General features: G+C 72.7%; 105 protein-coding genes and 2 pseudogenes (2 of these 107 running past the window's edge). 67 read left to right on the top strand and 40 right to left on the bottom strand.

Annotated elements, in window-relative coordinates:
• The 4 genes from JQN84_RS16100 to JQN84_RS16085 form a co-directional block, all read left to right on the top strand.
• On the top strand, positions 1-557 hold the 3' portion of the coding sequence (locus JQN84_RS16100; RefSeq protein WP_204959188.1) for an amino acid ABC transporter permease. It extends 433 nt beyond the left edge of the window; the window shows 557 of its 990 coding nt (coding positions 434-990); the start codon falls outside the window, past its left edge; the stop codon is at positions 555-557.
• The gene (locus JQN84_RS16095) at positions 554-1,390 is read left to right on the top strand and encodes an amino acid ABC transporter ATP-binding protein (RefSeq protein ID WP_281895719.1); all 837 of its coding nucleotides are present in this window, start codon (positions 554-556) and stop codon (positions 1,388-1,390) included. Before JQN84_RS16100 ends, JQN84_RS16095 begins: the two co-directional genes overlap by 4 nt.
• 72 nt (positions 1,391-1,462) lie before the next feature.
• A complete protein-coding gene (gene polA / locus JQN84_RS16090) occupies positions 1,463-4,171 on the top strand; it encodes a DNA polymerase I (RefSeq protein WP_204959187.1) in 2,709 nt (902 codons plus the stop codon).
• 38 nt (positions 4,172-4,209) lie between these two features.
• Positions 4,210-4,770: a cysteine hydrolase family protein gene (locus JQN84_RS16085; RefSeq protein ID WP_204959186.1), complete on the top strand. Its 561-nt coding sequence runs from the start codon at positions 4,210-4,212 to the stop codon at positions 4,768-4,770.
• Positions 4,771-4,843: 73 nt separating this feature from the next.
• On the opposite strand, the gene JQN84_RS16080 is transcribed toward JQN84_RS16085, so the two are convergent.
• The 3 genes from JQN84_RS16080 to JQN84_RS16070 form a co-directional block, all read right to left on the bottom strand.
• Positions 4,844-5,191, bottom strand: coding sequence for a DUF3140 domain-containing protein (locus JQN84_RS16080; protein ID WP_204926051.1), 348 nt, complete (start codon positions 5,189-5,191; stop codon positions 4,844-4,846).
• 90 nt (positions 5,192-5,281) lie between these two features.
• Entirely contained in the window at positions 5,282-5,833 is a 552-nt protein-coding gene (locus JQN84_RS16075) for a Uma2 family endonuclease (RefSeq protein ID WP_204959624.1), read from the bottom strand.
• A 151-nt stretch (positions 5,834-5,984) separates the two neighbouring features.
• Positions 5,985-6,794: a class I SAM-dependent methyltransferase gene (locus tag JQN84_RS16070; protein ID WP_204959185.1), complete on the bottom strand. Its 810-nt coding sequence runs from the start codon at positions 6,792-6,794 to the stop codon at positions 5,985-5,987.
• Between the two features lie 386 nt (positions 6,795-7,180).
• Between JQN84_RS16070 and rpsA the strand changes: the two genes are divergently transcribed.
• Entirely contained in the window at positions 7,181-8,680 is a 1,500-nt protein-coding gene (gene rpsA, locus JQN84_RS16065; protein ID WP_204959184.1) for a 30S ribosomal protein S1, read from the top strand.
• Positions 8,681-8,889: 209 nt separating this feature from the next.
• Complete coding sequence (gene coaE / locus JQN84_RS16060; protein ID WP_204959183.1) at positions 8,890-10,098, top strand: dephospho-CoA kinase; 1,209 nt, start codon at positions 8,890-8,892, stop codon at positions 10,096-10,098.
• A 45-nt stretch (positions 10,099-10,143) separates the two neighbouring features.
• On the opposite strand, the gene JQN84_RS16055 is transcribed toward coaE, so the two are convergent.
• Positions 10,144-11,565 (bottom strand): amino acid adenylation domain-containing protein, encoded by a 1,422-nt coding sequence (locus JQN84_RS16055; protein WP_204959182.1) that lies wholly within the window; start codon positions 11,563-11,565, stop codon positions 10,144-10,146.
• 548 nt (positions 11,566-12,113) lie between these two features.
• Between JQN84_RS16055 and uvrB the strand changes: the two genes are divergently transcribed.
• From uvrB to JQN84_RS16035, 4 genes and pseudogenes are all read left to right on the top strand, one after another.
• Positions 12,114-14,222 (top strand): excinuclease ABC subunit UvrB, encoded by a 2,109-nt coding sequence (gene uvrB / locus JQN84_RS16050; RefSeq protein ID WP_204959181.1) that lies wholly within the window; start codon positions 12,114-12,116, stop codon positions 14,220-14,222.
• Positions 14,219-15,136: an AraC family transcriptional regulator gene (locus tag JQN84_RS16045; RefSeq protein ID WP_281895734.1), complete on the top strand. Its 918-nt coding sequence runs from the start codon at positions 14,219-14,221 to the stop codon at positions 15,134-15,136. Before uvrB ends, JQN84_RS16045 begins: the two co-directional genes overlap by 4 nt.
• A gap of 23 nt (positions 15,137-15,159) precedes the next feature.
• The gene (locus JQN84_RS16040) at positions 15,160-15,528 is read left to right on the top strand and encodes a VOC family protein (RefSeq protein ID WP_204959180.1); all 369 of its coding nucleotides are present in this window, start codon (positions 15,160-15,162) and stop codon (positions 15,526-15,528) included.
• 161 nt (positions 15,529-15,689) lie between these two features.
• A pseudogene (locus tag JQN84_RS16035) lies at positions 15,690-16,547 on the top strand (helix-turn-helix domain-containing protein); the annotation flags it as partial.
• Positions 16,548-16,655: 108 nt separating this feature from the next.
• On the opposite strand, the gene JQN84_RS16030 reads toward JQN84_RS16035, so the two are convergent.
• Positions 16,656-17,417: an SDR family oxidoreductase gene (locus JQN84_RS16030; RefSeq protein WP_204959178.1), complete on the bottom strand. Its 762-nt coding sequence runs from the start codon at positions 17,415-17,417 to the stop codon at positions 16,656-16,658.
• A gap of 478 nt (positions 17,418-17,895) precedes the next feature.
• Positions 17,896-18,189, bottom strand: a complete 294-nt coding sequence (locus JQN84_RS16025) for an antibiotic biosynthesis monooxygenase family protein (RefSeq protein WP_204959177.1) — start codon at positions 18,187-18,189, stop codon at positions 17,896-17,898.
• 467 nt (positions 18,190-18,656) lie between these two features.
• Here JQN84_RS16025 and JQN84_RS16020 point away from each other — a divergent pair, with 467 nt between their 5' ends.
• Positions 18,657-19,655 (top strand): TerC family protein, encoded by a 999-nt coding sequence (locus tag JQN84_RS16020; RefSeq protein WP_204959176.1) that lies wholly within the window; start codon positions 18,657-18,659, stop codon positions 19,653-19,655.
• 52 nt (positions 19,656-19,707) lie between these two features.
• Here JQN84_RS16020 and JQN84_RS16015 read toward each other — a convergent pair whose 3' ends face one another.
• Positions 19,708-20,616: a C40 family peptidase gene (locus JQN84_RS16015; RefSeq protein ID WP_204959175.1), complete on the bottom strand. Its 909-nt coding sequence runs from the start codon at positions 20,614-20,616 to the stop codon at positions 19,708-19,710.
• Between the two features lie 61 nt (positions 20,617-20,677).
• On the bottom strand, positions 20,678-21,790 hold the full coding sequence (locus tag JQN84_RS16010) for a mandelate racemase/muconate lactonizing enzyme family protein (RefSeq protein ID WP_204959174.1): 1,113 nt from the start codon (positions 21,788-21,790) through the stop codon (positions 20,678-20,680).
• 44 nt (positions 21,791-21,834) lie between these two features.
• On the opposite strand from JQN84_RS16010, the gene JQN84_RS16005 reads away from it, so the two are divergent.
• A complete protein-coding gene (locus JQN84_RS16005; RefSeq protein ID WP_204959173.1) occupies positions 21,835-22,632 on the top strand; it encodes a tyrosine-protein phosphatase in 798 nt (265 codons plus the stop codon).
• Positions 22,633-22,639: 7 nt separating this feature from the next.
• On the opposite strand, the gene JQN84_RS16000 is transcribed toward JQN84_RS16005, so the two are convergent.
• The 3 genes from JQN84_RS16000 to JQN84_RS15990 all read right to left on the bottom strand — a co-directional run bounded on the left by JQN84_RS16000 (position 22,640) and on the right by JQN84_RS15990 (position 28,077).
• Complete coding sequence (locus JQN84_RS16000) at positions 22,640-23,491, bottom strand: serine hydrolase (protein ID WP_204959172.1); 852 nt, start codon at positions 23,489-23,491, stop codon at positions 22,640-22,642.
• Positions 23,492-23,685: 194 nt separating this feature from the next.
• Complete coding sequence (gene typA, locus JQN84_RS15995) at positions 23,686-25,554, bottom strand: translational GTPase TypA (RefSeq protein WP_088645075.1); 1,869 nt, start codon at positions 25,552-25,554, stop codon at positions 23,686-23,688.
• A 390-nt stretch (positions 25,555-25,944) separates the two neighbouring features.
• Positions 25,945-28,077 (bottom strand): MMPL family transporter, encoded by a 2,133-nt coding sequence (locus JQN84_RS15990; RefSeq protein ID WP_204959171.1) that lies wholly within the window; start codon positions 28,075-28,077, stop codon positions 25,945-25,947.
• Between the two features lie 148 nt (positions 28,078-28,225).
• On the opposite strand from JQN84_RS15990, the gene JQN84_RS15985 reads away from it, so the two are divergent.
• The 3 genes from JQN84_RS15985 (at position 28,226) to JQN84_RS15975 (ending at position 31,460) form a co-directional block, all read left to right on the top strand.
• A complete protein-coding gene (locus JQN84_RS15985) occupies positions 28,226-28,741 on the top strand; it encodes a MarR family winged helix-turn-helix transcriptional regulator (RefSeq protein WP_204959622.1) in 516 nt (171 codons plus the stop codon).
• A gap of 5 nt (positions 28,742-28,746) precedes the next feature.
• The gene (locus JQN84_RS15980; RefSeq protein WP_204959170.1) at positions 28,747-30,408 is read left to right on the top strand and encodes a CocE/NonD family hydrolase; all 1,662 of its coding nucleotides are present in this window, start codon (positions 28,747-28,749) and stop codon (positions 30,406-30,408) included.
• A gap of 194 nt (positions 30,409-30,602) precedes the next feature.
• A complete protein-coding gene (locus JQN84_RS15975) occupies positions 30,603-31,460 on the top strand; it encodes a hypothetical protein (RefSeq protein ID WP_204959169.1) in 858 nt (285 codons plus the stop codon).
• Positions 31,461-31,560: 100 nt separating this feature from the next.
• Here JQN84_RS15975 and JQN84_RS15970 read toward each other — a convergent pair whose 3' ends face one another.
• The gene (locus JQN84_RS15970) at positions 31,561-31,860 is read right to left on the bottom strand and encodes a flavin reductase (RefSeq protein ID WP_281895756.1); all 300 of its coding nucleotides are present in this window, start codon (positions 31,858-31,860) and stop codon (positions 31,561-31,563) included.
• Positions 31,861-31,884: 24 nt separating this feature from the next.
• Here JQN84_RS15970 and JQN84_RS15965 point away from each other — a divergent pair, with 24 nt between their 5' ends.
• Both JQN84_RS15965 and JQN84_RS15960 read left to right on the top strand, forming a co-directional pair.
• Complete coding sequence (locus JQN84_RS15965; RefSeq protein ID WP_307821247.1) at positions 31,885-32,724, top strand: helix-turn-helix domain-containing protein; 840 nt, start codon at positions 31,885-31,887, stop codon at positions 32,722-32,724.
• The gene (locus JQN84_RS15960; protein WP_204959168.1) at positions 32,715-32,903 is read left to right on the top strand and encodes a DUF397 domain-containing protein; all 189 of its coding nucleotides are present in this window, start codon (positions 32,715-32,717) and stop codon (positions 32,901-32,903) included. The genes JQN84_RS15965 and JQN84_RS15960 overlap by 10 nt, the downstream gene beginning before the upstream one ends.
• 188 nt (positions 32,904-33,091) lie before the next feature.
• On the opposite strand, the gene JQN84_RS15955 is transcribed toward JQN84_RS15960, so the two are convergent.
• Complete coding sequence (locus JQN84_RS15955) at positions 33,092-33,295, bottom strand: cold-shock protein (RefSeq protein ID WP_067314937.1); 204 nt, start codon at positions 33,293-33,295, stop codon at positions 33,092-33,094.
• Between the two features lie 180 nt (positions 33,296-33,475).
• Between JQN84_RS15955 and JQN84_RS15950 the strand changes: the two genes are divergently transcribed.
• Both JQN84_RS15950 and JQN84_RS15945 read left to right on the top strand, forming a co-directional pair.
• Positions 33,476-34,159 (top strand): class I SAM-dependent methyltransferase, encoded by a 684-nt coding sequence (locus JQN84_RS15950; protein WP_307821246.1) that lies wholly within the window; start codon positions 33,476-33,478, stop codon positions 34,157-34,159.
• Between the two features lie 128 nt (positions 34,160-34,287).
• Complete coding sequence (locus tag JQN84_RS15945; protein ID WP_204959166.1) at positions 34,288-34,905, top strand: DedA family protein; 618 nt, start codon at positions 34,288-34,290, stop codon at positions 34,903-34,905.
• Positions 34,906-34,941: 36 nt separating this feature from the next.
• On the opposite strand, the gene JQN84_RS15940 is transcribed toward JQN84_RS15945, so the two are convergent.
• The gene (locus tag JQN84_RS15940; RefSeq protein WP_204959165.1) at positions 34,942-35,595 is read right to left on the bottom strand and encodes an MBL fold metallo-hydrolase; all 654 of its coding nucleotides are present in this window, start codon (positions 35,593-35,595) and stop codon (positions 34,942-34,944) included.
• 7 nt (positions 35,596-35,602) lie between these two features.
• Entirely contained in the window at positions 35,603-36,322 is a 720-nt protein-coding gene (locus JQN84_RS15935; protein WP_204959164.1) for a maleylpyruvate isomerase family mycothiol-dependent enzyme, read from the bottom strand.
• Positions 36,323-36,499: 177 nt separating this feature from the next.
• On the opposite strand from JQN84_RS15935, the gene rsgA reads away from it, so the two are divergent.
• The 3 genes from rsgA (at position 36,500) to JQN84_RS15920 (ending at position 41,409) form a co-directional block, all read left to right on the top strand.
• Entirely contained in the window at positions 36,500-37,579 is a 1,080-nt protein-coding gene (gene rsgA / locus JQN84_RS15930; protein WP_204959163.1) for a ribosome small subunit-dependent GTPase A, read from the top strand.
• 223 nt (positions 37,580-37,802) lie between these two features.
• Entirely contained in the window at positions 37,803-40,748 is a 2,946-nt protein-coding gene (gene uvrA / locus JQN84_RS15925) for an excinuclease ABC subunit UvrA (RefSeq protein WP_204959162.1), read from the top strand.
• A gap of 199 nt (positions 40,749-40,947) precedes the next feature.
• The gene (locus JQN84_RS15920) at positions 40,948-41,409 is read left to right on the top strand and encodes a Rieske (2Fe-2S) protein (protein ID WP_204959161.1); all 462 of its coding nucleotides are present in this window, start codon (positions 40,948-40,950) and stop codon (positions 41,407-41,409) included.
• Between the two features lie 48 nt (positions 41,410-41,457).
• On the opposite strand, the gene JQN84_RS15915 is transcribed toward JQN84_RS15920, so the two are convergent.
• The gene (locus JQN84_RS15915) at positions 41,458-44,700 is read right to left on the bottom strand and encodes a penicillin acylase family protein (RefSeq protein ID WP_204959160.1); all 3,243 of its coding nucleotides are present in this window, start codon (positions 44,698-44,700) and stop codon (positions 41,458-41,460) included.
• A gap of 134 nt (positions 44,701-44,834) precedes the next feature.
• Between JQN84_RS15915 and JQN84_RS15910 the strand changes: the two genes are divergently transcribed.
• Positions 44,835-46,184, top strand: a complete 1,350-nt coding sequence (locus tag JQN84_RS15910; RefSeq protein WP_204959159.1) for a jacalin-like lectin — start codon at positions 44,835-44,837, stop codon at positions 46,182-46,184.
• A 10-nt stretch (positions 46,185-46,194) separates the two neighbouring features.
• Positions 46,195-48,144: an excinuclease ABC subunit UvrC gene (gene uvrC, locus JQN84_RS15905; protein WP_204959158.1), complete on the top strand. Its 1,950-nt coding sequence runs from the start codon at positions 46,195-46,197 to the stop codon at positions 48,142-48,144.
• A 6-nt stretch (positions 48,145-48,150) separates the two neighbouring features.
• Here uvrC and recQ read toward each other — a convergent pair whose 3' ends face one another.
• The gene (gene recQ, locus JQN84_RS15900) at positions 48,151-49,995 is read right to left on the bottom strand and encodes a DNA helicase RecQ (protein WP_204959157.1); all 1,845 of its coding nucleotides are present in this window, start codon (positions 49,993-49,995) and stop codon (positions 48,151-48,153) included.
• 140 nt (positions 49,996-50,135) lie between these two features.
• Positions 50,136-50,648 (bottom strand): hypothetical protein, encoded by a 513-nt coding sequence (locus JQN84_RS15895; RefSeq protein WP_281895778.1) that lies wholly within the window; start codon positions 50,646-50,648, stop codon positions 50,136-50,138.
• 143 nt (positions 50,649-50,791) lie between these two features.
• Between JQN84_RS15895 and JQN84_RS15890 the strand changes: the two genes are divergently transcribed.
• The 11 genes from JQN84_RS15890 to JQN84_RS15840 all read left to right on the top strand — a co-directional run bounded on the left by JQN84_RS15890 (position 50,792) and on the right by JQN84_RS15840 (position 59,746).
• The gene (locus tag JQN84_RS15890) at positions 50,792-51,646 is read left to right on the top strand and encodes a DUF5753 domain-containing protein (protein ID WP_204959618.1); all 855 of its coding nucleotides are present in this window, start codon (positions 50,792-50,794) and stop codon (positions 51,644-51,646) included.
• A 24-nt stretch (positions 51,647-51,670) separates the two neighbouring features.
• Positions 51,671-51,874: a DUF397 domain-containing protein gene (locus tag JQN84_RS15885; protein ID WP_204959156.1), complete on the top strand. Its 204-nt coding sequence runs from the start codon at positions 51,671-51,673 to the stop codon at positions 51,872-51,874.
• A gap of 59 nt (positions 51,875-51,933) precedes the next feature.
• Positions 51,934-52,419, top strand: coding sequence for a hypothetical protein (locus JQN84_RS15880; protein ID WP_204959155.1), 486 nt, complete (start codon positions 51,934-51,936; stop codon positions 52,417-52,419).
• A 267-nt stretch (positions 52,420-52,686) separates the two neighbouring features.
• Positions 52,687-53,598 carry an RNase adapter RapZ gene (rapZ, locus tag JQN84_RS15875; RefSeq protein WP_204959154.1) on the top strand — a complete coding sequence of 304 codons (912 nt, stop codon included), beginning with the start codon at positions 52,687-52,689 and terminating at the stop codon, positions 53,596-53,598.
• On the top strand, positions 53,595-54,557 hold the full coding sequence (locus tag JQN84_RS15870) for a gluconeogenesis factor YvcK family protein (RefSeq protein WP_204959153.1): 963 nt from the start codon (positions 53,595-53,597) through the stop codon (positions 54,555-54,557). The genes rapZ and JQN84_RS15870 overlap by 4 nt, the downstream gene beginning before the upstream one ends.
• Positions 54,558-54,611: 54 nt before the next feature.
• Complete coding sequence (whiA, locus tag JQN84_RS15865) at positions 54,612-55,592, top strand: DNA-binding protein WhiA (RefSeq protein ID WP_067304387.1); 981 nt, start codon at positions 54,612-54,614, stop codon at positions 55,590-55,592.
• A gap of 339 nt (positions 55,593-55,931) precedes the next feature.
• Entirely contained in the window at positions 55,932-56,936 is a 1,005-nt protein-coding gene (gene gap, locus JQN84_RS15860; RefSeq protein ID WP_204959152.1) for a type I glyceraldehyde-3-phosphate dehydrogenase, read from the top strand.
• Positions 56,933-58,132, top strand: a complete 1,200-nt coding sequence (locus JQN84_RS15855) for a phosphoglycerate kinase (protein ID WP_204959151.1) — start codon at positions 56,933-56,935, stop codon at positions 58,130-58,132. Before gap ends, JQN84_RS15855 begins: the two co-directional genes overlap by 4 nt.
• Positions 58,132-58,923, top strand: coding sequence for a triose-phosphate isomerase (gene tpiA / locus JQN84_RS15850; protein ID WP_204959150.1), 792 nt, complete (start codon positions 58,132-58,134; stop codon positions 58,921-58,923). Before JQN84_RS15855 ends, tpiA begins: the two co-directional genes overlap by 1 nt.
• Positions 58,924-59,018: 95 nt before the next feature.
• On the top strand, positions 59,019-59,279 hold the full coding sequence (gene secG / locus JQN84_RS15845; protein WP_204959149.1) for a preprotein translocase subunit SecG: 261 nt from the start codon (positions 59,019-59,021) through the stop codon (positions 59,277-59,279).
• Positions 59,280-59,401: 122 nt separating this feature from the next.
• Positions 59,402-59,746, top strand: a complete 345-nt coding sequence (locus JQN84_RS15840) for an RNA polymerase-binding protein RbpA (protein ID WP_204926087.1) — start codon at positions 59,402-59,404, stop codon at positions 59,744-59,746.
• Positions 59,747-59,835: 89 nt separating this feature from the next.
• Here JQN84_RS15840 and pgl read toward each other — a convergent pair whose 3' ends face one another.
• The 6 genes from pgl to tkt all read right to left on the bottom strand — a co-directional run bounded on the left by pgl (position 59,836) and on the right by tkt (position 67,020).
• Positions 59,836-60,606, bottom strand: a complete 771-nt coding sequence (gene pgl, locus JQN84_RS15835) for a 6-phosphogluconolactonase (protein ID WP_088645094.1) — start codon at positions 60,604-60,606, stop codon at positions 59,836-59,838.
• Between the two features lie 169 nt (positions 60,607-60,775).
• Positions 60,776-61,792, bottom strand: a complete 1,017-nt coding sequence (locus tag JQN84_RS15830; protein WP_204959148.1) for a glucose-6-phosphate dehydrogenase assembly protein OpcA — start codon at positions 61,790-61,792, stop codon at positions 60,776-60,778.
• 46 nt (positions 61,793-61,838) lie between these two features.
• The gene (gene zwf / locus JQN84_RS15825; protein ID WP_204959147.1) at positions 61,839-63,380 is read right to left on the bottom strand and encodes a glucose-6-phosphate dehydrogenase; all 1,542 of its coding nucleotides are present in this window, start codon (positions 63,378-63,380) and stop codon (positions 61,839-61,841) included.
• A gap of 11 nt (positions 63,381-63,391) precedes the next feature.
• A complete protein-coding gene (locus JQN84_RS15820) occupies positions 63,392-63,619 on the bottom strand; it encodes a hypothetical protein (RefSeq protein WP_204959146.1) in 228 nt (75 codons plus the stop codon).
• 76 nt (positions 63,620-63,695) lie between these two features.
• Complete coding sequence (tal, locus tag JQN84_RS15815; protein WP_204959145.1) at positions 63,696-64,874, bottom strand: transaldolase; 1,179 nt, start codon at positions 64,872-64,874, stop codon at positions 63,696-63,698.
• Between the two features lie 16 nt (positions 64,875-64,890).
• Positions 64,891-67,020, bottom strand: coding sequence for a transketolase (gene tkt, locus JQN84_RS15810; protein ID WP_204959144.1), 2,130 nt, complete (start codon positions 67,018-67,020; stop codon positions 64,891-64,893).
• Between the two features lie 264 nt (positions 67,021-67,284).
• Here tkt and JQN84_RS15805 point away from each other — a divergent pair, with 264 nt between their 5' ends.
• The 3 genes from JQN84_RS15805 (at position 67,285) to JQN84_RS15795 (ending at position 69,820) form a co-directional block, all read left to right on the top strand.
• The gene (locus tag JQN84_RS15805; RefSeq protein ID WP_204959143.1) at positions 67,285-68,244 is read left to right on the top strand and encodes a heme o synthase; all 960 of its coding nucleotides are present in this window, start codon (positions 67,285-67,287) and stop codon (positions 68,242-68,244) included.
• Positions 68,245-68,544: 300 nt separating this feature from the next.
• Complete coding sequence (locus tag JQN84_RS15800) at positions 68,545-68,877, top strand: hypothetical protein (protein WP_204959142.1); 333 nt, start codon at positions 68,545-68,547, stop codon at positions 68,875-68,877.
• Positions 68,878-68,905: 28 nt separating this feature from the next.
• Positions 68,906-69,820, top strand: coding sequence for an ATP-grasp domain-containing protein (locus JQN84_RS15795; protein WP_204959141.1), 915 nt, complete (start codon positions 68,906-68,908; stop codon positions 69,818-69,820).
• Between the two features lie 53 nt (positions 69,821-69,873).
• Here JQN84_RS15795 and JQN84_RS15790 read toward each other — a convergent pair whose 3' ends face one another.
• Positions 69,874-70,857: a COX15/CtaA family protein gene (locus tag JQN84_RS15790; protein WP_372445986.1), complete on the bottom strand. Its 984-nt coding sequence runs from the start codon at positions 70,855-70,857 to the stop codon at positions 69,874-69,876.
• Between the two features lie 196 nt (positions 70,858-71,053).
• On the opposite strand from JQN84_RS15790, the gene JQN84_RS15785 reads away from it, so the two are divergent.
• The 10 genes and pseudogenes from JQN84_RS15785 to JQN84_RS15740 all read left to right on the top strand — a co-directional run bounded on the left by JQN84_RS15785 (position 71,054) and on the right by JQN84_RS15740 (position 78,881).
• Positions 71,054-71,797: a helix-turn-helix transcriptional regulator gene (locus JQN84_RS15785; protein WP_204959616.1), complete on the top strand. Its 744-nt coding sequence runs from the start codon at positions 71,054-71,056 to the stop codon at positions 71,795-71,797.
• Positions 71,794-73,224: a Fe-S cluster assembly protein SufB gene (sufB, locus tag JQN84_RS15780; protein ID WP_204959140.1), complete on the top strand. Its 1,431-nt coding sequence runs from the start codon at positions 71,794-71,796 to the stop codon at positions 73,222-73,224. The genes JQN84_RS15785 and sufB overlap by 4 nt, the downstream gene beginning before the upstream one ends.
• Positions 73,225-73,277: 53 nt before the next feature.
• Positions 73,278-74,420: a Fe-S cluster assembly protein SufD gene (gene sufD / locus JQN84_RS15775; protein ID WP_204959139.1), complete on the top strand. Its 1,143-nt coding sequence runs from the start codon at positions 73,278-73,280 to the stop codon at positions 74,418-74,420.
• A 1-nt stretch (position 74,421) separates the two neighbouring features.
• Positions 74,422-74,766, top strand: coding sequence for a non-heme iron oxygenase ferredoxin subunit (locus JQN84_RS15770; RefSeq protein ID WP_204959138.1), 345 nt, complete (start codon positions 74,422-74,424; stop codon positions 74,764-74,766).
• Positions 74,766-75,539 (top strand): Fe-S cluster assembly ATPase SufC, encoded by a 774-nt coding sequence (gene sufC, locus JQN84_RS15765; RefSeq protein ID WP_088645041.1) that lies wholly within the window; start codon positions 74,766-74,768, stop codon positions 75,537-75,539. The genes JQN84_RS15770 and sufC overlap by 1 nt, the downstream gene beginning before the upstream one ends.
• 25 nt (positions 75,540-75,564) lie before the next feature.
• On the top strand, positions 75,565-76,869 hold the full coding sequence (locus tag JQN84_RS15760) for a cysteine desulfurase (RefSeq protein ID WP_204959137.1): 1,305 nt from the start codon (positions 75,565-75,567) through the stop codon (positions 76,867-76,869).
• The gene (sufU, locus tag JQN84_RS15755) at positions 76,869-77,345 is read left to right on the top strand and encodes a Fe-S cluster assembly sulfur transfer protein SufU (RefSeq protein ID WP_204959136.1); all 477 of its coding nucleotides are present in this window, start codon (positions 76,869-76,871) and stop codon (positions 77,343-77,345) included. The genes JQN84_RS15760 and sufU overlap by 1 nt, the downstream gene beginning before the upstream one ends.
• A complete protein-coding gene (locus JQN84_RS15750; RefSeq protein WP_204959135.1) occupies positions 77,342-77,830 on the top strand; it encodes a metal-sulfur cluster assembly factor in 489 nt (162 codons plus the stop codon). The genes sufU and JQN84_RS15750 overlap by 4 nt, the downstream gene beginning before the upstream one ends.
• A gap of 150 nt (positions 77,831-77,980) precedes the next feature.
• Positions 77,981-78,148, top strand: a pseudogene (locus JQN84_RS15745) (lysine transporter LysE); the annotation flags it as partial.
• Between the two features lie 67 nt (positions 78,149-78,215).
• On the top strand, positions 78,216-78,881 hold the full coding sequence (locus JQN84_RS15740; RefSeq protein ID WP_204959134.1) for an acVLRF1 family peptidyl-tRNA hydrolase: 666 nt from the start codon (positions 78,216-78,218) through the stop codon (positions 78,879-78,881).
• 164 nt (positions 78,882-79,045) lie between these two features.
• Here JQN84_RS15740 and ypfJ read toward each other — a convergent pair whose 3' ends face one another.
• A complete protein-coding gene (gene ypfJ, locus JQN84_RS15735) occupies positions 79,046-79,963 on the bottom strand; it encodes a KPN_02809 family neutral zinc metallopeptidase (protein ID WP_204959615.1) in 918 nt (305 codons plus the stop codon).
• Between the two features lie 246 nt (positions 79,964-80,209).
• On the opposite strand from ypfJ, the gene JQN84_RS15730 reads away from it, so the two are divergent.
• Positions 80,210-81,814, top strand: a complete 1,605-nt coding sequence (locus tag JQN84_RS15730; RefSeq protein WP_204959133.1) for an ABC-F family ATP-binding cassette domain-containing protein — start codon at positions 80,210-80,212, stop codon at positions 81,812-81,814.
• A gap of 53 nt (positions 81,815-81,867) precedes the next feature.
• On the opposite strand, the gene JQN84_RS15725 is transcribed toward JQN84_RS15730, so the two are convergent.
• Positions 81,868-82,470, bottom strand: coding sequence for a cadmium resistance transporter (locus JQN84_RS15725; RefSeq protein ID WP_204959132.1), 603 nt, complete (start codon positions 82,468-82,470; stop codon positions 81,868-81,870).
• A 203-nt stretch (positions 82,471-82,673) separates the two neighbouring features.
• On the opposite strand from JQN84_RS15725, the gene JQN84_RS15720 reads away from it, so the two are divergent.
• The 3 genes from JQN84_RS15720 (at position 82,674) to JQN84_RS15710 (ending at position 85,824) form a co-directional block, all read left to right on the top strand.
• Positions 82,674-82,901 carry a helix-turn-helix domain-containing protein gene (locus JQN84_RS15720; protein ID WP_007072022.1) on the top strand — a complete coding sequence of 76 codons (228 nt, stop codon included), beginning with the start codon at positions 82,674-82,676 and terminating at the stop codon, positions 82,899-82,901.
• Positions 82,902-82,944: 43 nt separating this feature from the next.
• Positions 82,945-83,712: an enoyl-CoA hydratase/isomerase family protein gene (locus JQN84_RS15715; RefSeq protein ID WP_204959131.1), complete on the top strand. Its 768-nt coding sequence runs from the start codon at positions 82,945-82,947 to the stop codon at positions 83,710-83,712.
• A 126-nt stretch (positions 83,713-83,838) separates the two neighbouring features.
• Positions 83,839-85,824, top strand: a complete 1,986-nt coding sequence (locus tag JQN84_RS15710; protein WP_204959614.1) for an ABC transporter ATP-binding protein — start codon at positions 83,839-83,841, stop codon at positions 85,822-85,824.
• Positions 85,825-86,044: 220 nt separating this feature from the next.
• Here JQN84_RS15710 and JQN84_RS15705 read toward each other — a convergent pair whose 3' ends face one another.
• From JQN84_RS15705 to JQN84_RS15675, 7 genes are all read right to left on the bottom strand, one after another.
• Positions 86,045-86,479 carry a hypothetical protein gene (locus JQN84_RS15705; RefSeq protein WP_204959130.1) on the bottom strand — a complete coding sequence of 145 codons (435 nt, stop codon included), beginning with the start codon at positions 86,477-86,479 and terminating at the stop codon, positions 86,045-86,047.
• 215 nt (positions 86,480-86,694) lie between these two features.
• The gene (gene mug, locus JQN84_RS15700; protein WP_307821309.1) at positions 86,695-87,261 is read right to left on the bottom strand and encodes a G/U mismatch-specific DNA glycosylase; all 567 of its coding nucleotides are present in this window, start codon (positions 87,259-87,261) and stop codon (positions 86,695-86,697) included.
• 98 nt (positions 87,262-87,359) lie between these two features.
• Positions 87,360-88,112 (bottom strand): SDR family oxidoreductase, encoded by a 753-nt coding sequence (locus JQN84_RS15695; RefSeq protein WP_204959128.1) that lies wholly within the window; start codon positions 88,110-88,112, stop codon positions 87,360-87,362.
• 49 nt (positions 88,113-88,161) lie between these two features.
• Positions 88,162-88,653 carry an SCO6045 C-terminal-like domain-containing protein gene (locus JQN84_RS15690; protein ID WP_204959127.1) on the bottom strand — a complete coding sequence of 164 codons (492 nt, stop codon included), beginning with the start codon at positions 88,651-88,653 and terminating at the stop codon, positions 88,162-88,164.
• Complete coding sequence (locus JQN84_RS15685) at positions 88,650-89,468, bottom strand: MbnB/TglH/ChrH family RiPP precursor modification enzyme (protein WP_204959126.1); 819 nt, start codon at positions 89,466-89,468, stop codon at positions 88,650-88,652. The genes JQN84_RS15690 and JQN84_RS15685 overlap by 4 nt, the downstream gene beginning before the upstream one ends.
• The gene (locus JQN84_RS15680) at positions 89,465-90,409 is read right to left on the bottom strand and encodes a TIGR04222 domain-containing membrane protein (RefSeq protein WP_204959125.1); all 945 of its coding nucleotides are present in this window, start codon (positions 90,407-90,409) and stop codon (positions 89,465-89,467) included. The genes JQN84_RS15685 and JQN84_RS15680 overlap by 4 nt, the downstream gene beginning before the upstream one ends.
• Before the next feature lie 117 nt (positions 90,410-90,526).
• Positions 90,527-91,099: a TetR/AcrR family transcriptional regulator gene (locus JQN84_RS15675; protein WP_204959124.1), complete on the bottom strand. Its 573-nt coding sequence runs from the start codon at positions 91,097-91,099 to the stop codon at positions 90,527-90,529.
• A gap of 231 nt (positions 91,100-91,330) precedes the next feature.
• On the opposite strand from JQN84_RS15675, the gene JQN84_RS15670 reads away from it, so the two are divergent.
• Together JQN84_RS15670 and JQN84_RS15665 are read left to right on the top strand one after the other, a co-directional pair.
• Entirely contained in the window at positions 91,331-91,978 is a 648-nt protein-coding gene (locus tag JQN84_RS15670; protein WP_204926116.1) for an HAD family hydrolase, read from the top strand.
• Positions 91,979-92,133: 155 nt separating this feature from the next.
• Positions 92,134-93,063 carry a serine protein kinase RIO gene (locus tag JQN84_RS15665; protein WP_204959123.1) on the top strand — a complete coding sequence of 310 codons (930 nt, stop codon included), beginning with the start codon at positions 92,134-92,136 and terminating at the stop codon, positions 93,061-93,063.
• 47 nt (positions 93,064-93,110) lie between these two features.
• On the opposite strand, the gene JQN84_RS15660 is transcribed toward JQN84_RS15665, so the two are convergent.
• The gene (locus tag JQN84_RS15660; protein WP_088645025.1) at positions 93,111-93,359 is read right to left on the bottom strand and encodes a DUF2630 family protein; all 249 of its coding nucleotides are present in this window, start codon (positions 93,357-93,359) and stop codon (positions 93,111-93,113) included.
• Between the two features lie 275 nt (positions 93,360-93,634).
• Here JQN84_RS15660 and JQN84_RS15655 point away from each other — a divergent pair, with 275 nt between their 5' ends.
• The 4 genes from JQN84_RS15655 (at position 93,635) to JQN84_RS15640 (ending at position 97,801) form a co-directional block, all read left to right on the top strand.
• On the top strand, positions 93,635-96,304 hold the full coding sequence (locus tag JQN84_RS15655; protein WP_204959122.1) for a sensor histidine kinase: 2,670 nt from the start codon (positions 93,635-93,637) through the stop codon (positions 96,302-96,304).
• Positions 96,305-96,397: 93 nt separating this feature from the next.
• A complete protein-coding gene (locus tag JQN84_RS15650) occupies positions 96,398-96,820 on the top strand; it encodes a roadblock/LC7 domain-containing protein (protein ID WP_204959121.1) in 423 nt (140 codons plus the stop codon).
• A 5-nt stretch (positions 96,821-96,825) separates the two neighbouring features.
• On the top strand, positions 96,826-97,212 hold the full coding sequence (locus JQN84_RS15645; RefSeq protein WP_088645633.1) for a DUF742 domain-containing protein: 387 nt from the start codon (positions 96,826-96,828) through the stop codon (positions 97,210-97,212).
• Positions 97,193-97,801, top strand: coding sequence for a GTP-binding protein (locus tag JQN84_RS15640; RefSeq protein WP_204959120.1), 609 nt, complete (start codon positions 97,193-97,195; stop codon positions 97,799-97,801). The genes JQN84_RS15645 and JQN84_RS15640 overlap by 20 nt, the downstream gene beginning before the upstream one ends.
• A 76-nt stretch (positions 97,802-97,877) precedes the next feature.
• Here JQN84_RS15640 and JQN84_RS15635 read toward each other — a convergent pair whose 3' ends face one another.
• Positions 97,878-100,730, bottom strand: coding sequence for an aconitate hydratase (locus JQN84_RS15635; RefSeq protein ID WP_204959119.1), 2,853 nt, complete (start codon positions 100,728-100,730; stop codon positions 97,878-97,880).
• Positions 100,731-100,892: 162 nt separating this feature from the next.
• Between JQN84_RS15635 and JQN84_RS15630 the strand changes: the two genes are divergently transcribed.
• From JQN84_RS15630 to JQN84_RS15615, 4 genes are all read left to right on the top strand, one after another.
• Positions 100,893-101,282: a VOC family protein gene (locus JQN84_RS15630; RefSeq protein ID WP_204959118.1), complete on the top strand. Its 390-nt coding sequence runs from the start codon at positions 100,893-100,895 to the stop codon at positions 101,280-101,282.
• Between the two features lie 37 nt (positions 101,283-101,319).
• Complete coding sequence (locus tag JQN84_RS15625) at positions 101,320-101,754, top strand: VOC family protein (RefSeq protein WP_204959117.1); 435 nt, start codon at positions 101,320-101,322, stop codon at positions 101,752-101,754.
• 35 nt (positions 101,755-101,789) lie between these two features.
• Entirely contained in the window at positions 101,790-102,275 is a 486-nt protein-coding gene (locus tag JQN84_RS15620) for a YcxB family protein (protein WP_204959116.1), read from the top strand.
• Between the two features lie 107 nt (positions 102,276-102,382).
• Positions 102,383-103,015, top strand: a complete 633-nt coding sequence (locus tag JQN84_RS15615) for a DedA family protein (RefSeq protein ID WP_281895856.1) — start codon at positions 102,383-102,385, stop codon at positions 103,013-103,015.
• Between the two features lie 64 nt (positions 103,016-103,079).
• Here JQN84_RS15615 and JQN84_RS15610 read toward each other — a convergent pair whose 3' ends face one another.
• The 3 genes from JQN84_RS15610 to JQN84_RS15600 all read right to left on the bottom strand — a co-directional run bounded on the left by JQN84_RS15610 (position 103,080) and on the right by JQN84_RS15600 (position 105,102).
• Positions 103,080-103,736, bottom strand: coding sequence for a C39 family peptidase (locus JQN84_RS15610; protein WP_204959114.1), 657 nt, complete (start codon positions 103,734-103,736; stop codon positions 103,080-103,082).
• Positions 103,737-104,096: 360 nt separating this feature from the next.
• Entirely contained in the window at positions 104,097-104,822 is a 726-nt protein-coding gene (locus tag JQN84_RS15605) for an alpha/beta hydrolase (protein ID WP_204959113.1), read from the bottom strand.
• A 97-nt stretch (positions 104,823-104,919) separates the two neighbouring features.
• A complete protein-coding gene (locus tag JQN84_RS15600; RefSeq protein WP_088645642.1) occupies positions 104,920-105,102 on the bottom strand; it encodes a hypothetical protein in 183 nt (60 codons plus the stop codon).
• 19 nt (positions 105,103-105,121) lie between these two features.
• Here JQN84_RS15600 and JQN84_RS15595 point away from each other — a divergent pair, with 19 nt between their 5' ends.
• The 5 genes from JQN84_RS15595 (at position 105,122) to pulA (ending at position 113,604) form a co-directional block, all read left to right on the top strand.
• Positions 105,122-105,802 (top strand): hypothetical protein, encoded by a 681-nt coding sequence (locus JQN84_RS15595; RefSeq protein ID WP_204959112.1) that lies wholly within the window; start codon positions 105,122-105,124, stop codon positions 105,800-105,802.
• A 37-nt stretch (positions 105,803-105,839) separates the two neighbouring features.
• Complete coding sequence (locus JQN84_RS15590; protein WP_204959111.1) at positions 105,840-106,229, top strand: DUF6841 family protein; 390 nt, start codon at positions 105,840-105,842, stop codon at positions 106,227-106,229.
• Positions 106,230-106,316: 87 nt separating this feature from the next.
• Positions 106,317-107,075, top strand: coding sequence for a hypothetical protein (locus JQN84_RS15585; protein WP_204959110.1), 759 nt, complete (start codon positions 106,317-106,319; stop codon positions 107,073-107,075).
• Between the two features lie 105 nt (positions 107,076-107,180).
• Positions 107,181-107,954: a cellulose-binding protein gene (locus JQN84_RS15580; RefSeq protein ID WP_204959109.1), complete on the top strand. Its 774-nt coding sequence runs from the start codon at positions 107,181-107,183 to the stop codon at positions 107,952-107,954.
• Positions 107,955-108,108: 154 nt separating this feature from the next.
• The gene (gene pulA / locus JQN84_RS15575) at positions 108,109-113,604 is read left to right on the top strand and encodes a pullulanase-type alpha-1,6-glucosidase (RefSeq protein ID WP_204959108.1); all 5,496 of its coding nucleotides are present in this window, start codon (positions 108,109-108,111) and stop codon (positions 113,602-113,604) included.
• A 131-nt stretch (positions 113,605-113,735) separates the two neighbouring features.
• Here pulA and JQN84_RS15570 read toward each other — a convergent pair whose 3' ends face one another.
• Positions 113,736-113,812: the 3' end of a right-handed parallel beta-helix repeat-containing protein gene (locus JQN84_RS15570; RefSeq protein ID WP_204959107.1), read on the bottom strand. 1,582 nt of this gene lie beyond the right edge of the window; 77 of the gene's 1,659 nt are visible here — the last part of the coding sequence; its start codon lies off the right edge, out of view; its stop codon occupies positions 113,736-113,738.

The following is a 113,812-nucleotide window of genomic DNA, read 5'->3' as shown; positions in this document are numbered from 1 at the left end:
GCCAGCTCTTCGGCATCGACAACCTGCAACTGCGGCTGTTCGGCTTCTCCTCCCGGGACATCCTCACCGGTTTCATGGCCGGCCTGCTGGGGTTGGCGCTGTCCGAGGCGGCCTACATGGCCGAGATCGTCCGGGCCGGCATCCAGTCGGTCGACGAGGGGCAGACCGAGGCGGCCCAGGCGCTGGGCATGAGCCGGGGGCAGCTGCTGCGTCGGGTGGTGCTGCCGCAGGCGATGCGGGTGATCATCCCGCCGACCGGCAACGAGACCATCGCGATGCTCAAGGACACCTCGCTGCTGCTCTACGTGCCGGTGAGCGTGGAGCTGTTCTTCCAGCTCGACGCGGTCGGCAAACGGACCTTCCAGATCTTCCCGATGTACGTGGCCGCCTGCCTGTGGTACCTCTTCCTGACCAGCATCCTGCTGGTCGGGCAGTACTTCCTGGAGCGGCACTTCGGCAAGGGCTACGGCCCGGCCGGCCGGGCCCGGCTGCGGTTGCGCGGGATGGCGGCGGAGACCGGTGGCGGCGGCAACGCGGGGACGGTGGGTCAGGCATGAGCGAGCTGATTCCCGGCCAGGCGGGTGCTCCCGCCGCCGAGTCGGGCCGGGCCGGTGCGTCGGCCGACGGGTCCGGGCTGATGGTGCGGGCCGAGCAGGTGCACAAGTCGTTCGGGCCGCTGGAGGTGCTCAAGGGCATCGACCTGGAGGTCCGGTCGGGCGAGGTGTGCTGCCTGCTGGGGCCGTCCGGCTCCGGCAAGTCGACCTTCCTGCGCTGCATCAACCACCTGGAGAAGATCAACGCCGGGTCGATCCGGGTGGACGGCGAGCTGATCGGCTACCGGGAGCGCGGCGGCCGGCTGCACGAGATGCGGGAGAAGGAGGTGGCCGCGCAGCGCCGTTCGATCGGGATGGTGTTCCAGCGGTTCAACCTCTTCCCGCACATGACGGTGCTGGGCAACGTGACCGAGGCGCCGGTGCTGCTGGGCCGGGAGAAGAAGGCGGCGGCCCGGGAGCGGGCCGCGCAGCTGCTGGAACGGGTGGGGCTGGGCGACAAGCTCGGCGCGTACCCCGGTCAGCTCTCCGGCGGGCAGCAGCAGCGGGTGGCGATCGCCCGCGCGTTGGCGATGCGGCCGAAGCTGATGCTCTTCGACGAGCCGACCAGCGCGCTCGACCCGGAACTGGTCGGCGAGGTCCTGGACGTGATGAAGGACCTTGCCCGGGACGGGATGACCATGATCGTGGTGACCCACGAGATCGGTTTCGCCCGGGAGGTCGGCGACACGCTGGTCTTCATGGACGGCGGCGTGGTCGTCGAGTCCGGCGACCCGCGCGAGGTGATCGCCAATCCGCAACACGAGCGGACCAGGACGTTCCTCGCCAAGGTGCTCTGAGTTCCGGTCCACCCCCGGCGGCGGCCGTGCCGCCGCCGGGGGTTGTCGGGGGTACGGGCTAGAGTCGCTGCCGTGACAGCTACGACGCCGCGCCTGCTCCTCGTCGACGGACATTCCATGGCATACCGGGCGTTCTTCGCCCTGCCGGTGGAGAACTTCTCCACCACGACGGGGCAGCCGACCAACGCGGTCTACGGCTTCACCTCGATGCTGATCAACGTGCTCCGCGACGAGCAGCCCACCCACATCGTGGTCGCCTTCGACGTCTCCCGCCGCTCCTTCCGCACCGAGAAGTACGCGGAGTACAAGGCCGGCCGCAGCGAGACCCCGGCCGACTTCAAGGGCCAGGTCAGCCTGGTCAAGGAGGTCCTCGACGCGCTGCGCATCCCGGTCGTCGAGCGGGAGGGCTACGAGGCCGACGACGTGATCGCCACCCTCGCCTGCCAGGCCCGCGACCAGGGCATGCAGGTGCTGATCAGCACCGGCGACCGGGACGCCTTCCAGCTCGTCGGCGACGACGTCACCGTGCTCTACCCGCGCAAGGGCGTCTCCGACCTGGCCCGGATGGACCCGGCGGCGATCGAGGCCAAGTACGGCGTCGGCCCGCAGCGCTACCGCGACCTGGCTGCCCTGGTCGGCGAGACCAGCGACAACCTGCCCGGCATCCCCGGCGTCGGCCCGAAGACGGCCGCCAAGTGGATCAACACCTACGGCGGGGTCGAGGGCGTGATCGCGCACGCCGACGAGATCAAGGGCAAGGCCGGCGACAGCCTGCGCGAGCGGCTCGCCGACGTGATCCGCAACTACGAGATCAACTGCCTGGTCTCCGACCTGGAGCTGCCGATCCGCCCCGAGGACGCCCGCTGGCAGGGCTGGGACCGCGAGGCCGTGCACCAGGTCTTCGACACCCTCCAGTTCCGCATCCTGCGTGACCGGCTGTATCAATACCTGGAGGCGGTGGAGCCGGAGGCCGAGGCCGGCTTCGACCTGGCCGGCGAGCGGCTCACCGCCCCCGGCGCGCTGGTCGACTGGCTGGCCGCGCACGTCCCCGCCGGCACCCAGGTCGGCGTGGCGGTGAAGACGCCGGCCAAGCCGAAGGACCCCCGCGAGCGCTACGAGCCGCAGCTCGACGCGCTGGCCCTCGCGCTGGCCAGCGGCCCGGCCGCCTGGCTCGACCCGGCGACGTTGGCCGAGGCCGACGAATGCGCCCTGGCCGACTGGTTGGCCGACCCCCGGCAGCCCAAGGTGCTGCACGACAGCAAGCATGCCCGGCTGGCGTTCGCCGCGCGGGGCTGGTCGCTGGCCGGCGTCGCCCGGGACACCGAGCTGGCCGCCTACCTGGCCCGCCCCGACCAGCGCTCCTACGACCTGACCGACCTGGCGCTGCGCTACCTGCACCGTGAGCTGCGGGTCGACGCGCCGGAGACCGGGCAGCTCACCTTCGACGGCCTCGGCGACGACGGTGAGGCCGAGCAGAACCTGATGCTCCAGGCGCGCGCCACCCTCGACCTGGCCGACGCGATCGACGCCGAGCTGTCCCGCGACGGCGAGCAGTCCGCCCGGCTGATGGCCGAGGTGGAGCTGCCGCTGTCCGAGGTGCTGGCGGGGATGCAACGCGTCGGCATCGGCGCCGACCTGGACTACCTCCAGGAACTGGAGGCGCACTTCGCGGGCGAGGTGAAGTCCGCCGCCCAGAGCGCGTACGCCGCCGTGGGGCGGGAGTTCAACCTCGGCTCGCCCAAGCAGCTCCAGGAGCTGCTCTTCGGGGAGCTGGGGCTGCCCAAGACCAAGAAGATCAAGACCGGTTACACCACCGACGCCGACGCGCTCCAGTGGCTCTACGCCCAGAACCCGCACCCCGTGCTGGAGCACCTGCTGCGCCACCGGGACGTGGCGAAGCTCAAGACCACCGTCGACGGCCTGCTCAAGTCGGTCGCCGACGACGGGCGCATCCACACCACGTTCAAGCAGACGGTGGCGGCCACCGGCCGGCTCTCCTCCACCGACCCCAACCTCCAGAACATCCCGATCCGCACCGAGGAGGGCCGGCGCATCCGTCGGGCCTTCGTGGTGGGCGACGGCTACCAGACGCTGCTCACCGCCGACTACAGCCAGATCGAGATGCGGATCATGGCGCACCTGTCGTTGGACGAGGCGCTGATCGAGGCGTTCAACTCCGGCCACGACTTCCACGCCGCCACCGCGTCGTCGGTCTTCACCGTCCCGGTCGGCGAGGTCACCGCCGACCAACGCCGCAAGATCAAAGCGATGAACTACGGCCTGGCGTACGGCCTGAGCGCCTTCGGCCTGTCGCAGCAGCTCGGCATCACCGCCGAGGAGGCCCGGGGGCTGATGGAGAACTACTTCGCCGGGTTCGGCGGCGTCCGCGACTACCTCCAGGAGGTGGTGGCCCGCGCCCGCCAGGACGGCTACACCTCCACCGTCCTGGGTCGCCGCCGCTACCTGCCCGACCTGGTCAGCGACAACCGGCAGCGCCGGGACATGGCCGAGCGGATGGCGCTCAACGCCCCCATCCAGGGCTCGGCGGCCGACATCATCAAGGTCGCCATGCTGCGCGTCGATACCGCGCTGCGCGACGCCGGGCTGCGCTCCCGGATGCTGCTCCAGGTGCACGACGAGCTGGTCTTCGAGGTCGCCCCCGACGAGCGGGAGGCGTTGGAGACGCTGGTCCGGCAGGAGATGGGGGCGGCGTACCCGCTGTCGGTGCCGCTGGAGGTCTCCGTCGGCGTCGGCCGGGACTGGAACAGCGCCGACCACTAGCCTCCGCACCCACCGCACCGGCCAGACCAGGGGGAGACATGAGCACACTCGCCGACCGGCCGCACACCGCACTGCTCGTCGTCGACGTGCAGAACGGGGTCGTCGCCGGGGCGTACCGGCGTGACGACGTGGTCGCCAACATGGCTGCCCTGGTGCGGCGGGCCCGCCGGGAGGGGGTGCCCGTCGTCTGGGTGCGGCACTCCGACGCCCGGCTCGTCCCCGGCGGTGACGACTGGCAGATCGTGCCCGAGCTGGTCCCGGCCGAGGCGGAACCGCTGGTCGACAAGCGCTACGGCGACTCCTTCGAGGACACCGAGCTGGAGTCGGTGCTGGCCGGGCTGCGCGTCGGGCGGCTCGTGGTGGTCGGCGCGCAGACCGACGCGTGCGTCCGGTCGACCCTGCACGGCGCGTTCGTGCGGGGCTACGACACCACGCTGGTCGCCGACGCCCACACCACCCAGGACCGCACACGGTGGGGCGCGCCGCCGCCCGGGCAGGTCGTCGCGCACACCAACCTCTACTGGACGCACCAGCAGGCCCCGGGGCGCACGGCCGGCACGGTCGCCACGAAGGACGTCGACTTCGCCACGACGGCCTGACCCCACCCTCCGGCTGTCGCGGCCGGCCCGCCTGACCCGGGCAGCACCTGGCCCGGCGGCAGGCCCGGCCCGGTCAGCGCAGCGGGTCGTGGCCCCAGTTCATCAGCGACCAGCGCCACTTCGTGTCCCGGACGTCGCCGGCCGGTCGCTGCGCCAGGTGCCGGTGCACGTAGCCGATCACCGTGCGCATGTGCCGGTAGTCGGCGGCGGACAGTTCGGCCCGCTTACGGCGCAGCAGGTCGACGATCCGGCGGCCCGACGAGTGCCCCACCGACTCGCCGCCACCGGACCGGCCACCCTTGTGCCAGCCGACCTGCTTGGACTCGGGCGTCTGCAACCAGGACGACAGCTCCCCGGGTTTCATGTTCACCGCCTCGGTGAACTCCCGGTAGGTCTGCTGCGGGTCGTCAGCGCGGCTCACGGTGCGGCGCTGGAACCGGTGCTCGGCCATGGCCGGCGGGTACCCGGCGGCACCGCCCGGAAACACCGGCCCGGCGGCCACCGGGCCGGGCTACGGGGTGATCTCGGCGATCGGCAGTTTGATGTCGAACGGTTCGGTCAGCTCGATCAGCTCGGCGCTGTCGGCGACCAACTCGTACTGCCGCTCCCCGCCGGGGCCGACCCGGTCGCCGATCCGGTACGCGTAGAGGTGCACCGGGTCCTGTTCGACGCGCCAGTAGAACGGGATGCCGGCGGCGGCGTACTCACCGGGTTTGGCGAACCGGTCGACCCGTCGGGTGCCGGGCGAGACGATCTCCACCGCGAGCAGGACGTCGGAAGGGCGCAGGCGGAACCGGTCGGCCGGCACCTCGGCCCGGTAGAGCAGCACGTCCGGCTGACGGCTGGTGTTGGCGCTCAACCCGACCCCGACCGCCTGGGCGACCCGGAGGCGGTCGGGCACCCGGCTGTGCAGCCACAACCACAGCAGGCTGGCGATGTTCTGATGGCCCAGGGTGGGTGAGGGCGTCACCTGGATCACTCCGTCGACGAGCTCGACGCGGGGGGCGTCGTCCGGCAGGGCGAGCAGATCCTCCAGCGTGTAGTCGGCACGCTGCTGCCGCATCGGGTCCGGACACCAGGGGCCAGGTGATGTCGGGATGGACTCGGCGCTCATGACGGCAGCGTACCGCCGGGCACGGGGCGTCAGGGCGCACCGGCGGTGCGACGGCGGCCGTTCGGCGCCGTGGAACGCCGGCCGGTCAGGTGGTGCTCGGTCAGGTGGTGGCCGGCTTCTCGGTGACGAAGATGGCGGTGCCGGGGAAGAGCCGCCCACGTAGCGGGCTCCACTGCCCCCAGGTATCCCGGTGGCCGGCCGGCCACTCCGGTTCCACCAGGTCGACCAGGCGGAAGCCGGCACCGATCAGTTCGCGGATCCGGTCGCCGAGGGTGCGGTGCTGCTCCACGTAGCTGGCCACCCCCCGCTCGTCCTGCTCGACGTAGGGGGAGCGGTCGAAGTACGAGTGCACGGCGGTGAGCCCGCCCTCGCCGGGGTCGTCCAGGAAGACCCAGCGCATCGGGTGGGTCACCGAGAACACCCAGCGCCCGCCGGGGCGCAGCACCCGGTGCACCTCGGCCATCAGGGCGGCCGAGTCGGCGACGAACGGGATCGCCCCGAACGCCGTGCAGGCGATGTCGAACGACGCCCCGGCGAACGGCAGGGCCAACGCGTCGGCCTGCACCAGCGGGACGCGTACCCCGGTGGTGCCGGCGGCGCGGGTGGCGTGCCGCAGCATGCCGGCGGAGAGGTCGAAGGCGACCGGCTCGGCCCCCTGGGTGGCCAGCCAGCGGGCGCAGGACGCCGCGCCGCAGCCGACCTCCAGCACCCGTCGCCCGGCCAGCTCGCCGAGCAGCCGCGCCTCGGACTCGCGCAGCCCCTCCGGGCACCAGCGGAAGTCCACCTCGCCCAGGAAGGCCCCGTGTTCGGCCTGGTAGTCGTCGGCATCGGCGTCCCACCAGCCGCGGTTGGCCCGCCGTGCCTCGGTGTCGCCCACCCGGCGTCGGATCACCCGCTCGTCGTCGTCCACCCGTTCACGCTAGGCCCTGCGGTGGCGTCGTCCGCCGGACCCCGGCGTGCGCGGCGCGGCGGACGGCCGTACGCTGTCGGTCCCGTGGGGCGGATGTGACGGATGAGACAGCGGAGGTGCTTTCCCACCGAAATCTCCGCTTTCGCAGCAGACGAGGTCGTGAGGACCCGGGAGGGCTTGCACGCTGTGGTAATGCAGCGGGTAGGCTAGACGATGCGCTCGTGGATCGTGTACCTCGGCAGGGAGCAGGTGCGCGGTCACCGGAGCACCGATGATCCTCTCTTGGCGATCGTCAGGTGGGGTCGGTGGCGGATCCGCTGGCGCGAACGGGTCACTGCGACACCACGCCTGCTGTGACAACCCATCCGACCGGAGCAACCGCCCACATGACGAGCAGCATCGAGGCCCCCTCGAGCGCCACCCGGGTCACCCACGACGATCTCGGTTCCGAGGAGGCTTTCCTCGCCGCGATCGACGAGACCATCAAGTACTTCAACGACGGCGACATTGTCGAAGGCACCGTCGTCAAGGTCGATCGGGACGAGGTCCTGCTCGACATCGGCTACAAGACCGAGGGTGTCATCCCCTCGCGGGAGTTGTCGATCAAGCACGACGTGGACCCCGCCGAGGTCGTCTCGGTCGGTGACCACATCGAGGCCCTGGTCCTCCAGAAGGAGGACAAGGAGGGGCGGCTGATCCTCTCCAAGAAGCGGGCGCAGTACGAGCGGGCCTGGGGCACGATCGAGAAGATCAAGGACGAGGACGGTGTCGTCCGCGGCTCGGTCATCGAGGTCGTCAAGGGTGGTCTCATCCTCGACATCGGCCTGCGCGGCTTCCTGCCCGCGTCGCTGGTCGAGATGCGGCGGGTGCGTGACCTGCAGCCGTACGTCGGCCGCGAGCTCGAAGCCAAGATCATCGAGCTGGACAAGAACCGCAACAACGTGGTCCTGTCCCGCCGGGCCTGGCTGGAGCAGACGCAGTCCGAGGTGCGCACCGAGTTCCTCAACAAGCTCCAGAAGGGGCAGGTCCGCAAGGGCGTCGTCTCCTCGATCGTCAACTTCGGCGCGTTCGTCGACCTGGGCGGCGTGGACGGCCTGGTGCACGTCTCCGAGCTGTCCTGGAAGCACATCGACCACCCGTCCGAGGTCGTCGAGGTGGGCCAGGAGGTCGAGGTCGAGGTCCTGGACGTCGACCTGGACCGCGAGCGGGTCTCGCTGTCGCTGAAGGCGACCCAGGAGGACCCGTGGCGGCAGTTCGCCCGGACCCACGCGATCCAGCAGATCGTGCCGGGTAAGGTCACCAAGCTGGTGCCGTTCGGCGCGTTCGTCCGGGTCGACGACGGCATCGAGGGCCTGGTCCACATCTCCGAGCTGGCCGAGCGCCACGTGGAGATCCCGGAGCAGGTCGTCCAGGTCGGCTCCGAGGTCATGGTCAAGGTCATCGACATCGACCTGGAGCGCCGCCGGATCTCGCTGTCGCTCAAGCAGGCCAACGAGGGCTTCGTCGAGGGCGAGGAGCACTTCGACCCGACCCTCTACGGCATGGCCGCGACGTACGACAACGAGGGCAACTACATCTACCCGGAGGGCTTCGACCCGGAGACGGGCGAGTGGCTCGAAGGGTACGACAAGCAGCGCGAGACCTGGGAGAACCAGTACGCCGAGGCGCGTCAGCGCTGGGAGGCCCACACCAAGCAGGTGCAGACCTCCCGGGCCGCCGACGCCGAGGCCGCTGCCAACCCGGCTCCGCCCGTGGCCGCCGGTGGTGGCACCACCACCTCGACCAGCTCGTCGACCCCGAGCCGGCAGGCCGAGGAGCCGGCCGGCACCCTGGCCACCGACGAGGCGCTCGCCGCGCTGCGGGAGAAGCTCGCCGGCGGCAAGTGAGCCGGACGCTGCCTCCCACCCGGTACGACGTCTGACGTCACCGGGTCCGGGTAGCCGCTGACACAGGAGCCCCGCCCCCGATCCGCCACGCGGACCGGGGGCGGGGCTCTGTGCCGTCCGGGTGCCTCCGCTCCCGTCCCGCGACGGGGCGATCGACTCAGGGGTGGGGCGGTGTGGTGGGGTGGGAGGCGGTCCGGTTGACTGGGCGGGTGCTGAGGGTGGGGTTGACCGGCGGCATCGGGTCCGGCAAGAGCGCCGTGGCGACCCGGCTGGCCGAGCGGGGCGCGGTGATCGTCGACTCGGACCGGATCGCCCGGGAGGTGGTGGCACCGGGCACCGAGGGGCTGGCCGCGATCGTCGCCGCCTTCTCCGAGCGGGTGCTGGCCGCCGACGGGACGCTGGACCGGGCGGCGCTGGGCGCACTGGTCTTCGCCGACGCGACCGCCCGTCGCCGGCTGGAGGAGATCACCCATCCCCGGGTACGGGCCCGGTCCGCCGAGCTGTTCGCCGCGGCACCCGCCGACGCGGTGGTGGTCAACGACGTACCGCTGCTGGTGGAGGTGGGGCTCGCGCCGACGTACCACCTGGTGGTGGTGGTGCGGACGGCCGTGGCCATCCGGGTGGAGCGGTTGGTGCGGACCCGGGGGATGAGCCGCGCGGAGGCCGAGCGGCGGATCGCCGCGCAGGCCGACGACGCCCGTCGCCGCGCGGCGGCCGACGTGGTGCTCGACAACGAGGGCGGCCTCGACGAGCTGCACGCCGCCGTGGACGCCCTCTGGTCGGCACGCCTGGTGCCCTACGAACGTAACGTGCGGGAACAGCTGGTGGTCCCGGGTGGGCCGGCGGTGTCGACCGCGCCGGACCCGACCTGGCCGCAGCAGTACGCCCGGATCGCCGCCCGGATCCGGCACGCGCTGGCCCCCGACGACCTGCGGATCGACCATGTCGGTCCCACCGCTGTCCCGGGGCTGGCCGGGCGGGACGTCATCGACGTGCAGGTGACCGTGCCGTCGATGGCCGAGGCGGACGGCCCGGTGGCGCGCCGGCTCGCCGACGCCGGGTTCCCGAGGGTGCCAGGCGTGCAAGGGAACCGCCCCCGCTGGGCGGACCGCGACGCCGGGACGGGTGGGGACGGTGACGGGGGCTGGGCGCAGCGGTTGCACGGCAGCGCCGATCCGGGCCGGCCGGTCGCCGTGCACCTGCGGGTGGCGGGATCGGCCGGTTGGCGGCACGCCCTGCTGATGCGGGACCACCTGCGCGCGGACCCCGATCGGCGGGCGGCGTACCTGCTGGTGAACCGGGAGGCGGCGGCGTCGGCACCGGACGGCGACGGGGCCGGCACCGCCGCCGACCCGTGGTTCGCCGAGGAGTACCTGCGGGCGCAGGAGTGGGCGGCGCGGACCGGCTGGCGGCCCTGACCGGCTGCCGTCCTGCCGGGTCAGCCTGACGGTGCTGCCGCCGGGTCAGCCTGGCCGGGCTGGCGGGGGCGGTTTCCGGTGGGTGGGGACGATCCCCGCCGGCAGCGGGCCGGGGGTCAGCTCCAGTTGCGCCCACAGCCCGCCGGTGGTGCGCAGCTCCAACCGGTGCAGGAAGCCGGAACGGTCCAGCCAGTACCGCAGCCGCTGGCCCTGGCGGCGTACCTCGAACACGTCCACCGGGCGGTCGGCCCGTCGGTCGCTGCGGACGTGGACCGTCGTGGTCGTGTCCCGGCTCGGCGTGGCGGCCCGCACCGCCGCCTCGACCAGCGTGTCCAACTCGTCGGCCGGCCGGGCCGCGAGCCGCCAGCCGGCCCCGGTCGGCAGCGGCAGCGGCGGTGCCGCCGACGGGCCGGAGGCCGCGGTGTGCGGTCCGACCGGTACGTCCGCCCGGGCGAAGCCGGCCCGGTCCCGACGCCGCAGCGTCCGGCGGCCGAGGGTGTCCAGTTCGGCGACGGACAGGTAGGCGACGCCGGCCGTCCAGCTCAGCCAGCCGCCGCCGCGCAGGTTGGCGGCGCTGCCGAGGGGTGCGGTGACGGTGACCGCCGCGCTCCCGGTCCCGGAGCGCAGCCGGGTGGCGAGCCGGTCCAGCCGGGCGGTCTCCTCGTCGGTGGGGGCGCGGGGCAGGCCGGGCCGGCCGCCGAGCACGTCGACGGGCCAGGGGGTCGGCCGGTCGAACCGGTCCAGGTCGACCGTGATCGGGGTGCCGTCGGCGAGCCGACCCGCCCAGCGGCGCAGCCGCGCGTCGCGGTCGACCCACCAGCGGGGGTCGGCGTCGTCGGCCGGACGCCCGTCCGGCACGGCGGTGGCGGGTGCCGTGGTGGCCTGTGGGTTGGCCGTGGGCGCTCCGGTGGCGGGTCCTGCAGCTGGCCACAGCGCCGCTTGGAGGACGTCGACCTGGTCGCCGCCGAGGGTCTCCCGGCCGAGCCACCGGCCGCCTCCGGCGCGCAGCGCAGCGGCGGGTGCGGCCCGGTCGGCGGCGAGGGCGAAGAGCACGGTGAGCGCCCCGCCCAGGCCCCGCCCGGGTGCCGGGTTCCGCAGCCGCCAGCGGTCACCGGGCGGCACCAGCGGTGGCCGGCCCGGGGCCACGATCGCGGCGGGGTCGGGGCGCTGCACCACCGCCGACGGGGTGGCCTGCACCAGGCCCCGGTCCGGTCCGGCTCCCGGGCCGCCGACGTCGAGGTAGGCCAGCGGGCGGGACCAGTCGACCCAGCCGACCAGGTCGGTGCGCCCGGCCCCGGTGCCGACGGCCACCCGTACCCCGGCCCGGACGTCCCGGTAGGTGCCGACCCGGACGGCGGCGAGCCGCTCGGCCTCGTCGTCGGTGAGGGCCCGCGCCGTGGTGGTCGGGGCGGGTGCGCCGGAGACCAGGCCGGCCACGAGGGCCGTTGCGGCCGTGACGGCGACCACGACCAGGGCGACCAGGGTGGTCCGTCGCCGGCCCGGTGTGCCGTCCGCGGCGGCGTCGCGGTGGTGGCGGCCGGCGCGGCGGTGGTCCGGACCGGCTCCCGATGGGCGTGGTGGCTGATCGGGCGAGGTGTCCACGTGTGGTTGAACGGGCCGGCCGGGGCGGAGTGACGCCGCCGGGGTCAGCCGGACCGGAGTGACGCCGCCGGGGTCGGACGGGGCGCTGCGGGGCAGACGGGGTGCCGGTGGCGGATCGGTGGTGCCGGTGGGGGTGGGGGAGACGTGCAGGGGCGCTCGCGGCGGCCGGTCTGCGCCAGGGGCGCGACCACGCGGGATGCGCACGCCGGTGATGTCCGGGTGCTGCGACCCCAGGTGCCGGGCGGTGGGAGCCTGTCGAGGGCCCGGCCACCGCCGCGGTCGGCCGCCGCGAGCGGCCTACGCTGTCCAGGCTAGCCGGCTGCGATGTGGGCCACAATGGCAATATCGAAGCTGATCACCGGCTGTCCGGCGATCGCGGTGAAGTGTCGGACCCGCGGCGTACCGTGGGGGTCATGGCGCTCGACATTCCCCGGCTCGACGGTCGCTTCCAGGTCGTCAGCGAGTTCCAGCCGGCCGGCGACCAGCCGGCCGCCATTGATGATCTTGAGCGCCGGGTCCGGCGTGGTGATCGTAACACCGTGCTGCTCGGCGCCACCGGCACCGGCAAGAGCGCCACCACGGCGTGGCTGGTCGAGCGGCTGCAACGGCCGACCCTGGTGCTCGCCCCCAACAAGACCCTCGCCGCCCAGCTCGCCAAGGAGTTCAGCGAGCTGCTCCCGCACAACTCGGTCGAGTACTTCGTCTCCTACTACGACTACTACCAGCCCGAGGCGTACATCCCGCAGACCGACACCTACATCGAGAAGGACTCCTCGATCAACGAGGAGGTCGAGCGGCTGCGGCACAAGGCGACCATGTCGCTGCTCACCCGGCGGGACACGATCGTGGTGGCGACCGTCTCGGCCATCTACGGCCTGGGCACCCCGGAGGAGTACCTCGACCGGGCCGTGCGGGTCGTCGTCGGGCAGGAACTCGACCGCGACCAGTTGCTGCGCCGCCTGGTCGACATCCAGTACACCCGCAACGACATGGCCTTCCAGCGGGGCACGTTCCGGGTCCGGGGCGACACTCTGGAGATCATCCCGGCATACGAGGAGCTGGCCGTCCGGATCGAGCTGTTCGGCGACGAGGTGGAGAAGCTCTACTACCTCAACCCGCTCACCGGGGACGTGGTCAGGGAGGTCGACAATCTGCTGATCTTCCCGGCCACCCACTACGCGGCCGGCCCGCAGCGGATGGAGCGGGCCACCCGGGACATCGAGGCCGAGCTGGCCGACCGGCTGGCCGAGCTGGAACGGCAGGGCAAGCTGCTGGAGGCGCAGCGGCTGCGGATGCGCACCACCTACGACCTGGAGATGATGCGGCAGGTCGGCTTCTGCTCAGGCATCGAGAACTACTCGATGCACATCGACGGCCGGTTGCCCGGCAGCCCGCCGCACTGCCTGCTCGACTACTTCCCCGACGACTTCCTCACCGTGGTCGACGAGTCGCACGTCACCATCCCGCAGATCGGCGGCATGTTCGAGGGCGACGCCTCGCGCAAGCGGATGCTCATCGACCACGGCTTCCGGCTGCCCAGTGCCGCCGACAACCGGCCGCTGCGCTTCGACGAGTTCCTGGAGCGGGTCGGCCAGTTGGTCTTCCTCTCCGCCACCCCCGGCCCGTGGGAGTTGGAGCAGGCCCAGGGCGAGTTCGTCGAGCAGGTCATCCGCCCCACCGGTCTGATCGACCCGGAGGTCGTGATCAAACCGACCAAGGGGCAGATCGACGACCTGATGCACGAGATCAAGCTGCGCACCGAGCGCGACGAGCGGGTGCTGGTCACCACGCTGACCAAGAAGATGGCCGAGGACCTGTCCGACTACCTGCTGGAGAACGGCATCCGGGTGCGTTACCTGCACTCCGAGGTCGACACCCTGCGCCGGGTGGAGCTGCTGCGCGAGCTGCGCAAGGGCGACTACGACGTGCTGGTCGGCATCAACCTGCTGCGGGAGGGTCTCGACCTGCCCGAGGTCTCCCTGGTGGCGATCCTCGACGCCGACAAGGAGGGCTTCCTGCGCAGCGGCCGGTCGCTGATCCAGACCATCGGCCGGGCCGCCCGTAACGTCTCCGGCCAGGTCCACATGTACGCCGACAAGATCACCCCCTCGATGGCGTCGGCGATCGACGAGACCAACCGTCGCCGGGCCAAGCAGATCGCGCACAACGAGGCGCACGGGATCAGCCCCGAGCCGCTGCGCAAGAAGATCCACGACATCCTCGACGACATCTACCGGGAGGCGGAGGACACCGAGAGCGCCCGGGTCGGCGGTGCCGCGCGGCAGCTGTCCCGGGGCAAGGCCCCGGTCAAGGAGACCCGCAGCCGCAGTCGGGCCACCGCCGGCACGCCGTCGCGGGAGGGGATGGCCCGCGCCGACCTGGCCCAGCTCATCCAGGAGCTCAACGACCAGATGCTCGCCGCCGCCCGGGAGTTGCAGTTCGAGTTGGCCGCGCGGATCCGTGACGAGGTCGCCGATCTCAAGAAGGAGCTGCGGGGGATGGACGCCGCCGGGGTGAAGTGACGGACGGGCCGGTGCTGGACGAGGTGCGTGTCGGCCTGCCGGCGGCACGGCTGCGTCCCGTCGTGGGCCGGTACCTGGGCTACCGGGAGGGTGCTCCGGTGGGCGTGGAGTCGGGGCGGGACGCGCCGGCACTGGTACGGCACGAGGCGGCCGGCGCGTTCGTGGTCCTCATCCTCGGCTGGGGCGCCCCGCTCGACGTGCTGAACCCGCGCTCGGCGGCGCACAGCGCGTACCGGGTGGACTCGTTCGTGGCCGGGCCGTACGACGGCTACTGCACGACCTCGACGGCCGGTGCCGGGGCGGGGGTGCAGTTGCTGCTCACCCCGCCTGCGGCCCGCCGGGTCCTCGGGGTGCCGTTGGGGGAGTTGACCAACCGGGCGGTGGCGCTCGACGGGTTGCCCGACCCGTGGCTTCACCGGTTGCGGGCCCGGCTGGCCGGGGCACCGGACTGGCCACACCGGTTCGCCCTGCTCGACGCGGCGCTCGACGCCCGGCTGGCGGACGCCGACCCGGTCGATCCGCACCTCGACCGGGCCTGGGACCTGCTCACCGGCTCGGCCGGCCGGATCGGCATCGGCGGGTTGGCCGACGAGTTGGGGTGGAGCCGCCGGCACCTGGCCGCGCGGTTCCGCCGGGAACTGGGGCTGGGCCCGAAGACGACCGCCCGGCTGCTGCGTTTCCAGCGGGCGTACGCGGCGCTGGGCCGGCAGGACGCGGTCTCCGCCGGGCCCGCCCCACCTGAGGGTCCCGGGTCGGTGGACGGCCGGACGGGGCCAATGGACGGCTGGGCCGGGCTGGCGGCACGCTGGGGGTACTACGACCAGTCGCACCTGATCCGGGAGTTCCGGGAGTTCACCGGGACGACCCCGGCGGCGCTGGGCCGGCCGGGTTCCCATTCGTCCAATCCGGGCTGACCGGTGGGCGGCACACTCGGCGCATGACGAACATCTACCCGACCTTCCGGTACCCCGACGCGCGGGCGGCGATCGACTGGCTCTGCGCCGCGTTCGGGTTCCGGGTCCACGCGGTGCACGACGGTCCGGACACGACGGTGGCACACGCCGAACTGGCGCTCGGCGACGGCATCGTCATGCTCGGCACCGGCCGGGGTCGACCGGACCGGCCGGCCGACGACGACTACGCCGTCTACGTGGCGGTCGACGACCCGGACGCCCACCACGACCGCGCGCGGGCGGCCGGGGCGGAGATCATCCGCGAGCCGTTCGACACCGACTACGGTTCCCGGGACTATGCGGCCCGGGACCTCGCCGGCAACGTCTGGTCGTTCGGCACCTACCGGCCCTGACCGGGTGCCCCGAACGGCAGCGGTGGAGAACGGGGGGCTGCCGTTCGGGGCCGGACGACGACGGCGTCATCCGAGGACGACTCAGATAGGCGTTGCGGTGTGCAAGCAAAATGTTGCCCTGGGTGATGATCCTGCGTACCCTCCCTCGTGGGGAGGCTGGGATGCCATTGTCATCGAGTCCTGTCATTCGACGCGCGAGGCTCGGCGCCGAGCTGCGCCAGTTGCGCAGACGGGAGGCGCTGACCCTGGAACAGGTCTGCGCCCGGCTGGGCTGGGCCTCCACTTCCAAGTTGTCCCGCATCGAGCTGGGGCAGAGTCGACCCGACCTGGCCGACGTGCTCGACCTGCTCGACATCTACGAGGTCCCGTCGCCGCAGCGTGAGGCGCTGATCGTCATCGCCCGCGACGCGGCGACCGGGCGCGGCTGGTGGAAGGCGCTCGGCGAGATGAGCGAGCGGCAGCGCACCTACGCCGAGCTGGAGGCGGGCGCGGCGACCATCGTGGAGTACCAGCCGACGGTGCTGCCCGGCCTGCTCCAGGCACCCGGCTACGCCAGGTTGCGGATCACGGCCGGCCGGCTGCTGCACCCGGACGTCGACGTCGAGGCCGACCTGCGGGCCCGGCTCACCAGGCAGGGGCTGTTGCGTCGCCCCGAACCGCCGCACTACACCGCCCTGCTCGACGAGCGGGTCTGCGACCCGGCCGGCCTGCCCGCCGACGTCTGGCACGAGCAGTTGGAGCACCTGCTGACCCTCGCCGAGCTGCCGCACGTCACCATCCGGGTGGTGCCGGGGACGGCGGCCCCGCGCGGTGGGGCGTACCCGTTGACCGCCTTCTCCTGTTATTCGTTCCCCGACCCGGCCGATCCGCGCACGGTGATGCTGGAGGCGTTGACCACCGACGTACGGCTGGCCTCCGACGTGGACGTCGGTCGTTACGACCGGATGACCGGCTGGCTGTCCGCCGCCGCGCTCAGCACGGCGGAGACGGTGGAACTGTTCCGCCGCCGGGTCGCCGCCCTGACCGCCGGGCCGGCGGTGGACGACGCGAGCGGCGGCGACGGTCGGGAGGCCCTCGGGACTGCGCCCCCGAGCCTGGACGGCGGTGGCCGGGCGGCCGGTCCGGGCTCACCGGTAGCGGTTGAAGCCACCCTCGGAGTCGATGACCTGGCCGGTGATCCAGTCCGCCTCCCGTGAGCAGAGGAACCGCACCAACCGGGCGGCCTCCTGCGGGGTGCCCCAACGCCCGGACGGGAAGAGTGCCGCCACCGCGGCGTGCGCCTCGGGCGGGGCGTAACCGGTGTCGGTCGGCCCGGGGTTGAGGCAGTTGACGGTGATCCCCCGGGGCATCAACACCGGGGCGAGTTGCGTGGCGAGGTTCTCCACCCCGGCCTTGCTGGCCGCGTAGGCCAACTCGTCGGGCATCGGGCCGAGGCGCTGGCCGCTGGACAGGAGCACCAACCGCCCGCCCGACCCGGCGGTGAAGGCGGTGGCGAACGCGTCGGCCAGGAGCAGGGTGGCCCGCACGTTCACCAGCAGGTGCCGGTCGATCTCGGTGGCGTCCAACCCGCCCAGGCTGGTGCGGGTGGAGTAGGCGTGTGCCGCCACCACGCCGTCGAGCCGGCCGTGCCGGCGTACCGCCTCGGCGACCAGCGCGGCCGGGGCGGCCGGGTCGAGCAGGTCGGCGGCGGTGTGGGCGGCGGCGTCGCCCAGTTCGGCCAGCAGCGCCGGTACGCCCTGCGGATCACCGCCGTAGGGCTGCGCCTCGTCGTAGCCGGGTAGCCCGGTCAGCAACAGCCGGTGCCCGTCGGCGGCGAGGGTGCGGGCGACTGCCGCGCCGATGCCGACCCGTCGGCTCACCCCGGTCACCAGGAACACCCGTGCGGTCATCCGGGCAGTCAACCGGACGGTCGGTCCCGACGCCACGGATTAACCCCGCACGGCGGCCTCCGACCGCCCATCCCGCGTACGTCTCCGCAGGTCTGTCGCCCCGTGCGCCATCGGGCGGGGCATCGCTGGTGAGCCGATCGTGGGGCGGCGTCGGCGGTGCGCCTGGGGGCGGACCTGCGGCGACTCCCCGCCGTGTGTGCCACTCCCGTCGGCGCACCGCCGGGGGTGGCCGACGGTGGCGCGCGACGGGGTCGGGCCGGTGGCCGGACCGCCGGCGGCCAGGGGGTTTCGCCGCGCGACCACCGGACCCGGCACCCCCGAACGTGTCAGGGCCGGTTGCCGCGCGTGCGCCGCACGGTAACCCGGGGGTACGACAGAATCTGATCGACCAAGGTGGATTTTTTCGGGAAGTTGCCGGACGGCCGCCGGAACGTCGACGCAAGGCTGCCCGGCGGCGGGGACGCGCTCCCGGGCCGGCTCAGGCCGGTACGTCGAGGAAGTGCTCGACCCGGGGCGGGCCGGCGAAGTACGGGCCGATCAGCGCCCGCCACCTGTCGAACGCCTCGGTGGCCCGGAAGTTGTCCTCGTGGGCCTGTACCGAGTCCCACTCGACCAGCAGCACGAACCGGGAGGGGGACTCGATGCCCCGGGTCATCCGGACCGAGCGGCATCCCTCGGCGGCGACGATGATGGCGTGCGCCTGCGCGTAGGCGGCGGCGAAATCGTCCTCGTGTCCGGGCAGTACGTCGATGAGCGCGACCTCAAGCACCATGCTGACAGCCTGCCACGGAGCGGCGCGTCGGTGGTGTGCCGGGGCGACCGGTCACCCACCCGCCTACACCTAGCCTCCTAGGACGCCTTGCGCGGTGTGGCGCGGCGCGCGGCGGTCCGGCACACCGAACACCGGGAGCAGGCAAAAAGCGGAACGGACGACCCGGCCCGGGGTGTCGGCCTGGCGTCGGAACGTGATGCTGCCGGCAATGCACGCCGCAGGAGATGCGCCCGCAGCCCTCGATGGTGAACAATGGCGGCCGAGGAGGGGAGTATTCCCCCGCGACGGAGTCGTCAGCACGGTCGAGCGTCCCCCGACAGCTCGACCCGGCTCCGCCGGTCAGCGCCCCGCCTGCGGGTCGCTGGCGGAAGAGACCTCCGACAGTCACCAGTGTGTGCGTCGTCGCCCACCTCGCCGTCACGCGGCGTACGGTGTGCCCGACGCCGCGTGTCTGCCGGAGGAATGGATTGAACGTGTCCGGAATGGTGTGGGCGGGAACCCTCGTCGCACTGACGGCGGTGCTCCTCGCCGACCTCTTCATCATCGGTCGTCGGCCGCACGAGCCCAGCGTCCGTGAGTCGAGCCTCTGGGTCAGCTTCTACGTCGGCCTGGCGCTGCTGTTCGGCGCGGGGCTGTGGGTCACCGCCGGTGGCGACGTGGCCGGCCAGTTCTACACCGGCTGGCTCACCGAGTACAGCCTCTCGGTGGACAACCTCTTCGTCTTCGTGATCATCATGGCCCGGTTCCGGGTGCCCCGGAAATACCAGCAGAAGGTGCTGCTCATCGGCATCGTGCTGGCCCTGGTCATGCGGGGTGGTTTCATCGCCGCCGGTGCGGCCCTGATCTCCCAGTTCTCCTGGGTGTTCTACATCTTCGGCGCGTTCCTCATCTACACGGCGATCAACCTGGCCCGGCAGGGCGAGCCGGAGGAGGACGAGTTCAAGGAGAACGTCCTGATCCGGTGGAGCCGCAAGGCGCTGCCGCTGTCCCGGGACTACGACGGCGCGAAGCTCACCACCCACGAGGCGGGCCGGCGGCTGTTCACCCCGATGCTGGTGGTGATGATCGCGATCGGCACCACCGACCTGATCTTCGCGCTGGACTCGATCCCGGCGATCTTCGGGATCACCAAGGAGCCGTACCTGGTCTTCACCGCGAACGTCTTCGCGCTGATGGGCCTGCGTCAGCTCTACTTCCTGGTGGGTGGGCTGCTCGACCGGCTGATCTACCTCAGCTACGGCCTGGCCGTGGTGCTCGGCTTCATCGGCGTCAAGCTGGTGCTGGAGGCGCTGGCCGACAACAACCTGCCGTTCCTCAACGGTGGTGAGCCGATCGGCTGGGCCCCGCACATCCCGATCTGGCTGTCGTTGACGGTCATCATCGGCTGCCTCGCCGTGGCGACGGTGGCCAGCCTGGTCAAGTCGTCCCGGGACCGGCGGCGTGAGCTGACCGAGGCGCGTCGCTGACCGTAGTGCCACCGACGGGCGTCACCGCACTGCCGGTGACGCCCGTCGCCGCTCAGACCCGGTGCGCGCCGACCAGGGTGGCGACCCGGTCGGGTGGCAGCGGCTCGGCCAGCACCCGCCGCTGCCGGTAGCAGGCGTGCAGCATCCGTGGCCCCCGGCCGGCGGTCACCAGGCCGACGTGGTGGATGCCCCGCCCGGGTCGGGCGAAGAAGTACAGGTCGCCCGGGCGTTCCTCACCGGCCGGCACGGGGGTGGTGGCCGCCGCCTGGTCGTCGGCGTCGCGGGGCAGCGTCACGCCGAGCCGTCGCCACACCAGGTGGACCAGGCCGGAACAGTCGATCCCGTGCCCGGAGAGCCCACCCCAGACGTACGCGACGTCGCGCAGCCGGGTGGCGACGGCGAGCACGTCGTCGGCGGTCGGCGGGGTGGCCGGAAGGTCGGTGACGTCCGCCTCGGGGACCCACAGCGGATCGGGCCGCCCGGGTACCCGTACCGGCCGCCACCCGTCGACGGCGGGACCGGCCGGGTGCAGCCGGGTGCCGAGGACGACCCCCGGCAGGGCCACCGGGCCGGCGGGGGCGACCCGTAGGCCGGTGCTGACGGCGTCGACGACGAGCGGGCCGGCCGGGCCGCCGTCGGGGGTGGCCGGGGCGAGCTGGGCGGCGGGCAGCCAGCCGGGGTAGCCGCGCGGGTCGAGCCGGGGCGCGGCCTGCTGCACGGCGACGACCCGGGCCCAGCCGTCGGGGTGCAGCGCGGTCACCAGCACCCGTTCGCCGAGCAGCAGTTGGCTGAGCACGCAGTCACCGACCCGCTGGTTGGCGTCCATTCCGGTGATCCAGCCGTCGGTGTCCGAGGGCACCGCCAGGGCGGGCCGGTCGACCGGGCGGGTCGCGCCGGGGTCGGTCCAGAGGGTGGCGACGGCCACCCGGACGAGGGCCTCGCGGCCCGGCTCCAACTTCACGTCGACCTCCGGCTCACGTGTCGGTGCCCCATCCGGACCATAGGAAGAAAATCTGCGATCATCAACCTCGGTGCTGAATCTTAGTTTCGTTCTCCGGAGTTGTGGTCACCGCGGTGACGCCGAGCCCCGGCGCGTCCGGCAGCACCACCGTGGCGCCCTCGTACCGCAGCCCGCCGTGCACCGGTGACCAGGCCAGCCACCAGGCGGCGTCCAGGTCGGACACGGCGCTGGTCCGGTAGGCGGCGGCCAGGCTGGCCGCCGCGCCGACCCCGACCTGAGTCTCCATCATGGACCCGACGAGGGTGCCCAGCCCGTGTTCCCGGGCGAGTTCCAGCAGGGTCCGGGCCTGGCGCAGACCGCCGCACTTGGCGAGCTTGACGTTGACCAGGTCGGCCGCCCGCCGCCGGATCACCGCGACCAGGTCCCGTACCCCGAACACCGCCTCGTCGGCGAGGATCGGCACGTCCACCCGGTCGGCGACCCAGGCCATGCCGTCCAGGTCCCACCGGGCCACCGGCTGCTCGACCAGCTCCACGTCGAGGCCGGCGTCCTCGACGCCCCGGATCACCCGGACCGCCTCCCGGGGCGTCCACCCCTGGTTGGCGTCCAACCGCAGGCGCACCTGCGGGCCGACGGCCGCCCGGACCGCGCGGACCCGTTCCAGGTCGCCCGCCGGGTCGGTGCCGACCTTGAGCTTCAGCACGTCGAAGCCCTCGTCGCGCCGTTGCCGGGCGGCCACCGCCAGGTCCGCGCCGGCCCCGGCGGCCAGCGTCACGTCCGTCGGCACCCGCAGCGCCGTCCCACCGAGCAACCGCACCAGGGGTACGCCGAGCCGCCGTGCCGCCAGGTCGTGCAGCGCCACGTCCAGCGCGCCCCGGGCCGCCTCGTTGCCGGCCACCGCCGCCGCGACCTCGGCGCAGCGGGCCAGCACGTCGTCGGGGTCCCGGCCGAGCACCGCCGGGGCGAGCACGTCGCGCACGCAGGACTCCGCGCCGGCCACCGACGCCCCGGTGACCTGCCACACCTGTGGGGCCTCGCCGTAGCCGGACCGCCCGTCGGCGTCGGTCACCTCCACCACCAGGGTCTCCACCGTGGTGGTGCGCCGCAGCGCGGTGACGAACGGGGTGTGCAGCGGCGCGGACAGCTGGTGGGTGCGTACCGCGGCGATCGTCATGTGCGGCACCCTATACGCACGTCGTCACCGAAGGAGTCGCGCCGATGACTGTGGCAAGCTGGACGTTGGTGGGTGCGCCGAACGCCCGTGACCTGGGCGGACTCCCCACCCGTGACGGTCGGCGGGTGCGCCCCGGCCGGCTGATCCGCACCCCGGCGCTGGGCCGGTTGACCGAGACCGACCTGACGGTGCTGGGCCGGCTCGCCCCGGCCTGCGTGGTGGACCTGCGCGACGACGCCGAGATGGCGTCCGCCCCGCCGAACCGGCTGGTCGGGGACCCCTACCTGGTCCGATTGCCGGTGCTCGACCCGGCGCACCCGGGGTTCGGCTACCTGTCGGCGGTGCTGCTCGGTCACGACCTCACCGGTCACGACGAGGCGGCCCGGCGGGGTGCGGCGGTGGCGATGGGGGAGCTGTACCGGTGGTTTGTCAGCGGCGCGGTGGCCCGGGAGGGGTTCGCCCGTGCGGTGCGGCTGGCGGCCGACCCGGTCAACCTGCCGCTGCTGTTCCACTGTTCGGCGGGCAAGGACCGCACCGGGTGGCTGGCGGTGGTGCTGCTCACCGCGCTCGGCGTCGACGAGGAGACGGTCCGGGCCGACTACCTGCGGCACAACGCGTTGACGGTGGAGCTGCGCGGGGAGGCGTTGGCGGCGATGCTGCGGCGCCGGCCGGAGTTGGACCCGGAGACGGCCCGGGCGGTGCTGGAGGTACGCCCCGAGTACCTGGACGCCGGCTACGACGAGGTGCGCCGCCGGCACGGGTCGTTCGACGCGTACCTGGCCGACGGGTTGGGGGTGACCCCGCAGCTCCGGGATGCCCTGCGGACCCACCTGCTGGACTGAGCGCCGGTCAGCCGGTGAGGTCGTGCCGGGCGGCCCAGGCCGTCGCGGAGACCTCCGCCAGCAGCCGGCAGGCGTCGGCGTCGTCGGGCGCGGTGGCGGGGTCGGTGGTGGCGCAGACGGCGATCACGTAGGCGGGGGCGTCGTCGGGCAGGACCACGCCGGCGCTGTGCCGCAGGCCACGTACCCAGCCGTTCTTGTGAGCGATCCGGGTGCCGGCGGGCAGCCCGGCGGCGAGGTCCTCGCGGTGGCGCTGGTCCAGCAGCACGTCGACCATGGCGGCGCAGGCCGCCGGGGTGGCCAGCGGGCCGGGCCGGGTCGCGCCGAGGGCCAGCCCGCCGAGCAGGGCGGCCAGGTCGGCGGGGGTGACCAGGTTGGTGGTGCCGGCCTCCCGGGCGGCGGCGTCCTCGATGCCCCGGCCGGTGACGCTGTGCCGGGCCCCGGCGAGCCGCCAGGCTTCGGCGACGGCGGGCAGGCCGAGGAGTTCGATGATCAGGTTGGTGGCGAGGTTGCTGGACCGGGTGATCATCCGGTCGGCGAGCCAGCGCGGGGTGGCCCGCCCGCCGAGCCGCTGCCAGACGGCGGCGTCGTTGTCGTAGGCCCGGACGCAGGCGAACCGGGGTGCGTCCGGTCGGGCCGAGGTGAAGTCGTTGACCACCGGCACCGGGTCGTCCAGGTCGAGGAGGTCGGCTTCGGCGGCCCGGTGCAGGGCCAGCAGCACCGCCACCTTCATGGTGCTGGCCGCGTAGTGGGTGGCGTCGGGGGTGCGGGTCCAGGTGGGTGGGGCGTCGAGCCTACCCAGGTACGCCGAGACGGTGCCGGGCACCCGGTCCAGCCGGGCGTCGAGGTCATCCCAGGTCATGCCCGTGACGCTAGCCGAATCCGGCCCGCCGGGAGGGCCCGGCGGCTCCCGGGGCAGGGTGCCGGGGCGGCCCGGCGGCCCCCGGGTGGAGTCGGCCGGGCCCGGGGCGGGGGACGGGCGGAGCCCCGGTCCGGGTGAGGCGGACCGGGGCTCCGGGTGAGGCGGGGTGTGGCAACGGGTGCGACCCGGGTGGGTCAGCCGGCGTGCTTGCGGCGGGCGGCCATCCGGCCGCGCTGGGTCTGGTCCAGCACCACCTTGCGGATGCGTACGGCGACCGGGGTCACCTCGACGCACTCGTCCTCGCGGCAGAACTCCAGCGCCTGCTCCAGGGAGAGCTTGCGCGGGGGGATCAGCTTCTCGGTCTCGTCGGAGGTCGAGGCCCGCATGTTGGTGAGCTTCTTCTCCTTGGTGATGTTGACGTCCATGTCGTCGGAGCGGGAGTTCTCCCCGACGATCATGCCCTCGTACACCTCGGTGGTGGGCTCGACGAAGAGCTGGCCGCGCTCCTGGAGGTTGATCATCGCGAACGGGGTGACCACGCCGGAGCGGTCGGCCACCAGCGACCCGTTGTTGCGGGTACGCAGCTCACCGAACCACGGCTCGTAGGACTCGAAGACGTGGTGCAGGATGCCGGTGCCCCGGGTGTCGGTGAGGAACTCGGTACGGAAGCCGATCAGGCCCCGCGCCGGCACCAGCCACTCCATCCGGATCCAGCCGGTGCCGTGGTTGACCAGCTGCTCCATCCGGCCCTTGCGGGTGGCCAGGAGCTGGGTGATCGCGCCGAGATACTCCTCGGGGGCGTCGATGGTCAGCCGCTCGACGGGCTCGCAGGTCTTGCCGTCGATCTCCTTGGTGACCACCTGCGGCTTGCCGACGGTCAGCTCGTAGGACTCGCGGCGCATCTGCTCGACCAGGATGGCCAGGGCCAGTTCGCCTCGGCCCTGCACCTCCCAGGCGTCCGGCCGCTCGGTGGGCAGGACCCGCAGCGACACGTTGCCGATCAGTTCCTTGTCGAGCCGGTCCTTGACCATCCGGGCGGTGACCTTGGCGCCCTTGACCCGGCCGACCAGCGGCGAGGTGTTGGTGCCGATGGTCATCGAGATGGCCGGCTCGTCCACGGTGATCAGCGGCAGCGGGATGGGGTTCTCGGCGTCGGCGAGGGTCTCCCCGATCATGATCTCGGGGATGCCGGCGACGGCGATGATGTCGCCGGGTCCGGCCGAGTCGGCCGGCTTGCGCTCCAGGCCCTCGGTCATCAGCAGTTCGGAGATGCGGACCCGCTGGGTGCTGCCGTCGGTGCGGCACCAGGCCACCGTCTGGCCCTTGGCGATGGTGCCCTGACGTACCCGGCACAGCGCCAACCGGCCGAGGAACGGCGAGGCGTCCAGGTTGGTGACGTGCGCCTGCAGCGGGGCGCCCTCGTCGTAGGAGGGCGGCGGGATGGTATCGAGCAGGGTCCGGAACAGCGGCTCCAGGCTGGTGCTGTCGTCGGGCACCGAGCCGTCGGCGGGCTGGGTCAGCGAGGCGATGCCGTCGCGGGCGCAGGCGTAGACGATCGGGAAGTCGATCTGCTCCTCGTCGGCGTCCAGGTCGAGGAAGAGTTCGTAGGTGTCGTCCACGACCTCCTTGATCCGGGCGTCCGGCCGGTCCACCTTGTTGATCACCAGGATGATCGGCATCCGCGCCTTGAGCGCCTTGCGGAGCACGAACCGGGTCTGCGGCAGCGGGCCCTCGCTGGCGTCGACCAGCAGCACCACCCCGTCGACCATGGTCAGGCCCCGCTCGACCTCACCGCCGAAGTCGGCGTGGCCGGGGGTGTCGATGATGTTGATGGTGACCGGGTCGGAGCCGTCGGCCGGGAGGTAGCGCACGCCGGTGTTCTTGGCCAGGATGGTGATGCCCTTTTCCCGTTCGAGATCCATCGAGTCCATGACGCGCTCGGTGTTCTCACCACGGGCCCCGTAGGCGCCGGCCTGCCGCAACATGGCGTCGACCAGGGTCGTCTTGCCGTGGTCTACGTGGGCGATGATGGCGACATTGCGGAGGTCGGTGCGAAGCTGCATACCCTCCATACTCCTGTCTGCGGTTGCCGGGGCAGATGTCGGGGTCGTCCCGTCACCGCCCGGATCTGTGCCGGAACTGCTGTTCCGGCCGTGCCAGCGGCGGGTCTGCCGAGCCCACCGGCGGGCCGGCCGACCCGGGGGCGGCCGGGCACCTGGTCGTCGCGACGGTCACCGCGGACGAGGCCGCAGTGATCTTCGGTCTGTCGGTGCCGGGGGAGTCGACCCTGCTGGTCGGTCTCCTAAGCGTACGCGGGCCTGTGCGGGCCCGTCCGGGCACTGCTCCCGGTGGCCGGTGCGGCCGTGACGGGCGACACATCCACCCGGGTACGCCGACGGCCGGGGGTCCCCACTGGTGCAGGTGGGGACCCCCGACCGGGTCGGAGGGGCGGGTCAGTCCCGGGCGGCGACGGCCGGCGCGGCAGTGGCCGCCTCGGCGTCGTCGTCGGCGTCCCGGTCGATCCGGCCGGGCCACCAGAACCGGTCGCCGAGCAGGAACGCCAGCGCCGGCACCAGCACGGTGCGCACCAGCAGCGTGTCGAGCAGCACGCCGATGCACACGATGATGCCGATCTGGGTGAGCAGGATCAGCGGCAGCACGCCGAGGACGGCGAAGACCGCGGCGAGCAGGATGCCGGCGCTGGTGATCACCCCGCCGGTGACGCGCAGGGCGGAGAGCATGCCGTCGCGGGTGCCGGCGACGCGGGCGTCCTCGCGGGCCCGGGTGACCAGGAAGATGTTGTAGTCCACGCCGAGCGCGACGAGGAACACGAAGGCCAGCAGGAGCACCCCGCTGTCGAGCGCGGGGAAGCCCAGCACGTGGTCGAAGAGCAGCCACGCCGCGCCGAGGCTGGCGAAGAAGGACGCGATCACGGTGAGCACCAGCAGCAGCGGGGCGAGCAGGCCGCGCAGCAGCGCCACCAGCACGGCGAAGACGAGCACCAGGATGATCGGCAGGATCAGCCGCAGGTCCCGGGTGTTGGCCTCGTCGGAGTCGTAGGTGGCCGCGACGGTGCCGCCGACGAGCGCCCCCTCAGCCGGTTCGGCACCGGCGACGGTCGGCGGCGCGGAGCCGGGTACGGCGGCCACCGCGTCACGCAGCGCCTCGACGGCACGGTCGGAGGCCGGGCTGCCCGGTTCGTCGGTGAGCACCACGTCGACCTGGGCGACGGCGCTGCCGGCCACCCCGGGCCGGGCGGAGGCGACCCCGGGTACGGCGGCGGCGGTGCGGGTGACCTCGGCGGCGGCGGTGGGGTTGGTGAGCACCGCCACCGGCTGGGTGATGCCGGCGGGGAAGGTGCGGGCCAGCGTCTCGGCTCCGGCGACCGCCTCGGGCTTGACCCGGAACTGTTCGGTCTCGGACAGTCCGGTGCGCAGGGTGAGCCCGCCCAGGGCGAGGCCGGCGAGCAGCAGGGTGGACAGCACGGCGACCGGCAGCGGCCGGCGGACCACGGCCGTGCCGAGCCGGCCCCACAGCCGGCCCTCCCGGGCCGGGCCGCCGACCTTCGGCACGAACGGCCAGAACAGTCCCCGGCCGAAGATGACCAGCACGGCGGGCAGCACGAACAGCGCGGAGAGCATGGCGAACACGACGCCGGTGGCGCAGGCCACGGCGAGCGCCCGGTTGGTCTCCTGCTCGGACAGCAGCAGGGTGAGCACGCCGAGCACGACGGTGCCGCCGCTGGCGAGGATGGGTTCGGCGGTGCGGCGTACGGCGGCGCGCATGGCGGCGAACCGGTCCTCGTCGCGGCGCAGTTCCTCCCGGTAGCGGGCGATGAGCAGCAGGGCGTAGTCGGTGGCGGCGCCGAAGACCAGCACGCTGGCGATGCCGGTGACCGCGCCCTCCTGGAGGTTGATGCCGACGGCGGGGACGATGGTGTCGACGGCCCGCAGGGTGAGCTGTTCGGTGGCGGCGACGACGATCAGCGGCACGATCCACAGGAACGGGCTGCGGTAGGTGACCAGCAGCAGCAGGGCGACCACGCCGGCGGTGACGGCGAGCAGGGTGAGGTCGGCGCCCTCGAAGACCTTGGTCAGGTCGGCGGTGAACGCGGGTGCGCCGGTGACCGCGGCGGTGAGCCCGGCGGGCAGGCCGCCGAGGGCGTCGCGGACCTTCGCCACCTCGTCGGCGACGGCCTGCTGACCGCCGGCGGTGTCCAGCGGGACGGCGAGCAGCGCGACGGTGCCGTCGGGGGAGACCTGGGGCGGGCTGACCTGGCCGCCGACGGCGAGCCGGCCCAGCGCGCCTGCGCGGTCGGTGACGGCGGCCCGGTCGGTGTCGGTCAGCGGGCTGCCGTCGTCCCGGCTGACCACGACGATCGCCGGTTGGACGTCGTTGTCGGGTAGCTGGTCCTGGAGGCGTTCCACCTGGGTCGACTGCCACTGCACGGACAGGCCGGTGGCCGAGACGGGGGCGGGGTTGTCGGGCCTCGGGAGCCCGAAGACGACCGCGCCGACGACGATCGCGGCGGCCACGGTGAGCCAGGCGGCGAGCCGGCTGCGGGCGACGCGGGTGAACAGAGACATCGGTGGCCCTCGTGGTCTGTCGGTGGAAACGCCGACGGGGAGATAGCCCGCCGTTCGAGTATCTTGATGACCGAGATTATCCGCCGCTGTTCTATGCTGCAACCGGGCGCAGCGACAGGGGGCAACGGCGGGCGTGGCAACGCACGGGATGTATCGGCGGCGGGACGACCCGCGCGGGCGGATGGTGGCCGACATCACCAACGACCTGCGGCGGTACTCGGTCGACGCGCAGCACATCGGGCACGCGTTCGCCAACCTGCACGGGCTCAACCCGACCGACCTGCACGCCCTGATCGCCGTCATGGACGCCGAACTGCTCGGCGACCCGATCACCCCCGGCCGGCTCGGCGAACAGCTCAACCTCTCCTCCGGGTCGGTGACCGCGCTGATCGACCGGCTGGAACGCGCCGGGCACATCCGCCGCGACCGCGACACCGCCGACCGGCGCAAGGTGTTCCTGCACTACGCCGACCAGGGGGCTGCCCTGGCGATGAGCTTCTTCGGCCCGCTCGGGCGGCGTACCGACGAGGTGATGGCCCGGTTCACCGACGACGAGTTGGCGGTCGTGCACCGGTTCCTGGCCACCATGGTCGCCTCGATGCGGGAGCACCGCGACGCGATGCGGGCCGCCCGCGCCGAACCGCCCCGCCGCCCGGCCGACTGACCGCCGTGCCGGACCTGTCGCTCGCCCGCCTCGCCGCCGCCGTGCTGCGTCTGCCGGCCGCCGCCACCCACCGGGTCGACGTCACCCGGGGCCTCACGGTCCGGGCCCGCGACGGGGCGCGGCTGCGCACCGACCACTACGCCCCCCGGCTGCCCGGCGCGCCGACCGTGCTGATCCGCACCCCGTACGGGCGGGGCGGGCCGATGCGGCTGCTCGGCCGACTGGTCGCCGCGCGCGGTTTCCACCTGGTGATCCAGTCCTGCCGGGGCACCGACGGCTCCGACGGGCTGTTCGACCCGCTGGTGCACGAGCGCGACGACGGGCTGGACACCGTCGACTGGCTGCGCCGGCAGCCCTGGTACACCGGCCGGTTCGGCATGTTCGGGGCCAGCTACCAGGGTTTCGTCCAGTGGGCGCTGGCCGCCGACGCGGGCGACGAGCTGGCCGCGATGGTCGCGGTGGTCACCGCCTCGACCACCCGCGACTCGACGTACGCGGGGGAGTCCTTCGCCCTGGACACGGTGCTCACCTGGGCCGAGCTGCTCCAGGCGCAGACCGTGCCGTGGCTGGCCCGGCAGTGGGAACTCAAGCGCGGGCAGCCCCGGCTGGCCGCCGCCCTGGCCCACCTGCCACTGGCCGAGGCCGACCGGGTGGCGACCGGGGTGACCGTGCCGTTCTTTCAGGAGTGGCTGCGCCACCACACCCCGGACGCCGACTACTGGCGGACCCGGGTCTTCGACGCGCGGATCACCGAGGTGCGCGCCCCGGTGACGATGGTCACCGGCTGGCAGGACATCTTCCTCCCCGCCCAGCTCGCCGACCATGCCGCGCTGCGGGCGGCGGGCGTACCCACCCGGCTCACCGTCGGCCCGTGGACGCACGGCAGCCCCGGCCTGCTGGCCGAGGCGCTGCGGGAGGGGTTGGGCTGGCTCGACGCCCACCTGAACGGCCGGCCGCCGTCGCCGCGCGCCCCGGTGCGGGTGCACGTCGGCGGGGACGGCGGCGGCTGGCGGGACCTGCCCGAGTGGCCGCCGCCGGCCACCGCGATTCCGTGGCACCTGCACGCCGGGGGCCGGCTCGCCCCGCAGCCGCCGGCCGCGTCGCCCCCCGACACCATCCGGTACGACCCGGCCGACCCCACCCCGTCGCTGGGCGGTCCGCTGCTGGTGGCCCAGCGCGCCGGCCCGGTCGACAACCGTCCCGTCGAGGCCCGGCCGGACGTGCTGGTCTACACCGGCGCGGTGCTGACCGACCCGGTCGAGGTGATCGGCCCGGTGCACGCCGAGATCCACGTCCGCAGCGAACTGTCGTACCTGGACGTGTTCGTGCGGTTGTGCGACGTGGACCGGCGTGGCCGGTCCTGGAACATCTGCGACGGTCTGGTCCGGGTGGCCCCCGGCCGGTTCCCGGTCGACCCGGACGGGGTGACCCGGGTGCCGGTGCCGCTGTGGCCGGTGGCGCACCGGTTCGCGGCCGGGCACCGGCTGCGGGTGCAGGTGTCCGGGGGTGCCCATCCCCGCTACGCGCGCAATCCCGGCACCGGTGAGCCGCTCGGCGAGGCGATCACGCTCCGCGCTGGGGTCCGGCAGATCCTGCATGATCCATCGCATCCGTCGCGGCTCGTGCTGCCGGTGGTCCCAGCCGGTTCCCAGCTTCCACCTATCTGAAGACAACCCCTTTGAGCTGGGGTTTTTCTCCCAACTGGGACTATCGTCTGTCGCAACGCTCGATGACGTGCACCAGCGGTCGGTTCGGCTTCCCCGGTGGGTGATCCATACGCGGAGTAGCGAAAATTCCCCGGCCCTGGCCTGTTGCTGAAGCAGTCGGTGCCTCCCGGTTCCGGCTGCGGAGAGGGGGCGTCATGACGACGGCTCCGGCCAATCTGCTGGCGGTCCGCCGGCTCCTGCTCGACACGATCAAGGGACTCGATCCCGCCGCGGTGGGGATCGTCGGTGATCCGGCCCACCGGGGTGGTTACCACTGCGGCTCCGACCGGGTGGTCACCAACGACTACTCGGTGGTGGAGTCGCCCCGGGACTCAGGCGGCCTCACCCTCTACGCCTCCGGGCTGGACGTGGGCACGTTCAGCGTCCGCTCCGGGGGTGCCACCCACAATCTCCAGACGTTCTCCACCTGGTGCGTCGCCCAGTGCCGGGCGAACACGGTGGACAGCCGCGACCTGCGGGAGATCATCTATTCGCCCGACGGCAAGGTCGTCAGGCGGTGGGACCGGCTGGGCAAGCGCAGCTCCGGCGACGACTCGCACCTGTGGCACACCCATTTCAGCTTCTTCCGCGACTCGACCAAGGCCGGACGGGACCAGACCCCGCTGTTCCGGCGCTACCTGACCGGCATCGGACTACTGGAGGACACCGACATGACACCCGAAGAGCACGCCTGGCTGGAGACCGTCCACAAGAACCTGACCGTCCTCGACGGCCGCAACCCGGTGGGTCAGATCTACACCCGGATGGCGATGGGGGAGGACCACACCAACCCCGACTTCGTCGTCACCCACCCGACCCTGAAGTCGCTCGGTGCGCAACTGACCTCGTTGCAGACCGCGTTGACCGCCCTGGCCAACAAGGACTTCACCGACGAGCAGGCGATCATCGCCGGGGTCCTGGCCGGGCTCACCCCGGAGAAGATCGCCGCCGCCATCCCGCCCACCATCGCCAAGCAGGTCGCCGACGAGCTGGCCAAGCGGCTGGTGGCCTGACGGCACCGTGCACGCCGGCCTGCCCGGAGGCGGCCGAGGACCCCGTGGGCACCCCTTCCGCCCCGCCTCCTGCGGAAGGGGTGCCCACGGCTGTCGGCGGTCATCCCCGGGCCCTGGCCCAGGTGAGGAAACGGTCGGTCAGTTCCGGGCGTCGCCCGGGGTGGAGCTGGCCGAGCTGGTGGTCGGCCTCGGTCATCAGGGCGGCGAGATAGCCGAGCAGGGCGGTCCGGTCGTCCCGGTACTCGACCAGCAGGCCCAGCCGGGCCGGCTGGCAGGGCCACTCCGCGCCGCAGTTGCGGCAGCGCCACAGGGGACGCATGGCGACGTGCGGGACCACCCGGCGGGCCGACGTCGGGAGCGCGCCGCGACGCCGTGCGGTGTCGTCGTCGACGCCGGTCACCGGTGACCGGCGGTCGGCCGGCGGGTGCGGTGCGTCCTGGCGGGCACGGGTTACCTCCTCGGGTCTGGAGGGGCCGCCCCCAGGGGGACGGGGGCGGCCCGGCGGAGTCGGCTGCGGACACGGGCGGGGCTGTCCCAGGAGGGGCTGGGCGAGCAGGTCAACTACTCGGCCTCGCTGGTCGCCGCCGTCGAGCAGTGCCGCCGGCCGCCGCGTAAGGAGTTCGCCGAGCGCTGCGACACCGTGCTGGCGAGCGACGGCCTGCTGGCCCGGATCAGGGACGCTCAGGTGCGCGAGAGCCTGATGCCCTGGTTCCGCGAGTGGGTCACGATCGAGCAGGAGGCGACCGCGCTGTGCTCGTTCCAGCAGACGGTCCTGCCCGGCCTGCTCCAGACCGAGGCATACGCCCGGGAACTCTTCGAGCGGGCGAGCCACTTCCTCGGTGACGAGGTGGAGCAGCAGGTCGCGGCGCGACTGGCCCGACAGGAGATCCTGCACCGGGCGTCCCCGCCGCTGTTCGTGGCGGTGCTCGACCATTCCGTGCTGGAACGCCCGGTCGGCGGGCCGAAGGTGATGCGGGAGCAGTTGCTGCACCTGCGGCAGCTCGGCGACCGGCCGCGGGTGCACCTGCACCTGGTGCCGAGGGACACCGGCGCCTACCCCGGGCTCAACGGCGCGTTCGTGATCGCCACACCGCCGCAGGGCGACGACGTCGCCTACCTCGACAACCAGCTACAGGGAACGCTCGTCGAACGGACGGCGGACGTACAATCGCTGCGGCGATGCTGGGAGTCGGTGCACGCGGAGGCGCTGTCCCACGGGGCCACCATCAAGCTGATCTCGGAGGCGGCAGACTCATGGACCTGACCGGCGCGATCTGGCACAAGAGCACCCGCAGCAGCGGCAACGGCGGCGACTGCGTGGAGGTGGCGGCCAACCTGCCCGGCGTCGTCGGCGTCCGCGACAGCAAGGACCGCTCCGGCCCGGTGCTCACCTTCGCGCCGGCGGCCTGGCGGGCGTTCCTGCGCCACGCCAAGCGGGGCTGACCGGGGCGGACACACGCCCACCGGCGACCCGACACCCACCGCAGCACGGCGGCCTGCCGGTCGACGGCAGGTGGCCCGGTCCGGAAACACCCGGCCGGGCTTGAGTCAGTGGACCCGGCAGCGGAGTCGACCGCAACCGGCAGCGCTCGGTGGCGGCGGCCCCGGGCCGCCGCCACCGGCACGGAGACTTACAGCGGGCGGACGTTCTCCGCCTGCGGACCCTTCTGCCCCTGGGTCACATCGAACTCGACCTTCTGGGCCTCCTGCAGTTCCCGGTAGCCGCTGGTGGCGATCGCCGAGTAGTGAACGAAGACGTCAGGGCCTCCGCCGTCCTGCTCGATGAAGCCGAAGCCCTTTTCCGAGTTGAACCACTTGACCGTGCCGGTTGCCATGCATCTCTCCCTGTTTACAACGGGTGACCCCGCCGTCGCGGCGGATGATCGCCCTGTACTGCCCCGACAGTAGCCGGCCGATCCGGTTTTTGCCGGCTGAAAAGCCGCAGGATGCGGACGGAAACTCGCAGGTGGCCGGAATGTCGCCCCGGAAGGGGGCCGCTGCGGCACACTCGACCGGTGAACCGACCGCGCGTCGACGCGTTGACCGAGCTGGAACGCGAGATCGACGCGCCGGGTGACGGGCTGGACCGGCTGCGGCTGGTGCCCACCCCCTTCGTGCCCGAGGTGCGACTGCACCTCGCCGAGGACGCGATCGTCTGGTGGGCCCGGATGGAGGCCAGCGCCGGGCACACCCTGCCCCCGCCGTTCTGGGCGTCCGCCTGGGCCGGCGGCCAGGCCCTCGCCCGCCACCTGCTCGACCATCCCGAACTGGCCGCCGGCCGGCGGGTGCTCGACCTGGCCGCCGGCTCCGGACTCGTCGCCATCGCCGCCGCGCTGGCCGGCGCCACCCAGGTCGTCGCCAACGACGTCGACCCGTACGCGGTGGCGGCGGTCACCGTCAACGCGCGGGCCAACCGGGTCCGCGTGCAGGCCAGCCACCAGGACCTGCTCGACGACGACGGCACCCAGGCCGACCTGCTCGTCGCCGGGGACGTCCTCTACGACCGCGACCTCGCCGGACGGGTGCTGCCGTACCTGCGGCGGGCCGCCGACGGCGGGGCGCAGGTGCTGGTCGGCGACCCGGACCGGGGACACCTGCCGCCGGACATGCTGGAGGTGGTGGCCAGCTACCCGGTGCCCACCACCGAACCCTCGGTCGACTCCCCGGTCCGCCGGGTCCAGGTGCTCCGCCCCCGCTGAAGCACCCCCACCGGCACGTCCCCCGTCGCGTCGTGGCCCCACCTCGGGGGAGCCCGCCGGAAAACTCGGGGAGTGATCAGGGTCGCGACCCGATGCGCCGGGACGCCCGATGGTCGTAGCGTCATCTCGTGCTCGACGAATTGGCCCAGCTCGGAGACCTGCCGACCGCCTTGTTGATGGCGGCGCTCGGGCTGGTGATGCTCGCCGACGCCGTACCGCTGCTCGGGGTGCTCGTCCCCGGCGACGTGGCGATCCTCGCGGCGGTGGGGGTGGGCCGGCCGGTCGCCGGCGTGGCGACCATCGTCGCCGTGGTCGCTGGCTGCCTCACCGGCTGGTCCCTGAGCTTCCTCGCCGGGCGGATCTTCGGCGAGCGGCTGCGGCACAGCCGGGTCGGCGACTGGATCGGCGAGGGCCGCTGGTCGGCCGCCGAGCAGCTGCTGCGCTCCGGGGGTGGGCGGATGGTGCTCGTCGCGCCCTTCCTGCCGGTGTTCAACACGCTGCTGCCGTTGGCGGCCGGGAGCCTGCGGATGTCGTACCGCCGGTTCGTCGTCTGCGCCGCGCTCGGCGCGGCGGCCTGGGCCGGCCTCTACCTGGCCCTCGGCGCGGCGTCGCGGGCCCTGGCCGGGCTGCTGCCCGGCAACCCGCTGCTGGTCACCATGGCGGTCGGCCTGCTGCTGGCCGGCCTGGTGCTGCTGGGCACCCGGCGTCGGCTGCGCGCGCTGACCGGCGTCGGCCAGCCGGGCTGACCGACGCCTGACGGTCACCGTCGGGCCGTCACCGGCTCACCAGCCGCGCGCCCGCCACTGCGGCAGCGAGGCCCGTTCCGCGCCGAGCGTGCTGTCCGCGCCGTGCCCCGGATAGAACCAGGTGTCGTCGGGCAGCCGGTCGAACAGCTTGTGCTCGACGTCGTCGATGAGCTGGCCGAACCGCTCCGGGTCCCGGTCGGTGTTGCCCACCCCGCCGGGGAACAGCGAGTCGCCGGTGAACAGGTGCGGGGTGCCGGCCGGGTCGCGGTAGAGCAGCGCGATCGACCCCGGGGTGTGCCCCTTGACGTGGATCACCTCCAGCGTCTGGTCGCCCACCGCGACGGTGTCGCCGTCGGTCAGGGGCTGCGCCGCGATCGGCAGCCCCTCGGCGTCGTCGGCGTGCACCAGGGCCGACGCGCCGGTCGTGGCCACCACCTCCTCCAGGGCGACCCAGTGGTCCATGTGCCGGTGGGTGGTGACCACCGAGGACAGCCCGGCGTCGCCGATCAGGTCGAGCAGCCGGGGCGCCTCGTTCGCGGCGTCGACGAGCACCTGCGCGCCGGTGTCGCGGCAACGCAGCAGGTAGGCGTTGTTGTCCATCGGGCCGACCGACACCTTGGTGACGGTGAGCCGGTCCAGTTCCCGGACGGCGGGTGGGCCGCCGGGGGTGACGTCTCCGGTGTAGCTCATGTGTGGTCTATATCCATTCCGGTGGGGTCGGCAGGGCACCGTCGGGGGTGACGGTCAGCCCGTCGCCGCTGCTGCGGCCGATCAACCAGGCGGCCAGCGCGGCGCAGCTGCCGGCGACCTGCGGGGCGTCCTGTGTGTCGCGCACCACCAGCTCCGGCCGGTTGCCGTCGGTGGGCCGCAGCACCAGCGCGGGCGCGTCGGGCCGCTCGGCGAGCCCACCGGCCACCTCGTGCAGCAGGTGCGGGGTGAACGCGGCCGGCCAGTCCGCCGGCCGGTAGCCGGCGGCCAGGTCGACGTGGTGCACCTCCAACTCGCGCCACCGGGCCCAGGGGACCAGGGCGGCCGGCCACGGGCCACGTCGGGCCTGCACGGTGGCGCTCCACGCCGACGCCGTCATCGCGGCCACCGCCTCGGCGAACCGGTCGGTGCTGCGGCGCAGGTCGGCCAGCAGCTCGGCGGGTGGGCGGCCGGCACCGGCGGCGATGTCGGCGTCGCGGGCGGCGACGCTTTCGTACATCGGGATGTCCTCGCCGGTGCGGGCGGCGGTGAGCAGGTTGACGAGCCCGTCGGCGTTGCGGGCCAGGTGGGTCAGCACGTGGCCCCGGGACCAGCCGGGCAACAGGCTGGGGGCGGCGACGGCCGCCGCGTCGAGCCCGGCGGCGGTGTCCAGCAGGCGGGCGGCCGAGTCGACCACCTCACCGGTAAACATCAGTGGGTCCGTCGTCACGCCACGACCCTAACGGTCCGGACAGCGTTGCGCCGCCGGGGAATTCGCTTTCGGCCTGTCGGCCGGCGGCCTACCGTCGGCCTGACACGGTACCGGGACGACGGACGGGGGTGGTGGTCATGCCGGTCGCAGTACGCGTGTTGCGCCACGACCAGTTCCGACCCCGGTGAGGATGACATGACCATCGATCTGACCGCCCTCGGCCTCGACGCCGAACGGGCGGCGTACGCGCGGCGGCGTCCGGACCGCCGGCCCGGCCGGGTGGCCCGGGTCGACCGGGGGGTGTGCACCGTGCTCGGCGCGGACGGACCGGTCCGGGCCAGCCTGGGCCCGGCGGTGCTGGCCGCCGCCGCCCGTGACCTGACCGCCCTGCCCTGCGCCGGTGACTGGGTGCTGCTGGCCCGCTGGCCGGACGGCCCGGTGACCGTCGACGCGGTGCTGCCCCGGCGGACCGCGCTGGTCCGCCGCACCGCCGGCAAGGACGCCAGCGGCCAGGTGCTCGCCGCCAACCTCGACACCGCCGCGGTGATCGAGCCGGTGCACCCGGAGCCGGACGCCGCCCGGATCGAACGGCTGCTCGCCCTGGCCCACGAGTCGGGGGCCACCCCGCTGGTGGTGCTCACCAAGGCCGACCTGGCCGCCGACCCGCAGGCGGTGGCCCGGCAACTCGCCGCCGTCGCCCCCGGGGTGCCGGTGCTGCCGGTCAGCGCCGAGCGGGGCACCGGCCTGACGCCGCTGCGTCCGCTGGTCGCGGCGGGGCGCACGCTGGCCCTGCTCGGCCCGTCCGGGGCGGGCAAGTCGAGCCTGGTCAACGCGCTGGTCGGGGCGGAGGTCATGCCGACCCAGGCGATCCGCCGGGTCGACGGCAAGGGACGGCACACCACCACCTGGCGGGCGCTGGTCCCGGTGCCCGGCGGCGGCGCGGTGCTGGACACCCCCGGGGTCCGGGCGGTGGGCCTGCTGGACGGGCACACCGGGCTGGACCGGGCGTTCACCGACATCGCCGAGCTGGCCACCGGCTGCCGGTACGCCGACTGCGGGCACACCGCCGAGCCGGCGTGTGCGGTGCGCGAGGCGGTGGAGGCCGGGGAGTTGCCGGGCCGGCGCTTCGAGAGCTGGCGTCGGCTCCAGCGGGAGCTGGCGTACGAGAGCGGTCGCCGGCAGAGCCGGTTGGCGGCCGAGCGGCGGGGCGGCTGGCGGGGTGGCCGTCGGCGGCCGGCCCGGCCGGCGACGCCGCCCCTGCCCGGCGGGTTCTGACCCGCTCCGGCCCGGCCGGTCCCGACCGGCCGGGCCGGGTGCGGTGGTGTGCCCGGCGGGTCGGCCGACCGGTGTGAGCTGGGGGAATGTTGGCGTGCGGGAAGTTGTCGTAGCCCGGGGCTAGAGTTGCGCAGGCGTTCCTTCTGCGCCCCGTAAAACCGCTCAGATCCCACTCGGAGCGGACAGATCCGCCTCATATTCTTCTTCCGGGAGCACCCGCACCGTGGCCGACCGTCTGATCATCCGTGGCGCGCGCGAGCACAACCTGCGTGACGTCAGTCTCGACCTGCCCCGGGACGCCCTCATCGTCTTCACCGGGCTCTCCGGCTCCGGCAAGTCGAGCCTGGCCTTCGACACCATCTTCGCCGAGGGGCAGCGCCGCTACGTCGAGTCGCTGTCGTCGTACGCCCGGCAGTTCCTCGGCCAGATGGACAAGCCCGACGTCGACTTCATCGAGGGCCTGAGCCCCGCCGTCTCCATCGACCAGAAGTCCACCTCGCGCAACCCGCGGTCCACCGTCGGCACCATCACCGAGGTCTACGACTACCTGCGGCTGCTCTTCGCCCGTATCGGCGAGCCGCACTGCCCGGTCTGCGGCGAGCGGATCTCCCGGCAGAGCCCGCAGCAGATCGTCGACCGGGTCCTCGCGATGGCCGAGGGCACCCGGTTCATGGTGCTCGCCCCGGTGGTCCGGGGCCGCAAGGGCGAGTACGTCGACCTCTTCGCCGAACTCCAGGCCAAGGGCTACGCCCGCGCCCGGGTCGACGGGGTGGTGCACCCGCTGACCGAGCCGCCGAAGCTCAAGAAGCAGGAGAAGCACACCATCGAGGTGGTGATCGACCGGCTCAGCGTCAAGCCGGGCGCCAAGCAGCGGCTGACCGACTCGGTCGAGGCCGCGCTCGGCCTCTCCGACGGCCTGGTGCTGCTCGACTTCGTCGACCTGCCCGAGAACGACCCGGCCCGGGAGCGCCGCTACTCCGAGCACCTGGCCTGCCCCAACGACCACCCGTTGGCGATCGAGGACCTGGAACCCCGGGTGTTCTCGTTCAACGCGCCCTACGGGGCCTGCCCGGAGTGCACCGGCCTGGGCACCAAGAAGGAGGTCGACCCGGAGCTGGTCGTCCCCGACCCGGAGCGCACCCTGCGCGAGGGCGCGTTGCAGCCCTGGGCCACCGGGCACAACCTGGAATACTTCCTGCGCCTGCTGGAGGCGCTGGGCGAGAGCCAGCACTTCGACGTCGACACCCCCTGGCGGGCGTTGCCGGCCCGAGCCCAGAAGATCATCCTGCACGGCTCCGACGACCAGGTGCACGTGCGCTACCGCAACAAGTACGGCCGCGAGCGCTCCTACTACACCGGCTTCGAGGGCGTGGTGCAGTGGATCGAGCGGCGGCACACCGACACCGAGAGCGAGTGGTCGCGCGACAAGTACGAGGGCTACATGCGTGACGTGCCCTGTGCGGCCTGCGGCGGCACCCGGCTCAAGCCCGAGGTGCTGGCGGTCACCATCGCCGGCAGGAGCATCGCCGAGGTGTGCAACCTGTCGGTGGGCGAGGCGGCCGAGCTGCTCGCCGGCATCACGTTGACCGACCGGCAGAAGATGATCGCCGAGCGGGTGCTCAAGGAGATCAACGCCCGGCTGCGGTTCCTGCTCGACGTCGGCCTGGACTACCTCTCCCTGGACCGGGCGGCCGGCACCCTGTCCGGTGGCGAGGCGCAGCGCATCCGGCTGGCCACCCAGATCGGCTCCGGCCTGGTCGGCGTGCTCTACGTGCTCGACGAGCCGTCGATCGGCCTGCACCAGCGGGACAACCACCGGCTGATCGAGACCCTGCTGCGGCTGCGTGGCCTGGGCAACACGCTGATCGTGGTCGAGCACGACGAGGACACCATCCGGGTGGCCGACTGGATCGTCGACATCGGCCCCGGCGCGGGCGAGCACGGCGGCAAGATCGTGCACAGCGGGTCGGTGCCGGAGCTGCTGGACAATCCCGAGTCGGTGACCGGGGCGTACCTGTCGGGCCGGCGGGAGATCCCGACGCCGCGGCAGCGCCGGCCGCAGACGCCGGAACGGGAGCTGGTGGTGCACGGGGCGCGCGAACACAACCTGCGCAACCTCACCGTGCCGTTCCCGCTCGGGCAGCTGATCGCGGTCACCGGGGTCTCCGGCTCGGGCAAGTCGACGCTGGTCAACGACATCCTGTACGCGGTGCTGGCCAACCAGATCAACGGCGCGCGGCTGGTGCCGGGCCGGCACACCCGGGTCTCCGGGCTGGAGCACGTCGACAAGGTGGTCGGCGTCGACCAGTCGCCGATCGGCCGTACCCCGCGCTCCAACCCGGCCACCTACACCGGGGTCTGGGACCACGTCCGCAAGCTGTTCGCCGAGACCACCGAGGCCAAGGTCCGGGGGTACGGCCCCGGCCGGTTCTCGTTCAACGTCAAGGGTGGCCGCTGCGAGGCGTGCTCCGGCGACGGCACCATCAAGATCGAGATGAACTTCCTGCCGGACGTCTACGTCCCGTGCGAGGTGTGCAAGGGTGCCCGGTACAACCGGGAGACCCTGGAGGTGCACTACAAGGGCAAGACCGTCTCCGACGTGCTGGAGATGCCGATCGAGGAGGCGGCCGAGTTCTTCTCCGCCATCCCGGCCATCCACCGGCACCTGCGCACGCTCAACGACGTGGGCCTGGGTTACGTCCGGCTGGGCCAGCCCGCGCCGACGCTGTCCGGCGGTGAGGCGCAGCGGGTCAAGCTGGCCTCCGAGCTGCAGAAGCGTTCCACCGGCCGGACGGTCTACGTGCTCGACGAGCCCACCACCGGCCTGCACTTCGAGGACATCCGCAAGCTGCTGATGGTGCTGGAGGGCCTGGTCGACAAGGGCAACACGGTGATCACCATCGAGCACAACCTCGACGTGATCAAGACGGCCGACTGGCTGATCGACATGGGCCCCGAGGGCGGTCACCGGGGCGGCACCGTGCTCGCCACCGGCACCCCGGAAGAGGTCGCCGAGGTCGCCGAGAGCCACACCGGGCAGTTCCTGCGTTCCGTGCTCAAGCTCGACGGCCAGGCCCGGGGCGCGAAGGCGGCGGTGACCCGGGCGGCCCGCGCCAACGGCACGACGCCGAAGGCGCGTACCCGTAAGGTGCCCGCCGGAGCCCGCTGACCCGGCGGCCCGCCGCCCGGCCCGCACGCCCCCGCCGCCGGGCCTGTCCACGCCCGGCGGCGGGGCGCGGTGGCGCGTCGGCCCGCTGCGCAGGGCGTTCCCGGGCGGCCGGGATGAACCGTCGGGCACAGTGGTGCGTGTGCTCCAGTGAGCCGCGCGGGTCGACGACCGGCGGCAGTAGTCGAGAGAAAGGCCGGAGATGACAGACGACCAGGTGCCGACCGTGCCCGGTGTGCAGACCCGACGTGCCCTGCTGGCCGGGGCCGGCGCGGTGGGGGCGGCGGTCCTCCTGACCGCCTGCGGTGACGACTCCGGTGACGAGCCTGCCACCCCGGCCACCGGCGGACCGGCCGCGACCACCGGCGGGTCGGGTGCCGCCGCGATCGCCAGGACGGGTGACATCCCGGTCGGCGGCGGCCAGGTCTACGCCGCGCAGGGTGTGGTGATCACCCAGCCGACGGCGGGGGAGTTCAAGGGGTTCGACCCGATCTGCACCCACCAGGGCTGCCCGGTGTCGAACGTCGACGGCGGGACGATCAACTGCACCTGCCACAACAGCAAGTTCGCCATCACCGACGGCGCGGTCAAGCAGGGCCCGGCGACCCAGCCGCTGGCGGCGAAGGAACTCAAGGTCGACGGCGACCAGATCTCGCTGGCCTGACCGACACCGGCCGGCCCGCAGGACGTCCTGCGGGCCGGCCGGTCGGGGTCACTGCGCGTAGACCGCCATCTCCCAGATCGAGTAACCGTACGTGGTGGCCCGGGTCACCCCGTGCATCCGCACGTACCGGGCGGTCGTGGTGGGGAAGGCCGCCACGTCGGTGCCGCCGTCGCCGGCCGTGGTCGACCACACCGTCCGCCAGCTCGATCCGTCGGTCGACACCTCGATCCGGTACGACCTGGCGTACGCCGACTCCCAGGCCAGCGTCACCCGGCCCACCTGCCGGGCCGACCCCAGGTCGACGCTGAGCCACTGGTCGTCGGCCCAACTGCTCGCCCAGCGGGTGCCGAGGTCGGAGTCGACGGCCTTGCCCGGCCCGAAGAACAGCTCGCTGCCGGACGCGGTCGCCGTCCGGCCGGCGGCCAGGTTGGTCAGGTCGTCGCCACGCCGGGACGGGAACGACACCGTCTGCTGGAAGGTGGGCCGGTTCTGCCAGGCGATGGTGGCGTGCTTGATCCCACCCAGCGGCGACTGGATGATCGCGTCCGCGCACCACTGGTCACCGGCGGCGCAGCTCGCGTCCCCGGGGTACACCTGGGCCGCCGGGGTGGCCGCCGCCGTCCGCAACGTGTCCAGCAGCACCTGCCGGCAGCCGGCCAGGTTCCCGGCACCGCAGAAGCCCCGGCCCAGCCCGCCGCGCACCGGGTCGCCGAGCACCGCGCGCAGGTCCTTGTCGACGTAACCCCACCAGCCGTACTGGAAGGACGAGCCCTTGTGCGCCTGGGCCTCGTTGGCCGAGGTCGGCAGGTTGGACTTGTCGCCCTGCTGGTACCCGGAGGGGGACTCGTTGATCTGGATCGCGTTGATCAGCGACTGGTAGAGGTCCGGGCCGAGCTGGTCGCGGAACATCCCCCGGACCAGCAGCGGCCACCAGGCGTCGAAGGTGCGGATCGCGTCGGCGTGCCGGTAGACCTTCGACCCCTTCGCCGTCTCCACCCGCAGCGCGCCGTCCTGCCGCCACGCCTTGAGCCGGCTGATCTCGGTGGCCAGTGTGGCGTCGGCGACGGGCTGGCTCTCCAGCACCCGGATCAGCTCGTCGAGCACCTCGGCCCCGCGCAGGTCGGTCACGCCGGCCTGCTCGACCAGCGCGGTCAGCGAGCCCCGGTCGTACTTCCGGCCGGCGGCCAGGCCCGCCTTGAGCGGGCGGTCCAGCAGGTCGGCCCGGTGCACCGCGCCGAAGCTGTAGTTGCCGTCCGCGCCGCCGAAGTCCTTGGCCTGCTTGTTGTTCCAGCTGACGTAGTAGTCCTGGTTGACCGACCGGGGGTGGGCGGCCAGCGGGGCGTAGCTTGCGGTGTTCGTCGCCGGGTCGAAGCCCTGCCACTCGTAGGCCGGCTCGGCCTTCATCGGCAGGTTCGGGTTTGACCCGGCGGCCCGCACCGGGTTCAGCCCGGAGTTGAAGTACGCCGACTCGGTGGAGTTGACGTAGAACCAGTTGAACGCGTACTCGACGTTGTTGGCCGAGGCGACGAAGGCGTCCGCCGAGCCCATCTGGGCCGGGTCGTTGAACATCTGGAAGCCGATCGCCGAGTCGGCCTCGTGCCGGTAGGTGGAGCGCAGCTGGGTGAACGCGTGCGGTTTGCCGCCCACCGTGCCCCGCCACGACACCAGGCCGAGCTTCGTCCGCCAGGCCACCAGCTTGTACGACCCCTTGGCGGTGCCGTCGGCGAGGGTCGGCGTCCACTTGTTGACGTGGGCGAGCTCCTCCATCGCCACGCACTGGCCCCGGTAGAGGTAGTGGTCGGCGGCGAGGGTGGGGGTGCTGCCGTCGGTGGTGCACAGCGGCACCGCGTAGGTGTCGGTGATGTCGTGGATCGACGAGGTGGCGCTCCACGCGTAGTCCTGGCCCCGGCCGAGCAGCACGTAGAGGTTGAGCCCGGCGAACGCCGCGCCCCGGGCGCTGATCCCCGGCCCCTGCAACTCCTGGATCATCAGCAGTTGCGGCGAGAAGTAGCCGGTCTGCGGGCCGAAGACCGCGACCGGGTGCCCGGTGGCCGAGTTCGCGGACGAGACCACCGCCGCGTTGGACATGCCCCGGTGCGCCGGGCTGATGGTCAGCCCGGACAGCGCGGCGGCCAGCTCACCGGACGCGCTGTTGCCGGTGGTCCGGGCCGGGGCGGCGGTGCTGCCGGCGGAGCCGGTCGGGTCGGTGAAGATCGGCTCGACCCGGGCCGAGCCGGCGTCGGGCAGCGCCACGCTCGCCGCGTCCGGGGAGGCGTCGCCGTACGGGAAGCTCTGCCCGTCGTGCAGGGTCAGCACGGTCTCCGGATCGTTCTGGTTGCGGAACGCCGTCCACACCTTGTCGCCCTCGGTGGCCCCGTACTTGGCGCGGGCGGCGATACGGACCAGCGCGGACTGCATCTCGGTGCCGCCCCCGCCGCCGAACAGCCCGCCGACCACGCCGGCGATGGCGATCAGGTCGGTGAGCTGGAACGGCTCCGGGCCACCGGCGTTGGTGACCGCGTCCAGGTGGCCGGTGAGCACGTACTCGCCGGGGCAGTTGCGGGCACCCATGCAGACGCCGATGTAGGCGTTGATGCCGGCGATGTACTCCTGCACGTCGGCGTAGAGCTGCTGGCCGCGCGGCCCCTTCGTGCGCAGCGCCTCGACCTGCGCCTGGAGGTCCGCCTCGGTGTACGGCGAGTTGCGCCAGACGCTCTGCTCCAGGGCCCGGTTGCCGGGTGCGCCCCCGGCGAACGAGGTGAGGGTGCCCCGGCCGACGTGCCGCAGCAGGTCCATGGTGAACAGCCGGTCCTCGGCTCCGGCGTAGCCGGCGCCGTACATGGTGCCGCCCCGGGTGGTGCCGGTGACGTGCGGGACGCCGGTGGCCTTGTCCCGCAGGATGCGGACGTCGGCGCGGGGCGAGTAGTCGCGTTCGACCTGCCCCTGCGGGACGCCGAAGGAGGCGTCGTTGAAGAACGAGCCGATCTGTTCCTCGCGTAGCCCGGCGTAGCCGTAGACCAGGTCGGCGTAGCGGCCGAGCTGGTCGGCGGAGTGCCGGGGCAGGGTGCCGAGGGTCTGGTTGCCCAGCACCTCGACCAGTGTGGCGTTGCCGTTCTGGCCGGGCGGCAGGATGTCGCCGCACTCGCCGAGGCAGTAGTCCTCGGGGGTGAAGGCGGCACGTGGCGCGGCGGCCTCGGCGGGTGCGGCGGGTGTCGTGGTGAGCAGGGCGGCGACGCTGATGCCGGCGGTCAGGCCGGCGAGCAGGCGACGGACGGTGGGGGGACGGGGCATGGCGATCCTCCGATGAGGATGGGATCTTTACGTGAATAACATTCGGTTACCGGATGGTAATCTCCGTCCGTCGATATCGGAAGACGTCCATCGACCGGCGTCCGCCGGTCCTTCCGCTCCAGATTGGATCGTCGATGAAGGTCGTCCGTCTGCTCGCGTCCGCGACGCTGCTCGCGGTCGCGCTCACCCCGTCCGGGCCGGCCGCCGCCTCGGCCGCCCCCGCCCCTGCCCCCGCCGGGGTCGCCGCCCCCACCTCGGGGGCGTTCTCCGTGCTCACCTACAACGTCGCCGGGCTGCCCGACATCATCTCCAGCGGCGACCCGGCGACGAACACCAGGCCGATCGGCGAACGGCTCGGCGGGTACGACATCGTGCACGTCCAGGAGGACTTCAACTACCACGCCGACCTGTACGCCACCGACCAGCACCCGTACCGGACGCCCACCAGCGGGGGCGTGCCGTTCGGCAGCGGCCTCAACACGCTGTCGAACTACCCGTACAGCGACTTCGCCCGGGTAAAGTGGAACTCCTGCAACGGCACCGACTGCCTGACCCCGAAGGGCTTCACCGCCAGCCGCATCCGGCTCGCCGAGGGCGTCTACGTCGACTTCTACAACGCCCACCCCAACGCCGGCACCACCGACGCCGACCTGGCCGCCCGGCGGTCCAACCTCAGCCAGCTCTCCGCATACGTCGCCGCCAACTCGGCAGGCAACGCGGTGGTGCTGATGGGGGACCTGAACGTCCGCTACACCCGTACCGGTGACAACATCCGCGACCTGGTGGCGGCCAACGGCCTCACCGACGTCTGGGTGCAGCAGGAGCGGGGCGGCCAGCCGCCGGCCGCCGGTGACCCGGCGCTGGTCTGCGACGAGGCCAACGTGACCGACGCCTGCGAGGTGGTCGACAAGATCCTCTACCGGGGCAACAGGCTGGTCGACCTCACCCTGAACCGCTACCACAACGAGCACGCCCGGTTCCTCACCCCGACCGGCGGCCCGCTGTCCGACCACTATCCGCACGCCGCCTGGTTCGACTGGACCCTCGACCCGACGCTGCGGGCCAGCGACACCTGGGGCGGCCCGCACGGCACGCCGTTCACCGACGCCGACCGGGTCGGCCCGGCGGTCACCCGGGTCACCCTGCGCGGCGGCTCCCGGCTCGACGCCGTCGGCGTCGACCTCGCCGACGGCGGCCAGCTGCGCCACGGCGGCACCGGCGGGACGGAGAGCAGCCTCACCCTGGCCCCCGGCGAGCGGATCACCCAGGTCACCCTCACCCAGGGGCAGAAGGACGGCCGGACCAGGATCTTCTCGGCCCGGCTCAGCACCGACCAGGGCCGCACCCTCACCGCCGGTACGCCCACCTCGGCGGCGGTCACCTTCACCGCACCCGAGGGGGGCCGGCTGGCCGGCTTCTTCGGCCGCAGCGGCACCGAGGTCGACCAGCTCGGCGTGATCTGGAGTGTCGGGGGCAACGGATAGTCTCGGTGCCGTGGCTGATCCCTCGACCTACCGCCCCGCGACCGGCACGATCCCCGAGTCCCCCGGGGTCTACCGGTTCCGCGACGGCACCGGCCGGGTGATCTACGTCGGCAAGGCCAAGAGCCTGCGCAGCAGGCTCAACTCCTACTTCGCCGACCCGTGGGGGCTGCACGAGCGCACCCGGCAGATGGTCACCACGGCCGAGTCGGTCGACTGGGTCACCGTCGGCACCGAGGTCGAGGCGCTCCAGCTCGAATACACCTGGATCAAGCAGTACGACCCCCGGTTCAACGTCCGGTACCGCGACGACAAGTCGTATCCGTACCTGGCGGTGACCCTCGACGAGGAATACCCGCGGTTGCAGGTCATGCGGGGCGCGAAGCGTAAGGGCGTGCGGTACTTCGGGCCGTACTCGCACGCCTGGGCGATCCGCGAGACGCTCGACCTGTTGCTGCGGGTCTTCCCCGCCCGCACCTGCTCCGCCGGGGTGTTCAAGCGGGCCGGGCAGGTCGGCCGGCCCTGCCTGCTCGGCTACATCGGCAAGTGCTCCGCGCCCTGCGTCGGCACCGTCTCCGCCGAGGCGCACCGGGCGATCGTCGACAACTTCTGCGAGTTCATGGCCGGCCGCACCGACACCATGGTGCGTCGCCTCGAACGCGAGATGACCGAGGCCAGCGAGCAGCTGGAGTTCGAGCGGGCGGCCCGGCTGCGCGACGACGTGGCCGCCCTGCGCCGGGCGATGGAGAAGCAGACAGTGGTGCTCGGCGACGGCACCGACGCCGACGTGGTCGCCTTCGCCGACGACCCCCTCGAAGCCGCCGTGCAGGTCTTCCACGTCCGCGACGGTCGGGTACGCGGCCAGCGCGGCTGGGTGGTGGAGAAGACCGAGGAGCTGACCACCGGCGACCTGGTGCACCACTTCTGCACCCAGGTCTACGGCGGTGAGCAGGGCGAGGCAGACGTCCCCCGGGAGTTGCTCGTCCCCGAGCTGCCGGGCGACGCCGAGGCGCTCGCCGACTGGCTCAGCGCCCGCCGGGGCAGCCGGGTGTCGCTGCGGGTGCCCCAGCGCGGCGACAAGAAGACCCTGCTGGAGACGGTGGGCCGCAACGCGAAGGACGCGCTGGCCCGGCACAAGCTCAAGCGGGCCGGTGACCTGACCACCCGCAGCAAGGCGCTCGACGAGATCAGCGAGGCGCTCGGCATGCGTACTTCGCCGCTGCGCATCGAGTGCTTCGACGTCTCCCAGATCCAGGGCACCGACGTGGTGGCCAGCATGGTCGTCTTCGAGGACGGGCTGCCCCGCAAGAGCGAGTACCGCCGGTTCATCGTCCGGGGCGCCACCGACGACCTGTCGGCGATGTCCGAGGTGCTGCGTCGCCGCTTCGCCCGCTACCTCGACGCCCGCGCCGAGACCGGCGAGCTGGGCGAGGAGACCGCGTCCGATCCCGACCGCCCCGGCATCGATCCGACCACCGGCCGGCCGCGTAAGTTCGCCTACCCGCCGCAGCTGGTGGTGGTCGACGGTGGCGCCCCGCAGGTGGCGGCGGCGGCCCAGGCCCTGGCCGAGCTGGGCATCGACGACGTGGCGCTGTGCGGGCTGGCCAAGCGGCTGGAGGAGGTCTGGCTCCCCGACGACGTTTACCCGGTCATCCTGCCGCGCACCTCCGAGGGGCTCTACCTGCTGCAACGCGTCCGCGACGAGGCGCACCGGTTCGCCATCACGTTCCACCGGCAGCGGCGCTCCAAGCGGATGACCGAATCAGCCCTGGACACCGTCCCCGGGCTGGGCGAGGTACGCCGCAAGGCGCTGCTGCACCACTTCGGCTCGCTCAAACGGCTCTCCGCCGCCACCGTCGAGGAGATCGTCGAGGTGCCCGGGGTGGGCCGGCGCACCGCCGAGGCGATCCTTGCCGCCCTCGACGGTGACCCGAAGACCACCGCCCCCACCCCGACCGACTGACGGCGGTCAGGGCTGGTCGGCGAGGACGGCGAGGAGGGAGCCGCCGTACTTGGCGAGCTTGTTCTCGCCGACGCCGCTGATCCTCGACAGCTCGGCCAGCGAGGTGGGGACGTCGGTGGCGATCTGCCGCAACGTCGCGTCGTGGAAGATCACGTACGCGGGGACACCCTGTTCCTTGGCGGTGGCTCCCCGCCAGGCCCGCAGCCGCTCGAACAGCGACCCGGCCGCCGGGGACAGCTCGGCGACCACGGTGGCCGCGCCACGTGGCTTCGCCGACCGGGCCGAGGCGACCTTCTCCGGCTCCCGGCGCATGGTCACGGTGCGGCGGCGCCCCAGCACCTCCGTGCTGGCCTCGGTGAGCGCCAGCGTGCCGTAGTCGCCCTCGACCGCCAACAGCCCCTCGGCGAGCAGCTGCCGCACCACCCCGCGCCACTCCGCCTCGCGCAGCTCGGTGCCGATGCCGAAGGTGCTCAGCGCGTCGTGGCCGTACTGGCTGATCTTGTCGTTCTGCTTGCCGAGCAGGATGTCGACGCAGTGCCCGGCACCGAAGCGCTGGTTGCGTTCCCGGTCGAGCCGGTAGACGGTGGACAGCAGCTTCTGCGCGGCCACCGTGCCGTCCCAGGTCTCCGGCGGGGTCAGGCAGGTGTCGCAGTTGCCGCAGTCGCCGGTGCCGGGCTGGCCGAAGTATTCGAGCAGTTGCACCCGGCGGCAGCGGACCGTCTCGCAGAGCGCCAGCATGGCGTCGAGGTGGGTGGCGAGGTTGCGCCGGTGGGCCAGGTCGCCGTCCGACGTCTCGATCATCTTGCGCTGCTGCACCACGTCCTGCAGGCCGTAGGCGAGCCAGGCGGTCGACGGCAGCCCGTCCCGGCCGGCCCGGCCGGTCTCCTGGTAGTAGCCCTCCACCGACTTGGGCAGGTCGAGGTGGGCCACGAACCGGACGTCCGGCTTGTCGATGCCCATCCCGAAGGCGATCGTGGCGACCATGACCAGGCCGTCCTCACGCAGGAACCGCTGCTGGTTGGCGGCGCGGTTGCCCGCGTCCAGACCGGCATGGTAGGGCAGCGCGGCGATCCCGTTGGCGACCAGGAACTCGGCGGTCTTGTCCACCGAGGCGCGGGACAGGCAATAGACGATGCCGGCATCGCCCGGGTGCTCGTCGCGCAGCAGGGCCAGCAGCTGCTTGCGCGGTTCCTTCTTGGGCACGATCCGGTACTGGATGTTGGGCCGGTCGAAGCTCGCCACGAAGTGCTTCGCCTCGGTGAGCTGGAGCCGGGTGGCGATCTCGGCCCGGGTGGCGCTGGTGGCGGTCGCGGTCAACGCGATCCGGGGCACCGCCGGCCACCGTTCGTGCAGCATCGACAGGGCCAGGTAGTCGGGGCGGAAGTCGTGCCCCCACTGGGACACGCAGTGCGCCTCGTCGATGGCGAACAGACCGATCCGGCCCCGGTCGAGCAACTGCTGCACTCCCCGGGTGCCCAGCGCCTCCGGGGCGAGGTAGAGCAGGTCCAGCTCGCCGGCGACGAACGCCTGCTCGACCGCGCGCCGGGCCGCGTAGTCCTGCGTCGAGTTGAGGAAGCCGGCGCGGACGCCGACCGCCGTCAACGCGTCGACCTGGTCCTGCATGAGGGCGATCAGCGGGGAGACGACCACCGCGACACCGTCACGGACCAGGGCCGGGACCTGGTAGCACAGCGACTTGCCGCCACCTGTGGGCATCAGCACCAGGGCGTCCCCGCCGGCCACCACGTGGTCGATGACCTCCTGCTGGAAGCCCCGGAAGGCGTCGTAGCCGAAGACCCGGCGGAGCACGTCGAGGGCGTCGGAGGCACGCAGCTCGGTGGGGGAGGCCATCCGGGGAGTCTACGAGCCGGCCCCGACACCGCCGTCCACGACGCCCCCGGCCCCGCCCCGACCCGCACCGCTTCCCACGGCACCCCACGTCCTCGGCGGTGCCCCCGCCGGAGCCGGCGGGTGTCCGGCACGGCGGGCCGTCACCCGGAGCTGTCCCCGTCACCCCAGCAGAGGCCGCCGATGCCGGCGGCGCTGTGGAAGCCGGGATGGCCGGTGATGTCCATGCAGACCTCGTTGTCGGGGCCGGTCCGGCCGCAGAACACCGGCTCGACGTGGTTCCAGCCGTCCGCCCGGGACAGCAGCGCGGCGCTCGCCGGCAGCTCGGGGCGCAGGATGGTGAGCCCCTCGGTGTAGACGACCGCCTGCTCCCGGGCCTCCCGCAGGTCGACCGCGCGGTAGGTCAGGTGCAGCGTCCACCGGCGGGGAAGCCGGTAGGCCGAGCTGGGCGGTCTGTTGCGGCCCGCCTGCCGCTCGCGCTCGGTCGCATACCGACCGACCAACGAGTTGTCGTACGAGGTGACGGCGTCCGGCGTGGTCAGTGCATGGGCGATGGCGGCCCGGACCCGCTCGGACACGTCGGCCCCGTCGAGGATGGCGGCCAGGTCATCCTGGAATTCGGCCGGTTTCCCCTGCGTCGGTTGATTCTCGGTCACCAGGGCGTTCCTCTCCGTAGTAGCCACTCCAGATTGAGGTCTTACAACCAAAAATGCAACATCACATTTTCCTAGACAGGGTGGTTGATTTTGTGTCACCCGCAGACAAGAATCGACTACTCATGGTGGAGGTGATGCTGGCGATGGCGCAGGTGCCGAGTCCCACGATCAGAGCCCGTCGCCTGCGGCGTGAGTTGCGTCGTCTGCGGGACCGCACCGGCCGCACCGCGGAGGAGGTGGCCAAGGTCCTGGGCTGGCACCGCACCAAGGTCATCCGTTTCGAACTCGGGCACTCCCGGGTCATGCCGAAGGATCTCCCGCCCCTGCTCGACCTCTACGAGGTCTCCGAGCAGGAGCGGGAGTCGCTGACCGGATTGCTCCGGCAGGCACGCCAGAAGGGCTGGTGGAGCGCGTACGGCGACGTGCTGCCGGATGACTACGTCGGCTTCGAGGCCGAGGCGACCTCGATCAGCACCTTCGAGAGCCTCTACGTGCCGGGCCTGTTGCAGACGGAGGAGTACGTCCGGGCGATCGTGCGGGCCGGACGCAGCACCGCCGACCAGGATGAGATCGACCGGGTGGTGGCGGCGAGACTTGCCCGTAAGGCTCTGCTCTCGCGTGATGTACCGCCTGCTCTCTGGGTCGTGCTGGACGAGGCTGCGGTCCGCCGGATGGTCGGTGGCCCGAGGGTTATGCGTGGGCAGCTCACCCGCTTGGTTGAGGCGTGTGAGCTGCCCACGGTGGAGATCCAGGTTCTGCCGTTTGCCGCTGGAGCGCACGCGGCCATGGGCGGAGCCTTCACCCTGCTGAGTTATGACGATCCGTCGCTCGACCCGCCGGTGATCTATCTGAGCAACGACAACAGCACCCTGCTGCTGGAGGAGGACCGACAGGTCACCCGCTATAGACTCATGTTCGACCACCTTCGGGCGAAGGCGATCGACCCCGACCGGTCTGCGGACCTCCTTGCGCGGATTGCTACCGAGGTTCCGGACTGAGTCCGACCTATTGGAGCGCTGGTGATGACCGCTGTGGATCCGGCCCAGGTTTGCTGGCGGAAGAGCAGCCGAAGCGGTGCCAACGATTCGAACTGTGTCGAGGTGGCTGAGGTGTCCGGTGGGCTGGCGGTGCGGGACTCCAAGGACCAGGGCGGGCCGGTGCTCCACTTCGGCCGGGACGCCTGGTCGTCGTTCCTCGGTGGCCTGCGGCACCGCCTGCGCGGTTGACCCCGTAGGGTCGCCGACCTGCTGTCGAGGGCCCCGACGTCGTGCGGTTGGATGGCCGGATGGCGGTACGCATCGATATCGACGCACTCCGGGACGCGGCCGGGGTCGAGGTCTGCGCAGCGGCGGACAGGCTGACGGACTCCGGCCAACCGGCGGAGGTCGTCCCGGTCGGCGGCGGAGCATCCGGGTTGGTCCACGAGGTGGGTCGGCCGCCGTACGAGGTCTGGGTGGGGGTCACGGCGGACGGCTTCACCGCCGAGTGTGACTGCACCACCGAAACCGACCTGTGTGCGCACGCGGTGGCCCTCACCGCCGCCGCCCTGGCCGACGGCCTCGCGTGGTCGTCGACGGCCACCCCGCAGGCGGATCCGGCGGTCGACCCCCGGGTCGCGGAGCTGACCGTACTCGCGCGTGGTCTGCCCGCTCGCCGGCTGGCGGCGCTGGTCGCCGAGTGGGCGGCCACGGACCCGGTGTGGGAGGGCGCGCTACGGGCGCAGGCCGGCCAGCCCGCGCCCCTCACCGCCACCGAACCGGACGGCAACTAGGGCGATCGGGCCGCGACCGGCGCGGTGCGGAGGTGCCGGCACTTCTCCCGTCGAGCGGTATGCCTGTCCGTCATAAATATGACGGACAGGCATACCGCTCTGCGCCAGGCGATGCTCCGGACGCCTGCCGAACGCCGGGCCGACCCCGCCGGCAACCCGCCGCCGGGCATGCCGGGATCGACGCCGCCCGCCGGGATAGAGTCGTCGACTGACCCTGTGCGGTACGCGGCCCTCCGGGGCCCGCCGCCACGAAGCGGGAGCGGTGGGATGGTCGAGGCGCGGACAACCGGCGGGTACGTCGAGGGCGGCACGGCGGAGTCGGACACCACGCTGGTGGTGGTCACCGGCCTGTCCGGCGGTGGCCGTAGCACCGTCGCCCGCGCCCTGGAGAACGTCGGCTACTACGTGGTGGACAACCTGCCGCAGGCGCTGATGCTGGACATGGCCGAGCTGGCGATGAAGGCCGGCGGGGCGGCCCGGCGTACCGCGATGGTGCTGGACGTGCGGTCGCGGGCCTTCTCCACCGACCTGGCCGGGGCGATCCGGGAGCTCAAGGAACGCGGTTTCTCGCCCCGGGTGGTCTTCGTCGACGCCGACGACGAGGTGCTGATCAGGCGGTTCGAGAGCGTTCGCCGCTCGCACCCGTTGCAGGGTGAGGGGCGACTGGCCGACGGGATCGCCGTCGAGCGGGAGCTGCTGGAGGAGGCCCGGGACCAGGCCGATGTGATCATCGACACCAGCCACCTCAACGTCAACCAGCTCCGTCGCCGGGTCGAGGAGCTGTTCGGCGGGGAGGACGCCCGTCGGCTGCGGCTCACCGTGCTCTCCTTCGGCTTCAAGTACGGCCTGCCGCCGGACGCCGATTTCGTGCTCGACGCCCGGTTCCTGCCGAACCCGTACTGGGTGCCCGAGCTGCGGGAGCACACCGGGCGGGAGGCGGCGGTCAGCGCGTACGTGCTCGGCCAGGAGGGCGCGGACGCCTTCGTCGCCTCGTACGCCGACCTGGTCAACGCCACCACCGCCGGGTTCGAACGCGAGGGCAAGCGGTACCTGACGGTCGCCGTCGGCTGCACCGGCGGCAAGCACCGCAGTGTGGCGATCGCCGAGGAGTTGGCCGAGCGGCTGCGCCAGTCGGGATTGGCCGCCAACGCGCAGCACCGGGACCTGGGGCGGGAATGACGGCGATGTCGGTGGTCGCCTTCGGCGGGGGGCACGGTCTGTCCGCCTCGCTGCGGGCACTGCGGCACTGCGCCGGGGAACTCGAACTGGACATCACCGCCGTGGTCACCGTCGGCGACGACGGCGGCTCCAGCGGCCGGCTGCGCGCCGAGCGGGGCGGCCTGCCCCCGGGGGACCTGCGGCAGGCCCTGGTGGCGCTGGCCGGCGACCATCCGGCCACCCGCCGCAGCGCCGGGCTGTTCCAGCACCGGTTCGCCGGCGACCCCCGCGACGGGCTGGCCGGTCACGCGGTGGGCAACCTGGTGCTCTGCGGCCTGATGGAGCAGCTCGGCGACCCGGTGGCCGCGCTCGCGCACGCCGGGGCGATGCTCGGCGCGGTCGGCCGGGTGCTGCCGATGTCCGCCGAGCCGGTGGACATCGAGGCCCAGGTTCGCGGGGTGGACCCGACCCGCCCCGACGAGGTGCGCACCGTGCGTGGCCAGCACCAGGTGGCGGTGACCACGGGCACGGTGGAGGCGCTGCGGATCACCCCGGACGCCCCGGTGGCCTGCGCGGAGGCGGTGGCCGCGGTCGGCGGGGCGGACTGGTTGATCTTCGGTCCGGGGAGCTGGTACACCAGCGTCCTGCCGCACCTGCTGGTGCCGGGGCTGGCCGAGGCGATCGTGGCCAGCCCGGCCCGGCGGCTGGTCACCCTCAACCTGGCGGCCGAGCAGGAGACCCTGGGTCTCTCGGTGGCCGACCACCTGGCGGCCCTGCGCTGGTACCTCCCGCAGCTCACCGTGGACTACGTGGTGGCCGACTCCAAGGCGGTGGGTGATCCCGAACCGGTCGGGCGTGCGGCAGAATCGCTGGGTGCCCGGTTGGTCCTCGCCCCGGTCGCCGTCGACGACGGCACACCCCGCCACGATCCGGCCGCCCTGGCTGCGGCACTGGTGCCTGTCCTGGGCGCCGATCGTTAAGCACGTACGTAATCACCGGCGACACGCCGGTACCGGTCCGTGAGGGGGCGCACAATGGCGATGACGGCTGCGGTCAAGGACGAGCTGAGCCGGGTCGACGTGCCCAAGCCCTGCTGCCGGCGGGCGGAGATGGCCGCGCTGCTGCGCTTCGCCGGTGGGCTGCACATCGTCTCCGGTCGGGTGGTGGTGGAAGCCGAGCTGGACACCGGGGCGGTGGCCCGTCGGCTGCGCCGGGAGATCGCCGAGGTGTACGGCTATCCCAGCGAGATCCACGTGCTCGCCTCGGGTGGGCTGCGCAAGGGCAGCCACTTCATCGTCCGGGTGGTCAAGGACGGCGAGGCGCTGGCCCGGCAGACCGGCCTGCTCGACGTCCGGGGCCGCCCGGTACGCGGGCTGCCGCCACACGTGGTGGCGGCGAACGTGTGCTGCGCGGTGTCGGCCTGGCGGGGCGCGTTCATGGCGCACGGCTCGCTGACCGAGCCGGGCCGCTCCAGCGCGCTGGAGATCACCTGCCCCGGCCCGGAGTCGGCGTTGGCCCTGGTCGGCGCGGCCCGTCGGATCGGCATCACCGCCAAGAACCGGGAGGTGCGCGGGGTGGACCGGGTGGTGGTCAAGGACGGTGACGCGATCGCCGCGCTGCTCACCCGGATCGGCGCGCACTCCAGCGTGCTGGCCTGGGAGGAGCGTCGGGTCCGCCGCGAGGTGCGGGCCACCGCCAACCGGCTGGCGAACTTCGACGACGCCAACCTGCGCCGCTCGGCGCGGGCCGCGGTGGCCGCCGCCGCCCGGGTCACCCGGGCGCTGGAGATCCTCGCCGACGACGCCCCGAACCACCTCACCTCGGCCGGTCAGCTGCGGCTGGAGCACCGGCAGGCGTCGCTGGAGGAGTTGGGCGCGCTGGCCGACCCGCCGTTGACCAAGGACGCGATCGCCGGCCGGATCCGCCGGCTGCTGGCGCTCGCCGACAAACGTGCCCGTGACCTGGGCATCCCGGATACCGAAGCGGCCGTCACGCCCGACATGCTCGTGGTCTGATAGGACGGTGGGCCGCCATCCCGCAGGCGCGTGCGAGGCACGGGCCGGCGGGCGTGACGTGCCCCGGGTCGGGTGGGTGGGGCGTGCCGTGCCGTCGACCCGACGGGGTCACCACCCGCCGCATGGCGGCGGGGCACGCTCGGATAGGGTCGATGGGTACGGCAAGGGGGCCGGCACAGGCACTCCTCGCCGTGCACGCCGCCTCGGGCGGTCAGGTCCTCCCAGACCGTGGCGGGGTGGCCGAGACGAATCGTCAACGGCCGGCTCACCGGCCGGCGCACACACCTCCGCCGGCCCGGTTCTGACGTCGGCGGACCAGAACGCGAGGAGATGGGACCTGTGACCATCCGGGTTGGCATCAACGGCTTCGGCCGCATCGGCCGTAACTTCTTCCGGGCCGTGCTGGCGTCCGGCGCCGACATCGAGGTCGTCGCCGTGAACGACCTGACCGACAACGCGACGCTCGCCCACCTGCTCAAGTACGACAGCATCCTCGGTCGCCTGCCGCACGAGGTCAAGGCCACCGCCGACGAGATCACCGTCGGTGGCAAGACCATCAAGGCGTTCGCCGAGAAGGACCCGTCGAAGCTGGCGTGGGGCGACGCCGGCGCGGACGTCGTCATCGAGTCCACCGGTTTCTTCACCGACGGCACCAAGGCCAAGGCGCACATCGACGGTGGGGCCAAGAAGGTCATCATCTCCGCTCCGGCGAAGAACGAGGACGTCACGGTCGTCATGGGCGTCAACCACGACCAGTACGACCCGGCCAAGCACACCATCATCTCCAACGCGTCGTGCACCACGAACTGCCTGGCCCCGATGGCGAAGGTCCTCCAGGACACCTTCGGTATCGAGAAGGGCCTGATGACCACGATCCACGCGTACACCCAGGACCAGAACCTCCAGGACGCGCCGCACAAGGACCTGCGTCGGGCCCGCGCCGCCGCGCTGAACATCGTCCCCACCTCGACCGGTGCCGCCAAGGCGATCGGGCTGGTGCTGCCGGTGCTCAAGGGCAAGCTGGACGGTTACGCGCTGCGGGTGCCGATCCCGACCGGCTCGGCCACCGACCTGACCGTCGAGGTCGGCCGGGAGACCAGCGTGGACGAGGTCAACGCCGCGATCAAGGCCGCCGCGGACGGCCCGCTCAAGGGCATCCTGGTCTACAACGAGGACCCGATCGTCTCCGCCGACATCGTCACCGACCCGGCGTCGTGCATCTTCGACGCGCCGCTGACCAAGGTCATCGGCAACCAGGTCAAGGTCGTCGGCTGGTACGACAACGAGTGGGGCTACTCCAACCGGCTCGTCGACCTGGTCAAGCTGGTGGGTTCCTCGCTGTGAGCATCCGCAACCTCGACGACCTGCTCGCCGAGGGGGTGTCGGGTCGGCGCGTGCTGGTGCGCGCCGACCTGAACGTCCCGCTCGACAAGCAGACCGGGGAGATCACCGACGACGGCCGCATCCGGGCCGTCCTGCCCACCCTGGGCGCGCTCGTGCAGGCCGGGGCGAAGGTCGTGGTCTGCTCGCACCTGGGTCGCCCGAAGGGTGCCCCGGACCCGCAATACAGCCTCCGCCCGGTCGCCGGGCGGCTCGGTGAGCTGCTCGACGCGCCCGTGCACTTCGCCACCGACACCGTCGGCGAGTCCGCCCGCGCCACCGTGGACGCGCTGGCCGACGGCCAGCTGGCCCTGCTGGAGAACCTCCGCTTCAACAAGGGGGAGACCAGCAAGGACGACACCGAGCGGGGCGCCTTCGCCGACCAGCTCGCCGCGTTCGGCGAGGCGTACGTGGACGACGCGTTCGGCGCGGTGCACCGCAAGCACGCCAGCGTCCACGACGTACCGGCCCGGCTGCCGCACGTCGCTGGCCGGCTGGTGCTGCGTGAGGTGGAGGTGCTGTCCCGGCTGACCGGCGAGCCGGAGCGCCCCTACGTGGTGGTGCTCGGCGGTTCCAAGGTCTCCGACAAGCTGGCGGTCATCGAGGCGCTGCTGCCGACGGTCGACCGGCTGCTCATCGGCGGCGGGATGTGCTTCACCTTCCTCAAGGCCCAGGGTCACGAGGTGGGCACCTCGCTGCTGGAGGAGGAGATGGTCGAGACCTGCGGCAACCTCCTGGCCCGCGCCGACGGCAAGATCCTGCTCCCGGTCGACGTGGTGGCGGCCGACGCCTTCGCCCCGGACGCCGCGCACGACACGGTGCCCGCCGACGGCATCCCCAGCCACCGGCTCGGCCTGGACATCGGCCCGGAGACGGTGGCCGGCTTCACCGCCGCGCTGTCCGGCGCGAAGACGGTCTTCTGGAACGGCCCGATGGGCGTGTTCGAGATGCCGGCGTTCGCGAACGGCACCCGGGGGGTGGCCGAGGCGATCACCAAGACCGACGCGTTCACCGTGGTCGGTGGCGGGGACTCCGCTGCGGCCGTGCGGGCGCTCGGGCTGGACGAGTCGTCGTTCGGGCACATCTCCACCGGTGGCGGCGCCTCCCTGGAGTACCTGGAGGGCAAGACCCTCCCCGGCATCGCGGCCCTGGAGAACTGATGGCGAGCGTCACCCGCCGGCCGCTGATGGCCGGCAACTGGAAGATGAACCTCAACCACCTCGAAGCCAACCTGCTGGTGCAGAAGCTGGCCGCGAGCCTCACCGAGCAGCAGCTCACCGCCGTCGAGACGGTGGTCCTGCCGCCCTTCACCGACCTGCGCACCGTGCAGACCGCGGTGGACGGCGACAAGCTGCTCATCGGCTACGGCGGGCAGGACCTCTCGCCGTACCAGTCCGGCGCGTACACCGGGGACATCTCCGGGGCGATGCTGGCCAAGCTGGGCTGCACCTACGTCACGGTCGGGCACTCGGAGCGGCGGCAGTACCACTACGAGGACGACGCGATCGTCAACGCGAAGGTGGCCGCCGCGCTGGCCAACGGGCTCACCCCGATCCTCTGCATCGGTGAGGGCCTGGAGATCCGCGAGCAGTTGCGGCACGTCCCGCACTGCTGCGACCAGCTCGACGGCGCCCTCAAGGGGCTCACCGCCGAGCAGGTCACCAAGGTCGTGGTCGCGTACGAGCCGGTCTGGGCGATCGGCACCGGCAAGACGGCCACCCCCGAGGACGCCCAGGAGGTCTGCGGAGAGGTCCGCAAGCGGCTGGTCGAGACCTACGACCAGGGCACCGCCGACCAGGTCCGGATCCTCTACGGCGGCTCGGTGAAGTCGTCCAACGTCGCATCGATCATGTCCCAGCCGGACGTGGACGGGGCGCTGGTGGGCGGGGCCAGCCTCGACGCCGAGGAGTTCGCGAAGATCTGCCGCTTCCCGGAGCACACGGTCGCCTGATCGCTCGCTATTCTTGACTCCGCCCGTCCACCGGTCGGTGCCGCCGTGCCCGATCTGTCCGGGCGAGGATCGTAACGAGAGGACTGACCCCAGCCATGCCGATCTGGTTCGCATACACGTTGATCGTGTTGCTGGTCATCACGAGCGTTCTGCTCACCATGCTCATCCTGCTGCACCGGGGTAAGGGCGGCGGGCTGTCGAGCATGTTCGGCGGTGGGGTCAGCTCCAGCCTGGCCGGCTCGTCGGTGGCCGAGAAGAACCTGGACCGCTACACCGTCCTGGTGAGCATCGTCTGGTTCGCCTGCATCATCGGGCTCGGCCTCTGGCTCCGGCTCCAGCTCAACAGCGGGTCCTGAGCGACTCGATCAGGTCGTACAATCTGCGCGCGGTCCGTCACGGACCGCGCGCAGTTTTTTTCTCCGCCACGTCGTCCACCGCCCGCCTCAGGCGGTGGTCCCCTCCGACGACAGGAGCGAGTGTGCCCAGTGGCAACGTCATCCGTGGTTCCCGCATCGGCTCGGGGCCGGAACGCCCCACCGAACGGTACGAGCCGGCTCCCCGCCGCGCGGTCACCTACTGGTGCCGCAACGACCACGCCACCGAGATCCGGTTGGCGTTGGACGCCGAGCAGCCGGCCGTCTGGGACTGTCCGCGCTGCGGCCTACCCGCCGGCCAGGACGCGCAGAACCCGCCGGGACGTACCCGTCCCGAGCCCTACAAGACCCACCTGGCGTACGTGAAGGAACGGCGTACCCCGGAGGAGGGGGAGGCGCTGCTGGCCGAGGCGCTGGCCGCACTGCGCCGCCGCCGCGGCCGGGAGTGACCGCCGCGGCGGCGACGCTGCGGCCGGGAGCGGACACCCCGGCAGCGGTGACGTGAGCTGACCCGGCTCGCGGCCGGACCGCCCAGCGCTCAGCGCAGGCTGCGCAGCCGGGCCGGCACGTCGGCCGCCGCCGCCCGGTCGAGCAGCCACAGGGTCCGCGAGACGCCCTGCACCCCGGCCGCCGGGAGCTGCTTCGGGCCGGCCCCGGCCAGCGCCATCCCCACCGCCCGTGCCTTGTCGGCCCCGCTGGCGACCAGCCAGACCTCCTCGGCGGTGTTGATCGCCGGCAGGGTGAGGGTGGTCCGCACCGGCGGCGGCTTCGGGCTGCCCCGCACCGCGCTGACCGGCCGGGTGTCGTGGTGCACCGGGTGCTCGGGAAAGACCGACGCCACGTGCCCGTCCTCACCGACGCCCAGCATCAGCACGTCGAAGTGGGGCAGCGCGGCATGGCCGGGCCGGGCGGCCCGCGCCAGCTCCTCGGCGTACGCGGCGGCACCTGCCTCCGGGTCGTCGCCGGTGGGGCCGTCGGTGGCCGGCATCGGGTGCACCCGGGCCGGGTCCAGCGGCATCGCGTCCAGCAGCGCGGCGCGGGCCTGCGTCTCGTTGCGTTCCGGGTCGCCCGCCGGCAGGAAACGCTCGTCACCCCACCAGACGTCCACCCGGGACCAGTCGACGGCGTCGTGGGCGGGTAGCGCGCCCACCGCCCGGTAGACCGCGGCGGCGATCCGGCCCCCGGTCAGCACGATCGACGCCGCACCCCGCTCCGCCTGCGCGTCGAGCAGCTTCACCACCAGCCGGGCCGCCACCGCCTGCGCCAGCAGGTCGGCGTCGGCGTGCACGGCGACACTCGCCTCACTCATGTTGGCCTTTCCTGACCGCGCGACGCGGTCCTGCTCGTCGTGGCGGAAACCGGTAGGCCCGCCGGGTGCCGGTGTCACCGGGGATCTCGTCGTGCCGGGCCGCCGCCGGGGCGGGCCGGCACCGCAACGGCCGGTGGGCGGCCCGGAAGGACCGCCCACCGGCGTACGGTCAGGATGCCGTGCTGGTGTCGGCGTGCGCGCTGACGCCCGCCTCAGCCCGCCGTGCGGTGGCCGGGTCCTTCCAGACGTGCACCCGCTGCGCTGGCCGCTGCTCCAGGCCGGACAGGCCGGCCGCCGCGCCCAACGCCTCGGCGTACACCTGGTCGGTGTCGAGCCGGCGCAGCTCCTCGGCCAGCTCGTCGCCGAGCGGCCGACGCACCAACGGCAGCACCCGGTCGTCCTGGCCGGTACGCCGGAACGTCGCCAGGCTGTCGTCCCGGGTCAGCGTCAGCTCGTCGCCGTTGGCGCAGCGCAGCTGCACCTGACGCATCCTCGGGTGGTCGTCGGTGTGCTGCCACTGCGGGTCGATGCCGAGCCGGGCGGCCAGCCAACCCCGCATCAGCGCCGCCGTCGGGTCCCGGCGCGGGGCCACCACGGTCGCCTCGGTGACCCGCGCCTCGGTGGTGTCGAACGCCCCGGCGACCAGCGTGCGCCACGGGGTGATCCGGGTCCACGCCAGGTCGGTGTCGCCGGGGGCGTAGTCCCGGGCCCGTTCCCGCAGCGCCTCGATCGGGTCGGCGGCCTGCGCGGAGTCGGTGATCCGCCGGTCGGCGACCACCCCGAGGAAGTCGGTGGCGATCTCCGCCGGTGGTTCGCCGTGCCACCAGGTGACCACCGGCACGTCCGGCACCAGCAGCGGCATCACCACCGACTCGGCGTGCAGGGCGAGCCGGCCGTACATCCGGGTCACCACCGCCTCGCACGGGCCCAGCCGGCCGCCGACGACGATCTCCGCGTCCAACCGGTTGCGTTCCCGCTCCACGTCGGCGCGCACGACGACCAGCAGCCGGCACGGATGGGCGGCGGCGGCGATGGTGGCCGCCGCCTCCGCCTCGCGGACCCGCTTCTCGTCGACCACGACGATCAGGGTGAGCGCCATCCCGCTGGCCACCCCGCCCGCGCTGCGCCGTTCGGCGGCGAGCGCCTTGACCACCTCGTTGCCGGTGGTGTCCCACAGCCCGATCACTGGTGCCTCCCGGTCCGCCCGCTGTGCCTGTTTCCTTCGTGCCCGTTCACGCCCGCCGCCAGGCGCGGCCCTCGCGGGCCAGCATCTCGTCGGCGGCCCGGGGACCCCACTCGCCGGAGCGGTACGGTTCCGGCTTGGTGCCCTCCCAGGCGTGCTCCAGCGGGTCCACCACCGCCCAGCTCTGCTCCACCTCGGCGGCGTCCGGGAAGAGCGTCCGGTCGCCGATCAGCACGTCCAGCACCAGCCGCTCGTACGCCTCGGGGCTGGACTCGGTGAACGCCTCGCCGTATTGGAAGTCCATCGCGATGTCGCGGACCTCCATCGTGGTGCCCGGCACCTTGGAACCGAACTTGAGCACCACGCCCTCGTCCGGCTGCACCCGGATGACGAGTTGGTTGGGGCCGAGGGACTCCATGTCGGCGGCGTTGAACGGCAGGTGCGGCGCCTTCTTGAACATGATGGCGACCTCGGTGACCCGCCGGGGCAGCCGCTTGCCCGCCCGGATGTAGAACGGCACCCCCGCCCAGCGCCGGTTCTGGATGCCCAGCTCCACGGCGACGTACGTCTCGGTGTTCGAGTCGGCGGGTACGCCCTCCTCGTCGAGGTAGCCGACGGCCCGCTGGCCACCCACCCAGCCGGGCAGGTACTGGCCGCGTACGGTGCCCCGGGCCACGTCCCTGGGCAGGGTGATCGCCTTGAGCACCTTGAGCTTCTCGGCCCGGATCTCGTCGGCGTCGAAGCTGGTGGGCTCCTCCATGGCGACCAGGGCGAGCAGTTGGAGCAGGTGGTTCTGGAGCACGTCGCGGGCGGTGCCGACCGAGTCGTAGAAGCCGGCCCGGGTGCCGATGCCGACGTCCTCGGCCATGGTGATCTGCACCGAGTCGACGTACTTGGAGTTCCACAGCGGCTCGAACAGGTTGTTGGCGAACCGCAGGGCGAGGATGTTCTGGACCGTCTCCTTGCCGAGGTAGTGGTCGATCCGGAACACGTCCTGACTGGTGAACACGTCGTCGACCAGGTCGTTGAGTTCCTTCGCCGAGGGCAGGTCGTTGCCGAACGGCTTCTCCACCACCACCCGTCGCCAGCCGCCGCACTTCTCGTTGTCGGCCATCCCGGTGCGGGCCAGTTGCTTGAGCACCACCGGGAAGGCCGTCGGGGGGATCGAGAAGTAGAACGCGGCGTTGCCGTGGATGCCGTGGCTGTCGCGCAGCTGGTTCAGCGTCGCGGCGAGCCTGTCGAAGGCGGCGTCGTCGTCGAACGAGCCACCGACGAACTTGATGTTGCCGGCCAGCCGGCCCCACACCTCCTCGCGCCACGGTGTCCGGGCGTGCTGCTTGGCCGACTCGTGGGCCAGCGCCTCGAAGTCGCCGTCGCCCCAGTCGCGGCGGGCGAAGCCCAGCACCACGAAACCGGGGGGCAGCAGCCCCCGGTTGGCCAGGTCGTAAACCGCCGGCAGCAGCTTCTTGCGCGCCAGGTCACCGGTCACCCCGAAGATCACCAGGGCGCACGGCTCCGGGATCCGGGGGAGCCGTCGGTCCTGCGCGTCGCGCAGCGGATTCACGCCGCCTCCTCGCTCCGTGTGGTCCATGTCGTCCATCGTCACGCCCGCCATCGTCCGATCGCATCCAGCAGCCGGGCCGGCCCGGCCGGCCCGTCGGTCAGGTGCGGCGGTGGCACCGGCCCGGGTCGGCCGGCCGACGCCACCGGGCCGCCCCGCGGATGCGGAACGGCCCGTACGGCGGCGGGCGCGGTCGATGCGACCGCGTCCGCCCCGTGCACCGCGAAACCGGCGGCGGCATCGGCCGGGCCGGTCAACAGGTCACTCACCCTCGGCACCCCGTCGGGGTGCCGGCGGCGTGGGGCGTCGCGGGGACCGGCCCCGCGACGCGTCCGACGCCGTTCGTCACGCGTTCCCGCCGGCCCGCCGGGCCGCCTCGGCGTTGCCCTTGGCGGCCTCGTTCGGGGCGTCGGCACCCTGCGCCGCGGCGGCCAGCGACGTGCGGACGCCGTCGAGCAGCTCGCTCCAGCTCGCCTCGAACTTCTCCACGCCCTCGCGCTCCAGGGTGGCGATCACGTCGTCCATGTCGATGCCGACGGCGGCCAGGTCGGCGAAGACCTGCCGGGCGGCGGCGTAGGAGCCGGTGATGGTGTCGCCCCGGGTCTCGCCGTGCTCGGCGTACGCCGTCACGACCGACTCCGGCATGGTGTTGACGGTGCCCGGCGCGATCAGCTCCTCGACGTAGATCACGTCGCGGTAGTCCGGGTTCTTGGTCGAGGTGGACGCCCACAGCGGGCGCTGCGGGTGGGCGCCGGCGTCGGCCAGGGCCTGCCACCGGTCGGAGGAGAACACCTCGGTGTAGCGCTCGTAGGCGAGCTGGGCGTTGGCCACGGCGGCCTTGCCGCGCAGCGCCTTGGCCTCCTCGGAGCCGATCTTGTCGAGCTGCTTGTCGATCTCGGAGTCGACCCGGGAGACGAAGAACGAGGCCACCGAACCGATGGTGGACAGGTCGTGGCCGTTGGCCTTCGCCTGCTCCAGGCCGGCGAGGAAGGCCTCCATCACCGCCGAGTAGCGGTCCAGCCCGAAGATCAGCGTGACGTTGACGCTGATCCCCTCGGCCAGGGTCGCGGTGATCGCCGCCAGCCCCTCCTCGGTCGCCGGGATCTTGATGTACAGGTTCGGCCGGTCCACCAGCCACCACAGCGCCTTGGCCTCGGCGACCGTCTTGTCCGTGTCGTGGGCGACCCGGGGGTCGACCTCGATGGAGACCCGCCCGTCGACCCCGGCGCTGCCGTCGTACGACGGGCGCATCACGTCGCACGCCCAGCGCACGTCGTAGGTGGTGAGCATCCGGACGGCCTCTTCGACCTCGATGCCCCGGGTGGCGAGGTCCTTGAGCTGCCAGTTGTACTCGTCGGCGTCGCTGAGCGCCTTGGCGAAGATGGTCGGGTTGGTGGTCACCCCGGCCACGTGCTGCTCGCGGCGGAGCCGGTCCAGCCCGCCGGAGCTCAGTCGTACCCGGGAAAGGTCGTCGAGCCAGACCGCCACTCCGGCGGCGGTGAGGTCACCCAGTCTGTCCGTCATGTCGTCCACGCTCCCCTCAGTTGCCGGTCGTGAAACCGGTGATGTCGCCCACCCGGGTCAGCGCCGCGTGTGCGGCGGCGACGATCCGGTCGGGGGTGAAGCCGAACTGCTCGAACAGCACGGTGTGCGGGGCGCTGGCGCCGTAGTGCTCCAGGCTGACGCTCTCGCCCAGGTCGCCGACGATGCCCCGCCAGGACATCCCGATCCCGGCCTCGACGCTCACCCGGGCCTGCACCCCGCGCGGCAGCACCGACTCACGGTATGCCTCGTCCTGCTCGTAGAACCATTCCTGGCAGGGCATCGAGACGACCCGGGTGGGGGTGCCGTCGGCCTCCAGCCGCTCCCGCGCGGTGAGGCAGAGCTGCACCTCGGAACCGGTGCCCACGATGATCACCTGCGGCTTGCCGTTGGACGCCTCGGCCAGCACGTAGCCGCCCTTGGCGGTGCCCTCCGCGCCCGCGTACGTCTCCCGGTCCAGGGTCGGCAGCGGCTGCCGGCTCAGCGCCAGCGCGGTCGGCCGGTCGGTGTGCTCCAGCGCCTGCCGCCACGCCCAGGCGGTCTCGTTGGCGTCGGCCGGGCGGACCACGTCCAGGCCGGGGATGGCACGCAGCGCGGTCAGGTGCTCCACCGGCTGGTGGGTCGGGCCGTCCTCGCCGAGACCGATCGAGTCGTGCGTCCAGACGTACGTCACCGGCAGCTTCATCAGGGCGGCGAGCCGTACCGACGGGCGCATGTAGTCGCTGAACACCAGGAAGGTGCCGCCGTACGGGCGGGTGCCGCCGTGCAGGGCGATGCCGTTGAGGATCGCGCCCATGGCGTGCTCACGGATGCCGAAGTGCAGCGTGCGGCCGTACTCGTGGCCGGGGAAGTCCTTGGTGGCGTGGGCGGCCGGGATGAACGACGGCTCGCCCTTCATGGTGGTGTTGTTGCTCTCGGCCAGGTCGGCCGAGCCGCCCCACAGCTCCGGCAGCACCGGGGCGAGCGCCTCCAGCACCTTGCCGGAGGCGGCCCGGGTGGCCACGCCCTTGGCGTCGGCGGGGAAGACCGGCAGCGCGTCCGTCCAGCCCTGCGGCAGCACCCGGCCGGCGATCCGGTCGTAGAGCGCCTTGCGCTCCGGGTTGGCCTGCGCCCAGCCGTCGAACTCGCCGGTCCACGCCTGCTCGTCCTCGCCGCCGCGGGTCAGCACCCCCCGGGCGTGCGCGAGCACCTCCTCGTCGACCTGGAAGGTCTGCTGCGGGTCGAAGCCGAGGATCTCCTTGGTGGCCTTCACCTCGTCGACGCCGAGCGCCGAGCCGTGGATCTTGCCGGTGTTCTTCTTGTTGGGCGCGGGCCAGCCGATGATGGTGCGCAGCGCGATGAACGAGGGCCGGCCGGTCTCGGCCTTCGCCGCCAGCAGCGCCTGGTAGAGCGCCTCGACGTCCTCGTGGTAGTCGCCCTGGTCGGCGTCGCCGGCCCGCCAGTCGACGGTCTGCACGTGCCAGCCGTACGCCGCGTAGCGGGCCGCCACGTCCTCGCTCTTGGCGATGCGGGTGTCGTCCTCGATGGAGATCTCGTTGTCGTCGTAGATCAGCGTGAGGTTGCCCAGCTGCTGGTGGCCGGCCAGGGCGCTCGCCTCGTGGCTGATGCCCTCCTCGATGTCGCCGTCGGAGGCGATGCACCAGATCTGGTGGTCGAAGACCGACTGCCCCGGCTCGCTCTCGGGATCGAACAGGCCCCGCTCGCGGCGGGCCGCCATCGCCATCCCGACCGCGTTGCCCAGGCCCTGCCCGAGCGGGCCGGTGGTGGTCTCGACACCGGGGGTGTGGCCGTGCTCCGGGTGGCCCGGGGTGAGCGAGCCCCACTGCCGCAGCGACTTCAGGTCGTCCAGGCTCAGCGGGTAGCCGGACAGGAAGAGCTGGATGTAGAGCGTGAGGCTGGAGTGCCCGGCGGACAGGACGAACCGGTCCCGGCCGGGCCAGTTCGGGTCGGCCGGATTGTGCCGCATCACCCGGTTGAACAGCAGGTACGCCGCGGGCGCGAGGCTCATCGCGGTGCCGGGGTGGCCGTTGCCGGATTTCTCCACGGCATCCATGGCCAGGACGCGGACGGTGTCGACGGCCCGGCGGTCGAGGTCGGTCCAGTTGAGTGCGGGTCGGTTGGCAGCCACTATGGTTGTGCTCCTCGGCAGATGGGCGGAACCCTCACTGGTGACCCTATCGAGCGGGTCTAAACGTCCGCCCGGGGATCTCAGCAGGCAGTTACGTGCGGGCCGGCCGGATCGTTCGGTCATCCGCCAGGTGTGACGGCCCGCACCGTTGTCGGGTCGCCCGGGCAGCGAAAACGACGACGCGTAGTGTGTGGTGCGGTGTGTGGACCCCGACGGGGTCCCGCCGAACCGACTTCCCCTGCCGACGCCGGAAGGTGGCAATCCGTGAGCATGATCACCGAGCGCCCCGTCAGCAACCCTGCCGGGCAGCCGCCGGTGCGCACGGTGGACGGGCGGCCGACTGCCCGTCGGCGGGACGTCCGGGCGGTGGTGTCGGCGTACGTGACCCTCACCAAGCCGCGCATCGTGGAGCTGCTGCTGGTGACCACGGTGCCGGCGATGATGCTCGCCGACGGTGGCCTGCCGTCGCTGTGGCTGATGGCCGTGGTGCTGGTCGGCGGTTCCCTGGCCGCCGGTGCGGCGAGCGTGCTGAACTGCTACATCGACCGGGACATCGACCAGTTGATGCGGCGCACCAAGCGGCGTCCGCTGCCGGCGCACACCGTCTCGCCCCGCAGCGCCCTGGTCTTCGGGCTGGTGCTGGCGGCGGTCTCGGTCGCGCTGATGGCGACGTTCACCAACCTGCTGGCCACCGCGCTGACGCTGGCCGCGATCGTCTACTACGACCTGGTCTACACGCTCTGGCTCAAGCGCACCACGACGGCGAACACCTTCTGGGGCGGGGCCTGCGGGGCGGCGCCGGTGCTGATCGGCTGGGCGGCGGTGACCGGGTCGCTGGCCCCGGCGGCCTGGGTGCTGTTCGCGGTGGTCTTCTTCTGGCAGATGCCGCACTTCTACCCGCTGGCGATGAAATACAAGGACGACTATGCCCGCGCCGGCATCCCGATGCTGCCGGTGGTGGCCTCGCCCCGGCGGGTGAACGCCGAGATCCTGATCTTCGCCTGGCTGACGGTGGCTACCTCGCTGGCGCTGTGGCCGCTGGGCATGAGCGCGGTCTACGGGGTGCCGACCGCCGTGGTGGGCGCGGTCTTCCTGGTCGAGGCGCACAAGCTCTGCCGGCGGGTGACCCGGGGTGAGCCGGTCAAGCCGATGCGGCTGTTCCACTGGTCGACGACCTACCTGACCATCGTGTTCGTCGCGGTGGCCCTCGACGCCCTGCTCTGACCTCCGCCGCGCCCGCCGGGTGTCCCGGGGGCGGTGCGGCGGGCCCGGTACGCCCGGCGGGCGGTCGCGACACGCCGCTTCCGGTTCGGCCCCCTGTCCGGATGATGAGATTTTTCCGGGTCCGATGAGTGCCACAAGATGGACACATCGGGTCGATCCCACCTGGTCGTTATGCGTACCCTTATCCGGACATAACCGGGCAATGCACATTGGGCTTCCGATAAACCCTCGGGTAATTGGTATCACAAATAGTTCATGATTCTCGCGCGCAGGTGCACAAGTCTGCTTAGGCTTCGCGTCATGGCAGAAGGTTCCGATACGACGATGACGGCCGAGCAGACCGCCGGAGCGGCCCCCACCGGGCTGGTCGCGGGGATCAGGTCCTTCGCGGCCTCCCACGGCGGCGCGAAGGCGGTCATCGAGTACGTCGGCAAGCGTGGTGCCCGGATCGTCCTGGTCGGCACCGACGGTGCGTGGGGCGACCAGTTCGCCGAGGACACCGTGACCGCCCGGGAGGCGTGCGCCCAGGCGGGAGTCACCGTCGAGAACGCCTGGGAGCGTGAGCTGATGGACCAGATGCGGCCGAGCAACGACCTGTGGCGGTCGATGGCCCGGCGCACGATGGCCCGCTGACCCGGATGCCCCTTCGACCGACGACACCGTGACCCACCACCAGCCGACCCGGGGGAGACCCCGGGTCGCTCTCGTCACCTGCTCCCGTTTCGCCGACCTCTACCCCGACGACCGGCTCGTGCTCGCCCCGCTGGCGGCCCGGGGCGTCACCGTCGAGGCGGCCGTCTGGGACGACCCCCGCGTCGACTGGGCCGGCTACGACCTGGTGGTGCTCCGCTCGCCCTGGGACTACGCCCCGCGCCGCGACGAGTTCGTCGCCTGGGCCGCGTCGGTGCCGACCCTGGTCAACCCCGGCGACGTGGTGCGGTGGAACACCGACAAGCGCTACCTCGGGGAACTCGCCGCCGCCGGGGTGCCCACCGTGCCGACCTCCTGGGTCGTGCCGGGCGACGACTGGGCCCCGCCCCCGACCCCCGGCCGGTACGTGGTCAAGCCGACGGTCAGCGCCGGCAGCCTCGACACCGGCCGCTACGACCCCGCCGACCCCGCCCACCGGGACCTGGCCGTGGCGCACGTACGCCGGCTGACGGCCGCCGGTCGGACCGCCATGGTCCAGCCGTACCTGGACGCGGTGGACACCGCCGGGGAGACCGCCCTGCTCTTCGTGGCCGGCCCGGACGGCCTGACGTTCAGCCACGCCATCCGTAAGGGCGCCATGCTCGACGGCCCGGATCTGGGCGTCGAGGGGCTGTACCGGCCGGAGCGGATCGACGCGCGTACCCCCACCGGGGAGCAGTTGGCCGTCGCCGGGCGGGTGCTGGCCGAGGTCCCCGGTGGCGCGCGGCGGCTGCTCTACGCCCGGGTGGACCTGATCCCCGGCCCGGACGGCGCACCTGTGCTGATCGAGCTGGAGCTGACCGAGCCGTCACTGTTCCTCGGCCACGCCGACGGCGCCGCCGAGCGGCTGGCCGACGCGGTGCTGGTCCACCTCGCCCGCCACTGACCCGGCCGGGCCCGGCGCCCGCGCCGCTTCGCCCCGGCCGGCCCCGGGAAGGCTCAGACGGCGGCCGGCACCCGCTGCTCGGCTGGCGGTGCCACCGGGTCGCCGGCGACCGGCCGGCGCTCCCGGGTCGACCAGAGCACCGCCAGGGTGGCCAGCAGCACCAGGCAGGAACCCAGCATGTGTGCGGCGACCAGCACGCCCGGCAGGTGGGTGAAGTACTGCACGAAGCCGATCAGGCCCTGCCCCAGCTCCACCGCGACCAGTACCAGCGCGGCGCGGGCCGGGCCGGCCGCGCCGACCGCCCGCAACGCCAGGACCAGCGCGACGGACAGCCCGATCAGCAGGAACACCCCGTCGGCGTGGACCTGGGAGATCGTCTCCGGGTCCAGCCCGTTGCGGGCCGCCCCGTGGTCACCGGCGTGCGGCCCGCTGCCGGTCACCCAGGTACCGACCACCAGCACCGCGACGCTGACGGCGGTGGTCAGCCGGGCGAGGGTACGCAGCGGTCCGGGCACCACCGGCACCGCCGGCCCGTCCGGGTCGACGATCCGCCGCCAGAGGGCGTACGCGGCGGCGATGACCGCCATCGAGGCGAGGAAGTGCAGCCCCACCACCCACGGGTTGAGGTCGGTCAGCACGGTGATCCCGCCGAGCACGGCCTGCGCGGGGATGCCGAGGAACACCGCCACCGCCAGCGGACGCAGCCCGGCGCGGCGGGGCCGGTGGGCCAGCACGGCCAGCAGGGTGGCCAGCGCGATCGCCCCGACGGCGAAGGTGAGCAGCCGGTTGCCGAACTCGATCACCCCGTGCACGCCCATCTCGGCCGTCGTGGTGTACGACGCGTCGGTGCACCGGGGCCAGGTCGGGCAGCCCAGCCCGGACGCGGTGAGCCGGACGGCCCCGCCGGTCACCACGATGGCCACGTTGGCCACGATCGAGGCGTACGCGAGGCGGCGCAGCAGGGTGGTCGAGACCGGGCGGCGATCGAGCAGGCGGGCCAGCGCGGCGGGGACCGGAAACCGGACGGATCGCTTCACGCCGCGAATCCTACGCACCGTAGTTGATCCCGATCGGGTGACTCCGCCACCCCGGTGGGCGGAATCACCGGGGTCGGGTTTGCGGGCCCCCGGCGAATTACGTAACGTTGGCGTTGTGAAAAACGCGGCGGCGCTCTCCGGGCATTCGCCGACGGCCACCCCGGCCGTCGGCGTCGGTGTGCGCTCCCGCCGTGCCGTGCTACGGGGTGCGGAGGCCGCGCGGCGTGCCACTGCCGCCCCGGCACCGGAGGCCCCCACCGACCTGTCCACCCGTGACCGGGTGACCCGGCTCCTGCTGGAGCAGGGGGCGGCCACCGCCGGCCAGCTCGGCTCGGCGCTCGGTCTCAGCCCGGCCGCGATCCGCCGGCACCTCGACGCGATGCTCGCCGACGGCGACGTGGTCGCCCGGGAGCAGACCGTGCGGGGCAGCCGGGGGCGGGGTCGACCGGCGAAGGTCTTCCTGCTCACCGACGCGGCCCGGGGGCGTTGCGGCACCCACCACTACGACAACATGGCCACCGCCGCGCTGCGCTGGATCGCCCGCAACGGCGGCCCGGACGCGGTCGAGGCGTTCGCCGCCGACCAGGTCGCCGCGCTGGAGGCCCGCTGCCGGGCCGCCATGGAGGACGCCGGCGACGATCCGCTGGCCCGGTCCGAGGCTCTCGCCGGTGCGCTCACCGCCGAGGGCTACGCTGCCAACGCGTCGACGATCGCCTCGGGCGGGCAGCTCTGCCAGCACCACTGCCCGGTGGCGCACGTGGCCGCCGAGTTCCCCCAGCTGTGCGAGGCCGAGACGGCGGTCATCTCCCGTCTGGTCGGCACCCACGTGCAGCGTCTGGCCACCATCGCGCACGGCGACGGGGTGTGCACCACGCACATTCCGGCCCAGCCGCGCGCCCAGTCCGGTAACACCGTCACCACTGTGAGGACAGATAGATGACCGAGCAGATCGTCCAGCCCCTGACCCAGGAAGAGCAGCTCGCCGCCCTCGGTCGCTACGAGTACGGCTGGGCCGACCCCGACGTCGCCGGGGCCGCCGCCCAGCGCGGCCTCAGCGAGGCGGTGGTGCGGGACATCTCGGCCAAGAAGAACGAGCCGGCCTGGATGCTCGACCTGCGGCTCAAGGGTCTGCGGCTGTTCGGCCGCAAGCCGATGCCGTCCTGGGGCGCCGACCTCACCGGGATCGACTTCGACAACATCAAGTACTTCGTGCGTTCCACCGAGAAGCAGGCCACCAGCTGGGAGGACCTGCCGGAGGACATCAAGAACACCTACGACCGGCTGGGCATCCCGGAGGCCGAGAAGCAGCGGCTGGTCGCCGGGGTCGCGGCACAGTACGAGTCCGAGGTGGTCTACCACAAGATCCGCGAGGACCTGGAGGAGCAGGGTGTCCTCTTCCTGGACACCGACACCGCCCTCAAGGAGCACGAGGACGTCTTCAAGGAGTACTTCGGCACGGTGATCCCGGTCGGCGACAACAAGTTCGCCGCGCTGAACACCTCCGTGTGGTCGGGTGGGTCGTTCATCTACGTGCCGAAGGGCGTGCACGTGGAGATCCCGCTGCAGGCGTACTTCCGGATCAACACCGAGAACATGGGCCAGTTCGAGCGGACGCTGATCATCGTCGACGAGGGCGCGTACGTGCACTACGTCGAGGGCTGCACCGCGCCGCTCTACTCGTCCGACTCGCTGCACAGCGCGGTCGTCGAGATCGTCGTCAAGAAGAACGCGCGCTGCCGCTACACGACCATCCAGAACTGGTCGAACAACGTCTACAACCTGGTCACCAAGCGGGCCGTCTGCCACGAGGGCGCCACCATGGAGTGGGTCGACGGCAACATCGGCTCGAAGGTGACCATGAAGTACCCGGCGGTCTACATGACCGGCGAGCACGCCAAGGGCGAGGTGCTCTCGGTGGCGATGGCCGGTGAGGGCCAGCACCAGGACGCCGGGGCCAAGATGGTGCACGCCGCGCCGCACACCAGCAGCACCATCGTGTCGAAGTCGATCGCCCGGGGCGGCGGCCGTACCTCGTACCGGGGGCTGGTGCAGGTGCTGGAGGGCTCGCACCACAGCCGCAGCACGGTCAAGTGCGACGCGCTGCTGGTCGACACCGTCTCCCGCTCGGACACCTACCCGTACGTCGACATCCGCGAGGACGACGTGTCGATGGGGCACGAGGCGACCGTCTCCAAGATCAGCGACGACCAGCTCTTCTACCTGATGAGCCGGGGGCTGAGCGAGGACGAGGCGATGGCGATGATCGTGCGCGGCTTCATCGAGCCGATCGCCAAGGAACTCCCGATGGAGTACGCCCTGGAGCTCAACCGCCTGATCGAACTCCAGATGGAGGGCGCGGTCGGCTGACGCCGCCCCCGCCCCACGACACCGTCGTCCCGGACAGACAGACCAAGGAAGAGATGACTATCCAGGCTTCCGCGCCGCCCAGCACCAAGTCGCAGGCGCTCCGCTCGTACGACGTCGCCGACTTCCCGGCCCTGACCGGCCTGGAGGAGGAGTGGCGCTTCACCCCGCTCAAGCGGCTCCGTGGGCTGACCGGCGGGGCGCAGGCCGCCACCGGCACGGTCCGCCACGAGTACGCCGACCTGCCGGCCGGCGTCACCGTCGGGCGGATCGGCCGGGACGACCCCCGGGTGGGCAGCGTGCTCACCCCGGTCGACCGGGTCAGCGCGCTGGCCTACGGCGGTGCCGGTGAGGCGCTGCTGGTCGAGGTCGCGGCCGAGGCCGTGCTCGACGCGCCGGTGAGCCTGCGGGTGGTCGGGGACGACGCCGCCGCGCTGGCCTTCGGGCACACGTTCGTCGACGTGGGCCGGTTCGCCGAGGTGGTGCTGGTGCTGGAGCACGTCGGCGCGACGACGCTCGCCGACAACGTCGAGGTGGCGGTGGCCGACGGGGCGAAGCTGACCCTGGTCACGGTGGCCGACTGGGCCGCCGACGCGGTGCAGGCGCAGCACCTGAAGGTCCGCCTCGGCCGCGACGCCAAGGTGTCGCACATCCAGGTCAGCCTGGGCGGGGATCTGGTCCGCCAGTCCACCACCGTCGAGTACACCGGCCGGGGTGGCGAGGCCGAGCTGTACGGCGTCTACTTCGCCGACGGCGGCCAGCACCTGGAGCACCGCCAGCTCGTCGACCACAACGTGCCGGACTGCCGCTCGTACGTCGGCTACCGGGGCGCGTTGCAGGGCGAGCAGGCGCACACCGTCTGGGTGGGCGACGTGCTGATCCGGGCCGAGGCGACCGGCACCGACACGTACGAGATCAACCGGAACCTGTTGCTCTCCGACGGCGCGCGGGCGGACTCCGTACCCAATCTGGAGATCGAGACCGGCGAGATCGCCGGCGCCGGCCACGCCAGCGCGACCGGCCGGTTCGACGACGAGCAGTTGTTCTACCTGATGGCCCGGGGCATCCCGGCGGACGAGGCGCGTCGCCTGGTGGTCCGGGGCTTCTTCGCCGAGGTGATCAACAAGATCCCGGTCGAGTCGCTGCGCGAGCGGCTGGGGGACGCCATCGAGGCCCGGCTCTCGAAGGCCGGGGCCTGACATGATCCGGATCTGCGCGACGGAGGACGTGCCGAAAGGCACCGTGATCAGCGCCGACGTCGACGGCACCCCGATCGCCGTGGTGCACGGCACCGACGGCGGGTTCTACGCCGTCCACGACGAGTGCTCGCACGCCTCGGTGGCCCTCTCCGAGGGTGAGGTCGAGGGCTGCACGCTGGAGTGCTGGCTGCACGGTTCCCGGTTCGACCTGCGCACGGGCGAGCCCAGCGGGCTGCCCGCCACCGAACCCGTTCCCGTCTACGCCGTCGAGGTCCGCGACGGCGACATCTACCTTCCCGTGGGCGCCGACGGCCGCCCGACGCCGAGCAATGGAGTGACCCGATAATGAGCACCCTGGAGATCCGCGACCTGAAGGTGTCGGTCAAGCTGCCCGAGGGTGAGCTCAAGCCGATCCTGTCCGGTGTCGACCTGACCGTGCGGTCGGGGGAGACCCACGCGATCATGGGCCCGAACGGCTCCGGCAAGTCGACCCTGGCGTACTCGATCGCCGGTCACCCCAAGTACGAGATCACCGGTGGTTCGGTGACCCTCGACGGCGTCGACGTGCTGGAGATGACCGTCGACGAGCGGGCCCGCGCCGGCCTCTTCCTGGCCATGCAGTACCCGGTCGAGGTGCCCGGCGTCTCGGTGGCGAACTTCCTGCGGACCGCCAAGACCGCCATCGACGGCGCGGCCCCGAAGCTGCGTACCTGGGGCGGCGAGCTGCGCGGGGCGATGGAGAAGCTCCAGATGGACCCGGCGTTCGCCCAGCGCAACGTCAACGAGGGCTTCTCCGGCGGCGAGAAGAAGCGGCACGAGATCGTGCAGCTGGAGCTGCTCAAGCCCAAGATCGCCATCCTCGACGAGACCGACTCCGGCCTCGACGTGGACGCGCTGCGGGTGGTCAGCGAGGGGGTCAACCGGGTCCGCGACACCGGCGACACCGGCCTGCTGCTGATCACCCACTACACCCGCATCCTGCGCTACATCAAGCCCGACTTCGTGCACGTCTTCGTGGCCGGCCGGATCGTCGAGCAGGGCGGCCCGGAGCTGGCCGACAAGCTCGAGGACGAGGGCTACGAGCGGTACGTCGCCGGGGCCGGCGCGGCGCGGGCCTGAGCACACACGGACGGGGACCGCTGAGATGACCACCATCGCCATCCCGGACGGGATGCCGCAGTACGACGACGTGCCGCGCTTCGACGTGGCCGCGGTGCGGGCCGACTTCCCGATCCTCGACCGGCAGGTCAACGGGCACCGGCTGGTCTACCTCGACAGCGCCAACACCTCGCACAAGCCCCGGCAGGTGCTCGACGTGCTCGCCGGGCACTACGCGATGCACAACGCCAACGTGTCGCGCTCGGTGCACACCCTGGGCACCGAGGCGACCGAGGCGTACGAGGGGGCGCGGGCGAAGATCGCCGCGTTCGTCAACGCGCCGAGCGTCGACGAGGTGGTGTTCACCAAGAACTCCACCGAGGCGATCAACATCGTGGCGTACGCCTTCTCCAACGCCTCGCTGCGCGCGGACGCCGACGAGCGGTTCCGGCTCGGCCCCGGCGACGAGATCGTGATCTCCGAGATGGAGCACCACTCGAACATCGTCCCGTGGCAGTTGCTGGCCGAGCGGACCGGCGCGACGCTGCGCTGGTTCCCGGTCACCGACACCGGCCGGCTGGACGAGTCGGGGCTGGCGGACCTGGTCACCGAGCGGACGAAGATCGTCGCGCTGGTACACACCTCCAACATCCTCGGCACGGTCAACGCCACCGCCCGGATCACCGAACGGGTCCGTCAGGTGGGTGCGCTGCTGCTGCTCGACTGCTCGCAGTCGGTGCCGCACCAGCCGATCGACGTGGTCGACCTGGACGCCGACTTCATCGTCTTCACCGGGCACAAGATGTGCGGGCCGACCGGCATCGGCGTGCTGTGGGGCCGGGGCGAGCTGCTCGCCGCGATGCCCCCGGTCATGGGCGGCGGTTCGATGATCGAGACGGTGTCGATGGCCCGGTCCACGTTCGCCGCGCCGCCGGCCCGGTTCGAGGCGGGCACCCCGCCGATCGCCGAGGCGGTCGCGCTGGGCGCGGCGGTCGACTACCTCACCGGCGTCGGGATGCGGGCGATCCAGTGGCACGAGAAGGAGCTGACCGCGTACGCGCTGGACGCCCTCGCGACCGTGCCGGGTCTGCGGATCTTCGGCCCGACGGTGCCGGTCGGCCGGGGCGGCACCATCTCGTTCGCGCTCGGCGACGTGCACCCGCACGACGTCGGGCAGGTCCTCGACTCCCTCGGCGTGCAGGTGCGGGTGGGCCACCACTGCGCCAAGCCGGTCTGCACCCGGTTCGGGGTGCCGGCGATGACCCGGGCGTCGTTCTACCTGTACACCACCACGGAGGAGATCGACGCCCTGGTGGCGGGTCTCGAACAGGTGCGGAGGATCTTCGACTGATGCAGCTGGACCAGCTCTACCAGGAGATCATCCTGGATCACTACAAGCGCCCGCAGGGGCGTGGGCTGCGCGACGCCGACGACCCCGACGCCGAGGTGGGCGAGGCGCACCACGTCAACCCGACCTGCGGCGACGAGGTCACCGTACGGGTGGCCGCCGTCGACGACATCGTGGTCGACATCTCCTACGACGGGGTCGGCTGTTCGATCAGCCAGGCGTCGGCGAGCGTGCTGTACGACCGGCTCTCCGGCCGGTGCGCGGAGGAGATCGCCGCCGTGCACGCGGGATTCGTGGCGTTGATGTCCGGCCGTGGCCAGGTCACGCCGGACGAGGAACTACTCGGTGACGGGGTGGCGTTCGCGGGTGTCGCCCGCTACCCGGCCCGGGTCAAGTGCGCGCTGCTGCCGTGGATGGCGTTCAAGGACGCCGCGGCACGCGCGGGGGTGGGCGTGAGCCCGACGGAGGTGGAGGCATGAGCGAGAACACCGCTACCGCGGCGACGCCGGAGACCGGCGACGCCAGCACGACGACCGACGCGGTGACGCCGCCGGCCACCAACGGTGCCACCGGCCCGGCGGACACCGCCGCGACCCCGGTCGCCGACGGTCCGGTGGAGGCCGCCGCGTCGGCCGGTGCCCGGGCGGCCGTCGCCGACATCGAGGAGGCGATGAAGGACGTCGTCGACCCCGAACTCGGCATCAACGTGGTCGACCTCGGCCTGGTGTACGGCGTGCACGTGGACGACCAGAACGTCGCCACCCTGGACATGACGCTGACCTCGGCGGCCTGCCCGCTCACCGACGTGATCGAGGACCAGGCCCGGCAGGCGTTGACCACCGGCCCCGGTGGGGGACTGGTCGACGACATCCGGATCAACTGGGTCTGGCTGCCGCCGTGGGGGCCGGACAAGATCACCGACGAGGGGCGGGACCAGCTCCGTTCCCTCGGCTTCAACGTCTGACCTCCGGTCCGACTCACGGGCGCGGCACCCACCCGGGTGCCGCGCCCGTGTTCGGTGGGGTGATCGACTCGCCGGGGCCGATGTCGGGGTGTCCGGCCCCCGTTGCCAGCAGGCCCGTCCGGGGTGCGGCTCGGCCCGTGACCTGCCGTCATGACCGCCGCCCTCCTGTCCGGGCTGGTGGCCGGCTACGGGGTCGCCGTCCCGGTCGGCGCGATCGCGGTGCTCATCCTCGGGCTCAGCGCCCGTACCTCGTTGCGGGTCGGCGCGGGTGCCGCATTCGGCGTCGCCACCGCCGACGGGCTCTACGCCGCTCTGGCGGTCTCCATGCTGGTCGTCCGGTGAGCCGCCCGCCGGGCGGTCGCCTGTCGTGCCGTACGGTCGGGTGATGAGCAGCCGACCCGCGGCCGGTGGCGGCCGGTGGATCGAGGTCGATCCGACCCGCGTCGCCCGCTGGGTGGAGGGTTTCGCCGACCGGCACGGCCCGCCCGTCGTCTCCCCGCAGGGGTACGGCCTGCTGCTCGCCGCCGCCGACGGGGCGACCGCCGAGCTGCACCTCCCACCGGGCGGCGGCACCGGGGAGGCGGCCCGGCCGGTCGACGACGTGCCGGGGTTCGTCGACGCCGCCGTCGCGCCCCGCCGGCTCGGGCTGCTGCTCGCCCGCAAGGGCGCGGTGGCGGTCGGGGTGGCGCTCGGCACCGAACTGCTGGTCTCCAAGGTGGACACCCGATACGTGCAGGGTCGTACCGCCGCCGGGGGCTGGTCGCAGCAGCGGTTCGCCAGGCGGCGGGACAACCAGGCCAGGGCGGCCCTGGGCGACGCGGCGGAACTGGCCGTACGGCTGCTGCTGCCGGAGGCGGCGACGCTGGCGGCGTTGGTCTGCGGCGGCGACCGGCGGGCCGTCGACACGGTCCTGGCCGACCGGCGGTTGGCCCCGCTCGCCGGGTTGCGGGCCGAGCGGTTGCTCGACGTGCCCGAACCCCGGCACGCGGTGCTGGTCGGCGCGATCGCCGCCGCCCGCGCGGTGCACGTCCTGGTCCGCGACCCGGCCTGATCCCGGCCCCCGGCCCCCCGCCCCCCGCCCCGCACCGGCCCACGTCCCGGCCGTCGCACGCCCCTGGGCCGGCCACACCCCGGCCCACCCTCGCCCGGGAACGACGACGGCGGCCGGGGGGCGTTTAGCCCCGCGGACCGCCGTGACCTGCCGACCGGTACCGGTCAGAGGCTGCCGCCGAAGGTGTCGCAGGACTTCGGGTCACCTGTGGTGTAGCCCTTGGTGAACCACTGCTTGCGCTGCTCGGAGGAGCCGTGGGTGAACTCCTCCGAGTTGACCGGGCGGTTGGCCCGCTTGGAGATGGCGTCGTCGCCGATCTTCTCGGCGGTGTCGATCGCCTGCGCGATGTCCTGCTCGGTGATGCTCTTGAAGATCTTCTGGCCCTGCTCGTCGGCGGTGCCGGTGGCGTTCTTGGCCCACGCGCCCGCGTAGCAGTCGGCCTGGAGTTCCAGCTTGACCGAGAGCGCGTTGGCGCTGCCCGGGTCCCGCTGCTGCTGGCGGCGCATCTGCGCCTCGGTGCCGAGCAGGTCCTGTACGTGGTGGCCGTACTCGTGGGCCAGCACGTACGGCTGGGCGAACTCACCCTCCGCGCCGAGCTGGTCGGCGAGGGTCTGGTAGAAGGTCAGGTCGATGTAGACCAGGTCGTCGGCGGGGCAGTAGAACGGCCCGACGCCGGAGTCGGCCTGGCCGCAGCCGGTGTTGACGCCCTGGCTGAAGAAGACCGTCTTGGATGGCTGGTACTGCTGGCCGAACCGCTCCGGCAGTGCGGTGCGCCAGTACGCCTGGATCGAGTTGACGTAGAGGGTGTTGCGGCAGTCCAGCTGCTTGAGCGCGTCGTCGGCGGAGCACTTCTGCTCCAGCGCCGTGTTGTCGCCCGTTTCGGACCCGCCACCGGTCATGGCGTTCAGCCCGAAACCGCCGCCCACCAGGGCCACCAGCACGGCGATGATGAGGCCGACGATGCCGCCGCGCCCGCCGCCGCCCGGGAGGGGTATCGGGATGCCCGCCCCGCCGCCCCCGCCGGACCCCCGCCGGTCGTCCACCTGGCCGGTGTCGACCTGCGCGTTCTCGTTCAGCTCCATGTTGACCCCGATCACCGATTCGTCACGTTTGAGGGTTGCGGTCCCGGACCGGGTCCGGACGGTGTTTTCGGTACCCGATGATCTTGTGCGGTAATCCGGACGGTGTGCGTCGGGCCGCCCGGTACACTTGTCTGGTGCTGCGCTGCGAAGGCTGAACCGCCCCGCGCCGACGGGAACCACCGACCCGCCGGCGCTTTCGCGTGCCCTGAGTCAGCCCTTCCAGACCCCCGAGAGCGAGTACCGGAAATGATCAGTGTCACCGGCCTGGAACTACGCGCCGGCTCCCGGATCCTCCTGTCCGACACCACCCTGCGGGTGCAGCCCGGTGACCGGATCGGACTGGTCGGGCGCAACGGTGCCGGCAAGACCACGACCCTCAAGGTACTGGCCGGCGAGGGGCAGCCGTACGCCGGGCAGATCGACAGGCGCAGCGCCATCGGGTACCTGCCGCAGGACCCGCGTACGGGCGACCTGGAGGTCACCGGCCGGGACCGGGTGCTCTCCGCCCGGGGGCTGGACGTGCTGATGGCCCAGATGTCGGAGATCGAGCAGCGGCTCGCCGACGGCGCCGACGACAAACTGGTCCGCCGCTACGGCGCGCTGGAGGACCAGTTCGCCTCGCTGGGCGGGTACGCGGCCGAGGCCGAGGCCGCCCGGATCTGCGCCAACCTGGGGCTGCCCGACCGGGCCCTCGCCCAGACCATCGGCACCCTCTCCGGCGGTCAGCGCCGCCGCATCGAGCTGGCCCGCATCCTGTTCCGCGACGCGGGCGAGAACGGCGGCGGCATCCTGCTGCTCGACGAGCCCACCAACCACCTCGACGCCGACTCGATCACCTGGCTGCGCGGTTTCCTCGCCAACCACAAGGGCGGGCTGATCGTGATCTCCCACGACGGTTCGCTGTTGGAGTCGGTGGTCAACAAGGTCTGGTTCCTCGACGCCACCCGTTCCGTGGTCGACGTCTACAACCTGGGCTGGAAGGCGTACCTGGCGGCGCGGGAGACCGACGAGCGTCGCCGCCGCCGGGAGCGGGCCAACGCCGAGAAGAAGGCCGGCGCCCTGATGGCGCAGGCCGACAAGATGCGGGCCAAGGCCACCAAGACCGTCGCCGCGCAGAACATGGCCCGGCGGGCCGAGAAGCTGATCTCGGGCCTGGAGGAGGTACGCGTCTCCGACAGGGTGGCGAAGGTCCGGTTCCCCAACCCCGCGCCGTGTGGCAAGACCCCGCTGACCGCGACCGGCCTGTCCAAGTCGTACGGCTCGCTGGAGATCTTCGCCGACGTGAACGTCGCGGTGGACCGGGGTTCCCGGGTGGCCATCCTCGGGCTCAACGGCGCCGGCAAGACCACGCTGCTGCGGATGCTCGGTGGACTGCTCCCGCCGGACACCGGCGAGGTGCACGCCGGGCACGGCCTGCGGCTGGGCTACTACGCCCAGGAGCACGAGACGCTGGACGTGGAGCGCACGGTGCTGGAGAACATGCGGGCGGCGGCGATCGAGCAGTCCGACACCGACCTGCGCAAGATCCTCGGTGCCTTCCTGTTCTCCGGCGAGGACGTGAACAAGCCCGCCGGGGTGCTCTCCGGTGGCGAGAAGACCCGGCTCGCCCTGTCGACCCTGGTCTGCTCCGGCGCGAACGTGCTGCTGCTGGACGAGCCGACGAACAACCTCGACCCGGTCAGCCGGGAGCAGGTGCTCGACGCCATCGCCAACTATCCCGGCGCGATCGTGCTGGTCACCCACGACCCTGGTGCGGTGCTCGCGCTCAAGCCGGACCGGGCGATCCTGCTCCCCGACGGCGACGAGGACGCCTGGAGCGACGACCTCCTCGAACTGGTCGAACTGGCCTGACCCGACCCCGCCCACGACGACAGGTGTGGTCGACGGGCGGGGCCGGCCGGTGGTCAGTGGGCGTCCGCGGCCAGCCGGCCGAGGACGCCCGAGCTGACCAGGATCACCAGGCCGATGCCCACGAAGATGACGGGGACCAGCCGGTGCCCGGCCCGGCCGACCAGGCGGACCACCCGGGGGTGCCCGCCGAGCAGCGCGGCAGCACCGCACCAGACGGCGACCAGGAGCGCGAAGACCAGCAGGTAGACCAGTCCGGTGGTCGGGTCGAGGGAGCGGAACACCGGGACGTAGACGGCGATGTTGTCCGCGCCGTTGGCGACCGTCACCCCGGCGACCCCGAGCAGACCGCCGACCACGGCCGGTGGCGTGTCGTCGTCGGTGCGGGCCAGCAACGCACGGACCCCGAGCCCGATCGGCAGCAGCCCGAGCAGGCCGGTCCACGGGTCGGGCACCACCAGCAGGCCGGCGGCGACCACCAGGGCGGCCGCGACGAGGGCGGCGATGCCCAGGTACTGGCCGGTGACGATCTGCCACGGGCGGGGTCGTCCCGTACCGCGGGCGGTCACGAAGAGTACGGTCAGCACCACGATGTCGTCGAGGTTGGTGGCGCCGAAGACGGCCGCCGCCCCGCTCACGTCGCCCAGGAGGTCGGTCACGACCGGGAAGGGTACGGGCCGTTCACCAGGTCCGTCACGGCGTGCTAGCAGCCGCGGGCCGGGATGAGGGTCACTCTATCGGGTTGACGACACTGCATAGCGTGTCGGTTGGCGAAGAGTTGATATCTGGCGCATGATCGTTCGAGACGGTCTAATAGGTGGGACCGTATCGAACCGCACAGTCTGGGACGTGAGGAATCAGCATGGCAGCCACTGGCACAGCCACCAGCACTGAGAAGGGTCGCCGGATCGTCGGAGCCGAGCGTCAGACGCTCGCCAAGGACCTGGTAAAGCGGTACACCGGCGGGGAGAGCATCCGCGCGCTCGCCGCCTCGACCGGGCGATCCTACGGGTTCATCCACCGCGTGCTCACCGAGTCCGGTGTGCAGCTGCGACAGCGCGGCGGCGCCCGGCGTCGCAAGAAGGCGTGACCCGCCCACCAGCGTCGTCCGTCAGCACGCCCCGGGCGGTCCGGTGACCGCCGAGACGACCGGGGTGCTACTGCACTGTGACGGGCCGGTCGCGACGGTCACGTTGTGCCGGCCCGACGTGCTCAACGCCCAGACTCCGGCGATGTGGCGCGCGATGAGCGGCTTCTCCCGGGATCTCCCCGGCGACGTGCGCGTCGTGGTGGTACGCGGCGAGGGGCGGTCGTTCTCCGCCGGCCTCGACCTGTCGGTGGCCGGTGCCCAGGGGCCTGGTTCCTTCGCCGAGCTGTCCACCCTGCCCGAGCAGGAGTGTGCCGACCGTATCGCCGGTTACCAGCAGGGCTTCACCTGGCTGCACCGCCCCGACGTGATCTCGGTGGCGGCCGTCCAGGGCCATGCCATCGGCGCGGGCTTCCAGCTCGCGCTCGCCTGCGACCTGCGGGTCCTCGCCGAGGACGCCAAGCTGTCGATGGCCGAGGTGACCCTCGGTCTGGTCCCCGACCTGGCCGGCACCAAGCGGCTGGTCGAGTTGGTCGGCTATGCCCGCGCCCTGGAGTTGTGCGCCACCGGCCGGCGGATGGACGCCGCCGAGGCCGACCGGATCGGCCTGGCCAACCTGGTGGTGCCGAACGCCGAGCTGGACGCGGCGGTCCGTGACCTCACCGCCGGCCTGCTCGCCGGCGACCGGGACGCGGTGGTGGAGATCAAGGCGCTGCTCGCCGGTGCCGCCGGCCGCTCCCACACCGAACAGCAGCGGGCCGAGCGTGAGGCGCAGACCCGCCGGCTGCGTGACCTCGCGGGCCGGGGTGAGTAGCCGGCCGGCGGTCGGTAAGGACTGCCCGGGAAGAGCCGGGTTACCACCGAGGTTGTCGTAGGCGTCGGGAGAATCGACCTGACGGCGCGTGCTGCCCCGACCCGGAGGTGACCGATGTCCAACCCGATGACGGGCGGCAACATGGCCGGCTGGAGCATGCTGCGCTCGATCCGCCACGGCGACGAGGTCTCCTCCCACCGGCTCAAGCGCGGCACCGCCAAACGGATCATGGCGTTCGCCCATCCCTACCGGCGGGACATCGTCGTCTTCCTGGTGACCGTGGTGGTCGCCGCCGTGATCGGGGTGGCCACCCCGGTGCTCGCCGGCCACGTGATCAATGCGATCAGCGGCGGCGGGCCGGAGGCCGGTGCCACGGTCGTGCGGCTCGCCCTCGTCATCGGCGGGCTGGCCGTCGCCGACGCGGTCCTCTCCCTCGTCCAACGCTGGTATTCGGCCCGCATCGGCGAGGGCATCATCCTCGACCTGCGTACGAAGGTCTACGACCACGTGCAGCGGATGCCGTTGCAGTTCTTCACCCGGACCCAGACCGGGGCCCTGGTCAGCCGGCTCAACAACGACGTGATGGGCGCCCAGCGGGCGTTCACCTCCACCCTGTCCGGGGTGGTCAGCAACGTCATCCAGCTGGTGCTCACCGCCGGGGTGATGTTCACCCTCTCCTGGCAGATCACCACGCTCTCGCTGATCCTGCTGCCGATCTTCGTGATCCCGGCCCGGCGGGTGGGCCGGCGGCTGGCCGAGATCACCAGGGAGTCCTACAACCTCGACGCCAAGATGAACGCCACCATGACCGAGCGGTTCGGGGTGGCCGGGGCGCTGCTGGTCAAGCTGTTCGGCTCGCCCGACGTGGAGGCCGGCCGGTTCGCCGCGCGGGCCGAGCGGGTGCGCGACATCGGCATCCAGTCGGCGATGTACTCGCGCACCTTCTTCGTGGCGATGCTGCTGGTCGCCTCGCTGGCCCAGGCGCTCACCTACGGCCTCGGCGGTTGGCTGGCGGTCAACGGCGCGGTCAGCGCCGGCACCGTGGTCACGCTCGCCCTGCTGCTGACCCGCCTCTACGGCCCGCTGACCGCGCTGTCCAACGTCCGGGTCGACGTGATGAGCGCGCTGGTCTCGTTCGACCGGGTCTTCGAGGTGCTCGACCTGCGTCCCGGCATCGAGGAGAAGCCCGACGCGGTGCCGGTGCCCCGGGGTGCCGGGCGGGTCGAGTTCCGCGACGTCCGGTTCCGCTACCCGGCCGCCGCCGACGTCTCGTTGGCCTCGCTGGAGGAGGTCGCCACCCTCGACCGGACGGTCGGCGAGCCGGTGCTCAAGGGGGTGTCGTTCCGGGTCGAGCCGGGGCAGATGGTGGCCCTGGTCGGGCCGTCGGGGGCCGGCAAGTCGACCCTGTCCATGCTGATCTCCCGAATCTACGACGTCACCGACGGCGAGGTGCGGGTCGGTGGGGTCGACGTCCGGGACGCCACCCTCGCCTCGCTGCGCGACGAGATCGGCGTGGTCACCCAGGATTCCCACCTGTTCCACGAGACGATCGCGGAGAACCTGCGGTACGCCAAGCCGGACGCCACCGACGACGAGATCTGGGCGGCGCTGGCCGGCGCCCAGGTGGCCGACCTGGTACGTGCCCTGCCCGACGGGTTGGAGACGACCGTCGGTGAGCGCGGCTACCGCTTCTCCGGCGGGGAGAAGCAACGCATCGCCATCGCCCGGCTGCTGCTCAAGGCCCCGTCGATCGTGATCCTCGACGAGGCCACCGCCCACCTCGACTCGGAGAGCGAGGCGGCGGTGCAGCGGGCGCTGGCCGTGGCGCTGACCGGGCGGACGGCGCTGGTGATCGCGCACCGGCTCTCCACGGTCCGCGACGCCGACCAGATCCTCGTCCTCGACGACGGCCGGATCGTCGAGCGGGGCCGGCACGACGAGCTGGTCGCGGTGGGTGGGCTCTACGCCGAGCTGTACCGCACCCAGTTCGCGGTCGCCGAGTCGCCCACGCCATACCTGGAAGCCGCCGAGCCGGCCGAGCCGATCGTCACCACCGTGCCGATGGGCACCTACGTCGCCCAGGAGGCGCGGCCCCCGGCCGTGGCCAACTGACGCACCCGGGCAGCGGTGACGGCGGTGTCCGCGCGGGTGCAGGGCCGCCGGTCGAGGGCGTGCCGTCGCCCGCGACACGGGACCAGGCCGGGGGGAGCGGCCCCGACCTGGTCCCTGTTGCGACGCGATCCCCACGCCGGGCACCGGGGCACGACTCACCGGCCGGCTGAGCCGATGGTCGTCAATGAGGTGCCCGTTTCGTCATGCCGTGCGGTGCAACTCAGAAGTAGATCGTGCGGGTCTTGGTGTACGTCGTGTATTGGTTGCCCGGGTAGAAGGTGGAACCGGACACGGTGACCTCGATGTTGGTAAATCCGTAGTTGGAGACGAGGTCGCCGGTGAACGTCTCGCAGTTCTGGTAGTAGACGGTGTGGTAAGCGGTGGCGGTGCCGCCCTTGATGGTCACCTGGGAACTCGGGTAGGTGCTCTGCCCGCACAGCGTCACCGAGTAGCTCGCCTGGTTGCTGCCCGTCCCGGTGACGGTTCCGGTGGCGGTGCCGAGGGACTGGCTGTTGTTGTAGCCACCCTTGACCGAGACGTTGATCGGTGCGGTGCCCGCCTGGGCGCTGACCGCGGGCAGCGCGGCCACCACGGCGGCACCGGCGGCACCGGCGGCGAGCAGGCGGATGAAGCGGGAAGAACGGACTTGTGGCATAACTGCTCCCGAGACGAGGGGAAATGCGTTATCGGCGTGTTGCCGATTGCGTGGCCAATGTTAGACCAACGTGAACTCGAAAGCACGCTCGAAATAAATCTGTGTCAATGGTGATGCGATCCGTCGTGCACAATTCATTGCCTTAATGTCGGCATTTACACGACACATCGTGAACGCGCGACGCGACGTACCGTGAGTGCCCGGCGCGACGGCGGTCAGCCGGCGGGGGACGGCGGGAGGCCGGTCACCGCCGTGCGCAGCTCGCCGAAGGCGGCCCCCAGGGTCTGCGGGGTGAAGTGGGCGTTCAGGCCGCTCGGGTTGGGCAGTACCCACAGCCGTGCGCCGGCCAGCGGTTCCGGCTGCGGGCCGAAGCCCGCCCGGGGCCTGGCGAATCCGATCCGGTACGCGGTCACCCCGACCACGGCCACCCAGGCCGGCCCGTACCGGGTCACCTTGTCGACCAGCGTCCGCGCGCCCGCTACCAGCTCCGCCGGGGTCAGCTCGTCGGCCCGGGCACTGGCCCGCGCCACCATGTTGGTGATGCCCAGGCCGTAGCCGGGCAGCGTGTCCTGCTCACTGGGGTGCAGTTGGCGTGGGGTGAAGCCACCCCGGTGCAGGGCCGGCCAGAACCGGTTGCCCGGCCGGGCGAAGTGCCATCCGGTGGCCGCCGACCACAGGCCCGGGTTGATCCCGACGAAGAGCACCGTCAGCCCGGGACCGATCACGTCGGGGATGGTGCGGTCCGCCGCCGCGGCCAGCTCCGCCCGGTCCGGCCGCCGGATCTGGGGCGTGCCCGGCCGGGTCGGGCCGGCGGCGGGGCTGGGCGGTGCTGGTCTCCCCCCGTGACCACCAGCCGCCCCCGCTGAGCGGCGGCGCGGGGTCACAGGCTGCGCAGCGCGCCGCCGTCGACCGGCACGCTGACCCCGGTGACGTAGCCGGCGGCGGGGGAGAGCAGGAACGCGGCGACCCGCCCGAACTCGGCCGGATCGCCGATGCGGCGCAGCGGGATGCCCGCCTCGGCGGCGGCGCGGGCCGTCTCGTCGTCGCCGAGCAGTTCCCGGTTACGGTCGGTCAGGAAGCGACCGGGCAGCAGGCCCAGCACCCGTACGCCGCGCGGGCCGTGCTCGTCGGCCAGGTCCTTGGCCACCCCGGCGAGGCCGGGTCGCAGCCCGTTGGAGATGCCGAGGCCGGTGATCGGGGTCCGGGCCGAGGTGGACAGCACCAGCCCGATCGCACCGCCGTCGGTGAGCGCGGCGGCCACCGTCCGGGCCGTGCGCACGGTGCCCAGGAACACCGTCTCGAAGGACTCCCGCCACTGCGCGTCGCTGACCTGCGCGGCCGTGCCGGCGGGCGGCCCACCCACCGAGACGAGCGCGCCGTCGAGCCGGCCGAAGTGTTCCCGCGCGGCGATCACCAGCCGCTCGGGCAGACTCGGGTCGGCCAGGTCGGCGACGAGGCCGATGGCGTGCCCGGGTCCACCCAGCAGGTCGACCGCCCCGGCGACCCGCTCCGGCGTCCGGGCCGACAGGACCACCCGCGCCCCGTCGGCGACCAGGCACCGTGCGGTCGCGAAGCCGAGCCCCCGGGACGCGCCGGTCAACACGTACACCCGATCGGTGAGTCCGAGATCCATGCCACCGATCCTGCCGTATCCGGCGGGGGGCGGCGCGGCGGCCCGGTGGTCAGCGGGAGGTGGGGCGCAGCAGGCGTACCCGGCCGGCGAGCTGGAGGGCGACGGCGTCGCCGCTGCGGGCCAGGGCCGGCAACCGGCGGCGGCGCGGCGGGTGCCGGCCGTCGTAGCGGTGGGCGGCCTCGCGGGCCGCCAGTTCCTGCTCGCCGAGCGGGGGGAGCGTGCCCCGGTCGCGCAGCGCGCGGGCGAGGTCCCAGCCGTCGCGCAGCGAGCCGGCGGTGGGCCGGCCGGCCGCCCAGCCGGCGAAGGTGGCCGGCCAGGCGTCGCCGAGGCCGGCGGCGAGCAGCGGCCAGTGCCGGGCGACCTCACCGGCCCGCTTGCGCAGCAGTGCCCGCCGGGCGGCGTCGACCCGGTCGGCGGCGAAGCCGGCCGGTAGCGGGGCCCCCGCGACCAGGGCGGCGACCAGCGCGGCCTGTCGGGCGGCCAGCCCCGTCGGCGAGGTGGGGCCGGTCGGGCCAGGCTCGGCGGCGGGCGCGGCGCTCACGTGACGACCGGGTGGCCGGCGACGGTGGCGAGGGCGTCCAGTTCGGCCCGCAGCACGTCGGCGGCCGGGTAGTGGCCGTCGCGTTCCAGCAGCAGCGCGGGTGGGCGGCGGCCGGCGCAGAGCGCGCCGACCAGCTCCAGCACCTCGGTGGGCACCGGATCGGTGTGCGTGTCGTGGTAGAGCCCGCCGTGCTCGGCCCCGCCGGCCACGTGCACGTAGGCGATCCGGTCCAGCGGCAGCCGGTCCAGCAGGGCCTGCGGGTCCTGGCCCCGGTTGCGGGCGTTGGCATAGACGTTGGCCACGTCGAGCAGCAGCTCGGCGTCGGTGGCGTCGAGGATCTCGGTGAGGAAGTCCGCCTCGTCCAGCTCGTCGTCGGGCCAGTCGAACAGCGCGGCGATCGGCTCCAACGCCAGCGGCACCGGCAGCTCCGCCCGGGCCCGGCGGACGTTCGCCGTCACCGCCGCCACCGCCTCCCGGGTGCGGGGCAGCGGCAGCAGGTGCCCGGCCTCCAGCCCACCGGCCCGGACGAACGCGATGTGCTCGCTGACCAGCGGCGCGTCGACCAGTTCGGCGACCCGGGCCAGGTGCGTCACCCGGGCCGGGTCGACCGGCTCCGCGCCGCCGAGGGAGAGCCGCACCCCGTGCGGTACGACGGTGACGTCGCGCCCCCGCAGCGCGGCCAGCCCCGGTGGGAGGGGACCGTCGGGGGCGAGCGACTCCGCCACCACCTCGACGAAGCGCAGGCCGGGCAGCGCGCCGACGAAACCGGCGATCTCCGGCCGCCAGCCGATGCCCACCCCCTGCGGCCGGGTCATCCGCCGCACCCGCCACCGCCGCATCCGCCGCCACCGCCGCAGGAGCTGCCACCACCGCACGACGACCCGCTGTCGCCCGACGAGGTGCCGCCGCCGCACGTGACCCCCGAGGAACCGGTGTAGCCACTGCCGCTGCTCGCGTTCAACGCCTGCCGCTGGATCTCCGCCTGCGCTGCGAAGCCAGGGTCGAGCGCGTAGAGGGAGACGGTGCCGAACAGGGCCACCCCCATCGCCGCGCCGGCCGGACCGTAGGTCGCGTAGGCCGGGGAGACGTCGGGGGCGAGGTGGTGGTTGTCGCTGCGCAGGCGGCCCATCATCACGTTCGCCGTCCTGGTCCGTCGGGGCGTACGGGCCACCAGGGCGAACGCCACCCCGAGGCCGGCCAGGGCGAGCAGCAGCCAGCCGACCGGCCGGCCGTTGATCAGGCCGGAGGCCAGCCGCACCACGCCCAGGGCCAGCAGCACCAGCAGCAGGTTCCGTCCGCGCCGCAGGGCCCGTACCCCGTCGGCGTCGATCAGCAGGCCGCGCTGCTCCAACCCCTGCCGCAGCTCCTCCAGAGCGCGGGTCACCCCGCCGTTGCGGCGCAGCTCGCGGGCGGCGACCGACCGGCGGGCGGCGTGCCGGATCGCGTGGTCGAGCGGAGTGAGCCCGCTGGGTGCCGACTCGGTGGCGACCAACCGGCCGTTCGACTTGACGTCGATCGCGCCGGCGCCGCGCAGCCCACCCAGCGCCGCCCAGATGGCGAGCTGGTCGCCGCCGTTGAGGTAGGCGACCTGCTGCGGACCGAGCTGTTCGGCACCGGTCGCGTCGGGGCCGGCGGTCGTGCGCCGCCGGTGCACCAGTACGCCGACCACGGCGACGACGGCCACCAGAAGGTAGAGCTTCAGGAAGAGCGGGCCGGGGATGCCCCAGGTGTCGCCCGCTGCGGCAAGGGTGTTCATGGGCTGCTCCTGTCGCGCGAGGGGGGATCGCGGCCCCATTGTGGGACAGCCCCGCCACGCCGGCACGGCGGCGGTGGGTGAGTTACCGAGCCGAGACCTGCCGGGCCACGGGCAAGGTCAGCGGCGGCGGACAGCCTCCTCGACCAGGTCCAGCACCGGACCGAGATCGCCGGCGGGCCGGCCCATCGCCAGGTGCAGCACCAGCCCGTCGTACGCCAGCTCCAGGAACTGGGCCAGCACGTCGATGTCGATGTCCTCGCGGAGCACCCCGGCCTCGCGTTGCCGCACGAGCCGGTCCCGGGTCGCCTCGGCGATGGCGGCCGACCGTTGCGCCCACCGGCTGGCGAACGCCGGGTCGGTGCGGAGCCGGCGGGACACCTCCAGTTGGCTGCCCAGCCAGCCGGTGGTGTCCGGGGAGACCGCGCGGGCCAGCAGGTCCCGCATCACCTGGACGAGGCCGTTGCGGGCCACCGTGGAGACCATCACGGCGGCGTCGTCCTCGGCGACGGCGAGGAAGAGGGAGTCCTTGTCGCGGAAGTGGTGGAAGATGGCGCCCCGGGACAGCCCGGTGGCCTCCTCCAGCCGGCGCACGGTGGCGCCCTCGTAGCCGTGCCTGGCGAAACAGGCCCGGGCCGCGCCGAGGATCTCCTGGCGGCGCGCGTCGAGCTGGTCCTGACTTACTCTGGGCACGGGTTGATCGTCGCAGGTGACCGTGCGCAAGGCAAACCGTACGTACGGCTTGCTATTGATCCGTCACCTCGGCCTGCCGGACGCGCGTCCGGTTAGGATCGGCAGGTGGCGACAGCCCCGGTCACCTCCCCCCACCCGTGCACCGCCCCCGCCCGCCCCCGGCTGCCCGACGGTCGACGAGGGGCGGCTCGACCCTGTCGGCGGCGGTCCCCTCTCCCGTAAGGTGCCTCAGTGCCGTTGCTCCTGCTCGACCTGGACAACACCCTGCTCGACCGGGCCGGGCCGTTCCGCGCCTGGGCCGAGGGTTTCCTGGCCGAGATCGGTGCGCCGGCCACCGACATCGACTGGCTGCTGTCCATCGACGCCGACGGGCTGACCGACAGGTGGGACATCGCCGACGCCATCCGGGACCGGTACGCGCTGCGTATCCCCTCCATCGACCTGGTCGAGGAGCTGCACGACGGGGTGGTCGGCTATACCCGGCTGGACCCGCTGGTCGCCTGCGCGCTGCGGATCGCCGACGACGCCGGGTGGCTGCCGGTGGTGGTCACCAACGGCTCGGTGCGGCTGGAGGACGCCAAGATCCGGCAGACCGGCCTGGACCGTTACGTCGCCGACTGGGTGATCTCCGAGGAGGCCGGCGTCAGCAAGCCCAACCCCCGGATCTTCGCGCTGGCCGCCCAGCGGGCCCGGCTGCCGCTGCGCGGCGCGTGGGTGGTGGGGGACAGCCCGGAGGCGGACATCGGCGGGGCCGCCGCGGTCGGCCTGCCCAGCGTCTGGCTGCACCGGGGCCGCAGCTGGACCGACACCCGGTTCGCCCCGACCCGTACCGTCGACTCGTTGATCGCGGCCGTCTCGGTGGTGCTCGCCGGCGGGTAAATCGGTTGTGTCCCGCGCGGGGCGTCGGCCAGCATGGGCCGGCGCGCACGCGCAGCCGGGCGGGGCCCGGTCGAGGAAGGGGGGTCGGTCATGGCCGTCTTCGCAGGGTCGTACCACCTGCCTCCATCAGCCTCGATCAAGGGATCACCAGCACCGTGCGCGAACACGACCTCCCGGCGCCGCAGCGCCGTGGCCGCGGCAGGAGCCGCTTCGACGACGACGAGACACCCTTCCTGACGTACGGCCGGCAGCCGGCCCGTACCGCACCCGAGGACGAACCCGGACCCGAGCCGGAGGACGACTGGTCCTCCTGGGACCAGGCCGTGCACGGACCCGAGCCGCACCCGCGGTGGCTGGTCACCGAGCTGGCCGCCCGGGACACCGACCTCGGCGTGCTCAAGACCGGCAAGGAGGCGGACGTCCACCTCGTCCGCCGGGCGGTGCCCGACACCGACCGGTCCTGCCTGCTGGCCGCCAAGCGGTACCGCGACGCCCAGCACCGGCTCTTCCACCGCGACGCCGGCTACCTGGAGGGACGCCGGGTGCGCCGGTCCCGGGAGAACCGGGCGATGGCCGGCCGGACGGCGTTCGGCCGGCAGATGATCGCCGGACAGTGGGCGGCGGCCGAGTTCGCCGCGCTGTCCCGGCTCTGGGAGATCGGGGCGGAATCCGGACGGATCGCCGTGCCGTACCCGGTGCAGCTGCTCGGCACCGAGCTGATGCTGGAGTTCGTCGGCGACCCCGACGAGGGGACCGCCGCGCCCCGGCTGGCCCAGCTGCGCCCCGACCCGGCCCCGCTGCGCTCCCTGTGGGAGCAACTGGTGGACGCCCTGGTGGTGCTGGCCCGGGCCGGCTACGCCCACGGCGACCTGTCGCCGTACAACCTGCTGGTGCACGCGGGGCGGCTCGTCATGATCGACCTCCCGCAGGTGGTCGACGTGGTGGCCAACCCGCAGGGGCCGGAGTTCCTCGCCCGCGACGTGCGGGTGATGGCCACCTGGTTCACCGCCCGGGGGCTCCCCGCCGCCGACACCGACCCGGCCACCCTCACCGGGCTGCTGCTGCGGGAGGCGGGGGTGCGCTGACGCGGCGACGCCCCGGGCGGCTGCCGGCCGTCCGGGGCGTCGGGCGTTCACTGGAGGTAACGCTCGACCTCCGACACCGGTCGGGCGCCCTGCGCCTCCGGGTCGCCGTGCGCCTCCCGGGCCGCCCGGCGGCGACGCAGCAGGTCCCAGCACTGGTCCAGGGACTCCTCCAGCGCGCGCAGTTGTTCCTTGGCCTCGTCGTCGGTGCCGGATTCGTGGGCCTGGGCCGCCGACCGGAGCCGGTGCTCCTCGTCGACCAGTTCCGAGATCCGGTGCAGGATGCTCTTGTCGTCCATGCCCCTGAGCCTGGCACAGCGGGGTCGGTCGCGCCCGCGATCGGGGCCGGCCGCAGCGGCGACCGACCCGTCCGTTGTGCCGGCGGGCCTGCCCCCACCGTCGGTCGGTACCATCCATGGTGGTCACCATCGCCTCCGACCTGCGGCACCGGCCCCGCTTCCATGATCAGCATGGCTTGAGCGATGGTGGTGCCGACTGCTAGCGTGCGCCGGGTTCAGGTGTGTCGTGACGCGTCGGGCGTCCGGCGGCCACGGTCCGGCCCGGGGGCGGTGTGATGGGTTCCGGCAGCACGCGTCTGCGTACCAAAATCGTCGCCCTGCTCACCTCGCTCGTCGCGCTCTGGTCCTTCGCGGCCTGGGTGACCGTCCGTGACGGCTTCACCCTGCTGTTCGTCCAGACGCTCAACAGCCGGGTGGCCGACCCGGGCCAGTCGTTGCTCACCGCGTTGCAGGACGAGCGTCGGCTCGCCAACGCCTACCTGGGCGAACGCGGCCAGCCGCAGCTCGACGCGCTGACCGCCCAGTGGCAGCGCACCGACCGGGTGTCGGAGGACTTCGGCACGTCGGTGGGCAGTTGGCAGGCCGAACTGGCCACCGGGGAGGACACCCGCCGCCGGGTGGACGAGGTGCTGACCGGGCTCAGTGGCCTCACCGGCGTCCGGGAGTCGGTGCGCGACGCCGGGGTGAACCGGGTCGAGGCGTCGGCCGCGTACACCGCCATCCTCGCCGCGGTGCTGCGGATGTACGGCTCGCTCGGCCAGCTCGACGACCCGCGGATCGCCGCGGAGAGCGAGACCCTGGTCGACCTCTACCAGGTTCGGGAGCTCATCTCCCAGCAGGACGCGCTGATCACCGGGGTACTCGCGGCGGGCCGGATGACCGGCGACGAGTACGCCCGCTTCGCCCAACTGGTCGGCGCCCAGCGCTACCAGACCGCGGAGGCGGCCGGCGAACTGTCCCCGGCCGACCGGGTCCGCTACGACCAGCTCGCCGGCTCCGACGCGGTGACCCGGTTCCGGGTCCTGGAGGACCGGGTGATCCAGCAGTCCCGGTCGGGGAGCACCCTGCCGTTGACCGCGCAGGAGTGGCAGTCGACCGTCGGGCCGGCGATGCAGGCCCAGGTGGACTTCGGGGTGATCATCGGCGACGCGTTGATCGACCGGGCCACTCCGGTCGCGGTGGGCGTCATCGTCCGGCTGGTGCTCGCCGCCGGCCTCGGCCTGATCGCCGTGATCGCCTCCATCGTGGTGTCGATCAGCACCGCCCGGCACCTGGTCCGCCAGGTGGCCCGGCTACGTGACGCCGCGCTGCGGCTGGCCCACGAGCGGCTGCCCGGGGTGGTGGACCGGCTCGGCCGTGGCGAGGACGTCGACGTGGCCCGCGAGGCCCCACCCCTGGACTTCGGCGACGATGAGATCGGCCAGCTCGGGCGGGCGTTCAACGCCGTGCAGGAGACCGCCGTCCGGACGGCCGTGGAGCAGGCCGAGCTGCGGCGCAACGTACGCGGGGTGTTCCTCAGCCTGGCCCGGCGCACCCAGGCGCTGGTGCACCGCCAGCTCACCCTGCTCGACGCGATGGAACGGCGCGAACACGACGCCGGGGAGCTTGAAGACCTGTTCCGGGTGGACCATCTGGCCACCCGGATGCGACGCAACGCGGAGAACCTGATCGTGCTCTCCGGCGCCACCCCGGGCCGGGCGTGGCGGCGCAACGTGCCCATGGTGGACGTGGTGCGTGGCGCGGTCGCCGAGGTCGAGGACTACACCCGGGTGGACGTGCTGCCGCTCGGGCCGGTCGCGCTCGCCGGCCGGGCGGTCGGTGACGTGATCCACCTGCTCGCCGAGCTGATCGAGAACGGGCTGTCCTTCTCGCCGCCGACCACCACGGTGGAGGTGCGGGGTCGACTCGTGACCGCCGGGTACGCCATCGAGATCGAGGACCGTGGCCTGGGGCTGACCGGTGAGGAACTGGCCGCGGCGAACCGCCGGATCGGCGACCGTTCCGAGTTGAACCTGGCCGACGCCGCCCGCCTCGGCCTGTACGTGGTGAGCCGGCTGACCGAGCGGCACGGGGTGAAGGTGCAGCTCAAGGAGTCCGCGTACGGGGGCACGACCGCCGTGGTGCTGATCCCGTCGGAGCTGGTCGTGCCCGGTGATCCGAGCCCGTCCGGCGCCCAGCCGGTCCTCGCCGCCGGCCCGGCCACCCCCGCCGCCCCGTCGGCCGGTGAGGCCCCGTCGCCGGTCACCCCGTCGCCGGTCACCGTGGCAGCGCCGGGCGTGGAGGTTCCGTCACCGGCCGGCGGGACCACGTCGTCGACGGCCCCGTGGGCCGTCCCGCCGTCGGGCGCGCTGACCCCGGCCGGGCTGCCGGCCCGCTCCCGCAAGCGGCCGCCGCGTCAGCCGGACGGCCCGACCTCCGCGCCGCCGCCGGTCAGTGACGCGCTGCACGGGCCGACCGTCCCGACCGGCCTGCCGATCACCGGCGTCCGACCGTCCACCCCGGACCCTGCGGCCACCGGCCCGGCCCGACCCGGCGACCCGTGGACGGCGGCCCCCGGACCCGTCCCGGCGGCTGCCGGGCCGGTCGGCACCGGGCCGGCCACGGACCGGTCGGGCAGTCCCGACCCGGCCGACCGGGCGACCGGGGACGGGCGGACGGCGGACGACGGCGTCGACCCACCGTCGCCTACTGTGGAGGGGCCGGTGACCGACGCGGGCCTGCCGGTGCGGGTGCGTCAGGCGAGCCTGGCACCCGAGCTGCGGGCCGCCCCGGGCACCGGGGAGACCGCGGCCGCGGGTGCCCCGCGGCGCGCCCCCGAGCAGGTACGCCAACTGATGAGCGCCTACCAGTCGGGTACCCGACGCGGCCGCAGCGACGCGGCCCGGCTGTCGGAGGGCACCCGTTCCGGCGAGCGGCCGGACGACGCGGACAACCCGGCGGGCTGACGGCGTCGCGACGGCTGCGACACCGCCGACGGGACGGCAACGGGCACGGGACGGCAACGAGCACGGCGTACGCGCCGGGGAAGAGGACGACGAGTGGGCCAGACGACGGCATCCGGTGCCGACCTGACGTGGTTGCTCGACGATCTGGTCAGCCGGGTCAAGCAGGCCGAGCACGCCGTCGCGCTCTCTACGGACGGCCTGCTGATGGCCGCGTCCGAGGGGATGGGGCGGGACGACGGCGAACACCTCGCCGCGATGGCCGCCGGCATCCAGAGCCTGGCCCGGGGTGCCGGGAAACGGTTCGGCGGCGGGCAGGTCCAGCAGACCATCATCGAGATGGAGTCCTCGTTCCTGTTCGTCACCGCGGCCGGGCCGAACGCGTGCCTGGCGGTGCTGGCCGGCACGGACGCCGACGTCGGCCTGATCGCGTACGAGATGGCGATGCTCGTCGCCCGGGTGGGCAAGTACGTGGCGTCGCCGGCCCGGGGCATCGATCAGCCGTCCGGTGGGAACTGACCGCGATGGCCGGTGACGGCGACCCCGCAGACGAACAGTGGGTCGACGAGCACGCGGGCCCGGTGGTCCGCCCGTACGCGGTCACCCGGGGTCGGGCCCGCCCGGTGACCGGCTCGTTCGACCTGATCTCGCTGGTCACGGCGACCCGGACGAACGCGGTCGAGGAGGCCGGGCTGGGCCCGGAGCACGTGGCGATCGTGGCGCTGACCCAACGCATGCAGTCGGTGGCCGAGATCGCCGCCCGACTGGACCTACCGGTGGGCACCGTACGGGTGCTCCTCGGTGACCTGGTGGCGCGGGACCTGGTCCGGGTACAGGAACCCCGGGAGCCGGCCGGTGTCAACGACGAGAGCATCTACGAGGCGGTGATCAATGGACTACGGGCACTCTGAACGTCCGGCGGGGGCGCGGGTGCTGCCCACCGCGCTCAAGGTTCTGGTGGCGGGCGGTTTCGGGGCCGGCAAGACGACGTTGGTCGGGGCGGTCAGCGAGAGCCGTCCACTGCGTACCGAGGAGGTGCTGACCGAGACCGGGATCGGCGTCGACGACCTGTCCGGTGTGGAACGTAAGAGCACCACCACGGTGGCGATGGACTTCGGCCGGATCACCATCAGCAACGACCTGGTCCTCTACGTCTTCGGCACCCCCGGGCAGGACCGGTTCTGGTTCCTGTGGGACGAGTTGGCGGTGGGGGCGCTGGGCGCGGTGGTGCTGGCCGACACCAGGCGGTTGGCCGACTGCTTCCCGTCCATCGACTACTTCGAGGGGCGGGGCACCCCGTTCGTGGTGGCGGTGAACTGCTTCGAGGGCGCGCGCCGGTTCGGCCTCGACGAGATCCGCGCGGCGCTGGACCTGGACCCGGAGGTGCCGCTGCTGCTCTGCGACGCCCGGCAGCGGGAGTCCGGCCGTGGCGTGCTGATCACCCTGCTGGAGCACGCGATGAAGACCCGCGAGTCCCGCCGGCGCGCGGGTGGCGGCTGAGCACGGACCGCACCGCGCGCCGACGCGACGGGCCCCCTCCGCGACCGGAGGGGGCCCGTTCCGTGCAGGGGGTACGTCAGCTGGCGATCATGCGGCGCAGCACGTACTGGAGGATGCCGCCGTGGCGGTAGTAGTCCGCCTCGCCCGGGGTGTCGATCCGGACCACCGCGTCGAACTCCACGCCGGTGTCGGTGCTGACCCGCACCGTACGCGGGGTGTCGCCGTCGTTGAGCGCGGTCACTCCGGTGATGGAGAAGGTCTCCGTGCCGGTGAGGCCGAGCGACTCGGCGGTGGTGTCCACCGGGAACTGCAACGGCAGCACACCCATCCCGATCAGGTTGGACCGGTGGATGCGCTCGTAGGACTCGGCGATGACCGCCCGGACGCCGAGCAGCATGGTGCCCTTGGCCGCCCAGTCCCGCGACGAGCCGGAGCCGTACTCCTTGCCGGCCAGGATGACCAGCGGGACGCCGGCGGCCTGGTAGGCGGTGGAGGCGTCGTAGATGGTGGTCTGCTCGCCGGTGAGGTGGTTGACGGTGAAGCCACCCTCCACACCCGGGACGAGCTGGTTCCGCAGCCGGATGTTGGCGAAGGTGCCCCGGATCATCACCTCGTGGTTGCCCCGGCGGGAGCCGTACGAGTTGAACTCGTGGCGCGGCACGCCGTGCTCGGCGAGGTACCGGCCGGCGGGGGAGTCGGCCTTGATCGCGCCGGCCGGGGAGATGTGGTCGGTGGTCACCGAGTCGCCCAGCTTGGCCAGCACCCGGGCGTCGGCGATGTCGACCACCGGGCTCGGCTCCTGCCGCATGCCCTCGAAGTACGGGGGCTTGCGCACGTAGGTGGAGTCGTCGGCCCAGGCGAACGTGTCGCCGGTCGGGGTGGGCAGCGACTGCCAGCGCTCGTCCCCGGCGAACACGTCGGCGTACGCGGCGCTGAACCCGGTCGCGCCGATCGCCTGGGCGATGACGTCCTGGATCTCGGCGGTGTTGGGCCAGATGTCGCGCAGGAACACCGGGTTGCCCTCGGTGTCCTCGCCGAGCGGCTCGTTGGCCAGGTCGATGTCCATCGTGCCGGCCAGCGCGTACGCCACCACCAGCGGCGGAGACGCCAGGTAGTTCATCTTGACGTCCGGGTTGATCCGGCCCTCGAAGTTCCGGTTGCCGGACAGCACCGACACGACGGCCAGGTCGCCGGAGTTGACGGCGGCGGAGACCTCCTCCGGCAGCGGGCCGGAGTTGCCGATGCAGGTGGTGCAGCCGTAGCCGACCAGGTTGAAGCCGAGCTTGTCGAGGTAGGGCGTGAGGCCGGCCCGCTCGTAGTAGTCCATGACGACCTTGGAGCCGGGCGCGAGCGTGGTCTTGACCCATGGCTTGCGGCTCAGGCCCTTGTCGACGGCGTTGCGGGCCAGCAGCGCGGCACCGATCATCACCTGCGGGTTGGAGGTGTTGGTGCACGAGGTGATCGCGGCGATGACCACCGCGCCGTGGTCCAGCTCGTATTCCACGCCGTCGCTGCCGGTGACCCGGACCGGGTTGCTGGCCCGGCCCCCGGCGCCGACGGCGGCGGTCTCCAGGTCGCGCGGCTCGTCGGCGGGGTCGCTGAAGTCGTTGGCCGGCGGGTCGCTGGCCGGGAACGACTCGGCGCTGGCCTGGTCGGCCGGGCCGTTCGCGCCCCGGGGCAGCTGCTCGCGGGCGACGCCGGGCTTGAGGTCGCGCTCGCCGGCGGAGTCGTCGGCGACGTAGTCGGTCAGCGCCGAGCGGAACAGCGTCTTGGCGGTCCCGAGCGGCACCCGGTCCTGCGGGCGCTTGGGCCCGGCCAGGGACGGCTCGATGGTGCCCAGGTCCAGCTCCAGGCGCTCGGAGTACGCCGGCTCGTGGTCCGGGTCGTGCCAGAGGCCCTGCTCCTTGGCGTACGCCTCGACCAGCGCCACCTGGGACGCGTCCCGGCCGGTCAGCTCCAGGTAGCGGACGGTCTCGGCGTCGATCGGGAAGATCGCGACGGTGGAGCCGTACTCGGGGGACATGTTGCCGATGGTGGCCCGGTTGGCCAGTGGTACGGCGCTGACGCCGGGGCCGTAGAACTCGACGAACTTGCCGACCACGCCGTGCTTGCGCAGCATCTCGGTGATGGTGAGCACCAGGTCGGTGGCGGTGGTGCCGGCCGGCATCTCGCCGGACAGCTTGAAGCCGACGACCCGGGGGATGAGCATGCTGACCGGCTGGCCGAGCATCGCGGCCTCGGCCTCGATGCCGCCGACGCCCCAGCCCAGCACGCCCAGGCCGTTGACCATGGTGGTGTGCGAGTCGGTGCCGACGACGGTGTCCGGGTAGGCCTGGCCGTTGCGCTCCATGATCGTCCGGGCCAGGTACTCGATGTTGACCTGGTGCACGATGCCGGTGCCGGGCGGGACGACCTTGAACTCGTTGAACGCGGTCTGGCCCCAGCGCAGGAACTGGTAGCGCTCCCTGTTGCGCTCGTACTCCAGCTCGACGTTGCGGGCGAAGGCGTCCTCCCGGCCGAACAGGTCGGCGATGACCGAGTGGTCGATGACCAGCTCGGCCGGGGCCAGCGGGTTGACCTTGGTGGCGTCGCCGCCGAGTTCGCGGACCGCCTCACGCATGGTGGCCAGGTCGACCACGCAGGGTACGCCGGTGAAGTCCTGCATCAGCACCCGCGCCGGGGTGAACTGGATTTCCACGCTCGGGTCGGCGGTGGGGTCCCAGGAGCCGAGCTGGGAGATGTGGTCGGCGGTGATGTTCGCGCCGTCCTCGGTCCGCAGCAGGTTCTCCAACAGGATCTTCAAGCTGTAGGGCAGTCTGTCGTGCCCCGGCACCTGGCTGATCCTGAAAATCTCGTAGCTCGCGTCTCCGACGCGTAGCTGGGTCTTCGCACCGAAGGTGTCGAGGCTCGCCACGTCGTACTCCTTCACACCAGCGACCGTGAGTAGTCCTGAGCAGTCTGTCGCACCGGGCGGAGGGCCGCCCAGGTTAGGTGACACTTACTGCCGATTCGTCGTCTTCCAACAAAACCGTACGTCCGTCTTGCTATTCGTGCAACCTCGTGCCAGGGTTCGGGACGAGGAGGTGCCACCATGATCCATCATGTGTTGCTTGCCTGTCCGCCCGGTTCCGAGGATTCCTCCCGGGCCTTCTACGTGGGCATCCTCGGTCTGACCGAGAAACCCAAACCGCCGGCCCTCGCCGCCCGTGGCGGCTGCTGGTTCACCGGGTACGACGCCGAACTGCACCTCGGCGTCGAGGTCGACTTCCGGCCGGCCCGCAAGGCGCACCCCGCCCTGCTGCGTCCCGACCTCGACGCGCTCGCCGACCGGTTGGCCCGCGCCGGCCACCCGGTCACCTGGGGTGACGACGAACTGCCCGGGATGCGCCGCTTCCACACCGCCGACCCGCACGGCAACCGGCTGGAGTTCGTGGCCCCGCTGCCCGACCGGACGGCGCGTCAGGCGGTCCCCGGTCGCTGAGCGCCACCGTGTCGGACCCGGCCACTACGGTGTGCCGATGGTGTCGGTCAGGCAGGTCCAGATCACCTTCGACTGCGCGCAGCCCGAGCGGGTCGCCCGCTTCTGGTGCGCGGTGCTCGGTTACGTGGTCCCCCCACCCCCGCCGGGGTTCGCCGACTGGGGCGCGTTCGACAGTGCCCTGCCGCCCGAGCGGCAGGGCTCCGCGTTCGCCTGCGTCGACCCCACCGGCGCGGGCCCACGCCTGTTCTTCCAGCGGGTGCCCGAGGGCAAGGTGGTCAAGAACCGGCTGCACCTCGACGTGCGGGTCGGCCCCGGCCTGGTCGGTGAACAGCGGTTGGCCGCGCTGGAGGCGGAGTGCGCCCGGCTGGTCGCCCTCGGCGCGACCCGGGTACGCCTGCTGACCGCCGACGGGCACAACGAGTCGTGCCTGGTGATGCAGGATGTCGAGGGCAACGAGTTCTGCCTCGACTGAGCCACCGCCGCCGGGGGCGCACTATCGTTTCCGCCGTGCACATCCGTTTCGACGTACCCGCCGACCCCGCCTACCCGGGCCGGGTGGCCGCCGCGCTCAGCAGCGTCCGACTGCGCCGGTTCACCCTCATCGGCGCGGCGCTGACGGCGGCCGGGGCGGCCGGCCTGCTCGTCTCCCGGGGCGGCCGGTTCTCGTCGCTGTGGCTGGTGCTGCTCGTGGGCGGGCTGCTGTCGATGCTCTACGCGCCCTGGGTGCGTTGGCGGGCCCGCCGCCGTTCCGACGACTACGCGGTCGAGGGCGGCTACGACATCACCGACGACAACATCATGATGCGCAGCGGCTCGGAGTCCGGCGGCATCGCCTGGGACGGGGTGGCCCAGGTGCGGGAGGCGGGCGACTTCTGGATCGTGTACGTCGGCCGGATGCCGGCGACGGTGATCCCCCGCTGGCTGATGTCCGCCGAGGACGCCGCGACGTTGCACGCCTTCATGACCGCCCGGGGCCTGCTCGCACCCCGCTGACCGCACCGCACCGCCTTTTCCGGGGGACCGCCCGGCCATCCGGCGCGGGTAGGGTTCGAGGTCGGGTCGGAAGGGGTGCGGCAGTGGTCGACGTTCAGCACTGGCTCGTGGCACTTCCCCCGGGGGTGGTCTACCTGATCGTCGCCGGGGTGATCGGCGTCGAGAGCATGGGTGTCCCGTTGCCGGGCGAGATCGTGCTGGTCAGCGCAGCCCTGCTGGCGGCGACCGGGGTGGTCGAGCCGCACTGGGTCGCTACCGCGGCGGCGTTCGGCGCGATCGTCGGCGACTCCGTCGGCTACGCGGTGGGCCGCCGGGGCGGTCGTCCGCTGCTGGCCCGGCTGGGTCGGCGCTTCCCGAAGCACCTGGGGCCCGCACAACTCGCCCGCGCCGAGCAGAGCTTCGCCCGGCACGGCGTCTGGGCGGTGTTCTTCGGCCGGTTCGTCGCCCTGCTGCGCATCCTGGCCGGGCCGCTGGCCGGCGCGCTGCACGTGCCGTACCGGCGGTTCCTGGTGGCCAACGCGGCCGGCGGCCTGGTCTGGGCCTTCGGCACGACCTACCTGCTCTACACCCTGGGCCGGGCAGCCGAGCACTGGCTCAAGGACATCTCCTGGGCCGGCCTGGTCCTGGCCGTGCTCGGCGGGGTGGCCAGCACCTGGTGGCTGCGCCGCCGCGCCCGCCGGCTGGAGTCGACGACGACCACCGACGAGGCCGAACCGGTGGCGGCCGGCACCGACCGCTAACCGCGCGGGTGCCGACGACGATCGGGCCGCCCCCGGGTGGGGGCGGCCCGATCGGTGTACGGGGTCAGGACGAGTAGCCGCGGGTGGCGATCCAGTCGGCGAGGTTGTCCACGCTCATCCGGTAGGAAGCGGTGTCCGGGTTGGCCGAGTCACCGATGGTGACGGTCTTCCCACCGTCGCGGTAGCCGATGACGCTGATGTAGTGGCCACCCTCGAAGGAGTGGGTGTTGCCGTCGGTGTCCACGGCGGTGCCGGCGATGTTGGCCACCACGGCCCGGCCGTCGTCGACGGCACGCACGATGTCGGCGCGCAGTTCGTCGGTCTGCCTGTCGTCGGCCTTGGCGCTGCGGATCTCGGTGCTCTCGTACACCTTGCGGCCGGTCTCCTTGTTCAGCACGGGGGTGATGTCGTTGATGCTGTCGGTGCCGGCCTCGGTGGTGCGCATCTCCTTGGCCATGGCGTCGACGTCGATCTTCTTGCCCTGGACGGACAGGGCGTTGCGGGTCGCGGCGGGGCCGCAGTAGTAGAAGTTCGGCTGCGCCTGGTAGTCCATCGTCAGCTCACGCTCACCGGCGGGCCGGCGCTCGGCCTGCACCGAGGCGGGTGCGCCGGTGCGGGCCTCGGCGGCGTAGGCGGCGGTCAGCGGGCCGGCGATGGCGCCGGTGGTGAAGGCGAGGCCGGCAGCGGTCAGGGCGGTCCTGCGGATCAGATCGGTACGCATGGTCGCGTGCTCCTCTGCATCGGGGGTGTGACGCACGCCCACCGGGGGTGGGGCGTCGCCGGAAGTCCAGGGGATCGCCGGGCGATCACTGGGACCTGCTCGGGCGTCCGGGGATTGTCAACCGACCCGGTGGCGACCGCATTCCGCGATCGGGGTTCCGGGGCCGTCCCCTCGGGGGGCGGGGGAGTGGCGGTGGTATGCCGGGTACAACGCCCCGCCCCCGGCAGCGATTCCGCCGTGCGGGTGGCCCCGGCCACGGGACGATCGGGGACGAACGGGTCTGTCCGGTGCGGGACCTCCCGCCCCGAACCGGACATCCGGCCCGGCACCGGACCCGGCGCGGTGAGCGGTCGACCTGGTTCAGTCGGCGCGGATCAGGTCGATCACCGCGTCCCGGGCCGCCCGGACGGCGTCGCGGGACCGCTCGGTGTGGTCCAGGATGTCGAAGGCGTGCTGGCCGTCCGGCACCTCCACCAGGCGCACCTGTCGACCGACCCGGGCGGCGGCGTCGAGGAACGCCGCGATGCCGGCCAGCAGGCCGGGGAGCTTGTCCTGCCCGGCCCGGGTCAGCACCACCGGCGTCGTCGAGCCGGCACCGAGGGCGTCGATCGGCAGGAACCGTGCCGGCACCTCCCAGCCGGGCAGCGGGACGAGCAGCGGATAGGTCAACGCGATCCCCCGCACCCAGTCCGGTGCGGCGCGCAGCCAGTCGGCCGACAGCAGGCTCCCGCCGGAGAAGAACCAGAGCACCACCCGCTGCGGGTCGACCCGGGGATCGGCCCGGACGGACTCGACCAGGCCGGCGATCTCGTCGGCGGTGGCGGGCAGCCCGGCGAGGTCGGTCACCCGGTAGCTGATGACAGCGGCGACCAGGCCCTGCTCGGCGAGGAGCGCCCCGTATCCCCGGTAGAGCAGCCAGTCCCGGGGGTCCGGCGCGCCCGGTGGAAGCGGGGCGCCGTGCACCACGACCACCACGGGGTGCGGGCCGGGGCCGGCCGGCAGGTGCAGGTCGACCTGGCCGTGCCGCTCCACCGGCGCGGCGGGCGGTGCCAACACGAAGGGCTGCTGCTCGACCGCGTCGTCCATGCCGGGGAGCCTAGCCGTCGGCGGCCCGTCCGACCGCCCCTCGGGGCCACCGTGGACCCCGCCGGTGGTCGACCGTCGGCGGTCGGCCGCGGGTAGGTCAGGCCGGCTCGTCGCCGGACGTCGCGGCCTGGGCGTGCCGCTCCCGCAGCCGGTCCCGGATCTCCTCCGGGGTGTACGCGCGACGCCGCCGCTCGGCCCGGGCGACGACCACCCCGGTCGCGGCGACCCCCGCGAGACCCGCCAGGCCGAGGACCTTCCACCACTGCATCCGTTGCCGCATCGGCCTAGGGTAGACGCTCATGAGCATCAGCCTGGACGAGGCCGTCGACCTGACCCGCACCGGTGACGTCTGGGTGTTCCGGGGGCGCAGCGTGCCGGACCGGGCCATCCAGTTCACCACCAACAGTCCCGTCAACCACGTCGGCATGGCGGTGGTGCTGGACGACATGCCCCCGCTGATGTGGCACGCCGAACTGGGCCGGTCGCTGCGGGACATGTGGACCGGCACCCACCACCGCGGCGTCCAACTGCACGACCTGCGGGACGCGGTCTGCGTCTGGGCCAACCGGTACGGCCAGCGGGCCTGGCTGCGTCAGCTCGAACCGTCGGCCGGTCCGACGATGGAGCAGGCGGTGCTGCGGACGGTGGCCCGGCTCGACGGCACCCCGTTCCCGTCCACCGCCCAGCTGGCCTGGCGGTGGGCCCGGGGCCGGGTGCCCCAGCTGCGCCTGCCGCTGCCCTTGCCGGGTCGGCGGGACCGGGACGACGAGCCGGCCGGTCGGGCGGACGGGGACCGTGCGCTGGAGACCGCGTACTGCGCCGAGGTGGTGGCGGTGACCTACGAGGCGATGGGCCTGTTGCCGGCCGGCCGGCGGCCCAACTGGTACGACCCGGGTCGGTTCTGGAGCGGCGACGACCTGGACCTGGCCGGCGACGCGCGGCTGGGCGCGGAGATCGAGGTGCGTATCCCGCCCCGGTGAGGTTTGCCGGTGGCCGGGGACGGCAATTGGTGACGCCGTGAGAGCTTCCACCGACCTCGACACGTTGAGCGACTTCTTCGACCGGTACGGGGTGGCGCTCACCACCGGCGACGTGCCCGCCATCGCCGGCTGCTACGCCCTGCCGGGGCTGGTGGTCGCCGACACCTACAGTTTCTCGTTCAGCACGATGGCGGCGGTCGCGCTGTCCTTCGTGGGTGCCGCGCCCGACTACCGGGAACGGGAACTGGTCGCGGCCCACGCGCTGATCGAGGAGGTGGAACCGGTGTCCGCACTGCTGACCATGGTCGCCGTGCGCTGGGAGTTCCTGGACAGCCAGGGCCGGGCGGTGCCCGGGGAACGCTACCGCTACCTGCTGCGCGGCACCGAGGACGGCCCGGCGATCTGCACCGTCGTCCGGACGGGCTGACCGTTCGGCCGCCCCTGCCACGCCCCCGGTGATCATCCCTACCGGACGGTCGCTAATCTCTGCGTACAGGGTCGACCGAGGAGGGCCATGCCTGGCACGCGTGGGACGCGGTGGACGTCCCGACTGCCCCAGGCGGTCGCCGCGACGCCCTGGCTGCTCGCCTCGATCGGGGTGATCGTGCTGCTCCTGCTGCTGGTCAAGGCGTTGGTGGCGGTGCTGGGCCACGATCGTTACGCCACGCACGATGCCGGGTCACGCAGCGAGGCCGTGATGGTGCCCGGGGTGCCGGCGGTGACCGAGTCGGCGTCGGCGTCGGCCTCACCGTCGCCCACCCCCACCCGGCGGGCCACCGGCGGCGGGACCGGCGTGGCCCCACCGGCGATAGTCCGGACGCCCGCCGCGTCCCGGTCGGCCAGCCCGTCGGCGTCCGTGTCGCCGTCGCCCCTGGCCATCCCGCCGTCGCCGGCCACGCTGCTCAACGACGACGCCCCGGGCATCACCTACCGGGGGCGGTGGGCGGTCTCGCGGAACCGGCCGTTCGGCGACCACCGCGACGACGTGCACTACACCATCCATGACGGGGACTCGTTCAGCTTCACGTTCACCGGCACCGGCCTGGACTACATCACGTCGCGCGACCCCGAGTACGGTGACGCCGACGTGTGGATCGTCGACTCCGGTGGGCGACCGGTGAAGCAGCAGCGGGTGAGCGCGCGGGCGCAGCGTTACCAACCGCAGCAGACCGTGTTCAGCGTGCAGGACCTGCCGGTCGGGCGCTACACCATCCGGGCGGTCAAGCGCAGCGGGGTCTACTTCCAGGTGGACGCGCTGCGGGTGCGCGGCTGACGGGACAAACAAACTGTCCGGTTAGGACAAACTCCGGACGTTGGGCACTTTCCGACAATCGCCTGAATCGTTACTCTTCTCGGACGGGGCCGACCAGGGAGGGTCATGTCCGGCATGCGTCGCGCGCAACCGCGGGCACACGGAGCGGGTGCGCTGGCGTCGTCGCCATGGGTCGTGGTCGCCACCGGTGTGCTGGTGATGGTGGTGCTCCTGATCGTCGCGTTGGCGTCGTACCGCAGCCGGGGGCCGGCGTTCGAGGCCCGGCCGGCCGATCCGCTGCCGACCTACTCGCTGCCCGGATCGGGGGCGACCAACCCGGCCCGAGTGGCGGCGAACCTCCCTGAGCCGGTCGTCCCCGGGCTGACGCCCCGCCGTACCGATCCGCCCCCGGTCGAGGTGCCCGTGGTGGTCGTCCCGGGCGGGCCGTCGGCCGGTGACGACGTGCCCGAGCCGCCGGCCGGCGGGGTCGTGCCACCGCCAGGCGAGCCGGCCGGCGGGCAGCCCCGGCCGACCACGCAGCCACCGCCACCTCCGCCGCCGGCCACGCCGTCGTCGCCGGTGAGCGGCCGGTTCAGCGTGCGGGACAGCTGGAACAACGAGGCGTTCATCGGTGAGGTGCTGCTCTACAACCGCGACCGGGTGTCCCGGCCGTGGACGGTGCGGTTGGTGCCGCCGCCGGGCAGCCGGCTGGTCACCTCGTGGGTCGAGGGTGCCCCGCAGGGCACCCCCCGGATGTCCGGCGGGGTGTTCACGTACACCAGCGGGGTGAACGTCGGACCCGGCGCCTCGGTGCCGTTGCGGTTCCACTTCGAGAACACCGGCGGCAGCATCCGGCCGTCGCGGTGCACCGTCGACGGGGTGCCCTGCTCCGGTCTCTGACCCACCGGCCGGGTCACCGGTCGCCGCCCGGGCCATCGGTCATGCCGCGTTCTGCAAGATTGCTGCCGTATTGCCGCAGTGTTTGCAAGGTATTGCAGAATGTTTCGGCAAGGGCTAGCGTGCGGGCGAATCAGCGACCATAGGAAGGCCGTCGATGAAACCCCCGCTGCCGCGCAAGGCGCTGCTCGCCCTGGTCTCCACCCTCACCCTCGCCCTCGTCGGTGTCCCGGTCGCCGTCCACCACCTCGGTGCCGACGCCACCGACCGACCGTCCACCATCGACGCCCTCGCCGCGGCCGGCGCCGCCCAGTGGGACGCCGAACCCGCCACCGAGGCGCTGCTCGCCGCCGGCACCGGCCGGGGACGGGCCGAACAGTTCTACTTCGTCCTGCCCGACCGGTTCGCCAACGGCGACCGCCGCAACGACACCGGCGGTCTCACCGGGGACCGGCTGCGCACCGGCCTCGACCCGACCGACAAGGGCTTCTACCACGGCGGCGACCTCAAGGGCGTGATCGACAAGCTCGACTACATCCAGGGTCTCGGCACCACCGCCATCTGGCTCGCGCCGATCTTCAAGAACCGTCCCGTGCAGGGCAGCGGCGCGGACGTCTCCGCCGGCTACCACGGCTACTGGATCACCGACTTCACCCAGGTCGACCCGCACTTCGGCACCAACGAGGAGATGAAGCGGCTGGTCAAGCTGGCCCACCAGCGGGGGATCAAGGTCTACCTCGACGTCATCGTCAACCACACCGCCGACGTCATCTCCTACGCCGAGGGCAGGTACGCGTACATCGACAAGAAGACGTCGCCGTACACCGACGCGCAGGGGCGCGAGTTCGAGGACCGCAACTACGCCGACGGCACCCGGGCCTTCCCGACGGTGAACCGGGACTCCGGGGCGTACACGCCCACCTTCGCCAGCCCCGCCGACGCGAAGGTCAAGGTCCCGGCCTGGCTGAACGACCCGACGATGTACCACAACCGGGGCGACTCCACCTTCACCGGCGAGAACAGCGAGTACGGCGACTTCTACGGCCTCGACGACCTGTGGACCGAGCGGCCCGAGGTGGTCCGGGGTCTGACCAAGGCGTACGGCGACTGGATCGCCAGCACCGACGTCGACGGGTTCCGGCTGGACACCGTCAAGCACGTCAACCTCGACTTCTGGCCGCAGTTCAGCCAGGGCATCAAGCGCGCCGCCGACAAAGCGGGGAAGAAGGACTTCTTCATGTTCGGCGAGGTCTACAGCGCCGATCAGGAGGTCACCTCCACCTACGTGCGGCGCGGCGGGCTGCCGGCCACCCTCGACTTCTCCTTCCAGGAGGCGGCCCGCGCCTACACCGCCGCCGACGGGCCGGCGAAGGCGCTGGCCGACGTCTACGCCAAGGATTCGCTGTACGCCGCGCGGGACACCGACGCCGGCCGGCTGACCACCTTCCTCGGCAACCACGACATGGGCCGGATCGGCTCGTTCGTCGCCGCCGCCGGTGGTGACGACGCCCGCCAGCTCGGCCGGGACCGGCTCGCCCACCAGCTGATGTTCCTCACCCGGGGGCAGCCGGTCGTCTACTCCGGCGACGAGCAGGGCTTCACCGGGCCGGGCGGGGACAAGGACGCCCGGCAGGACATGTTCGCCAGCCGCACGGCGGACTACCTCGACGACGACCTGATCGGCACCACCCGCACCCACGCCAGCGACCAGTACGACACCACCCACCCGCTCTACCGCACCATCGCCGAGCTGGGCCGGCTGCGGGCCGCGCACCCCGGCCTGCGCGACGGCGTGCAGGTCACCCGGTACGCCGCCGACGGGCCGGGTGTCTTCGCCTTCTCCCGGATCTCCCCGGCCGACCGCACCGAGTACCTCGCCGCGGTGAACAACGCCGGCACCCCGCAGACTGTCACCGTGCAGACCTGGTCACCCGGCACCACCTTTACCGGCATCTACGGCGGCACGGCCACCCCGGCCGCCGGCTCCGACGGAAAGCTGAGCCTGACCGTGCCCGCCGGGTCGGCCGTGGTGTTCCGGGCCGGTCGGCCCGTGCCGCAGGCCACCGCCAAGCCGGCCGTCACCCTCACCGAGCCGGGCGTCGACCCGGTCGCCACCCGGGCCGCCGTCACCGCGCAGGTGACAGGTGACCCGCTGGCCACCGTCACCGTCGCCGCCCGGGTCGCGGGTGGGAAGTGGACCCTGCTGGGCAGCGCGCACACCGCGCCGTACACCGTGCACCACGACCTGACCGGGCTGGCCGGGGGCACCCGGGTCGAGTACAAGGCGGTCGTCCGCGACGGGAAGGGACGCACCGCCGCCACCCGGTCGACCGGGGTGGTCGGCACCCCGGCGCAGGGCGCGTCCCGGGACTGGGTGGTGGTGCACTACCAGCGCCCCGCCGGGGACTACGCCGACTGGGGGCTCTACGCCTGGGGTGACCTCGACCCGGCGTACGTCACGCAGTGGCCCGCCGGGCAGCCGTTCGCCGGCGAGGACTCGTACGGCCGGTTCGCCTGGGTGAAGCTCAAGCCCGGCGCGAAGTCCGTCGGGTTCCTCGTGGTCGACAAGGCGGGCACCAAGGACGTCGCCAACGACCGGACCGTCGACGTGACCACCACCGGTGAGGTCTGGGTCAAGCAGGGCGACCCGGCGCTCTATCCCACCCGGCAGGCCGCCACCGGCGAACCCGACCCGCCCGTCGACCCGAACACGGCGGTCATCCACTGGCGCAAGGCGGACAACGACTACGCCGGCTGGGGCCTGCACCTGTGGGACGGGGCGGCCACCCCGACCGACTGGTCGAGCCCGCTCCTGCCCGAGAAGATCGACTCCTTCGGCGCGCTGTTCCGGGTGCCGCTGGCGGCCGGCGCGACCGGGCTCAACTACATCATCCACCGGGGCGACACCAAGGATCAGCCCGACGACCAGCGACTCGACCTGACCGGGGTCGGCCACGAGGTCTGGCTGCTGGGCGGGGTGCCCGGCCGGCTGCTGCCCGCCACCGCCACCGGGACGACCAAGGACCTCGACATCACGAAACAGCAGGCACAGTGGATCGACAGGTCCACCCTCACCTGGGCCGTCGGTGCGACCGACGGCAAGGCGTACGCCCTGGTGGCGGCACCGGCGGGTGGGCTGGGTGTGGTCGACGGGGAGCTGTCCGGGACGTACACCTCGCTGCCGTTGCGGGCGCAGCGCAACGGGCTCACCGAGGCCCAGCGGGCGGCCTTCCCGCACCTGTGGGCCCACCAGGCGTTCCACCTCGACCGGGCCGACCTGGCGAAGGTGCCGGCGGCGTTGCGTGGGCAGCTCGTGGTCACCGAGCGGGACGCCAAGGGCGCGCTGCTGCGCGCGACCGGGGTGCAGATCCCCGGGGTGCTCGACGACGTCTACCGGGCCGCCACCGACGCGACGCTCGGGGTCAGCTTCGCCGGCCGGGTGCCCACCCTCGCGGTCTGGGCGCCCACCGCCCGCACCGTCACCCTCGAACTGTCCGACACCCCGTCGGCGCAGCCGCGCACGGTGGCGATGCGCCGCGACGACCGCACCGGCGTCTGGTCGGTACGCGGCAGCCGCGACTGGACCGGCCGGTACTACCGCTACCGGGTGCAAGCCTGGCAGCCGGCCGCCCAGAAGATCGTCACCGCCTCGGTCACCGACCCCTACTCGGTGGCGCTCGCGGCCGACTCCACGCACAGCCAGATCGTCGACCTGGCCGACCCGGCGCTCGCTCCGCCCGGCTGGTCCGGGCTGCGCAAGCCGGCCGCGCCGCCCGCGTCGCAGGCGCAGATCTCCGAGCTGTCGGTACGCGACTTCTCCATCGCCGACACCACCGTGCCGGCCGACCGGCGGGGCACCTACCTGGCCTTCACCGACCCGGACACGGCCGGCATGAAACACCTCAAGGCGCTCGGCGACGCCGGGGTCAACTACCTGCACCTGCTGCCGGTGTTCGACTTCGCCACCATCCCGGAGAAGCGGGCCGACCAGCGGCAGCCCGACTGCGACCTGGCGGCGCTGCCGCCGGACTCCGACCGGCAGCAGGCGTGCGTCGCGGCGGTCGCCGACACCGACGGCTACAACTGGGGGTACGACCCGCTGCACTACACCGTCCCGGAGGGCGGCTACGCCGTCGACCCGGACGGGGCGCGGCGGACCGCCGAGTTCCGCCGGATGGTCGCCGGGATCAACGACGCCGGCCTGCGGGTGGTGCTCGACGTGGTCTACAACCACACCTCCGCCGCCGGCACCGATCCGAAGTCGGTGCTGGACCAGGTGGTGCCCGGCTACTACCACCGGCTGCTCGACGACGGCACCGTCGCCAACTCGACCTGCTGCGCCAACACCGCCCCCGAGCACGCCATGATGGGCAAGCTGGTGGTCGACTCGCTGGTCACCTGGGCGAAGCAGTACAAGGTGGACGGCTTCCGGTTCGACCTGATGGGCCACCACCCGAAGGCCAACATCCTGGCCGTCCGGGCCGCGCTGGACCGGCTGACCCTCGCCCGCGACGGCGTCGACGGAAAGAAGATCCTGCTCTACGGCGAGGGCTGGAACTTCGGCGAGGTCGCCGACGACGCCCGGTTCGTGCAGGCCACCCAGGCCAACATGGCCGGCACCGGGATCGGCACCTTCAACGACCGGCTCCGCGACGCGGTACGTGGTGGCGGCCCGTTCGACGGCAACCCGCGCGTGCAGGGCTTCGCCTCCGGCCTGTACACCGACCCCAACGGCGACGACGTCAACGGCACCGCCGCCGAGCAGCAGGCCCGGCTGCGCCACCAGCAGGACCTGATCAAGGTGGGGTTGACCGGCAACCTGCGCGACTACCGGTTCACCGACTCCGCCGGCCGGCAGGTCACCGGGGCGCAGGTGGACTACAACGGCTCGCCGGCCGGCTACACCGCCGCCCCCGGCGAGGCGGTCACCTACGTCGACGCGCACGACAACGAGATCCTGTACGACGCGCTGGCGTACAAGCTGCCCACCGGCACCTCGGCGACGGACCGGGCCCGGATGCAGGTGCTGGCCCTGGCCACCACCGCGCTCGGGCAGGGCACCGGGTTCGTGGCGGCCGGCTCCGAGCGGCTGCGCTCCAAGTCGCTGGACCGCAACTCCTACAACTCCGGTGACTGGTTCAACCAGATCCGCTGGGACTGCGCCCAGGGCAACGGCTTCGGCGTCGGCCTGCCCCCGGCGGCGGACAACCAGGACAAGTGGCCGTACGCCAAACCGCTGCTGGCCGACCCGGCCCTGGTGCCGGGCTGCGCCGCGATCGACCTGGCCGACGCCCGGTACGCGGAACTGCTGGAGATCCGGCGGTCCTCGCCGGTGTTCGGGCTGACCACCGCCGCGCAGGTGCAGCAGCGGGTCGCGTTCCCGCTGTCCGGGGCGAAGGAGACCCCGGGGGTGCTCACCATGACCCTCGACGCCCGGGGGCTCGATGGCCGGTGGAAGACGGTGACCGTGGTCTTCAACGCCACCCCGACGACGGCGAAGCAGACGGTGGCCGGGCTGCGGGGCACGGACACCACCCTGCACCCGGTGCTTGCCGACTCGGCCGACCCGGTGCTGCGGACCGCCTCGTTCGACCGGGCGGCGGGCACCTTCACCGTTCCGGCGCGCAGCGTGGCGGTCTTCGTCCGACGCTGACCCGGCCGGGCGTGGTCCGGCGGTGTGGACGGCACGACGACGACCGGCCCCCCTCCGCGTGTCGCGGAGGGGGGCCGGTGCGTGTCCTGCCCGGTGTGCCGCCGTCACCGGCCGCACGTCACCCGGGGTGCTCAGCCGAAGCAGTTCGGGATGGTGTCACCCGGGATGGCCAGGCAGTTGGTCGGACGGTTCGCGACGATCGCGGACT

The sequence above is a fragment of the Micromonospora humidisoli genome (genome assembly GCF_016900955.1).
GTDB lineage: Bacteria > Actinomycetota > Actinomycetes > Mycobacteriales > Micromonosporaceae > Micromonospora > Micromonospora wenchangensis.
The sequence above is the reverse complement of the archived record's forward strand: the minus strand, read 5'-3'. Positions and strand labels throughout refer to the sequence as shown.

What these genes read in the sequence shown, in the direction of transcription:
- JQN84_RS16095 (WP_281895719.1), top strand. Translation starts at nt 554, where the DNA reads ATGAGCGAGCTGATTCCCGGCCAGGCGGGTGCTCCCGCCGCCGAGTCG.
- JQN84_RS16085 (WP_204959186.1), top strand. Translation starts at nt 4,210, where the DNA reads ATGAGCACACTCGCCGACCGGCCGCACACCGCACTGCTCGTCGTCGAC.
- JQN84_RS16075 (WP_204959624.1), bottom strand. Translation starts at nt 5,833, where the DNA reads ATGCGGCAGCAGCGTGCCGACTACACGCTGGAGGATCTGCTCGCCCTG.
- rpsA (WP_204959184.1), top strand. Translation starts at nt 7,181, where the DNA reads ATGACGAGCAGCATCGAGGCCCCCTCGAGCGCCACCCGGGTCACCCAC.
- uvrB (WP_204959181.1), top strand. Translation starts at nt 12,114, where the DNA reads ATGGCGCTCGACATTCCCCGGCTCGACGGTCGCTTCCAGGTCGTCAGC.
- JQN84_RS16040 (WP_204959180.1), top strand. Translation starts at nt 15,160, where the DNA reads ATGACGAACATCTACCCGACCTTCCGGTACCCCGACGCGCGGGCGGCG.
- JQN84_RS16030 (WP_204959178.1), bottom strand. Translation starts at nt 17,417, where the DNA reads ATGACCGCACGGGTGTTCCTGGTGACCGGGGTGAGCCGACGGGTCGGC.
- JQN84_RS16025 (WP_204959177.1), bottom strand. Translation starts at nt 18,189, where the DNA reads ATGGTGCTTGAGGTCGCGCTCATCGACGTACTGCCCGGACACGAGGAC.
- JQN84_RS16010 (WP_204959174.1), bottom strand. Translation starts at nt 21,790, where the DNA reads ATGACGATCGCCGCGGTACGCACCCACCAGCTGTCCGCGCCGCTGCAC.
- JQN84_RS16005 (WP_204959173.1), top strand. Translation starts at nt 21,835, where the DNA reads ATGACTGTGGCAAGCTGGACGTTGGTGGGTGCGCCGAACGCCCGTGAC.
- JQN84_RS16000 (WP_204959172.1), bottom strand. Translation starts at nt 23,491, where the DNA reads ATGACCTGGGATGACCTCGACGCCCGGCTGGACCGGGTGCCCGGCACC.
- typA (WP_088645075.1), bottom strand. Translation starts at nt 25,554, where the DNA reads ATGCAGCTTCGCACCGACCTCCGCAATGTCGCCATCATCGCCCACGTA.
- JQN84_RS15990 (WP_204959171.1), bottom strand. Translation starts at nt 28,077, where the DNA reads ATGTCTCTGTTCACCCGCGTCGCCCGCAGCCGGCTCGCCGCCTGGCTC.
- JQN84_RS15985 (WP_204959622.1), top strand. Translation starts at nt 28,226, where the DNA reads ATGTATCGGCGGCGGGACGACCCGCGCGGGCGGATGGTGGCCGACATC.
- JQN84_RS15975 (WP_204959169.1), top strand. Translation starts at nt 30,603, where the DNA reads ATGACGACGGCTCCGGCCAATCTGCTGGCGGTCCGCCGGCTCCTGCTC.
- JQN84_RS15960 (WP_204959168.1), top strand. Translation starts at nt 32,715, where the DNA reads ATGGACCTGACCGGCGCGATCTGGCACAAGAGCACCCGCAGCAGCGGC.
- JQN84_RS15955 (WP_067314937.1), bottom strand. Translation starts at nt 33,295, where the DNA reads ATGGCAACCGGCACGGTCAAGTGGTTCAACTCGGAAAAGGGCTTCGGC.
- JQN84_RS15940 (WP_204959165.1), bottom strand. Translation starts at nt 35,595, where the DNA reads ATGAGCTACACCGGAGACGTCACCCCCGGCGGCCCACCCGCCGTCCGG.
- rsgA (WP_204959163.1), top strand. Translation starts at nt 36,500, where the DNA reads ATGACCATCGATCTGACCGCCCTCGGCCTCGACGCCGAACGGGCGGCG.
- JQN84_RS15920 (WP_204959161.1), top strand. Translation starts at nt 40,948, where the DNA reads ATGACAGACGACCAGGTGCCGACCGTGCCCGGTGTGCAGACCCGACGT.
- JQN84_RS15915 (WP_204959160.1), bottom strand. Translation starts at nt 44,700, where the DNA reads ATGCCCCGTCCCCCCACCGTCCGTCGCCTGCTCGCCGGCCTGACCGCC.
- JQN84_RS15910 (WP_204959159.1), top strand. Translation starts at nt 44,835, where the DNA reads ATGAAGGTCGTCCGTCTGCTCGCGTCCGCGACGCTGCTCGCGGTCGCG.
- recQ (WP_204959157.1), bottom strand. Translation starts at nt 49,995, where the DNA reads ATGGCCTCCCCCACCGAGCTGCGTGCCTCCGACGCCCTCGACGTGCTC.
- JQN84_RS15890 (WP_204959618.1), top strand. Translation starts at nt 50,792, where the DNA reads ATGGCGCAGGTGCCGAGTCCCACGATCAGAGCCCGTCGCCTGCGGCGT.
- JQN84_RS15885 (WP_204959156.1), top strand. Translation starts at nt 51,671, where the DNA reads ATGACCGCTGTGGATCCGGCCCAGGTTTGCTGGCGGAAGAGCAGCCGA.
- JQN84_RS15880 (WP_204959155.1), top strand. Translation starts at nt 51,934, where the DNA reads ATGGCGGTACGCATCGATATCGACGCACTCCGGGACGCGGCCGGGGTC.
- rapZ (WP_204959154.1), top strand. Translation starts at nt 52,687, where the DNA reads ATGGTCGAGGCGCGGACAACCGGCGGGTACGTCGAGGGCGGCACGGCG.
- JQN84_RS15870 (WP_204959153.1), top strand. Translation starts at nt 53,595, where the DNA reads ATGACGGCGATGTCGGTGGTCGCCTTCGGCGGGGGGCACGGTCTGTCC.
- whiA (WP_067304387.1), top strand. Translation starts at nt 54,612, where the DNA reads ATGGCGATGACGGCTGCGGTCAAGGACGAGCTGAGCCGGGTCGACGTG.
- tpiA (WP_204959150.1), top strand. Translation starts at nt 58,132, where the DNA reads ATGGCGAGCGTCACCCGCCGGCCGCTGATGGCCGGCAACTGGAAGATG.
- secG (WP_204959149.1), top strand. Translation starts at nt 59,019, where the DNA reads ATGCCGATCTGGTTCGCATACACGTTGATCGTGTTGCTGGTCATCACG.
- pgl (WP_088645094.1), bottom strand. Translation starts at nt 60,606, where the DNA reads ATGAGTGAGGCGAGTGTCGCCGTGCACGCCGACGCCGACCTGCTGGCG.
- zwf (WP_204959147.1), bottom strand. Translation starts at nt 63,380, where the DNA reads ATGGACCACACGGAGCGAGGAGGCGGCGTGAATCCGCTGCGCGACGCG.
- tal (WP_204959145.1), bottom strand. Translation starts at nt 64,874, where the DNA reads ATGACGGACAGACTGGGTGACCTCACCGCCGCCGGAGTGGCGGTCTGG.
- JQN84_RS15800 (WP_204959142.1), top strand. Translation starts at nt 68,545, where the DNA reads ATGGCAGAAGGTTCCGATACGACGATGACGGCCGAGCAGACCGCCGGA.
- sufB (WP_204959140.1), top strand. Translation starts at nt 71,794, where the DNA reads ATGACCGAGCAGATCGTCCAGCCCCTGACCCAGGAAGAGCAGCTCGCC.
- sufD (WP_204959139.1), top strand. Translation starts at nt 73,278, where the DNA reads ATGACTATCCAGGCTTCCGCGCCGCCCAGCACCAAGTCGCAGGCGCTC.
- JQN84_RS15770 (WP_204959138.1), top strand. Translation starts at nt 74,422, where the DNA reads ATGATCCGGATCTGCGCGACGGAGGACGTGCCGAAAGGCACCGTGATC.
- sufC (WP_088645041.1), top strand. Translation starts at nt 74,766, where the DNA reads ATGAGCACCCTGGAGATCCGCGACCTGAAGGTGTCGGTCAAGCTGCCC.
- JQN84_RS15760 (WP_204959137.1), top strand. Translation starts at nt 75,565, where the DNA reads ATGACCACCATCGCCATCCCGGACGGGATGCCGCAGTACGACGACGTG.
- sufU (WP_204959136.1), top strand. Translation starts at nt 76,869, where the DNA reads ATGCAGCTGGACCAGCTCTACCAGGAGATCATCCTGGATCACTACAAG.
- JQN84_RS15750 (WP_204959135.1), top strand. Translation starts at nt 77,342, where the DNA reads ATGAGCGAGAACACCGCTACCGCGGCGACGCCGGAGACCGGCGACGCC.
- JQN84_RS15740 (WP_204959134.1), top strand. Translation starts at nt 78,216, where the DNA reads ATGAGCAGCCGACCCGCGGCCGGTGGCGGCCGGTGGATCGAGGTCGAT.
- ypfJ (WP_204959615.1), bottom strand. Translation starts at nt 79,963, where the DNA reads ATGGAGCTGAACGAGAACGCGCAGGTCGACACCGGCCAGGTGGACGAC.
- JQN84_RS15730 (WP_204959133.1), top strand. Translation starts at nt 80,210, where the DNA reads ATGATCAGTGTCACCGGCCTGGAACTACGCGCCGGCTCCCGGATCCTC.
- JQN84_RS15720 (WP_007072022.1), top strand. Translation starts at nt 82,674, where the DNA reads ATGGCAGCCACTGGCACAGCCACCAGCACTGAGAAGGGTCGCCGGATC.
- JQN84_RS15710 (WP_204959614.1), top strand. Translation starts at nt 83,839, where the DNA reads ATGACGGGCGGCAACATGGCCGGCTGGAGCATGCTGCGCTCGATCCGC.
- JQN84_RS15705 (WP_204959130.1), bottom strand. Translation starts at nt 86,479, where the DNA reads ATGCCACAAGTCCGTTCTTCCCGCTTCATCCGCCTGCTCGCCGCCGGT.
- JQN84_RS15695 (WP_204959128.1), bottom strand. Translation starts at nt 88,112, where the DNA reads ATGGATCTCGGACTCACCGATCGGGTGTACGTGTTGACCGGCGCGTCC.
- JQN84_RS15685 (WP_204959126.1), bottom strand. Translation starts at nt 89,468, where the DNA reads ATGACCCGGCCGCAGGGGGTGGGCATCGGCTGGCGGCCGGAGATCGCC.
- JQN84_RS15680 (WP_204959125.1), bottom strand. Translation starts at nt 90,409, where the DNA reads ATGAACACCCTTGCCGCAGCGGGCGACACCTGGGGCATCCCCGGCCCG.
- JQN84_RS15660 (WP_088645025.1), bottom strand. Translation starts at nt 93,359, where the DNA reads ATGGACGACAAGAGCATCCTGCACCGGATCTCGGAACTGGTCGACGAG.
- JQN84_RS15655 (WP_204959122.1), top strand. Translation starts at nt 93,635, where the DNA reads ATGGGTTCCGGCAGCACGCGTCTGCGTACCAAAATCGTCGCCCTGCTC.
- JQN84_RS15645 (WP_088645633.1), top strand. Translation starts at nt 96,826, where the DNA reads ATGGCCGGTGACGGCGACCCCGCAGACGAACAGTGGGTCGACGAGCAC.
- JQN84_RS15640 (WP_204959120.1), top strand. Translation starts at nt 97,193, where the DNA reads ATGGACTACGGGCACTCTGAACGTCCGGCGGGGGCGCGGGTGCTGCCC.
- JQN84_RS15630 (WP_204959118.1), top strand. Translation starts at nt 100,893, where the DNA reads ATGATCCATCATGTGTTGCTTGCCTGTCCGCCCGGTTCCGAGGATTCC.
- JQN84_RS15625 (WP_204959117.1), top strand. Translation starts at nt 101,320, where the DNA reads ATGGTGTCGGTCAGGCAGGTCCAGATCACCTTCGACTGCGCGCAGCCC.
- JQN84_RS15610 (WP_204959114.1), bottom strand. Translation starts at nt 103,736, where the DNA reads ATGCGTACCGATCTGATCCGCAGGACCGCCCTGACCGCTGCCGGCCTC.
- JQN84_RS15605 (WP_204959113.1), bottom strand. Translation starts at nt 104,822, where the DNA reads ATGGACGACGCGGTCGAGCAGCAGCCCTTCGTGTTGGCACCGCCCGCC.
- JQN84_RS15600 (WP_088645642.1), bottom strand. Translation starts at nt 105,102, where the DNA reads ATGCGGCAACGGATGCAGTGGTGGAAGGTCCTCGGCCTGGCGGGTCTC.
- JQN84_RS15595 (WP_204959112.1), top strand. Translation starts at nt 105,122, where the DNA reads ATGAGCATCAGCCTGGACGAGGCCGTCGACCTGACCCGCACCGGTGAC.
- JQN84_RS15585 (WP_204959110.1), top strand. Translation starts at nt 106,317, where the DNA reads ATGCCTGGCACGCGTGGGACGCGGTGGACGTCCCGACTGCCCCAGGCG.
- JQN84_RS15580 (WP_204959109.1), top strand. Translation starts at nt 107,181, where the DNA reads ATGTCCGGCATGCGTCGCGCGCAACCGCGGGCACACGGAGCGGGTGCG.
- pulA (WP_204959108.1), top strand. Translation starts at nt 108,109, where the DNA reads ATGAAACCCCCGCTGCCGCGCAAGGCGCTGCTCGCCCTGGTCTCCACC.